This is a genomic window from Enterobacter cloacae complex sp. FDA-CDC-AR_0132 (assembly GCF_003010695.1).
GTDB lineage: Bacteria > Pseudomonadota > Gammaproteobacteria > Enterobacterales > Enterobacteriaceae > Enterobacter > Enterobacter ludwigii.
This window is the reverse complement of sequence record NZ_CP027618.1, coordinates 2878148-2992421: the sequence shown is the minus strand read 5'-3', so window position 1 is coordinate 2992421 and position 114274 is coordinate 2878148. Positions and strand designations below refer to the sequence as shown.

Here is a 114274-nt window from a genome sequence, read left to right as displayed (position 1 = left end):
CTTTGGCTGTCTGGAGACAATTGCCGCCAACACGGCGATTGAACAGCGGGTGCGCCATCTGCTTGAACAGGGTTACCAGAGCCGCGTCACGCTGGACGATTGCAAGATAGGGACAATCTGCAAAGCCGCCAACAAAGGCGACGCGCTGGCCTGCGAAGTTATTGAGCAGGTGGGGCGCCATCTGGGTAAAACCATCGCCATCGCCATCAACCTGTTTAACCCGCAAAAAGTGGTGATCGCCGGTGAGATTGTGGAGGCTGAGAAGATCCTGCTGCCCGCCATTGAAGGCTGCATTAACACTCAGGCGCTGAAAGCCTTCCGCCAGAACCTTCCCGTCGTTCGTTCTAAGCTTGACCATCGCTCAGCGATAGGCGCATTTGCGCTGGTTAAACGCGCCATGCTCAACGGTATTCTGTTGCAACATTTGCTGGAAAGTTGATCGGGTCTTATAGTAACGCCTTCTTTTTTTGATGTCGGAATGTCCATGACCATTAAGAATGTAATTTGTGATATCGACGGCGTGCTGATGCACGACAACGTTGCTGTACCAGGTGCTGCGGAATTTCTTCACCGCATCATCGACAAAGGAATGCCTCTGGTTCTTCTCACGAACTACCCTTCTCAGACCGGTCAGGACCTGGCAAACCGCTTTGCCACAGCAGGCGTCAACGTGCCGGACAGCGTGTTTTATACTTCTGCCATGGCCACCGCTGATTTCCTCAAGCGCCAGGAAGGAAAAAAGGCCTACGTGGTGGGTGAAGGGGCGCTGATCCACGAGTTATATAAGGCAGGGTTTACCATCACAGATGTGAACCCGGACTTTGTGATCGTTGGCGAAACGCGCTCCTATAACTGGGAGATGATGCACAAAGCCTCCTACTTTGTTGCCAACGGTGCGCGTTTTATTGCCACCAACCCGGATACCCACGGCCGTGGTTTTTACCCTGCCTGCGGCGCGCTGTGTGCCGGTATCGAAAAGATCTCTGGCCGGAAACCATTCTACGTGGGCAAGCCCAGCCCGTGGATCATCCGTGCTGCGCTGAACAAGATGCAGGCCCACTCTGAAGAAACGGTGATTGTCGGCGACAACCTGCGCACCGATATCCTGGCCGGATTCCAGGCGGGCCTGGAAACCATTCTGGTGCTTTCCGGTGTCTCCACGCTCGACGATATTGACGCCATGCCCTTCCGACCGAGCTGGATTTATCCCTCCGTCGAAGAAATTGATATTATCTGATCCCAAACCACGCCTCAGCGCGTGGTTTTTTATTTTCACGCCCGATAAATAACCCCACATCTAACAAAACAGCCGTTTTATTGCATAATCATCAATAAAAGCGTTTATGACGTACTCGTTTTTCACTATTCGGCAATCAGCATTGCACTATTTCCGTTTTATCCCGTAAAACCCTTGCGCGCCCTCCCCCTTTGCGGCATTTTCATAAGCAAGCAACATTACAAAGCAACAGGGTTAACGGAGAAGGTTATGTGTTCAATTTTTGGCGTACTGGATATTAAAACTGACGCAGGCGAACTGCGTAAAAAGGCACTCGAATTGTCCCGCCTGATGCGCCATCGCGGCCCAGACTGGTCCGGCGTTTACGCCAGCGATAAAGCCATCCTGGCACACGAACGTCTGTCCATTGTTGACGTCAACGCCGGTGCGCAGCCGCTGTATAACGAGAAAAAAACACACGCGCTGGCTGTCAACGGTGAAATCTATAACCATCAGGCGCTGCGCGCCGAGTACGGCGACCGTTACGCCTTCCAGACCGGTTCTGACTGTGAAGTTATCCTGGCGCTGTATCAGGAGAAAGGCCCGGAATTCCTCGATGATCTGCAGGGTATGTTTGCCTTTGCCCTGTACGACAGCGAAAAAGATGCCTATCTGATTGGCCGCGACCATATTGGTATTATCCCGCTGTATATGGGTCACGATGAACACGGCAACTTTTATGTCGCCTCAGAAATGAAAGCCCTGGTGCCGGTTTGCCGCACCATTAAAGAGTTCCCGGCAGGAAGTTACCTGTGGAGTAAAGACGGCGAGATCCGTCAGTACTATCAGCGCGACTGGTTCGACTATGATGCGGTTAAAGACAACGTGACTGATAAAGCCGAACTGCGTCAGGCGCTGGAAGATTCTGTTAAAAGCCACCTGATGTCAGATGTGCCTTACGGCGTACTGCTCTCCGGCGGGCTGGACTCGTCCGTGATCTCCGCGATCACCAAGAAATTCGCCGCGCGTCGTGTTGAAGATCAGGAACGTTCAGAAGCCTGGTGGCCGCAACTGCACTCCTTTGCTGTGGGCCTGGAAGGCGCACCGGATCTGAAAGCCGCGCAGGAAGTGGCAAACCATCTCGGTACCGTGCACCATGAGATCCACTTCACCGTGCAGGAAGGGCTGGATGCGATCCGCGATGTTATCTACCACATCGAAACCTACGATGTGACCACCATTCGCGCTTCCACACCGATGTACCTGATGTCGCGTAAGATCAAAGCGATGGGCATTAAGATGGTGCTCTCCGGTGAAGGATCTGACGAAGTGTTTGGCGGCTACCTCTATTTCCACAAAGCGCCGAACGCAAAAGAGCTGCACGAAGAGACAGTACGTAAACTGCAGGCGCTGCATATGTTTGACTGCGCACGCGCCAACAAAGCGATGTCTGCCTGGGGTGTGGAAGCCCGTGTTCCCTTCCTAGATAAGAAATTCCTCGACGTGGCAATGCGCATCAACCCGCAGGACAAAATGTGCGGCAACGGCAAAATGGAGAAACATATCCTGCGTGAATGTTTCGAATCCTACCTGCCGGCGAGCGTGGCATGGCGTCAGAAAGAGCAGTTCTCTGACGGTGTCGGGTATAGCTGGATCGACACCCTGAAAGAGGTAGCGGCAAAACAGGTTTCCGATCAGCAACTGGAAACCGCGAGCTTCCGCTTCCCGTACAACACGCCAGGCTCCAAAGAAGCGTATCTGTACCGTGAAATCTTTGAAGAGTTGTTCCCGGTGCCGAGTGCGGCGGAGTGTGTTCCTGGCGGCCCGTCCGTTGCCTGTTCTTCGGCTAAAGCCATTGAATGGGATGAATCTTTCAAGTCAATGAACGACCCATCAGGACGTGCGGTAGGCGTACACCAGTCTGCCTATAAGTAATCGAAAAGCATCCAATCAGGCCCTGCGGGGCCTGATTTTTTTTGCCCCCTTTTTCACTCCCCAAAAACGATAAATAAACAATAATTGCCGAATATTCGGTCACGCTGTTCGCAACCTAACCAAACAGTCACATTCCGGCTATTTTCGTTGAAAAAGGTGTTGACGCTGCAAGGGTCTATACGCATAATGCGCCCCGCAACGCCGATAAGGTAACGCGAAAAAAAGATGGCTACGTAGCTCAGTTGGTTAGAGCACATCACTCATAATGATGGGGTCACAGGTTCGAATCCCGTCGTAGCCACCATCTTTTTTGCGGGAGTGGCGAAATTGGTAGACGCACCAGATTTAGGTTCTGGCGCCGCAAGGTGTGCGAGTTCAAGTCTCGCCTCCCGCACCATTCCCAGGTAAGCGTTGCACGGATGGGGTATCGCCAAGCGGTAAGGCACCGGTTTTTGATACCGGCATTCCCTGGTTCGAATCCAGGTACCCCAGCCATATTTCTTCGATTTTGCGGTTCTCCGCGGTATTGGGGTATCGCCAAGCGGTAAGGCACCGGTTTTTGATACCGGCATTCCCTGGTTCGAATCCAGGTACCCCAGCCATCGAAGATTGCAGTACTGGCTACGTAGCTCAGTTGGTTAGAGCACATCACTCATAATGATGGGGTCACAGGTTCGAATCCCGTCGTAGCCACCAAATTAGTCATCTGTCGAATGATTCGGTAGACGAGAAAAAATTGTTGGGGTATCGCCAAGCGGTAAGGCACCGGATTCTGATTCCGGCATTCCGAGGTTCGAATCCTCGTACCCCAGCCAATTTAAAAAAGTCGTTAAGCACATTGTTTAACGCAATTGGGGTGTCGCCAAGCGGTAAGGCTCTGGTTTCTGATACCAGCATTCCGGGGTTCGAATCCCTGCACCCCAGCCACTTAGTAACAAAAAAGCCCGCTCTGCGGGCTTTTTTGTTTTTTTTGGATTATGTACCGCATCCGAAAGCCCTCTCCCGCAGGAGAAGGCACTCAGATTAAAGGCCTAACGCGTACTTCAGTGCCTGACGTTTCAGCCCACCGGCACGCTCCGCCGCCATCAACCCAATGTTACGCAGAATGCGCACCGGACCAAGATCGTTACTGAACCCGGCGTAAAACAGATCCATCCCCGACTGCATGATAAAGTTATCCGCCATACGCCGCGTCTGGTAACGTTTCAGTACCGGATGGCTGGCCCAGGCCTCCGCATGAGCGCGCGCATTGCCCAGCACATCCAGTAGAGCCTCAACGTCACGGTATCCCAGGTTCACGCCCTGCCCCGCCAGCGGGTGAATGGTGTGTGCCGCATCCCCCACCAGCGCCAGCCCTGCACGGGCATACTGCAATGCATGGCGACGGGTAAGCGGAAACGCCCCGGCGGCAACCGGCATGACGTTGCCCAGACGGCGTGGGAAGTGCTGATGGATCTCTCGCTGCAGCTGCTCCATTGACAGCCCCTGCAACTGACGAACGCGCGCCGGTTTGTCATACCACACCAGCGACGCCCAGCGATCAAACAACGGTAAAAAGGCATGCGGGCCATTCGGGGTAAAGTGCTGCCAGGTGCTCTCACCCGGGTCATTCTCACACTGCACGGTGATCAGCATGCACGCCTGCTGGTACTGCCAGGCATGAATACCAATTCCCGCCATTTGCCTGACCTGTGAGTTGGCACCATCCGCTCCGACAACCAGCTTCGTGGCCAGCTCATCACCCTTATCCAGCTCAAGCAAATACCCGCCTTCGTGGGGATGCAGTGCGTTAAGTGACGCCGGGACGCGCAGCGCCACTTTCGGATGCGCCTCCAGGGCTTGCCAGAGCGCCAGCTGGAGGACCGTGTTTTCCACCATATAGCCCAGGCGGGGCAGCTTCAATTCAGCGGCATCAAACGCGACATGCGCATTCTCCCACTCCCAGGTTTCGAGACGGCTGTAAGGGTGCGCGCGCATCCCGAGCACGGCATCCCAGACGCCCAGCCCGCGCAGCAGATCGACAGAGGCGGCGCTGATAGCTGAAATTCGCACATCCGGCTTTGCCGTCGGGTCAAACGCAACAGGGGCAGCCTGCTCGATAACCGTCACCTCAAATCCCTGCTGCGCCAGCCCCAGCGCGAGTGCGCCGCCGACCATACCGCCGCCGACAACGGCAATTTCGGTTTGTTGGAGAGTCATGGTCAATTATCCTTAATGGTATATACCTTAAGTTTACCGGATTTTTTCGGTCTTGAGGTTGACAACCTTCATACTGGTCACAACCGCAGCAAAGCATTACAATACGCGCCCTGCATTCCTGAGCATGAGCAAGTCGATGACAAAAAAACTCCATATAAAAACCTGGGGCTGTCAGATGAACGAATACGATTCATCCAAGATGGCCGATCTGCTGGATGCCACGCACGGGTATCAACTGACTGACAACGCGAACGAAGCGGACGTGTTGCTGCTCAATACCTGTTCGATCCGTGAGAAGGCGCAGGAGAAGGTGTTCCATCAACTGGGCCGCTGGAAGCTTATCAAACGCAAAAGACCCGATGTGATCATTGGCGTGGGTGGGTGTGTGGCCTCGCAGGAAGGCAAACTGATCCGCCAGCGTGCTCACTATGTTGATATTATTTTTGGCCCGCAGACGCTGCACCGCCTGCCGGAGATGATCAACGCCGTTCGCGAGAATCGCCGCCCGGTGGTTGACGTAAGCTTCCCGGAAATCGAAAAATTTGACCGTCTGCCAGAACCACGCGCGGATGGTCCAACAGCCTACGTCTCCATTATGGAAGGCTGTAACAAGTACTGCACCTATTGTGTCGTACCGTATACCCGCGGCGAAGAAGTGAGCCGTCCGACCGACGACATTCTGTTTGAAGTGGCGCAACTGGCGGCACAGGGTGTGCGTGAAATTCATCTGCTGGGCCAGAACGTCAACGCCTGGCGCGGTGAGAACTACGACGGTACCACCGGCAGCTTTGCAGAACTGCTGCGCCTGGTGGCCGCGATCGACGGCATCGACCGCCTTCGCTTCACCACCAGCCACCCAATGGAATTTACCGATGACATCATTGATGTGTATCGCGATACGCCAGAGCTGGTGAGCTTCCTGCATTTGCCGATTCAGTGTGGTTCCGACCGCGTGCTGAACCTGATGGGACGTCCACATACGGTACTGGAGTACAAATCCATCATCCGCAAGCTGCGTGAAGCCCGCCCTGATATCCAGATTAGCTCCGACTTTATCGTTGGCTTCCCGGGCGAAACCACGGATGACTTTGAGCGCACGATGAAGCTCATTGGCGAAGTGAATTTTGACGTCAGCTACAGCTTTATCTTCTCAGCGCGTCCAGGTACTCCTGCGGCCGATATGGTCGACGATGTGCCGGAAGAAGAGAAAAAGCAGCGTCTGTATATTCTGCAGGAGCGTATCAACCAGCAGGCCAACGCCTGGAGCCGTCGTATGGTCGGCACCGTCCAGCGTATTCTGGTAGAAGGCACCTCCCGTAAGAGCATTATGGAGCTGTCAGGACGCACCGAAAATAACCGCGTCGTGAACTTTGAAGGCACGCCAGACATGGTCGGTAAATTTGTGGACGTGGAGATTGTCGACGTGCTGACCAACTCCCTGCGCGCAAAAGTGGTCCGTACCGAAGACGAAATGGGTCTGCGCATCGCACAGTCGCCGGAATCCGTCATGTCCCGCACCCGCAAAGAAAGCGACGCTGGCGTCGGTATTTACCAGCCATAACGCCATCCGGCCTGCCGTTTCGGCAGGCCTTGTATTTCCTCTCATCGCCCCCAATATCTTCCGCAACGCTTGCGCCTTTATTCTATGGCGTGAATAATTTCGGTAATGGCCGTTTTATTACGCCAGGTGGCACCGGGTCAGTTAATCAATCAAAGAGGAACAGTTTGAACATAGATACGCGTGAAATTAGCCTTGAGCCAGCAGACAACGCTCGCCTGCTGAGCCTGTGCGGGCCGTTTGATGACAACATCAAACAACTGGAGCGACGTCTGGGTATCGAAATCAATCGTCGCGATAATCATTTCAAACTCACCGGACGCCCTCTCTGCGTCAACGCCGCTGCGGATATTCTGCGTAGCCTGTATGTGGATACCGCCCCAATGCGCGGTGAAATACAGGATATCGAGCCAGAACAGATCCACCTCGCGATCAAAGAGGCGCGCGTGCTTGAGCAAAGCGCAGAAAGCGTGCCGGACTATGGCAAGGCCATCAATATTAAGACCAAACGTGGCGTCATTAAGCCGCGTACGCCAAACCAGGCGCAGTACATCGCCAACATTCTCGACCATGACATCACCTTCGGTGTGGGCCCGGCGGGTACGGGTAAAACCTATCTGGCCGTTGCCGCGGCGGTTGATGCACTCGAACGCCAGGAGATTCGTCGCATCCTGCTGACCCGTCCGGCGGTGGAAGCGGGTGAAAAACTGGGCTTCCTGCCAGGCGATCTGAGCCAGAAGGTTGACCCTTACCTTCGTCCGTTATACGACGCGCTGTTCGAGATGCTCGGCTTTGAGAAAGTGGAGAAGCTGATTGAGCGTAACGTGATTGAAGTTGCCCCGCTCGCCTATATGCGCGGCCGTACGCTGAATGATGCATTCATTATTCTCGATGAAAGCCAGAACACCACCATCGAACAGATGAAAATGTTCCTGACACGTATCGGCTTTAACTCAAAAGCGGTCATTACCGGTGACGTCACGCAGATTGACCTGCCGCGCAGCACCAAATCGGGTCTGCGCCATGCCATTGAAGTGCTGGCCGACGTCGACGAAATCAGCTTTAACTTCTTCCACAGCGAAGACGTGGTCCGTCACCCGGTTGTGGCGCGCATCGTTAACGCTTATGAAGCATGGGAAGAAGCAGATCAGAAGCGTAAGGCCGAACTGGCCGCAGAACGTAAGCGCGAAGCGCAGGAGCAAGAACAAAAATGAGTCAGGTGATCCTCGATTTACAACTGGCATGTGACGATAATTCCGGCTTGCCAGAAGAGGCGCAGTTTCAGACATGGCTGGATGCGGTTATCCCCCAGTTTAAGGAAGAATCAGAAGTCACGATTCGTCTGGTGGATGAAGCCGAAAGCCATGAGCTTAACCTGACCTACCGCGGGAAAGATAAGCCGACCAACGTGCTCTCTTTCCCCTTCGAAGCCCCACCGGGAATTGAGATGCCGCTGCTGGGCGATCTGATCATCTGCCGCCAGGTCGTGGAACAGGAAGCTAAAGAGCAGCAAAAACCGCTGGAAGCGCACTGGGCGCATATGGTGGTACACGGTAGCCTGCATCTGCTCGGCTACGACCATATTGAAGATGACGAAGCGGAAGAGATGGAGTCCCTCGAGACAGAGATAATGCTTGCTCTGGGCTATGAGGATCCGTACATTGCCGAGAAAGAATAGTCAGTCGACCGACTGACTAACATGCCGCCGCGTAGGAAAATAGCGCGGCGGTAAACGTTGAACTAACAAGAGAACCCTTAACAAACGCCATGAGCGACGACAATTCACACAGTAGCGACACGACAAACACCAAAAAGGGATTTTTCTCCCTCATTCTGAACCAGCTTTTCCACGGCGAACCTAAAAACCGTGACGAACTGCTGGAGCTGATTCGTGATTCCGGGCAAAACGACCTTATCGATGAAGATACGCGCGAAATGCTCGAAGGGGTAATGGACATCGCCGACCAGCGCGTTCGCGACATCATGATCCCCCGCTCGCAGATGATCACCCTGAAACGTAACCAGACTCTGGACGAGTGCCTCGATGTGATCATCGAATCCGCACACTCGCGTTTCCCGGTCATCAGCGAAGATAAAGATCACATTGAAGGGATTTTGATGGCGAAAGATCTGCTGCCGTTTATGCGCAGCGATGCCGAAGCCTTCTGCATGGAAAAAGTGTTACGCCAGGCCGTGGTTGTGCCGGAAAGTAAACGTGTGGATCGGATGCTGAAAGAGTTTCGCTCTCAGCGCTACCACATGGCGATTGTTATTGATGAATTTGGTGGCGTTTCCGGTCTCGTCACGATCGAAGATATCCTTGAGCTGATCGTGGGCGAAATCGAAGATGAGTATGACGAAGAAGAGGATATCGACTTCCGTCAGCTTAGCCGTCACACCTGGACCGTTCGCGCGCTGGCCTCGATTGAGGACTTTAACGACGCCTTTAGTACCCATTTCAGCGATGAAGAGGTCGATACTATTGGCGGGCTGGTGATGCAGGCCTTTGGCCACCTTCCGGCACGCGGCGAGACCGTTGACATCGACGGTTACCAGTTCAAAGTGGCAATGGCCGACAGCCGACGTATTATACAGGTTCATGTCAGAACGCCGGACGACTCACCGGTGCCAAAACTGGAAGATTAATGTAAATGGCATTTGCCCCATTACTTGAACGCCAGCGCGTACGTCTGCTGCTGGCGCTGTTACTCGGAGCCAGCGGAACGCTGGCTTTTTCTCCTTACGATATCTGGCCTGCAGCCATTCTCTCCCTGATGGGACTTCAGGGTTTAACCCTGAATCGTCGTCCCGTCCAGGCGGCAGCGATTGGCTACTTCTGGGGACTGGGGCTGTTTGGCTCCGGCATCAACTGGGTCTATGTCAGCATCGCCCAGTTTGGCGGTATGCCAGGACCCGTTAACGTCTTCCTCGTGGTGCTGCTGGCCGCTTATCTCTCGCTCTATACCGGTCTGTTCGCGGGTATCCTTTCTCGCCTGTGGCCAAAAACCACCTGGCTGCGCGTTGCCATTGCTGCGCCGGTTGTCTGGCAAATTACCGAGTTCCTTCGCGGCTGGGTACTGACTGGCTTCCCGTGGCTGCAGTTCGGTTACAGTCAGATTGATGGCCCGCTAAAGGGGCTTGCTCCGGTAATGGGCGTTGAAGCGATTAACTTCCTGTTGATGGTGGTGAGCGGACTGCTGGTCCTGGCGCTGGTCACACATAGCTGGAAGACGCTGGTCGTGGCGCTGGTGTTGTTTGCCCTGCCTTTCCCACTGCGTTATATCCAGTGGTACAGCCTGGTGCCAGAGCGCACCACGCAGGTTTCAATGGTGCAGGGGAATATCCCTCAGTCAATGAAATGGGACGAGAAAGAGCTGCTGAACACGCTGAAGATCTACGCTAACGCCACCGAGGCGGTCATGGGTAAATCGCAGCTGATCATCTGGCCAGAGTCGGCGATTCCGGATCTGGAAATTAACCAGCAGCCGTTCCTGAACATGATGAACGATCTACTGCTGGCTCGCGGCAGTACGCTGGTTACCGGGATTGTCGATGCGCGTCTGAATCAGCAGAACCGCTATGACACCTACAACACCATCATTACGCTGGGTAAAGACAGCGAATACAGCTACAACTCCACTGACCGGTATAACAAGAATCACCTGGTACCGTTTGGCGAATTTGTACCGCTGGAGTCCATTCTGCGCCCGTTAGCACCGTTCTTTGACCTGCCGATGTCCTCATTCAGCCGTGGCCCGTACGTTCAGCCCCAGCTGCATGCGCACGGTTTTGCCCTGACGGCGGCCATCTGCTACGAAATTATCCTCGGCGAGCAGGTGCGCGATAACTTCCGTCCGGACACTGACTTCCTGCTGACTATCTCCAACGATGCCTGGTTTGGTAAGTCGATTGGCCCGTGGCAGCACTTCCAGATGGCGCGGATGCGCTCCCTGGAGCTGGCGCGCCCGCTGCTGCGTAGCACCAACAACGGCATTACCGCCGTGATTGGCCCGCAGGGCGAAATCCAGGCCATGATCCCGCAATTCACCCGTGAAGTGCTGACGACCAACGTCACGCCTGCGACGGGCCTGACGCCTTATGCCCGCACCGGCAACTGGCCGCTGTGGATCCTGACCGCGCTGTTCGGATTTGGCGCGGTGCTGATGAGCTTGCGTCAGCGTCGTCGATAATTTCCCCTCCCTTCCCCTCTCCCGTTGGGAGAGGGCATTTCTGGCACGTCTCTTGCTTTATTTCCCCACGTAAACGCAGTTTGGCTTAACGTGCAACTTCGTCGCACCAGCGTAGATCACCGGTAGCACCGAAACGGTGCAACGAGAGATATTTGCCTCTGATTGGTGCGGCGCGCTTCGCAAAAATAAACAATAACGCAGCAAAATCTTTACATTAAGCCAGACTAAATGTTAACAAGCTTGCATAACACTGCACTCGCATAGCGCGAGATATAACAACATCACAATGGGTATCAATGCGTCACTGGCGCTGATAAGAAAGGAGTTGGGTATGCAATTACGTAAACTGGCCACAGCAATGCTGGTTATGGGGATGTCGGCAAGCGTCGTTCACGCTGAAGATGCTCCGGCTGCCGGGAGCACTCTCGACAAGATTGCCAAAAACGGCGTGATCGTGGTCGGCCACCGTGAATCTTCTGTCCCGTTCTCTTACTACGACAACACGCAAAAAGTCGTGGGCTATTCACAGGATTACTCCAACGCTATCGTTGAAGCTGTGAAGAAAAAGCTGAACAAACCTGACCTGCAGGTGAAGCTGATTCCAATCACTTCACAAAACCGTATTCCACTGCTGCAAAACGGCACGTTCGATTTTGAGTGCGGTTCCACCACCAACAACCTTGAGCGTCAGAAACAGGCTGCCTTCTCTGACACCATCTTCGTCGTGGGCACCCGCCTGCTGACCAAGAAAGGCGGCGTGATCAAAGACTTTGCGGACCTGAAAGGCAAAGCCGTCGTTGTTACCTCCGGTACCACTTCCGAAGTGCTGCTGCACAAGCTGAACGACGAGAAGAAAATGGATATGCGCATCATCAGCGCGAAAGATCATGGCGACTCTTTCCGTACCCTGGAAAGTGGCCGTGCTGTGGCGTTTATGATGGATGATGCCCTGCTGGCAGGCGAACGTGCAAAAGCGAAGAAACCAGACAACTGGGATATCGTCGGCACGGCGCAATCTAAAGAAGCGTACGGCTGTATGCTGCGTAAAGACGATCCGCAGTTCAAGAAGCTGATCGATGACACCATCGCTCAGGTTCAGACCTCCGGTGAAGCGGAAAAATGGTTCGATAAATGGTTCAAGAACCCGATTCCACCCAAAAATCTTAACATGAACTTCGAACTGTCTGACGACATGAAAGCGCTGTTCAAATCACCAAACGACAAGGCTCTTAACTAATTAGAACAACAGGGGCGGGATCTCCTGCCCTCTCGATTGTCGGGAAGCATGGACAGACTATACGTTGAGTGGTCGTTCCCCACTCAGCGCGAAAAATGAGCTTCTCACCAATCTTCGAGGGTAGCGCTGCTACCCTTTTTTTTCTGGAGTTTATTATGTCAATAGACTGGAACTGGGGCATATTCCTGCAACAAGCCCCGTTCGGCAACACCACCTATCTTGGCTGGCTGTGGAGCGGTTTTCAGGTTACCGTCGCCTTATCGATCACGGCGTGGATTATCGCGTTTCTTGTCGGTTCACTGTTCGGTATTTTGCGCACCGTGCCTAACCGTTTTCTCTCATCTCTCGGCACCCTGTATGTGGAACTGTTCCGTAACGTTCCGCTGATTGTGCAATTTTTCACCTGGTATCTGGTCGTCCCGGAACTGCTGCCGGAAAATATTGGCATGTGGTTTAAGTCGGAACTGGATCCGAACGTGCAGTTCTTTGTCTCCTCCATGCTCTGCCTGGGGCTCTTCACCGCCGCGCGCGTTTGCGAGCAGGTACGTGCCGCCATTCAGTCACTGCCGCGCGGACAAAAAAATGCTGGTCTGGCGATGGGCCTGACGCTGCCACAAACTTACCGCTATGTACTGCTGCCTAACGCTTACCGCGTCATTGTTCCACCGATGACGTCTGAGATGATGAACCTGGTAAAAAACTCGGCCATCGCCTCGACCATCGGTCTGGTGGATATGGCCGCACAGGCGGGCAAGCTGCTGGATTATTCCGCCCACGCGTGGGAATCCTTCACGGCGATCACACTCGCCTATGTTCTGATTAACACTTTCATCATGCTGGTGATGAACCTGGTTGAACGCAAAATCCGCCTGCCGGGCAATCTGGGGGGCAAATAATGTACGAATTTGACTGGAGTTCTATCGTTCCATCCATGCCTTACCTGCTGGATGGTCTGCTGATCACCTTAAAAATCACCGTGATTGCTATTGTGGTGGGTATCGTCTGGGGCACCCTGCTGGCGGTCATGCGCCTGTCGGCCTTTAAACCGTTCGCCTGGTTTGCCACGGCCTACGTTAACGTTTTCCGCTCCATCCCCCTGGTGATGGTACTGCTGTGGTTTTACCTGATTGTTCCCGGCTTTCTGCAAAACGTACTGGGGCTGTCGCCGAAAACCGATATCCGCCTGATCTCCGCGATGGTCGCGTTCTCAATGTTTGAGGCTGCCTACTATTCAGAGATTATCCGAGCGGGTATTCAGAGTATTTCCCGTGGGCAGTCCAGCGCCGCGCTGGCGCTGGGGATGACGCACTGGCAATCCATGCAGCTCATTATTCTGCCGCAGGCGTTTCGCGCCATGGTTCCCCTCCTGCTGACCCAGGGCATCGTACTGTTCCAGGATACCTCTCTGGTCTACGTATTGAGCCTGGCAGACTTCTTCCGTACCGCGTCTACCATCGGTGAACGTGACGGTACGCAGGTCGAAATGGTGCTCTTCGCGGGTGGCGTCTATTTTGTGATTAGTTTAAGCGCGTCGCTGTTGGTCAGCTGGCTGAAGAAAAGGACTGTATAATGATTTCCCTGAAAAATGTTTCTAAATGGTATGGGCACTTTCAGGTGCTGACCGACTGCTCAACCGAAGTGAAAAAAGGTGACGTGGTGGTGGTATGTGGGCCATCCGGCTCCGGTAAATCCACGCTGATCAAAACCGTTAACGGCCTGGAGCCGGTGCAGCAAGGAGAGATCCTCGTCAACGGCACCAAAGTCAATGACAGGAAAACCAACCTTGCTCAGCTGCGTTCCCACGTCGGCATGGTGTTCCAGCACTTTGAGCTGTTTCCGCACCTCTCCATTATCGAGAACCTGACGCTGGCGCAGGTAAAAGTGCTGAAACGCGATAAAAAGCTCGCGCGCGATAAAGGTCTGAAGCTGCTGGAACGCGTGGGGCTCTCTGCGCATGCTGATAAATTCCCGGCGCAGCTCTCTGGCGGTCAGCAGCAGCGTGTGGCTATTGCCCGGGCCCTGTGTATGGATCCGGTCGCCATGCTGTTTGATGAACCGACTTCTGCTCTCGATCCCGAGATGATCAACGAAGTGCTGGACGTAATGGTTGAGCTGGCGCACGAAGGGATGACGATGATGGTGGTGACCCACGAAATGGGCTTTGCCCGCAAAGTGGCGAACCGCGTGATCTTCATGGACGAAGGGAAGATTGTTGAAGACTCGCCGAAAGAAGAGTTCTTCGCCAATCCAAAATCCGAGCGAGCAAAAGACTTCCTCGCCAAAATCCTGCACTAATCTCCCCGGTGCGCAATCTGCGGATTGCGCACTGCTTCACGCTTTAGCTCTCTTCTTCTCGTCGGCGTCACATTGCAGCGTTAACCTTGTCACAAAATAATGCTACGTATGGAGCACGCTATGGCACAACCTATCCTTCTCGATTGCGACCCGGGTCATGATGACGCGATCGCCCTCGTCCTTGCACTTGCCTCCCCTGAACTGGACGTCAAAGCCGTCACGTCCTCTGCCGGAAACCAGACCCCGGAGAAAACGCTGCGTAACGTCCTGCGTATGCTGACGTTGCTCAAACGCACCGATATACCGGTCGCCGGTGGTGCCGTCAAACCGCTCATGCGCGATCTGATCATTGCCGACAACGTGCACGGTGAAAGTGGGCTGGATGGCCCGGCACTGCCCGAACCGGGGTTTGAAGCGCAACCCTGCACCGCCGTAGAGCTGATGGCGAAAGTGCTGCGTGAAAGCGCGGAACCGGTCACACTGGTGGCCACCGGCCCGCAAACCAACGTTGCGCTGCTGCTCAACAGCCATCCGGAATTGCACAGTAAAATCGCCCGAATCGTGATCATGGGCGGCGCAATGGGACTCGGGAACTGGACGCCAGCGGCGGAGTTCAACATTTTTGTCGATCCGGAAGCCGCAGAGATTGTCTTCCAGTCTGGCCTGCCGATTGTCATGGCCGGCCTGGACGTCACCCATCGCGCACAAATAATGGCGCACGACATTGCGCGCTTTCGTGCCATTGGCAACCCGGTGGCGACAACCGTCGCAGAGTTGCTGGACTTCTTTATGGCGTATCACAAAGCCGAGAAATGGGGTTTTCACGGCGCGCCGCTGCACGATCCGTGCACCATTGCCTGGCTGCTCAAACCGGAGATGTTTACCACGGTAGAACGGTGGGTGGGCGTGGAAACCCAGGGGAAATACACTCAGGGTATGACGGTGGTGGACTACTATTCGCTGACGGGCAATCACCCCAACACCACGCTAATGGTGGATATCGACCGGGAAGCGTTCGTGGATTTGCTGGCGGAAAGACTCAACTATTACAGCCAGGCCCGGTAAGCGATGGCCACCGGGCATGGTAGACTGCTCTGTGGCCTGATGCTCTCCCTCTGACCTGCTGGCAGAGGGCGGCTTTTACTTAGGGCTCAAACGGCCGACGCTGGAACTGATCGTGTCCACACTTTGGACACAGCGGCAACACATCCGGCGTATAGACCGCAATGTGGTGATGGCATTTCTCGCACACCAGATTCCCCAGCCCGACCACTTCTCCGCTGTGATAGACCCCGTGGTGGTTGAGATCCTGAAAGACTTCACGCCACTCCAGCTGCGTTTTATCGGTGATATCCGCCAGCTCCTGCCACAGGCTTTCTTTAATTACCCGCATAAAAACGCTGTCGGTAACCTCGTTCTGACTCTCTTCGTAGCTTCGCGCAAACTCTTCCAGGTCGCGGCGTACGGCGCGCGTCACCTCTTCCACTTCGGTTCGCGTTAACTCACCCGTTTGCGTCACGCGGGCCCGCGCCTGTTCCACCAGCGCATCGATATCACGCTCGCCGTTACGCAGCCGTTCCGTCAGTGTTGTCACCAGTTCTCGGTAAAATTGAGCAACCTTGTTCATCATTTTGCCTCCCGGGTAAGTAACTGACTCTAATAATAGACCTTATTTCGCCACCGCTTTGCCAGGTGAACCACAGACCCGACAAATTCCTCACGCGCGCATTTGTGCGAAAGGCTGTTTTGGCGCGGGCGTTTGGGCTATGCTATGCGGATCTGAATTACCACATCCATTGGCTACATTTGTAGCTGTATTGAAAACAGGACCACTGGCTGCCATGCAAGAGCAATACCGCCCGGAAGAGATAGAATCAAAAGTCCAGCAACACTGGGACGAGAAGCGCACCTTTGAAGTAACCGAAGACGAGAGCAAAGAGAAGTATTACTGCCTGTCGATGCTTCCCTATCCTTCTGGTCGACTACACATGGGCCACGTGCGTAACTACACCATTGGTGATGTGATTGCCCGCTACCAGCGTATGCTCGGCAAAAACGTCCTGCAGCCTATTGGCTGGGATGCGTTTGGTCTGCCTGCAGAAGGCGCGGCGGTCAAAAACAACACAGCACCTGCCCCGTGGACGTACGACAACATCGCGTACATGAAAAACCAGCTCAAAATGCTGGGCTTTGGCTATGACTGGAGCCGCGAGCTGGCGACCTGCACCCCGGAATACTACCGCTGGGAGCAGAAATTCTTCACCGAGCTGTACAAAAAAGGCCTGGTGTACAAGAAGACCTCTGCCGTTAACTGGTGTCCGAACGACCAGACCGTACTGGCGAACGAGCAGGTTATCGACGGCTGCTGCTGGCGTTGTGATACCAAAGTTGAGCGTAAAGAGATCCCACAGTGGTTTATCAAAATCACCGCCTACGCTGACGAGCTGCTGAACGATCTGGATAATCTGGATCACTGGCCTGATACCGTCAAGACTATGCAGCGTAACTGGATCGGCCGTTCAGAAGGCGTGGAGATCACCTTCAACGTTGAGAACGACGATCGGACCCTGACCGTCTACACTACCCGTCCGGACACCTTCATGGGTGCGACCTATCTGGCCGTGGCCGCTGGTCACCCGCTGGCGCAGAAAGCCGCGGAAAACAACCCGGAACTGGCGGCCTTTATCGACGAATGCCGCAACACCAAAGTGGCCGAAGCCGACATGGCGACGATGGAGAAGAAAGGCGTTGATACCGGCTTTAAGGCTATCCATCCCCTGACGGGCGAAGCAATCCCTATCTGGGCAGCCAACTTCGTGCTGATGGAGTACGGTACGGGTGCCGTCATGGCCGTTCCAGGCCACGATCAGCGTGACTACGAATTTGCCACCAAATATGGCCTGACCATCAAGCCTGTCATCCTCGCGGCTGACGGTTCTGAGCCAGACCTCTCCGCACAAGCCCTGACCGAAAAAGGCACCCTGTTCAACTCGGGTGAATTCAGCGGTCTGAGCTTTGAAGATGGCTTCAACGCGATTGCCGACAAGTTAGCGTCGCTGGGCGTCGGTGAGCGTAAAGTCAACTACCGCCTGCGCGACTGGGGTGTCTCTCGCCAGCGCTACTGGGGAGCACCTATCCCAATGGTGACGCTGGAAGATGGTACCGTGATGCCAACGCCAGAAGATCAACTCCCGGTGATCCTGCCGGAAGATGTGATCATGGACGGTATCACCAGCCCAATCAAAGCCGATCCTGAGTGGGCAAAAACGACCGTTAACGGCCAGCCAGCGCTGCGTGAAACTGACACCTTTGATACCTTTATGGAATCGTCATGGTACTACGCGCGTTACACCTGCCCGCAGTATCAGGAAGGCATGCTGGATTCCGATGCAGCAAACTACTGGCTGCCTGTGGACATCTACATCGGTGGTATTGAACACGCCATCATGCACCTGCTCTACTTCCGCTTCTTCCACAAGCTGATGCGTGACGCAGGCATGGTCAACTCTGACGAACCAGCAAAACAGCTGCTGTGTCAGGGCATGGTGCTGGCCGATGCCTTCTACTACGTCGGGGCGAACGGCGAGCGTAACTGGGTGTCTCCGGTTGACGCGATCGTTGAGCGCGACGAGAAAGGTCGTATCGTGAAGGCGAAAGACGCCGAAGGTCATGAACTGGTTTATACCGGCATGAGCAAGATGTCGAAGTCTAAAAACAACGGCATCGACCCTCAGGTGATGGTTGAGCGTTACGGCGCAGATACCGTGCGTCTGTTTATGATGTTTGCCTCTCCGGCTGACATGACCCTGGAATGGCAGGAATCGGGCGTTGAAGGGGCTAACCGCTTCCTGAAGCGTGTCTGGAAACTGGTTTACGAGCACACCTCTCAGGGTGATGCTCCGGCAGTGAACGTCGCGGCACTGACTGACGATCAGCAGGCGCTGCGTCGTGATGTTCATAAAACGATTGCAAAAGTGACCGATGATATTGGTCGTCGTCAGACCTTCAATACCGCAATTGCGGCTATTATGGAACTGATGAACAAGCTGGCAAAAGCCCCGCAGGACGGCGAGCAGGATCGTGCCTTAATGCGTGAAGCGCTGCTGGCCGTCGTTCGCATGTTGAACCCGTTCACCCCGCACGTCAGCTTCACCCTCTGGCAGGAGCTGAAAGGCGAAGGCGATATCGACAACGCACCGTGGCCAGTGGCTGACGAATCCGCGATGGTGGAAAACACCACGCTGGTTGTGGTCCAGGTTAACGGCAAAGTTCGCGGTAAAATTACCGTGGCGGTCGATGCTACCGAAGAACAGGTTCGCGAACGCGCAGGCCAGGAACATCTGGTTGCGAAATATCTTGAGGGCGTTACCGTACGTAAAGTGATCTACGTACCGGGTAAATTGCTGAATCTGGTCGTTGGCTAAGCGCGGGAGGAAACGTGCGACAACTGGCAACAATACTCTTATCTCTGGCGGTGCTTGTCACCGCTGGTTGTGGCTGGCATCTGCGCAATACCACGGCAGTGCCTGCTGAAATGAAAACGATGATTTTCGACTCATCAGATCCGAATGGTCCACTAAGCCGGGCAATTCGAAACCAGCTGCGGCTTAACGATGTTGAGTTGATAGAGAAAGGAACGTTACGTCAGGATGTTCCATCCCTGCGCGTTCTGGGCTCAGCCTTAGCTCAAGACACGGCGTCCATTTTCCAGGACGGCCGTACCGCGGAGTATCAGATGGTCCTGTCGGTTAATGCCGCCGTCCTGATCCCGGGTAAAGACATCTACCCAATCAGCACGAAAGTGTACCGTTCGTTCTTCGATAACCCGCAGACGGCTCTGGCAAAAGACGCCGAGCAGCAGATTATCATCAAAGAAATGTACGACAAAGCCGCAGAGCAGTTGATCCGTAAGCTGCCGGGCGTTGCCGCGTCAACGAAACAGGGTTCTGACATCATCGAAAAACCGGATGCCACCACGCCTCCTGTTTCTGCCTCCATGGGTAACTGATGATCAGGCTGTATCCTGAACAACTCCGCGCGCAGCTCAATGAAGGGCTGCGCGCGGCGTATCTGCTTCTCGGAAACGATCCGCTATTACTTCAGGAAAGCCTGGATGCCGTCCGACAGGCGGCGGCCGGTCAGGGCTTTGATGAACACCACACCGTCCAGCTGGATAACAATACCGACTGGAATGCCCTCTTCTCGCTTTGCCAGGCGATGAGCCTCTTTGCATCGCGCCAGACCATCCAGATCCTGCTGCCGGAGAATGGCCCTAACGCGGCCATCAATGAACAGCTGGCAACGCTGGTCAGTCTGCTGCACAGCGATCTGCTGTTTATTGTGCGCGGCAACAAGCTCACCAAAGCGCAGGAAAACGCGGCCTGGTTTACCCAGCTCGCGGCCAATGCGGTTATGGTGACCTGTCAGACGCCTGAACAATCCCATCTGCCAAAATGGGTCGCGACAAGAGCGAAGCAAAACAATCTTCAGCTGGACGACGCCGCAAACCAGCTTCTCTGCTACTGCTATGAAGGTAACCTGCTGGCACTGGCGCAGGCGCTGGACAGGCTCTCCCTGCTCTGGCCAGACGGTAAGCTGACACTGCCACGCGTGGAGCAGGCCGTTAACGATGCCGCGCACTTTACGCCCTTCCACTGGGTGGATGCACTGCTGGCAGCGAAAAGCAAACGCGCCCTGCATATATTGCAACAGCTGCGCCTGGAAGGTAGCGAACCGGTTATTTTGCTGCGCACTCTTCAGCGTGAATTATTACTGCTGATTACCCTCAAGCGTCAGTCTGCACATACGCCATTACGTTCGCTGTTTGATAAACATCGGGTGTGGCAAAACCGTCGGGCGATGACCACCGAGGCCATCAACCGCCTGAGTCATGAACAGCTGCGTCAAGCCGTGCAGCTTCTGATGCGCGCTGAGCTTACGTTGAAACAAGATTATGGTCAGTCGGTCTGGGCGGAGCTGGAAAGTCTCTCTCTGCTGCTCTGCCATAAGGCGCTGGCAGACGTATTTATCGATGGATAGTATGCATTCTTTACAGGCCCTCTACGGTGGCACCTTCGACCCGGTCCATTACGGACATCTGAAGCCGGTTGAAATTCTGGCGAATCTGATCGGCCTTCAGCGCGTAATCATCATGCCCAATAATGTGCCGCCGCACCGTCCGCAACCTGAGGCAAGCAGCGAGCAGAGAAAAGAGATGCTCACTCTGGCCATCGCGGATAAACCGCTTTTTAGCCTTGATGAGCGAGAACTGCGCCGCGACACACCGTCCTGGACGTCGCAAACGCTGCAGGAGTGGCGAGCCGAGCAAGGGCCGGACACTCCGCTGGCCTTTATTATTGGTCAGGACTCCCTGCTCAATTTTCCCACCTGGCACCAGTATGAAACGATTCTGGAAAACAGCCACCTGCTTGTCTGTCGCCGTCCGGGCTATCCGCTGACCATGCGAGAAGAGCAGTATCAGCAGTGGCTTGAGGCGCATCTCACAGACAATATTGAAGACTTGCACAACCAACCTGCCGGGAAGATTTATCTGGCAGAGACGCCGTGGTTCGATATTTCTGCGACCCTCATTCGCGAGCGTCTGCAGCAGGGATTAGCCTGTGACGATCTGCTGCCATCAGCTGTGCTGGACTACATTCACGCGCATGGGTTGTATCAGAAAAGCGCAGACGCATAGCGGGGGCGCATGAAAAAGCGGCGTAATGATTATCCTGCCTTGACAGGGTAAGCCATACTGTTATCCTCCGCTGCCAGACTTTCCCGCCGATCATTGCTTTACAGAAATTGTTTTACAAAAATGGCGATGCAATCTCAGGCGGAGGGTGGGATGATACCCGCCTTCAAAAGCCCGGCCGGAGACATTTGTCCCGACACTGGCGTCAGTTCAGGTATACTGTCTGGCCACGAATTCATAGTTATACAATCTCATTCACCCCAGGGGGAAAACTTGCAGGGTAAAGCACTCCAGGATTTTGTTATCGACAAAATTGATGACCTGAAAGGTCAGGACATCATCGCTATCGACGTTAAGGGTAAATCCAGCATCACCGACTGCATGATTATCTGCACCGGTACTTCAACGCGTCATGTTGTTTCGATTGCCGACCACGTTGTTCAGGAATCGCGTGCAGCAGGCCTGTTACCGCTTGGCGTTGAAGGTGAAGCGACCGCTGACTGGGTGGTTGTCGATCTCGGCGATGTGATTGTCCATGTCATGCAGGAAGAGAGCCGTCGCCTGTATGAGCTGGAAAAACTCTGGGGTTAATGCGTGAAGTTGCAACTGGTCGCCGTCGGCACCAAAATGCCGGACTGGGTACAAACCGGTTTTACTGAATATCTGCGTCGTTTTCCAAAAGACATGCCGTTCGAACTGGTGGAAATTCCCGCCGGGAAACGCGGCAAGAACGCCGATATCAAACGTATTCTCGATAAAGAGGGAGAGCTGATGCTGGCTGCCGCAGGCAAAAACCGCATCGTCACCCTCGATATTCCAGGTAAACCCTGGGATACGCCGCAGCTGGCGCACGAACTGGAGCGCTGGAAGCAGGATGGTCGTGACGTCAGTCTGTTGATTGGCGGGCCTGAAGGGTTATCTCCTGCCTGCAAAGCGGCGGCAGAACAAAGTTGGTCTCTCTCCGCGCTGACGCTTCCCCACCCGCTCGTTCGGGTACTGGTGGCAGAAAGCCTGTATCGCGCGTGGAGCATTACTACCAACCACCCATATCACCGCGAGTAGTGACTGACCAGGGTAGATTAAGCAGCGGATGAAACTACAGAATTCTTTTCGCGACTATACGGCTGAGTCCGCGCTGTTTGTGCGCCGGGCGCTGGTCGCCTTTACGGGGATTTTGCTGCTTACCGGCGTGCTGATCGCCAACCTCTATAATCTGCAAATTGTCCGCTTTACCGATTATCAGACGCGTTCAAACGAAAACCGTATCAAGCTGGTGCCCATCGCGCCCAGCCGCGGCATTATCTACGACCGTAACGGCACTCCGCTGGCGTTAAACCGCACCATTTATCAAATCGAAATGATGCCGGAAAAAGTCGATAATGTGCAGGATACGCTTGAAGCGCTAAAAGGCGTTGTCGATCTGACCGACGATGATATCGCCGCGTTCAAAAAAGAGCGTGCCCGCTCCCACCGTTTCACCTCAATCCCGGTTAAAACGAACCTGACGGAAGTCCAGGTGGCCCGCTTTGCCGTGAACCAGTATCGTTTTCCCGGCGTGGAAGTGAAAGGTTACAAGCGTCGCTACTACCCTTACGGTTCCGCGCTGACGCATGTCATTGGTTACGTTTCCAAGATCAACGATAAAGACGTTGAACGCCTCGATAAAGACGGCAAACTGGCGAACTACGCGGCGACGCACGATATCGGTAAGCTGGGGATCGAACGCTACTACGAAGATGTCCTGCACGGGCAGACCGGCTATGAAGAGGTTGAAGTTAACAACCGTGGCCGCGTCATTCGCCAGCTCAAAGAAGTGCCACCGCAGGCGGGGCATGACGTCTACCTGACGCTCGACCTCAAGCTGCAGCAGTATATTGAAACCTTACTGGCGGGCAGCCGTGCTGCCGTTGTCGTCACCGATCCGCGTTCCGGCGGCATTCTGGCGATGGTGTCCATGCCAAGCTACGATCCGAACCTCTTTGTCGATGGTATCTCCAGCAAAGACTATTCCGGTCTGCTCAATGACCCGAATACGCCGCTGGTGAACCGCGCCACACAAGGGGTTTACCCGCCAGCGTCAACGGTAAAACCGTACGTGGCGGTCTCTGCGCTGAGCGCGGGCGTCATCAACCGCAATACCAGTCTGTTTGACCCGGGCTGGTGGCAATTACCAGGCTCTGAAAAACGCTATCGCGACTGGAAAAAATGGGGTCATGGTCACCTCAACGTCACCAAATCGCTGGAAGAGTCTGCGGATACCTTCTTCTACCAGGTTGCGTATGACATGGGCATTGACCGCCTGTCAGAGTGGATGAGCAAATTCGGTTACGGACATTACACCGGCGTTGACCTTTCAGAAGAACGTTCCGGTAACATGCCAACCCGTGAGTGGAAGCTGAAGCGCTTTAAGAAGCCGTGGTATCAGGGTGATACCATTCCGGTGGGTATCGGTCAGGGCTACTGGACGGCGACCCCGATTCAGATGAACAAAGCGATGATGATCCTCATCAACGATGGCGTAGTGAAAGTTCCGCACCTGCTGCAAAGTACGGTTGAAGACGGCAAAAAAGTGCCGTGGATCCAGCCGCATGAAGCCCCGGTGGGTGACATTCATTCCGGTTACTGGGAAATTGCCAAAGACGGTATGTACGGCGTGGCGAACCGCCCGAACGGGACCGCACATAAGTATTTCGCCGGCACACCGTATAAAGTGGCCGCCAAATCCGGTACTGCGCAGGTCTTCGGTCTGAAAGCCAATGAAACCTATAACGCGCACCGCATTGCTGAACGTCTGCGTGACCATAAGCTGATGACGGCCTTTGCCCCTTATGATAACCCGCAGGTTGCGGTGGCGATGATTCTGGAAAACGGCGGCGCAGGTCCGGCCGTGGGGACCATCATGCGCCAGATCCTCGACCACATTATGCTGGGTGATAACAACACCGAACTGCCGGCTGAAAACCCGGCCGCCGCTGCGGCGGAGGACCAATAATCATGACGGATAATCCAAATAAGAAATCGCTGTGGGATAAAATCCACATCGACCCAGCCATGCTGCTGATCCTGCTGGCTCTGCTGGTTTACAGCGCCCTGGTTATCTGGAGCGCCAGCGGCCAGGACATCGGCATGATGGAGCGCAAAATCGGCCAGATCGCGATGGGTCTGGTCATTATGGTGGTCATGGCGCAGATCCCGCCACGGGTCTATGAAGGCTGGGCACCGTATCTGTACATATTCTGTATTGTGCTGCTGGTTGCGGTAGATGCCTTTGGGGCCATCTCTAAAGGCGCGCAGCGCTGGCTGGATCTGGGCGTTGTCCGCTTCCAGCCCTCTGAAATAGCCAAAATAGCGGTTCCCTTGATGGTGGCGCGTTTTATTAACCGTGACGTCTGCCCGCCTTCGCTGAAAAATACCGCCATTGCGCTGGTGCTGATTTTCCTGCCGACGCTGCTGGTTGCGGCGCAGCCTGACCTCGGCACCTCGATTCTTATCGCCCTCTCCGGCCTGTTTGTCCTGTTCCTGTCGGGTTTAAGCTGGCGTCTGATTGGCATTGCAGTCGTGCTGGTGGCAGCATTCATCCCGATTCTCTGGTTCTTCCTGATGCATGATTACCAGCGACAACGCGTCATGATGCTGCTCGATCCGGAAACCGATCCGCTGGGTGCGGGCTATCATATTATTCAGTCCAAGATTGCGATCGGTTCCGGCGGCCTGCGCGGTAAAGGCTGGCTGCACGGCACCCAGTCCCAGCTGGAGTTCTTACCGGAACGCCACACCGACTTTATCTTTGCGGTTCTGGCGGAAGAGCTGGGCCTGGTTGGCATCCTGATTCTGCTGGCGCTGTATGTGCTGTTGATCATGCGAGGGCTGTGGATCGCCGCACGTGCGCAAACCACCTTTGGCCGCGTGATGGCAGGCGGGTTGATGCTGATTTTATTCGTTTATGTCTTCGTAAATATTGGTATGGTGAGTGGTATTCTGCCGGTTGTTGGCGTCCCGCTCCCGCTGGTGAGCTACGGAGGCTCGGCACTGATCGTGTTGATGGCCGGGTTTGGTATCGTGATGTCGATCCATACCCACAGAAAAATGTTGTCAAAAAGCGTATAAAAATAAGGGGATCGGAATGCGTAAGCAGTGGCTGGGGATCTGCATTGCGGCAAGTTTACTTGCGGCCTGCACAAGTGATGATGGTCAGCAACAGGCAACCGTCGCGCCGCCGCAGCCTGCGGTTTGTAATGGCCCGATCGTTGAAATCAGCGGTGCCGATCCCGTTTATGAACCGCTCAATGCCAGCGCGAATCAGGATTACGAGCGCGACGGCAAAAGCTACAAAATTGTTCAGGATCCCTCCCGCTTTAGCCAGGCTGGCTTTGCCGCCATTTATGATGCCGAGCCAGGCAGCAACCTGACGGCGACCGGCGAAGCGTTCGATCCGATGCAACTGACGGCGGCTCACCCGACCCTGCCTGTCCCGAGCTACGCCCGTATCACCAACCTGGCGAATGGTCGTATGATCGTGGTACGCATTAACGATCGTGGTCCCTACGGTAACGACCGGGTGATCTCCCTGTCACGCGCGGCTGCAGACCGCCTGAACACCTCGAACAATACCAAAGTCCGTATTGACCCGATTATCGTGGCGCAGGATGGCACCCTCTCCGGGCCAGGTACCGCGTGTACGACGGTGGCGAAACAGACTTACGCCCTTCCCGACCGCCCGAACCTGGACGGCGGCATGGGAAGCGTCTCTTCTCCGGCAGAGCCTTCTCAGCCAGCAGGAGAAGTGCGCCCAATCAGCAATGATACGCTGCAGAGCGAAGACACGACGGGTGCGCCGGTAAAGAGTAGCGGCTTCCTGGGCGCGCCGACAACGTTAGCCACCGGCGTGCTGGAAGGCAGCGAACCTACGCCAGCACCGGCTCCTGTTGCCGCTCCTGCCACACAGCCTGCGCCCGTAACGGCTCCGGCGACGGCGCAAAGCACACCGGTTGCGGCTCCAGCGGCGGCCAGCGGCGGCTTTGTGGTTCAGGTTGGGGCGGTAAGCGATCAGGCCCGGGCGCAGCAGTATCAACAGCGTCTGAGCCAGCAGTTTGGTGTTCCGGGACGCGTTGCGCAAAACGGCGCAGTATGGCGTATTCAGATGGGGCCGTTTGCCAGCAAATCGCAAGCAGCGTCTCTGCAGCAGCGCCTGCAAAATGAAGCCCAACTACAATCATTTATCGCTGTTGCGAAATAATGAACTGGCGGCATCCAAAGTGTCAATTTGTGTAAAACACATTCACAAACTCATGCTTAAAGTCGGATGCCTGCCTGAATAGCATTTGCTATAGTAAGGCACTTTTTTTAATTCCATCACGGATGTCGTTGTTCTGACCATGAAGACCACTTTTTCTGCTCGTTTTGTGCAGCGCATGGCGCTGACCACGGCCCTTTGCGCAACTGCTCTCTCTGCAGCTCACGCCGATGACCTGAATATCAAGACCATGATCCCTGGCGTTCCGCAAATCGACGCGGAATCGTATATCCTGATCGACTACAACTCTGGCAAAGTGCTGGCTGAACAGAATGCCGACGCCCGCCGCGATCCGGCCAGCCTGACCAAAATGATGACCAGCTACGTTATCGGCCAGGCCATGAAAGCAGGGAAGTTCAAAGAAACGGATCTGGTCACCATCGGTAACGATGCGTGGGCAACCGGCAACCCGGTATTTAAAGGTTCATCATTGATGTTCCTGAAACCGGGCATGCAGGTTCCTGTTTCTCAGCTGATCCGTGGTATTAACCTGCAATCCGGTAACGATGCGTGCGTGGCAATGGCCGATTTCGCCGCGGGAAGCCAGGATGCCTTCGTCGGTCTGATGAACAGCTACGTCACCGCGCTGGGTCTGAAGAACAGCCATTTCCAGACCGTACATGGTCTGGACGCAGATGGTCAGTACAGCTCCGCACGTGATATGGCGTTGATTGGTCAGGCGCTGATCCGTGACGTGCCGAACGAATACTCCATCTATAAAGAGAAAGAGTTCACCTTCAACGGTATCCGTCAGACCAACCGTAACGGCCTGCTGTGGGATAACAGCCTGAACGTTGACGGCATCAAAACTGGCCATACCGATAAAGCTGGCTACAACCTGGTTGCTTCTGCCACCGAAGGTCAGATGCGTCTGATCTCTGCCGTGATGGGCGGTCGTACCTTCAAAGGTCGTGAGACAGAAAGCAAGAAACTGCTGACCTGGGGCTTCCGTTTCTTCGAAACCGTGAACCCGCTGAAAGCCGGTAAAGAGTTTGCTTCGGAGCCAGTCTGGTTCGGTGATAACGACCGTGCTTCCCTTGGCGTGGATAAAGATCTGTACCTGACCATTCCTCGTGGTCGCATGAAAGATCTGAAAGCCAGCTACGTGCTGAACACCACTGAGCTGCACGCGCCACTGCAGAAAAACCAGGTGGTGGGCACCATCAACTTCCAGCTGGATGGTAAAACCATCGATCAGCGTCCACTGGTTGTTCTGCAAGAAATCCCGGAAGGCAATTTCTTCGGCAAAATCATTGATTACATTAAATTGATGTTCCATCACTGGTTTGGCTAAAAATTGAACACTTGAAAGTGTGATTTTGATCCCCATATACTAGATATCCTGATAACTCCCACCTGTCGTGGGAGTTATTCTTTTTGACGTTACGCCGGAGCTGACATGAAAACCAAACTTAACGAACTGCTTGAATTCCCTACCCCGTTTACCTACAAAGTAATGGGTCTGGCGAAACCTGAGCTGGTTGATCAGGTGGTTGAAGTGGTACAGCGCCATGCGCCGGGTGACTACTCTCCGTCAGTAAAACCAAGCAGCAAGGGCAACTACCACTCGGTATCTATTACCATTACCGCAACCCACATTGAGCAGGTTGAGACGCTGTACGAAGAGCTCGGCAATATCGAAATTGTTCGTATGGTGCTGTAGTCCCTCTGCGGTTACCCGGTTTGCCGGGTAACCCGCCTCCCCGCTTGTGATATACTCTCCCTCACCTTTTGTCCCTCGTCTTCGGAGACGTCCTTTTGTATCAGGATAAAATTCTTGTCCGTCATCTCGGGCTGCAACCTTACGAGCCTGTCTCCCAGGCCATGCATGATTTCACCGATTCACGCGATGACACCACCCCTGATGAGATCTGGCTGGTCGAACACCTGCCGGTATTTACACAGGGACAGGCGGGAAAAGCGGAACATTTATTGATGACGGGAGATATCCCGGTAATTCAAAGCGATCGCGGTGGGCAGGTCACGTACCATGGGCCTGGGCAGCAGGTGATGTACGTTCTGCTGAACCTGAAGCGCAGAAAGCTCGGCGTTCGCGAACTGGTTACCCTGCTGGAACAAACCGTGGTTAACACGCTGGCGGAATACGGTATTGAAGCCCATCCGCGTGCCGATGCGCCGGGCGTCTATGTGGGAGAAAGTAAGATTTGCTCACTGGGGCTGCGTATCCGCAAAGGCTGCTCCTTCCACGGGCTAGCACTGAATATTAATATGGATCTTACCCCTTTCCAGCGCATAAACCCCTGCGGCTACGCCGGAATGGAGATGACGCAAATGCGCCAGTGGGTTGAAAGCGCAACGCCAGAGAATATTCGTCCTGTGCTTTTGAAGAACGTTTTAGCCCTACTTAACAATCCATCTTACGAATATATCACTGCTTAATATATCATGCATCATGGCTCGATTATTTGACGAGCCACTGTTTATTTACCGCTTTTACGCTTTACAATAATCCGCTTATTCTATATTTTCGAAGCGCCCGAATATTACCGCTACATATTATTTAGCCTCCAGCCAGAACTGCATACAGGGCGTAAGTAACTTGCGTGATAATCACACAACTGTTTGTTTTTGATAAACAAGTGAAACAAAACCAACACTTTACGAATCTCTACAAGCATAATAAATAAATTCAACTATCATTCATAATGTGAATGTATACGGAGTGAAAGCGTGGAGTATAATAATTTACCAGCCAAACGACTGAATGACCCAGGTGGTGAGGACAAGCCACAAATTTTTCGGACTTTACGTAATATTGATCTCAATTTGTTGACTATTTTTGAGGCAGTATATGTCCATAAGGGTATCGTTAATGCTGCGAAAATTCTTAATCTCACGCCTTCAGCAATAAGCCAGTCAATTCAAAAACTGCGCGCTATATTTCCCGACCCGTTATTTATTCGTAAGGGCCAGGGGGTTACGCCGACGGCCTACGCTACCCATCTGCATGAGTACATCAGCCAGGGGCTGGAGTCGATTCTGGGTGCGCTGGATTTAACCGGCAGCTATGACAAACAGAGAACCATCACTATCGGCTGCACCCCGTCTGTCGGCGTGCTGGTGATGCCCGCTATTTTTCAGGCGATAAAAGAGCATGTTCCCCAGCTCCTGCTGCGAAATGTGCCGCTCAACGAGCCTGATATTCAGCTTGCTCAGTTTCAGACCGACCTGATTATAGAAAGCGGCAGCTTTAGCGCCCGAGCGCTCGGACAACATGTCCTGTATGCGGATAACCTGGTGCTGGTGTGCCGCCAGCAGCATCCCGCCCTGAGCGGGCCGTTGACCATTGAAAATCTGCGTAACTACGATCATTCGTCTTTCATGACCGAAGGACAGTCCAACCATGCGCTGCGTCAGCGAATCGATGAGATATTCCCGGAACGCCAGATCAGCTTCAGTAGTTACAATATGTTCACCACTGCCTCCCTGATTGGCAGCAGCGACATGCTCTGCATCATGCCTTCGCGTCTGTATACCTTGTTGCGTAAATGTTGGCCGCTGGAGAGCATTCCTCTCAACCAGCTCAATGCGGAATCTATCGAGATTTCACTGCATTACAACAAACTCAGCTTGCGCGATCCGGTGCTGGAAAACGTTATCCGCGTCATCCGCCAGGCCTTCTGACTGGTTGATACAGCACAAGCCCCTGCCCCCTGCCGGGCAAAACGCACAAAACAACAACTATTTTACAAATTGGCGACCTGGCAGGCTGCTTTACCGACCGTTTCAATGATATACTGCCTGTCGTTCGTTCAAAAATAGTTGATAAATACAACATTCCCTTGAATAGAAACGCTTTCCTTCGATATTCGCAACTGGAACACGCACGCTATGAGTAAACCCATTGTGATGGAACGCGGTGTTAAATACCGCGATGCCGATAAAATGGCCCTTATCCCGGTTAAAAACGTGGCTACAGAGCGCGAAGCGCTGTTAAGAAAACCGGAATGGATGAAAATCAAACTTCCGGCTGACTCTTCGCGTATCCAGGGGATCAAAGCGGCGATGCGCAAGAACGGCCTTCACTCCGTCTGTGAAGAAGCCTCTTGCCCGAACCTTGCTGAATGTTTCAATCACGGTACCGCGACGTTTATGATTCTGGGTGCCATCTGTACCCGCCGCTGCCCGTTCTGCGATGTGGCTCATGGCCGCCCGGTAGCGCCCGACGCCAACGAACCTCAGAAACTGGCACAGACCATCGCCGATATGGCGCTGCGTTATGTCGTTATTACCTCCGTTGACCGTGACGATCTGCGTGATGGCGGTGCTCAGCACTTCGCTGACTGCATTACCGCTATTCGCGAGAAAAGCCCGAACATCAAAATTGAGACGCTGGTTCCAGACTTCCGCGGCCGTATGGATCGCGCGCTGGACATCCTGACCGCGACGCCACCAGACGTGTTTAACCACAACCTGGAGAACGTGCCGCGTCTCTACCGTCAGGTACGTCCTGGTGCGGACTATAACTGGTCTCTGAAGCTGCTGGAGCGTTTTAAAGAAGCGCATCCCCATATTCCCACCAAGTCAGGCCTGATGGTTGGTCTCGGTGAAACGAATGCTGAGATCATCGAAGTGATGCGCGATCTGCGCCGCCACGGTGTGACCATGCTGACGCTGGGACAGTATCTGCAGCCAAGCCGCCACCACCTGCCCGTGCAGCGCTACGTGAGCCCGGATGAGTTTGATGAGATGAAAGCCGAAGCGATGGCGATGGGCTTTACCCACGCAGCCTGCGGCCCCTTTGTTCGCTCCTCTTACCATGCCGATATGCAGGCAAAAGGCGAAGAAGTGAAATAAGACTGTAATATTCACTTACAGTAATGCAAAAAAACCGGCCTCTTGAGCCGGTTTTTTTTCGCAAGCCCTCAGGCATTGCCGTTACTCTTTGTGAGAAAGCTTCTCTGCCGGGATGTCACCCTCGGCGCTTTTCTTCGCAGCCGCATCATCGTCGTTCATCGCTTTCTTAAAGCCTTTGATGGCGGCACCCAGGTCACCACCCAGCGTGCGTAACTTCTTGGTACCAAACAGCAGGACGACCAGTGCGGCAACCACCAGCAGTTTGGTAATACTAATCTCACCCATAGATACCTTCTTTACATAAACCAGGCTGCATTCAGCGCCAAAAACCTGATTGTATTAACGGTCATTTGACGCGTGCACACAATAGCAATCTGTAACAAGGTGAATCAAGCATTGTTGAAAAAAACATCACAATAATTGCGGTGGCGCAAACCGACGGTTGCGAAGAACCGGTAATTGCTGCCGTGCAAGCGTAATCCTCTCCCGCTGTAACTCTGTCATCAGCAAAACCGGGGCCTCCGCCGCAGCGGCTATCGTAACTCCCAGCGGATCCACCACCCTGCTCTGCCCAATGTTCTTATTGCCGCACTCCCCCGAGGCCACAACATAACAGGTTGTATCCAGCGCACGCGCTGTAAGGAGCGTTGCCCAGTGATGCTCTTTAAGCGGCCCCTTGACCCACGCGGCAGGCACAACCAGCACGTCAGCCCCCTTTAACGCGAGCGTAAGTGCCAGCTCAGGAAAACGCAGGTCGTAGCAGGTCATCAACCCAATCTTAAAGCCATCGACATCAAGCAGCGGTGGGATGCTGTCTCCCGGATCCACCCGCCGTGACTCCTGAATGCTGAAGGCATCATAAAGATGGAGTTTGGCATAGCGCGCAACGATCGCGCCGTCACGGATAGCCACGAGGGTATTTACCGCCCGTCCCGCCGTTGAGGGGACATGCACCGTAAAGAGGGTGGTCAAGCCATTGCCCGCACTTTCCGCCAGCAGGTGCTGTAAAAATCCGCCGTCCAAGGGCTGGGCAGACTTCACCGACAGGTCCGGGTCGTTGTCATCTCTTGCCAGCAGCGCCTCCGGCAGCACCAGCAAGGATGCTTCTTTCAGGCGGGCCTGCCTCATCAGAGAGACACATTTATCTGCATTCTCTTGCCAGTCAGGCGTAACCGCAAACTGTCCTACCGCAACATACATATTTGTCCCCTCAGCAAAAACCGCGTTAAACTCGCCACTCTTACACATCAAATAGCAGGTATTTACAGTGTTACAACTACTTTTAGCCGTTTTTATTGGTGGGGGTACGGGTAGCGTTGCGCGGTGGTTTTTGAGTATGCGTTTTAATCCCCTGCATCAGGCTATTCCAATGGGCACGCTGGCGGCTAACCTGATAGGTGCTTTCATTATTGGCGTGGGGCTGGCCTGGTTTAACCGTATGACGCATATCGATCCCGTGTGGAAGCTATTGATTACCACCGGCTTTTGCGGCGGTTTAACCACCTTCTCAACGTTCTCGGCGGAAGTGGTTTTCCTGTTTCAGGAAGGGCGTGTCGGCTGGGCACTGATGAACATTGCGATTAATATGCTCGGCTCCTTTGCGATGACGGGGATCGCATTCTGGCTATTTTCTTCCGCCACGACGCACTAACAGACGCTGCGTTAATGTTGGCTTAATTTTTCTCTGTCACTCTGAACGCAATACTGAACGAGGGTGACAGAATGAAACAGAACCTGATGAGCGCAGGTGTGGTGTTGTTGAGCGTGCTGATCGTTGCCAGCTTCCTCAAAATGTATCTGCTTAGCTGATTCAACGCGAAAAAAAACCCGCTCAGTGAGCGGGTTTTGAAATTCTTGCTGACGCGTCTGAATTACAGAGCGATTACGTTAGCAGCAGAAGGGCCTTTGGCACCGTTAGTGATTTCGAACTCTACACGCTGACCTTCAGCCAGAGTTTTGAAACCATTAGACTGGATTGCAGAGAAGTGTACGAACACGTCTTTGCTGCCATCTTCAGGAGTAATGAAACCGAATCCTTTGGACTCATTAAACCACTTAACGTTACCTTTAATCTTAGACATCAAAATTACCTTTACATTAAAAAACGACACAAATGCTGTGTCGGGTACCAGTACATCAATTGTGGGACCTTTTGTCCAGCGGTTCTTTGATAAAAAGTGACTAAAGTCGCGTTAATTTCTGCTGACGGTTTTTTATCTCAACGGAATCAACGGCTGCACATTTTTTCACCACCACGTGACGTTTTTTCAGTTAAAACTGAAAACGCATCCAGGCGAAGTAAACGTTACCGTTGTTATATGTCCCCGGGATATAGGTCATCTGGAACGTTGCCGGACCATAGCCGATAGAGGCCAGAGGCAGCAGCACCGGAATCGGAATGTAGTTCCAGTTGTCGCGTGCGGTCACACCGGCGGTGTAGCCCAGCCCCACATGGAAGTTTTCATCGGCTAACGGACGCCAGGTTTTCTCCCAGCCATAACCCCCGATTGGTTCCCACTTGTTAAAGGAATCTTTAAAGGCCATCAGATAGATGCCATGCCAGTTCCCTTTTTCGTCCCAACGCGACTGACCAAAACCAGCCCCCCACGGGCGCTCGTTATATTTGTCAGTCTTTTCTTTGTCATAGGCAAAACGCGCATGCCACGTTATTGCCGGAACATACAGGTCATAATGCTCTGGCGCAGTCCAGGTCTGCGACACATTATCAGTGAAGGTGGAGAACCAGCCTTTATCGGTTGCATTGCTCTCGGCGTGTGCAACAGACGACAATGCTAACTGCCCAAAAATAAACAACAAAATGAGGAAAAATTTATTACGTACAATCACAATGCAATTACCATTCTTAGTATTCGAGGCAAAGTTTACCATAAAATAGTTTAATCAAAGCTTAACAGCATCAGCGTTATTCCTAATTAATCAGCGTCTTCCTGGGAATATTCTGAGAGGAACATACCTTCACGCCATAATAAGCACAACAAAAGTAAGCCTTTATTAGGCTTTAATACGCTGGACAACCTCACCAACGCCAGCAATGACGGTCTCCAGGGCCCGTCCCGAAGGGCTGCCAGCAGCCATTAAAAACCCAGTTCCCAAAGGGTTTTTGCCTTTTCTTTCTGCGGCGAATTTAAACCCACAAAATATTTAACAACCCATTATCATTTAATTGACATATAGTGATATCTATACCGGTCAATATGCGCATGAGATAAATGCCGGGGCTATGGCAAAAATACCGTTAATATCTTCTTTAGTAGTCTGTTTATTGATTTTAATCAGCAAGGACAGAACATTAATTCGGCACATTTCATCCTTCTTTTTTATTGATTATTTGTGCTCTCGGGCAGCAAGGACACAGGGGAAACCATGCTTACGTTTATCGAGCTCCTTATCGGAGTCGTCGTCATTGTCGGTGTAGCGCGCTACATCATTAAAGGTTACTCGGCCACAGGGGTGTTATTTGTCGGCGGGCTAACCCTGCTCATTATCAGCGCCATCATGGGCCATCAGGTGTTACCGGCCAGCGCAGACAGTACGGGCTACACCGCCACAGACATTGTTGAATACATTAAAATCCTGCTCATGAGCCGCGGTGGCGACCTGGGTATGATGATCATGATGCTGTGCGGTTTTGCGGCGTACATGACCCATATCGGCGCGAATGATATGGTGGTTAAACTGGCGTCCAAACCGCTGCAGTACATTAACTCCCCCTATCTGCTGATGGTCGCAGCCTATTTCCTTGCCTGCCTGATGTCCCTTGCCGTGTCGTCCGCAACCGGTCTGGGCGTACTGTTAATGGCCACCCTGTTCCCGATTATGGTTAACGTCGGTATCAGCCGCGGCGCGGCCGCCGCGATTTGCGCCTCGCCGGCCGCCATTATTCTTTCCCCCACCTCCGGTGATGTCGTGCTCGCAGCCAAAGCCGCTGAGATGTCGCTTATCGACTTTGCGTTCAAAACCACGCTGCCCATTTCTATCGTCGCCATTGTCGGCATGGGCATCGCGCACTTCTTCTGGCAGCGTTATCTCGATAAGAAAGAGAACATCAGCCACGAGATGCTGGACGTGAGTGAAATCACCACCACCGCGCCAGCGTTTTATGCCATTCTGCCGTTCACACCTATTATTGGCGTGCTTATTTTTGACGGTAAATGGGGCCCGCAGCTGCACATCATCACCATTCTGGTGATCTGCATGCTGCTGGCCGCCCTGCTGGAGTTTGTGCGTGGGTTTAACACGCAGAAAGTCTTCTCGGGTCTGGAAGTGGCCTATCGCGGTATGGCGGATGCGTTTGCAGGGGTCGTTATGCTGCTGGTTGCAGCAGGCGTCTTCGCCCAGGGCCTGAGCACCATCGGCTTTATTCAGAGCCTGATTTCCATCGCCACCTCGTTCGGCTCGGCCAGTATTATCCTGATGCTGGTTCTGGTAGTGCTGACCATGCTCGCCGCCATGACCACCGGTTCAGGTAACGCGCCATTCTACGCCTTTGTTGAGATGATCCCGAAACTGGCTCACTCCTCAGGCATTAACCCGGCCTATCTCTCCATCCCCATGCTGCAGGCGTCAAACCTCGGTCGCACCATTTCGCCGGTATCGGGAGTAGTCGTAGCCGTTGCCGGGATGGCAAAAATCTCGCCTTTCGAAGTGATCAAACGCACCTCCGTCCCCGTGATTGTGGGGCTGATTATCGTGATTATTGCCACGCAGGTGCTGGTACCCGGCGCAGCTTAAGCTAAATTCCTGATATCCAGAAAGCGCCTGCGGGCGCTTTTTGTGCTTTAATAATTTCCAGAAATTATTCATGCTCATTCGATCAGGAAATCACATGTTCAGGAAGGATATCGTTATTCCGTCTGGCGCAATCGCGCTGGCACTCTGTGTATTCTCCGCACAGGCCGACCCACTCAAGGCAACGCAGTATGGCGATTTCGATCGCTACGTTCTGGCTCTTTCCTGGCAAACCGGGTTCTGCCAGAGCATGGCCGACCGTAACCGCAACGAGCCCGAAGAGTGCCGTTTACAAAAAGAGAGTGATAACAAAACCGATTTTCTGACCGTGCACGGATTATGGCCGGGGCTGCCAAAATCTGTTGCCGCACGGGGTGTGGATGAACGTCGCTGGATGCGTTTTGGCTGCGCGACCCGTCCAATCCCGAACATGCCGGAGGTGAAGGCCAGCCGCAAATGCGCTGCCGCCGAAACCGGACTGTCGCTTTCAGGTGCTGCGAAGCTGAACAGCGTTATGCCAGGTGCTGGCGGTAACTCCTGCCTGGAACGCTACGAATATGCCAAACACGGCGTGTGCTTTGGTTTTGATCCTGACGCGTATTTCGGCACGATGGTGCGCATGAATCAGGAGATAAAAAACAGCGCGATCGGCAAGTTCCTCGCCGATAACTATGGAAAAACCGTAAGCCGCAGCGACTTTGACAGCGCCGTGGCCAAAGGCTGGGGCAAGGAGAATGTCAAAGCGTTCAAGCTTACCTGTAATGGCAACCCGTCCTACCTGACCGAAATGCAGATCTCACTGAAGGCAGACACCATTAATAACCCGCTTTCTGCGACCTCATTTGCTCCGCAGCCACACCCGGGTAACTGCGGAAAACAATTCGTCATTGATAAAGCCGGTCACTGATTGACGATCGGTCGGGTCATGTCAAACCGGTGCTCGTCACTGATGCCATAGTAAGCCGTCGGCCCACCCGCACGCAGGATGGGCTGCGCTTTCGCCGTCTGATAAATCCCCTCTTCCAGCAACGTTTCGGCGATGTGAATACCCACCACTTCGCCGAGCACCAGCCAGGTATCAACCGGTGTGCCGTCGGCCCCGGTAAGCTGAATACACTGCGACAGGCGACACTCAAAGTTAACCGGGCTTTCTGCCACCCGCGGGGCGTTCACCAGCTGGCTGGCCGCTGGCGTTAATCCCGCAAAGGTAAATTCATTTTCATCGTGGGGAAGCATAGCCGAGGTCGCATTCATCGCTTCAGCCAGATCGCGCGTCGCCAGGTTCCAGACAAACTCGCCGGTTTCGGTAATATTACGCACGCTGTCTTTCCAGCCGTTGCTGGAAAAACCGATGATAGGCGGACGATAGTTAAAGCAGTTAAAGAAGCTATACGGCGCGAGATTCAGCTGACCGGCGTTGTCGCACGAGGAGATCCAGCCAATCGGGCGTGGGCCAATAATCGCGTTCAGTGGGTCATGCGGCAGGCCGTGTCCCAGAGAAGGTTGATAGAAATACATAGTGCTCTCTTAATGGTGGGGCAGACACGAATTGCGTTTCGCTCAGTACCCTGGATCAGGACACTCAGCGTAACGCAATCCGCCAGGAATTAAGACTGAATAAATTTCAGCAAATCGTCGTTGATCTGGTGCTTATGCGTGGTGCATATGCCGTGAGAACCCCCGGCATAGACCTTCAGCTCAGCGTTCGGCAGGAGCTCTGCAGCCACCCGACCACAGGTCTCGATCGGGACTATCTGGTCGTCGTCGCCGTGGATCACCAGCGTCGGGATAGTCATCTTTTTCAGATCTTCACGCAGATCGGTTTCAGAGAACGCTTTGACGCAGTCATACAGCGCCTTGATCGACCCCTGAAGCCCCTGCTCAACGAAGCTCTCCCGCACCGCTTTGGACTCTTTTGCCCCCGGGCGGTTATAGCCATAGAACGCCTCGGTCAGCGCATAGAAGAAAGCTGCGCGATCGTTAATCACGCCTTCCCGAATACCATCAAACACCTCTTTCGGCACACCGTTCGGGTTGAAATCGGTTTTGATCATAATCGGTGTCACGGCACCAATAAGTACCGCTTTCGCCACGCGATCCGTACCGTGGCGACCAATATAGCGCGCCACTTCGCCACCGCCGGTTGAATGCCCCACGTGAACAGCGTCTTTCAGATTCAGACGCGCCGTCAGCTCAGCCAGGTCGTCGGCGTACTGATCCATATTGTGCCCATCCCACGGCTGCGCTGAGCGGCCATGTCCGCGGCGGTCATGTGCAATTACGCGAAATCCTTTTGACCCCAGGTATAACATTTGGTCTTCAAAGGCATCCGCCGTCAGCGGCCAGCCGTGGCTAAACACCACGGGTTGCCCGCTTCCCCAGTCTTTAAAATATAAATAACTGCCGTCTTTCAACGTAATTTTGTCGTAATCGCTCATGAGATCTCCTGAGAAGAAACACTGAATGCGGATAGTCGCCCGCAGGGGGCGCTTAAAAAGAATAATGCAAATTGGCAAGGGAGCACGTTTTTCACCGAAAATTCATATGACCCATGAATGTGACCTGTATCACTTCAAAGTTGTGCGCTCAGCCAGTATCATCAGAAGAGTTAAACCCTCGCTGCCAGACGGCGAGGGTTTTCTTTTGGATTGGTTTCTGCGTTACACGCAGCATTAACGACATGGAGTAAAAAATGTCCAGACCCACCATCATCATCAATGAGCTTGACGCAGAACGTATTGACAGACTGCTGGAAAAAGCAGAATTCGCTTCGCTTCCGGTGGCTGACGCCCTGAATGAAGAGCTTGACCGGGCGCAGATGTGCACGCCTGAATCCATGCCTCACGACGTGGTCACCATGAACAGCCGGGTTAAATTCCGTAACCTGGCCACCGGTGAAGAGCTGACCCGAACGCTGGTCTACCCGGCGCAGATGACCGACAGCAGTGCACAGCTTTCGGTCCTTGCTCCTGTGGGTGCCGCGCTTCTTGGTCTGCGTACGGGAGACACCATCAACTGGGCGTTGCCAGGCGGTGCCGCGGCGCATCTGGAAGTGCTGGAGCTGCTCTACCAGCCAGAAGCCGCGGGCGACTACCTGCGTTAACCCCATCTGAACAAACGCTCCCGCGTTGCACAGAGGATGCACCCGCATCCTCTTTCCGCAAATTCACCCGATTATCCTATATCGCCCGAAAACCCCTTAACCCACGCTTAATCTGTTTGGGTGCCGCGGGGACGGTCATGAGTGAGATAGTGGTTATCACACTTATTTTTCTCATTATTCTGGCGATCATCGTCATGGCGGTGCTTTATCTTGAGCGTCATCGGTAAGCGATAATCTCACACCACCCCACCCGGGAAAGCATTGACCAGGCCTTTCACCTGCTGTGCCGCCGCGTCAGGCGTTTCCGCCCCCGGCACCAGAATGACCTTGCGGCACTCCTCCTCCCGTTTTTCGAAAATCTTGTAGGCGCGTTCCGCATCCGCCAGCGGCAGATAGTGGGTCACAATCTCCTCCGGCGTAAGCAGCCCTTTTTCGATAAGCGGCAGCAACTCGCCCAGCCAGGCGTGGACGTGTGTCTGCCCCATCCTGAAACTCAGCCCTTTATCGAAGGCATCGCCAAACAGGAAGCCGTGAATAAACCCGGCGTAAACGCCAGGGACGCTGACAACGCCGCCGCGCCGGACAGCCGCGATACACTGACGCAACGCTTTGCCGCTGCTGCCTTCAATTTTAAGGTTGCTGAGGATTGTTTCCGTGGTGCTGCCTTTGGCTTCGAACCCGACGGCATCAATCACCGCATCGACACCACGCTGGCCGGCAGTTTGCTCAATGATTTTTTCGGCGGCATCGTTATCATCATCAAAGTTGACCGGGATTGCGCCGTAGCGCGCCTGAGCGAATCGCAGGCGATACGGGTGATGGTCGATAACGAAGATCTGTTCCGCCCCGAGCAGTCGCGCGCAGGCAATGGTCAGCAACCCCACCGGCCCGGCGCCGAAAACGGCCACGCTCGATCCTTTTTCGATCTGCGCATTTTTTGCCGCCTGCCAGGCGGTGGGTAAAATATCTGACAGGAACAGCGCTTTGTCATCGGACAACAGCCGCGGCACCTTGAACGGCCCAACGTTACCCTTCGGTACGCGAACATATTCCGCCTGGCCTCCCGGCACGCCGCCGTAGAGATGGCTATAGCCAAACAGCGCGGCTGGCGCGGGAATCTGCTTTTTGTTCAGCGCGGCGCCCTGCCCGGCGTTGGTCGTCTCGCAGGCCGCGTACTGCTGCAGACGGCAGAAGAAACAGTCACCGCAGGCAATCACAAACGGGATAACCACGCGATCGCCTTTCTGTAAATTCTTCACCTCCCTGCCGCACTCAACGATTTCCCCCATAAATTCATGACCAAAAATATCGCCGTGTTGCACCTTCGGGATTTTGCCGCGATAGAGATGCAGATCGGACCCGCAAATCGCCGTAGCCGTGACCCGCAGAATAATATCGTCTGGCTGTTCAATGATGGGATCGGGGACATTCTCGACGCGAACATGATGTGGGCCGTGATACGTGAGTGCTTTCATGCAACCTCCGAAAGGATCCAGGACAGTGTATAAAGGGTAGCTACCCCAGAAGACTTGCCCGTGATGACGGATCTTTTGAGATTTTTCCTGGCGAGATCAAAAAGTGGCGCCGCGCTTACAGAAACCATTCATATTTTGTGGTTGAATGAATTCAGCGTTTATAAACAAGGAGAAACGGGTATGTATCAGACAATCATTATGCCGGTTGATGTTTTCGAGATGGAGCTGAGCGACAAGGCCGTACGCCACGCGGAGTTTCTGGCGCAGCAGGACGGGATCATCCATCTGTTACACGTGTTACCGGGTTCCGCCAGCCTGAGTCTGCACCGCTTTGCCGCCGATGTACGTCGCTTCGAAGAGCATCTTCAGCACGAAGCTGAAAATCGTCTACAAACCATGGTCGGGCATTTCAGCATCGACCCTTCACGTATCAAAACTCACGTCAGGTTCGGTAGCGTGCGGGATGCCGTTAATGAACTGGCCAATGAACTGAAAGCAGACGTCGTGGTGATCGGTTCCCGTAATCCTTCCATTACCACCCACCTGCTGGGCTCTAACGCGTCGAGCGTGATCCGTCACACCCACATTCCGGTGATGGTCGTCAGGTAAAAAAAAGAGGCCACCTTTCGGTGGCCTCTTGCTGTTGCAGGTGTAGTCTTGCTTTCTTTTTATGCCGTTTTGGTGCGAATCAGATAATCGAACGAGCTCAGAGACGCTTTCGCCCCTTCACCGGTGGCAATGATGATCTGTTTGTACGGAACCGTGGTGCAGTCCCCTGCCGCGAACACCCCTTTCACGCTGGTTTCGCATTTCGCATCGATAATAATTTCGCCCATGCGGTTGCGCTCAATCGCGCCGTCCAGCCAGGTGGTGTTTGGCAACAGACCAATCTGTACGAAGATCCCCGCCAGCGCCACGCTATGCACGTCACCGCTCACGCGGTCGCGGTATTCCAGACCGGTCACTTTGCTGCCGTCACCTTTCACTTCCGTGGTCTGCGCATTCAGCACGATATCGACGTTTTTCAGGCTACGCACTTTGTCCTGCAGCACCTGGTCCGCTTTCATCTCTGGGGCGAACTCCAGCAGGGTGACGTGTTCAACGATACCCGCCAGGTCAATCGCCGCTTCCACACCAGAGTTACCGCCGCCGATCACCGCCACGCGTTTACCTTTAAACAGCGGGCCGTCACAGTGCGGGCAGTAGGTGACGCCTTTGGTGCGATACTGATCTTCACCCGGGACGTTCATGTTGCGCCATTTGGCGCCGGTGGCAATGATAATGCTGCGCGCTTTCAGCACCGCGCCGGAGGCGGTTTCAATCTGGTGTAATCCCCCTTCAACCGCGGCCGGAACCAGCTTGCTGGCGCTCTGGCTGTCGATCACATCCACTTCATAATCGCTGACGTGCGCCTTCAGTGCGCCAGCCAGTTTCTGGCCTTCGGTCTTCGGCACAGAGATGTAGTTTTCGATATCCACGGTGTCGAGCACCTGGCCACCGAAGCGTTCGCCCATCAGTCCGGTACGAATGCCTTTACGGGCGGAGTAAACCGCCGCCGCCGCGCCCGCCGGGCCGGAGCCGACAATCAGAACATCATACGCGTCACGTTTGTTCAGCGCTTCTGCCGCACGTTTTTCGGCACCCGTGTCCACTTTGGCAACGATTTCGGTCAGCGTCATACGGCCCTGGCCAAACTCCTGACCGTTCATAAAGACCGCCGGAACGCCCATGACGTTACGGTCGGTGATTTCGTTCTGGAACGTACCGCCGTCAATCGCCGTGTGCTTAATGCGCGGGTTCAGCACCGACATCAGGTTCAGCGCCTGCACCACGTCCGGGCAGTTATGGCAGGAGAGCGAGTAATAGGTTTCAAACTCAAAATCGCCGTCAATATCGCGGATCTGCTCGAGCAGCGCCTGCGCCTCTTTTGACGGATGACCACCGGTCCACAGCAGTGCCAGCACCAGCGAGGTGAATTCGTGGCCCAGTGGAGAACCGGCAAAACGCGGCCCCTGGTCAGAACCCGGATTGGTGATCAGGAAGGAGGGCTTGCGCACCGCCAGACCGTTATCTTCTTTGAAGGTCACGTTCGGTGACAGTTCGGCGATATCTGCCAGCAGTTCCTTGATCTCTGCCGATTTAGCGCTGTCGTCCAGCGTGGCAATCAGCTCAACAGGTTTGGTCAGTTTCTCAAGGTAGGCCTTGAGCTGGGTTTTCATATTGGTGTCGAGCATTATTCTTCCCTCTCTAAAAACGTCATCATGCAAGCTGCCTTATTCGGGCGGCCTGAATGCAACTTGCATCATGGTGCTGGAATAAAATGGGCGCGGGCGCGCCCATTACGACTGTCATTTCCGGAGCCTGTCGCGTCAGAGCAGGCGATGCTCTGCGCGAAAGACTGCGGGAAACTTAGATTTTGCCAACCAGGTCTAAAGACGGTGCCAGAGTCGCTTCGCCTTCTTTCCATTTCGCCGGGCAAACTTCACCTGGGTGAGAAGCAACGTACTGCGCCGCTTTCACTTTACGCAGCAGGTCAGAAGCATCACGGCCGATACCTTCAGCGGTAACTTCGATTGCCTGGATAATGCCCTGCGGGTCAACAACGAAGGTAGCACGGTCAGCCAGGCCTTCATCTTCACGCATGTTGTCGAAGTTACGGGTCAGGGCGCCAGTCGGGTCGCCGATCATCGCGTATTTGATTTTCGCGATGGTTTCAGAGCTGCTGTGCCATGCTTTGTGGGTGAAGTGGGTGTCGGTAGAAACAGAGTAAACGTCTACGCCCAGCTTCTGCAGTTCGTCGTAATGGTCTGCAACGTCACCCAGTTCGGTCGGGCAAACGAAGGTGAAGTCTGCCGGATAGAAGAAGAAGACGCTCCAGCGGCCTTCGGTATCTTTCTCGGTCACTTCGATGAATTCACCGTTTTTGAACGCCTGGTTTTTGAAAGGTTTAATTTTGGTATTAATCAAAGACATCTGTACTTCCTCCGTGTTTTCGTTGAGATGTAAGGTAACCAACTTTCGCCGGGTGGGCTAATGCGTTTGCTTTATCAAATCAATCAGCCATACCTAACAACCCGAACAAGACAACGTGATGAACTGAATTAACGAAAAGCCAAAAGTAAAAAGGCCGCCCTGGTGGGCGGCCCTGATACCTGAACTTTCCACAGGAACTTTCAGTGCCAGCAATTGCTGGCGTTGCGTTGCGCTCTACATACCTCATATCAAGGCCGTAACAGCGCCTTGATTACAACACCCGCACAGCGCGAGGGCAATGCACATGAGCGCCAATCGTATCTATGGCTGTGATAGGTTTCATCGAACACGGTTTATCGCGCAGGACTGAAGACGCGCCGGCGAGGATTAATAAAAATGAATGATAATTATTTGTCTATATATAATTGAGACTATTTTAATGCAAACACTCTCGCAGTTTTAGAGATAAAAATATCTTAATATTCATTGAAGCTCTATTTTATAAATCTGCCATCGTGATATATTAAGTCAACATACAACTCTAATTAAGTAAGTTAATTGCATGGATGGTAAATGATTAACTTCCTTCTATAGTTATCAGTGATGTGTTAACGCAACGCAGTCCACTCAGGATGAAACATGGCTAATCTCTACGATCTGAAAAAATTTGATCTTAATCTGCTGGTAATTTTCGAGTGTATTTATCAGCACTTAAGCATCAGCAAGGCAGCAGAAACGCTCTATATTACGCCCTCGGCGGTCAGCCAGTCGCTGCAAAGGTTGCGTAATCAGCTCAACGATCCCCTGTTCATTCGTTCCGGGAAAGGGATTACGCCCACCACGGTAGGCGTGAACCTGCACCATCATCTTGAGCAAAACCTCAACCAGCTTGAGCAGACGATTAACATCATGCATGGCTCAACGCTAAAAAAGAATTTTGTGGTGTATAGCCCGCAAATCCTGACCACAGAAAACCTGCTGGGCCCGCTTAAATTATTGATGCGTGAGCACAATTACGAGATTGAACTGCATGACATGCTGCTCTCTGCTGACTCCGCAGAGGATCTGCTGGCATACCGTAAGGCAGACTTAATTTTCTCAATGGCCCCGGTTAGTAACCGTTCAATGATTTGTGTGCCATATGCATCCTATTCCGTCCTGCTGGTCTGCAGCCAGGATCATCCGCGGATGAAAGAGGTGGCCACCATGGAAGAGCTTCAGGAAGAGAAGTTTACGATATTCCTCAGTGATGAGCCGGGCGTTAAAACCTATCAATCGATGGCAGAAAAAGTGCACGCGGAAAAGACAATCGGTTTTCGCTGTGACTCTGTATTTACTATTATTTCGATGATAAGTGCCTCTCATTTAATTGGTTACGTACCCGAAATTTTATTTGATAAATACAGTGAAGTGCTAAGACTCAAAAAAATCACTGCACCGTTCACCCTTCCCTCGCTTGACATTTTTATGATTTATAATCGTTCGGCATTGAACAGTACGGCATTCGCGAAATTTATTAACGAAGTAACAGAAAAATAACAGCGACGGGCTGTGTCGCTCACAGCCCGTTCTCTTTGTTAATACATAATCCTGACTTATATTTTATAACGCGCTTTCGCGTTATTATGACTGATATTCCTCTCACTTATTATGGGCAGACCGCCGTTATTCTAACGCGAGAGGGATGACACGCTCAGAGTGTATTCAGCCGCTCCGCCGCCGCGAGAAGCGTCGATTCCTGTTTCGCAAAACAGAGCCGGATCAGCTTATGCGGGAACGGGTCGGCGCAAAATACGGACAGCGGAATGGCAGCAACGCCCACCTCTTTTGTCAGCCACTGGCAAAAACTCACGTCATCCCGATCCGAAATCGCGCTGTAGTCCGCCAGCAGGAAGTAGGTCCCTTCGCAGGGTAAAATCTCCAGACGGCTCTGGCTTAGCGCATTCACAAACAGATCCCGGCGCTGACGGTAGAATGCCGGCAGGTCGCGGTAGTGCTCCGGTTCGGCGCGCAGCATATCAGCCAGGGCCAGCTGGGCCGGCGTATTTATGGCAAACGTCAGGTACTGATGCACTTTACGCAGCTCAGCGCTGATGGCCGCGGGAGCCACGCAGTACCCCACCTTCCAGCCGGTCATATGATAGGTTTTACCAAATGACGATACCGCCACGGCACGCTCGCGAAGCTGCGGATGGGCCAGCACGCTGGCATGCCCTTCCTGTGCAAAACAGATGTGCTCATACACTTCATCGCTCAGCACGTAAATCTCACGCCCGGCAATCGCCTGCCACAGCTTTGCAAAATCGGCTTTCTGCCATGCGGTCGCCGACGGGTTGTGTGGGGTATTGATAATAACCAGACGGGTTTTGTCGCTCAGCAAGGCAGCAAACGCCTGCCAGTCCGGACGGAAATGCGGTGGCTGTAGCGCGATGCGTTTCACCACGCCGCCGGAGAGTTCAACCGCCGGCGCGTAGCTGTCATAACTCGGGTCAAAGCAGATCACCTCATCACCCGTGCGCACCAGCGCGGTAATTGCGGCATACAACGCTTCGGTCGCCCCTGCCGTCACCGTGATGTCGCTGGTAGCGTCTGGCTTATAGCCATACAGCTCAGCCGTTTTGTCTGCAATGGCGTCCCGCAGAGCCTGCACGCCCGTCATCGGTGCATACTGGTTCGCCCCCTGCGCAACGTGGTACGCCAGACGTTCCTGCAAATAACGCGGGCCATCAAAATCAGGGAACCCTTGCGAGAGATTAATGGCGTTGTGCTGCTGGGCCAGTGCGCTCATTTGCGTAAAGATGGTGGTACCAAGACTGGGAAGTTTACTCTGAGGAATCAATGCGTTATTGCTCATTGTGTTGTGCCTGCATGTAATACTTATGTTGCTGACACTATAACACGATGTTAGTCTTTGGCAATCAAGACGCTTAGACGTCTAAACAATATGAATATTCCTGACCGAGAGGGAAAAAGGAAGATGACCGACAACCTGCAACTCACACACCTGGTCGACGCCTGCCGCTGGATCGGCGCCAAAGGCTGGGCTCCCGCGACCGGCGGCAACATGTCCGTGCGTCAGGATGCGCATCTGTGCTGGCTCAGTGAATCCGGCAAAGATAAAGGCAGCCTGACCACCGACGATTTTCTGCAGGTGGAGATTGCGACCAACCGTGCACCCTCTGGCCGCACGCCGTCGGCTGAAACCGGGCTTCACACGCTCATCTATCGTCTGTTTCCCGAAGCCAACGCGGTTCTGCACGTCCATACCGTCAATGCCACGGTCTTGTCGCGGCTGGTCAAAGAGCCTGAGCTGAAGATCACCGGCTATGAGATGCAAAAATCCCTCTCCGGGCAGAGCACGCATCTGGATACGGTCGCCATCCCGGTGTTTGATAACGACCAGGATATCGACGCGCTCGCCGTGCGCATTGCCGAATACGCTCAGACGCACCCGTTTAATTATGGTTTTCTTCTGCGCGGTCATGGCTTAACCTGCTGGGGACGCAATGTGGCCGAGGCCCGCCGTCATCTGGAAGGACTGGAATTCTTATTTGAATGCGAAATGCGTTTACGACACTGGGAGAGAGTATGATTCGCGCGATTGTGACGGATATTGAAGGGACCACCAGCGATATCCGTTTTGTCCATGATGTTTTGTTCCCCTACGCGCGTGAGCGTCTGGCGGCCTTTGTGACCGCGCAGCAGTACGCCGAGCCGGTCAAATCGATTCTGGACAACCTGCGTGATGAAATTAACCACCCGCACGCCAGCGTAAGCGACCTTATCGACACACTCTTTACGTTTATGGATGAAGACCGCAAGTCAACCGCGTTAAAGGCGCTGCAGGGGATCATCTGGCACGACGGCTACGTTAACGGCGATTTTACCGGCCACCTCTATCCGGACGTACTGCCTGCGCTGGAAAAATGGAAAGCGCAGGGTATTGATCTCTATGTTTATTCCTCAGGCTCCGTCGCGGCGCAGAAACTGTTATTTGGCTACAGCGACGAAGGTGATATTACTCATCTGTTCAGCGGCTATTTTGATACCCACATCGGTGCCAAGCGCGACGTCCAGTCTTACCAGAACATTGCGGCACAAACGGGTATCCCCCCATCGCAGATCCTGTTCCTGTCGGATATACATCAGGAGCTGGACGCCGCTGAGCAGGCAGGTTTTCGCACCCTGCAGCTGATTCGCGGCGATGATGACGGTGCAAGCCATCACCATCAGGTACACCAGTTCGACGAGATTAACCCGGAGCAGATCCCTTCATGAGCGCATTGACCATTTATTCCGATAAAGACCCCAGTCAACCTCGCTGGCACAGCACCGACGCTGCCGAGATCGCCCAACAGCTCAACGCCAGAGGGGTGCGTTTTGAACGCTGGGCCGCAGACCGCGACTTAGGCCGCGATCCTGCCCCCGATGCGGTTATCGCGGCTTATCAGCACGCGATCGACACGTTAGTGGCAGAGAAAGGTTATCAGAGCTGGGATGTCATCAGCCTGCGTGCCGATAACCCTCAAAAAGAGGCGCTGCGCGCAAAGTTCCTGAACGAGCATACTCACGGGGAAGATGAAGTGCGTTTCTTTGTTGAGGGTGCGGGGCTGTTTTGCCTGCACATTGGCGACGAGGTGTGTCAGGTATTGTGTGAGAAAAACGACCTGATTTCCGTCCCTGCCGGAACGCCGCACTGGTTTGATATGGGCTCAGAGCCGAACTTTACCGCCATTCGTATTTTTGATAACCCCGAGGGGTGGGTTGCGCAGTTCACCGGCGATGCGATTGCAGATGCGTATCCGCGTCTGGCATGATTTTTCCCCTCTCCCTTCAGGGAGAGGGGGCGAAAAAACGTCAGTGTTTCAACCCCTTCGTATACGCCACCAGCTGGTCCAGCACAATCCCCCACCCTTCGTGGAAGCCCATCTGTTCATGCTGCTCGCGGATTTCCGCCGTTGGGTGGCGAGCAATGGCGGTATAACGCGTTTTGCCCTCCCCCACATCATCCAGCAGTAGAATGGCCGTCATAAACGGCTTTTCGGCGGGCTTCCAGCCTTCCGTGTAACCGTCGGTAAAGACCAGCTTCCTGCCGGGATCGATTTCGAGAAACACCCCCCGGTTATCCATCCGTTGCCCGTCTACCTCAAACACCGTGTTAAACCGCCCGCCAACGCGCAGGTCAAGATCACACTCGGTCACTTTGTGCGGAACCGGAATGAAGAAATTTTTGATGTGCTCGGGTGTCGTCCAGCAGAGCCACAGCAGATCGCGCGGGGCATCCACCACGCGTTCCAGTTTTAAGTCTGTATCAGGATCAAGCGTCACGTGACTGTCCTCCTAAAGGGAACCCCTTAAAGGATAGTCGTCCTCAGGCGAATTTCCCTTTTGCCACCTCTTCCGGCGTGACGATGCCCGTATCCAGCACCCAACCGCTTATCAATGCCGCTGGCGTGACGTCAAAGGCCGGGTTGTAGACCTGCGCGTTTTCAGGAGCCCACTGCACCGCGCCAAAGCTCCCGGCCACGCCCGTCACTTCGCTGGCCGCACGTTGTTCAATGGGGATTGCCTCACCGTTTGGGCACGCCGGGTCAAGCGTGGTATGCGGGGCAGCGACATAGAACGGAATACCGTGGAACGTTGCCAGAACCGCCAGAGAATAGGTGCCAATTTTATTCGCCACGTCGCCGTTAGCCGCAATACGGTCTGCGCCCACCCACACCGCGTCAACCAGCCCTTTTGCCATCAGGCTGGCGGCCATGGAATCGGCGATCAGCTGGTACGGCACGCCCAGCTCGCCGAGCTCCCATGCGGTCAGTCTTCCACCCTGCAACAGGGGGCGGGTTTCATCCACCCAGACAGAGCTGACGCGTCCTTCCTGATGCGCGCGGGCAATCACGCCGAGCGCGGTGCCAACCCCTGCCGTCGCCAGCCCGCCGGTATTGCAGTGGGTCAACAGACGGCTGCCGGGTTTCACCAGCGTACTGCCGGCATTCGCGATGGCCTCGCACAGCTGCTTGTCTTCATCAATCAGACGCAGCGCTTCCGCCACCAGCGCAGGCACAAAATCCTCCTGCCAGAGAGCCAGCTTCATGCGGTCGAGGTTGTTCATCAGGTTCACCGCCGTCGGGCGGGATGCCCGCAGGGTCTCCAGCGCCACAGCCAGTTCATCACGGCTTTTGCCGTTTTCCGCCAGAAGGGCCAGCAGCAGGCTTGCAGAGAGACCAATCAGCGGTGCCCCGCGTACGCGCAGGGCGTGAATATGGCCGACCAGCGCCTCTACCGTCGAGGCGTCAAGCCAGCGTTTCTCCTGAGGAAGCGCCTGCTGATCGAGAATAAATAACTGATTCTCCGCCACTCGCAGGCTGGTCGTCTGTAATGTCTGCATGTCGTTAATTCCCTGTTGCGTTGTTGTAGCACATTGTGTCAGGATGAAATCCAGATGTATAGACGTCTAAATGTCTTTATTAGCAAAACCAGTGAGGAACAGGCAATGTCGCAATACCGTACCTTTACCGCCCAGGATGCCGTGGAGTATGCAAAGCAGTTCGGCGGCCTTGATGATCCCTCATCGCTGGTGGAGGCGCAGGAAGTGGGCGACGGTAACCTCAATCTGGTGTTCAAAATTTTCGATACCGAGGGTGTAAGCCGCATCGTTGTTAAGCAGGCGCTGCCGTATGTGCGCTGCGTCGGCGAATCCTGGCCACTGACCCTGGATCGCGCCCGCCTGGAGGCGCAAACGCTGATCGAACACTACCAGCACAGCCCGCAGCACACGGTGAAAATCCACCACTTCGACCCCGAACTGGCGGTGATGGTGATGGAAGATCTCTCCAGCCATGCCATCTGGCGCGGGGAGCTGATCAAAAATACCTACTACCCGCAGGCGGCGCGTCAGCTGGGTGAATACCTCGCGCACACGCTGTTCCATACCAGCGACTTTTACCTGCACCCGCATGAAAAGAAAGCGCAGGTCGCGAAATTCCTTAATCCGGAGATGTGCGAGATCACCGAAGATCTGTTCTTCAACGATCCGTACCAGGTCCACGAACGTAACAACTACCCTGCTGAACTGGAAAAAGACGTTGCCGCCCTGCACGATGACGCTCAGTTAAAAATTGCCGTGGCCTCGCTGAAGCACCGCTTCTTCTCACACGCTGAAGCCCTGCTGCATGGCGATATTCATAGTGGCTCGATTTTCGTGGCAGACGGCAGTCTGAAAGCCATCGACGCAGAGTTCGGCTACTTCGGCCCCATCGGTTTTGACGTCGGCACCGCCATCGGCAACCTGCTGCTCAATTTCTGCGGCCTGCCGGGGCATCTGGGTATTCGCGATGCCGCCGCGGCCCGTGAACAGCGTCTGGCCGACATTCAGACGCTGTGGAACACCTTCGCGGAGCGCTTCCAGATCCTGGCCAGTGAGAAAACGCGCGATGCGGCACTTGCTGCACCGGGCTACGCCTCTGAATTCCTGAAAAAGGTATGGAAAGACGCGATCGGATTCTGCGGCACGGAGCTGATTCGCCGCAGTGTCGGTCTGTCGCACGTGGCGGATATCGAGACCATTCAGGATGAAGCAATGCGCCACGAATGCCTGCGCCACGCGATTACGCTTGGCAAGGCGCTGATTGTGATTGCCGACCGTATCGACACCGCCGAAGATCTGGTGGCGCGGGTGCGTCAGTACAGTTAAACGCCTCGGCCCTCTCCCGATGAAGAGGGCCGTCAGAAAGACACCAGCGCGCCGTTACCCCAGATACTCAATCACCGACAATCCACCGTTATAATCCGTGCTGTAGATAATGCCCTGCGCATCGACAAACACATCGCATGACTGGATCACCTGCGGTCGATTCGGCCGCGTATCTATCATCCTCTCAGGCGCCGCCGGCACCAGCGCACCGGTTTCAACCGGATGGTAAGGATTGGAAATATCAAACGCGCGCACGCCCGCATTCTGCCAGGTCGCAAAAATCAGCGTTGAGCTGACAAAGCTTCCCGGCCGGTTCTCGTGCAGGTTGTGTGGACCAAAATGCGCCCCTTTCGCCACATAATCCCGCTCCTGCGGCTGCGGGAATGTGGAAATACTCACCGGGTTCGACGGCTCGCGAATATCAAACAGCCAGATGAACTTCTCACCGTCCTCCTGGTTATCCAGTACCGCTTCATCCAGCACCACCAGCAGGTCACGATCCGGCAATGGCAGCGCGGTGTGCGTGCCACCTCCAAACGGCGGGCTCCAGTTGCGATGGCTAATCAGCTTCGGCTGGGTGCGATCCTTCACGTCCAGCAGCGTCAGTCCCCCGTCGCGCCAGCTCCCGTAAGCGGTATCCCCGGCAATAATCGCGTGGTGCAGCGCGTAGCGTTTACCTTCCGGCCAATTGGGTTGCTCACAGTCGGTCTGGTTCATCCCCGGCAGCCACCAGCGCCCGGCCACCTCAGGCTTTTGCGGGTCGGCCAGATCGATCGTCAGGAAAATATAGTCGGTAAAGCCGTCGATCAGCGCCGAAACATACGCCCAGCGCCCGCCGACGTACCAGATACGGTGAATGCCGATGCCGCTCAGGGATAAAAAGCCGATCTCACGCGGTTTGTCAGGGGTGGAGATATCAAACACCCGCAACCCGGCGCTCCAGCCCTTGTCCTGCACGTCGCGTACGGTTTCCCCTACCTGACGGGTGTAGTAGACCTTTTCGTCAGCGAAACGGGCATCCGCGAACAAGTCTCGCGCATTAATGACCAGCAGGAGATCGTCGTGCGCCTGGAGATGAACGTTCCAGGTGCCGGCCGGCGCGGGCATATAGCCTGCCGGCTTGGGATGTTTCGGGTCGCGCACGTCCACAATGGAAAAGCCCTGCGAGACCATATGCCCGATGTACGCGAAACCGCGATGCACCATCAGCTGCACGCCGTCCGGGCGACCGCCCTGGTCGCTATGGCCAATCAGCCGCATATTGCGGCTGTATTCAGGCGTGGGAAGCACACTCATTGATGTTTCGCTTCAAGCGTCGCAAACCACGGGGCGATAAAATCTTCTGTCTGACCCCAGCCTGGAATGATTTTCCCCAGCGACGCCACGTTCACTGCGCCTGGCTGGGCGGTCAGCAGCGCCTGCGGGATCGCCGCCGCTTTGAAATCATACGTGGCGGGTGTGGTTTCACCGGCAATCTTGTTGGCAATCAGACGTACGTTGGTTGCACCAATCAGCTTCGGATCCACCGCCACGCTCACTTTCCATGGGCTGCCTGGCTCGCGCATCAGCTGAAGATCCTGGTTTGAGATATCGATGCTGTAGAGTTTGATTTCGGTGCGGCCGTTCTCTTTCAGGGCTTTGTAGGCCCCCTGGCTGAAGGCATCCCAGGTTCCCCAGATGGCGTCAATTTTGCCTTTCGGGTATTTCGCCAGAATAGCGCCCACTTTATTCGCGGTATCTCCCTGCACGTCAGACGAAACGGCACCGATAGAATCCAGCTCTTTAATGTCCGGATACTGCTTCTGCAGCGCTTTATAGGCTGCCTGACGACGTTCCATCGGCGGGAAACCGGCAACCCACAGCTTCACGATGTTGGCTTTGCCGTTGAAATCTTTCGCCAGCTGGCCGAAGGAGAGATGGGTCAGAGAAGCATCATCCTGCTGGGTCACGGTCACCCCGGGAATGTCGCCCTGAACGGCGGTATCAAACACCGACACTTTAATGCCGGCATCGACGGCTTTTTTCACGAGCTCGGTCGCATAGGGGTCGCGCCCCTGAGAGAGGATAATCCCGTCATATTTCTGGCTGATCGCCTGATTGACGAAGTCCTGGAATTTGGCGTCGTCGCCATTGCTCAAAAAGGTGCTGACCTTAAAGCCGAGCTTTTTGCCTTCCTGAATGGCACCGGCGACAAACTGCGTGGTGTTGTCGTCAGAGCCGAGGTTACGGATCACCGCAATGCGGATGGGGCCGTCATGATTTGCAATGGCGGGCGGAAGCGGTGCGGGGGTTGCCGCAAGGCCTGGCAGCGACGTCAGTAACCCTAATGCCACCAGAGAGAGGGTGATTTTTTTCATTCTGTTTTCCCGTTGTGTTGTGATCAATCGTTAGCGTTTTTGTATGTAGGTAATCGCCAGCGCCACGGCGAGCACCAGCCCTTTTATAATGTCCATCGCGTAATAGGGTACGGAAAGCATCACCAGACCGTTCGACAGCACGCCAAGAATGACTGCCCCGACGAGCGTACCCAGCGCGTTCGGTTTTCCGGACCCGGCAAGCGAGAAGCCAATCCACGCCGCCGCAACCGCATCCATCAGATAGCCGCCACCCGCATTCACCTGTGACGAGCCAATCCGCGAGGCCAGTAAAATGCCGCCTAGTCCGGCGAGCAGAGAGGCAATCACGTAGGCCGCCACCTTGTAGCGCGTGGTGCGAATACCGGAGAGACGTGCCGCCTCCGGATTACCGCCGATGGCATACATGCGTCGTCCGTGGGTGGTCAGTGACAGCCCCAGCTGTGCGAGGATCGTCACCACCAGCATGATGATCACGATAGTCGGCACCTGTCCCAGCAGGCTGAATGCCGCCGGAATGGTCCCTTCAGCCATGTCGCCGCTCGGCAGCACCATGTTTTCGGTAATTGACCCGCCGTAGCTGTAGGTCATCGCCACGCCCTGGATAACAAACAGGCTGGCAAGCGTGGCAAGCATGTCCGGGATCCGCAGGATGACAATCAGAAACGCGTTAAACAGGCCAACCAGAGTACAAAGCGCCAGGGTAATCAGTATCGATTCGGTGGTGCCGAAGCCGTACCAGACGAACAGTGACACCACCAGCGCGTTAGCCAGCGATGCCGTTGAACCAACCGACAGGTCAAACCCGCCGATGGTCAGCGAAATTGACACCCCGATAGCAATCACCGTCACGATGGCAATGGAGCGCAGGATATTGATAATGTTGTTCGGATCGAGGAAGTTGTCCGACGCCAGGCCAAAGATGGCCACCAGCGCCACCACGGTCAGCAACATGCCCCACTTGTAGAGAAAATCAAAAATTTGCTGACGGCCAGACGCCGCCGCCGTTACTGAAAGGGCCTTGCTCACGACGCCGTTCCTCCGGTTGAATAATAAAGTAGTGTCTCTTCGTGGGCCTCGGCCCCGGCGATTTCCGCCACGATACGTCCGTCCCACAGCACGCAAATGCGATCGCACAGCCCCACCAGTTCAGCGAATTCACCGGAGGCGTAAATCACCCCTTTGCCCTCGCGCGCCAGGCCGTCAATTAACTGGAACAGATCGGTTTTCGCTTTGACATCGACGCCTTTGGTCGGCTCATCGAAAATCAACACGCTGGCGTCGTTGCGCAGCCACTTGCCGATGGCAATCTTCTGCTGGTTGCCCCCCGACAGACGACGCAGCACCTGCCCCGGCCCACGCGCACGCACGCCGACGCGGGCAATCACCTCTTCCGCCCAGCGCCACGCCTGACGGTGGCCGAACAGACTCCAGCGCGAGAAGCTGTTATCCGCGGTGACCGCCAGGTTCATGCTCACCGGTTCATCAATAAAAATGCCCTCTTTACGCCGTTCCTCCGGTACCAGCGCCAGACCGCGCAATACCGAATCCGCCGGATCGCGCGGCTGCCAGGGCTGATGATTTAGCTCACCACGCGCTACACGGCTTTTGCTGGCCCCAAACAGCGCCTTGCAGAGTTCCGTTTTGCCCGCTCCCGCCAGCCCGGCAATGCCCAGAATTTCGCCTTTTCGCAGGTGCAGGGAGATATCTTTCAACAGCGCGTCATCGTGCAGCCCTTCCACGCGCAGCAACGTCTCGTCACTGTGCGCAGGACGGGCCGGCGGATAGATATCGTTAAGCTCATGGCCAAGCATCTTCTCAACGATTGCGTCACCGCTGAGGTTCGCCATCGGGCCGGATTCAATCAGCTTGCCGTCGCGCAGCACGGTTAAGGTGTCGCAAATAGCGTTCAGTTCGTGAATACGGTGAGAGATAAACACCACGCCAATCCCCTGCTTTTGCAGACGTCTCACTACGGCGAAAAGCCGTTCGCTTTCATGGCTATCCAGCGGCGCGGTCGGTTCATCCAGAATTAGAAAACGGCAGTGGTGTGAGAGCGCCCGCGCCAGCAAAATCTGCTGCTTTTCTGCCAGTGTGCAGGTGTCGACGATGCGTCGCACATCCAGAGCGATACCCAGCTGCGCCAGCGCCTGTTTCGCCTGCTGGCGGATTGCGCGCCAGCGATAGCGATGCCCCGGCTGTGCGAGCTGATCGAGCATGATGTTTTCGGCAATGCTCAGCCCCGGTATCAGCGCGACGTCCACTTCCTGCTGCACCAGGTGGATACCCAGCCGTTTGGCATCAAGCGGCTCGCGGATCGTCACCGGCTGGTTATTAATGCAGATCTCACCTTCGTAGCGATCGTAAGTGCCGCACAGCACCGCCATCAGCGTCGATTTCCCCGCGCCGTTTGCGCCGGTCAGCGCATGCACGGAGCCGCCCATTAACGTCAAATCCACGCGCGACAACGCCTGAAAGCCGGAAAAGGCCAGGCTGATACCGCGCATCTCAAGGCGACTGGAAACCATCCGCGTTAAATCCTTCTTTCATATTGTGATTTATCGAATTTTTCACAGCTCCGGTTGACTGACAACGACGGAAAAGGCATAAGATAAAGCGAAATATTATTAGCCATCCGGATGTCCAGACATAACATCGGGTTAGCGCTTGCTAAAAAAAGGACAACACATGAGCAACACCGAAATCCGCGTCGTGCCAGGCCCGGCGAACTATTTCTCGCATCCGGGAAGCCTTGCGCACCTGAATGATTTCTTTACGCCGGAACAGCTCTCCCGCGCGGTGTGGATTTATGGCGAACGCGCCATTGAAGGCGCGCGCCCTTTCCTGCCGGAAAGCTTTCACACACCGGGGGCGAAACATCTGCTCTTTAAAGGGCACTGCAGCGAACGTGACGTCACCAATCTGGTGACGGCGTCTGGCAATAACGCCAGCGTGGTGATTGGTGTCGGCGGTGGCGCACTGCTTGATACCGCCAAAGCGGTGGCGCGCCGTCTCGGCGTGCCGGTGGTGGCTATTCCCACCATCGCCGCCACCTGCGCCGCCTGGACGCCGCTCTCCGTCTGGTATAACGATGCCGGTCAGGCGCTGCAGTTTGAGGTGTTCGACGATGCTAACTTCCTGGTGCTGGTGGAACCGCACATTATCCTCAAAGCCCCAGCGGAGTACCTGCTGGCAGGCATCGGCGATACGCTGGCGAAGTGGTATGAAGCGGTGGTCCTGGCCCCTCAACCTGAAAACCTGCCCCTGACCGTACGTCTGGGGATCAACGGCGCGCTGGCGATCCGCGACGTGCTGCTTTCCCGTAGCGAAGAGGCGCTGGCCGACCAGCAGCGTGGCGAAGCGACGCAGGCGTTCAGGGACGTTGTGGATGCCATTATTGCCGGGGGCGGAATGGTGGGCGGTCTGGGCGAGCGCTATACCCGCGTGGCGGCCGCGCATGCGGTGCACAACGGTTTAACCGTTTTGCCGCAAACGGAAAAATACCTGCACGGTACCAAAGTGGCCTACGGCATCCTGGTGCAAAGTGCGCTGCTCGGCCAGGATGACGTGCTGGCCGAGCTGGTGGCGGCCTATCAGCGCTTTACCCTGCCCACCACGCTTCGCGAACTGGAGGTGGATATCAACAACCGCGACGAGCTGGACAAGGTCATTGCCCATACGCTGCGCCCGGTGGAATCTATCCACTATTTGCCGGTCGCGCTCACCCCTGAGGTTCTGCGCGCCGCGTTTGAGAAAGTGGAATCCTTCAGCCGTTAATCGTTCCGACCGACTATACCTAATGATGATTCTCATCACTCTCGCAACGAGGTCATCATGCAGATCGATTTAACAGGTAAGAAGGCGCTGGTTACCGGCGCCAGCCGTGGGTTGGGTCGTGCCATCGCACTTTCACTGGCACGCGCCGGTGCCGATGTGGTTATTACGTATGAAAAATCCGCCGACAAAGCCCAGGCGGTCACCGAAGAGATAAAGGCGCTTGGGCGCCACAGCGAGGCGATTCAGGCCGACAGCGCCAGCGCACAGGCCATTCAGGATGCGGTTACCCATGCGGCACGCTCCCTGGGCGGGCTGGATATTCTGGTCAATAACGCCGGGATCGCACGCGGCGGCCCGCTGGAGTCCATGACGCTGGCGGATATTGACGCCCTGATTAACGTCAATATCCGGGGCGTGGTGATTGCCATTCAGGAAGCGCTGGTGCATATGTCTGACGGCGGGCGCATTATCAACATCGGCAGTTGTCTGGCAAACCGTGTGGCGATGCCCGGTATTGCCGTCTATTCGATGACCAAATCTGCGCTCAACTCCCTTACCCGGGGTCTGGCTCGCGATCTCGGCCCGCGCGGCATTACCGTGAACCTTGTGCATCCTGGCCCGACAAACAGCGATATGAACCCGGAGGATGGAGAACAGGCTGAATCTCAGCGCCAGATGATTGCGGTGGGACATTACGGCCAGCCGGAAGACATCGCCGCCGCGGTCACCTTCCTGGCCAGTCCTGCCGCCGGACAAATATCCGGCACGGGACTGGATGTCGATGGCGGGTTAAACGCCTGATCGCATGTTGAATGTAAACAAAAGCAGATCAGCCTTTGTTTACCGAAAGAGGGTTAACAGCACTTCGCGCCGCCCTTGCCGCCGTAGCGGGCGTCCTGGCGGTCGCGGAAGAAAGCTTCATAGGTCATTGGCGTCTGGTCAGGGTGGTTGACGCGCATATGCTCGACGTAGTTGTCGTAATCCGGTACGCCGATCATCATTTTGGCGGCCTGGCCCAGGTATTTTCCTGCTTTGGAGAGGGTGTCGAACATAGTGGATGTCTCGTCTTTTATCCCCTCTCCCCGGCGGGGAGAGGGTGAGGTTGAGCGATTAATGCGCCCCTTTCGCCTGGGTCACAATCTCTTCCAGGTTCTCAGGCATTGGCTCATACGGTGTCTCTTTTGCCGTCGGCTTGTCTTCTTTCAGCGCCGCCAGTGCAGTCTTCAGAGAATACAACGCCAGCACCACAACCACCACCATAAAGAAGATGGTCAGTCCGGCGTCCAGACGGTTGTTAAACACCAGCTGCGACAGCTGTGATTCCGTATATTGCGCCGGGATCTTACCGCTGTCGATCATCGCCTGGAACTTGTTGGCGATAGCCAGGAAGCCCACCTTGTTGTCCGGGCTGAAGGCTTTCTGCCAGCCTGCCGTCAGGGTACAAATCAGCAGCCATGCGGTTGGCAGTAACGCCACCCACGCATAACGCTGACGCTTCATCTTGAACAGCACTACCGCACAGAGCATCAGCGCCATGCCCGCCAGCATCTGGTTGGCAATACCAAACAGCGGCCACAGGGTGTTAATCCCCCCCAGCGGATCGACGACGCCCTGATGGAGGAAATATCCCCACGCCAGTACGCACAGCGCCGTTGCCAGCAGGTTCGCCGGTAATGAATCGGTACGTTTCAGGTTCGGTGAGATCACCCCCAGCAGATCCTGCAGCATAAAGCGTGCCGCACGCGTTCCTGCATCCACCGCCGTCAGAATAAACAGCGCTTCAAACAGAATGGCGAAGTGATACCAGAACGACACGTCCATCAGCCCGCCCAGCGCGCCGTGCAGAATATACGCCATGCCCACCGCCAGCGTTGGCGCGCCCCCCGCACGGGAAATAATTGACTGCTCGCCCACTTCACTGGCGATATGGGTCAACGTGTCAGGGGTAATGGCAAAGCCCCAGCCGCTTACCACCTGCGCGGCAGAGGCCACCACGTCAACGGTGCCGGCCGGTGCCAGCAGCGCCATTGGGCTGTTCATCGCGAAGTAAACGCCCGGGTCGATAATACAGGCCGAGACCAGCGCCATTATCGCCACGAACGATTCCATCAGCATGCCGCCGTAGCCAATCAGGCAGGCCTGATTCTCATTGGCGAGCATTTTCGGCGTGGTACCGGAGGCAATCAGCGCGTGGAAACCAGACACCGCGCCACAGGCGATGGTGATAAACAGGAACGGGAACAGGTTGCCGGTCCAGACCGGGCCGGTGCCATCAATAAATTTGGTCAGCGCAGGCATGGTCAGCGTCGGGCGCATAATCAAAATGCCGATTGCCAGCCCCACAATCGTGCCGATTTTCAGGAAGGTGGAGAGGTAATCGCGCGGGGCCAGCAGCAGCCACACCGGCAGCACCGCCGCCACAAATCCGTACCCTACCAGCATCCACGTCAGCTGTACGCCGGTGAAATCGAAGAACGGCGCCCACGTCGGGCTCTCAGCCACCCAGCCGCCGGAGATAATGGCAAACACCAGAAAGACCAGGCCGATGACCGACACTTCACCAATGCGTCCCGGACGCAGGTAGCGAATGTAGATCCCCATAAACAGCGCCAGCGGAATGGTAAAGGCCACGGTATAGGTTCCCCACGGACTGTGGGTCAGCGCTTTCACCACGATCATCGCCAGCACCGCGAGGATGATCACCATGATCATAAAGGTCGCGATCAGGGCGATCACCCCGGCCGTGGCTCCCATCTCCTCTTTCACCAGCTCACCGAGCGAACGTCCGTCGCGGCGGGTGGAGACGAACAGCACCATAAAGTCCTGCACCGCACCGGCCAGTACGACGCCCGCGAGGATCCAGATCATCCCCGGCAGGTAACCCATCTGCGCCGCCAGGACTGGCCCCACCAGCGGGCCCGCGCCGGCAATCGCCGCAAAATGGTGACCGAACAGCACTTTCTTGTCGGTAGGCACATAGTCCAGACCGTCGTTATGACGAACCGCAGGCGTCATGCGCGTGCCGTCGACCCCTAACACCGTCTTCGCGATATAGCGGCCATAAAAACGGTACGCGATCAGATAAATACAGACCGAGGCGACAACGATCCACAGCGCGTTGATCTGTTCCCCCCGGTTGAGGGCGATATAGCCCAGGGCAAATGCTCCCACAACGGAGAGCCCTGCCCACGTAAGGTATTTCCCTGAGTTGTTCATAGTTGTTGTCCGTTGTTGTGAAACAGTGAGATGTTACATTTTGTTTCTAGAACAACGCTCAAAATTTAACAACTTTGAAACGCAATAATGCGTGGTCAAACCAGACATTTACACCACATTGTTAAGCCGATCACCTTCCGCTGAAACACCCCTGCCGCCACGGGTCACACTTTTGCCTTTTTCGTCCCGACACCGCCTTACGAAATGATTTGTATCATTTTTTTTGCTCAAAACCTCGCCAGAATGACCCTGCGCAATCGCGTGCATACAAGGAAAAGGATATGAACAGTTCAGTACCTCAGGATCTCAAGGTCGGGCCCGGCGCGTACGTTGCGCTGGCATTCGCAGCCGTTTTCTTCTCTGGCCTGCTGGGCGGAAAAGAGTGGTACGGCGTGTTTGATTTCACCACCCTCAACGGTGCGTTTGGCAAGGTGGTCAGCAAGGCCAGCCTTGAAGACGGCACCCTGACTACCGCCACCAGCGCCTTTCGCGGTACCGGCGGCAGTGGCGCAATGGACGGGTTTCTCTTTGCGCTCGGTTTAATTCCGGCCGTGATGTTTGCCCTCGGGATGATCAACGTGCTGGAGCACTATGGTGCGCTGCGTGCAGCCCGTAAGCTGTTAACGCCGCTGCTGCGCCCGCTGCTGGGTATTCCGGGCACCACCGGGCTGGCGTTGATTGGCAGCCTGCAGAGCACCGATGTGGGTGCATCCCTCACCCGCAACCTGTCCGATGAAGGGCAGATTAGCGAAAAAGAGAAAGACGTTTTCGCCATGTTCCAGTTCTCCGCCGGGGCGATGATCACCAACTTTTTCTCCTCTGGTGCCATCCTCTTTACCCTGGTCGCCGTTGACGGGACGGCCGCGGTGCCGACCTCCATTGGTGCCTGCATCGCCGTGATGTTCATCATGAAGATTGTCGGCGCGAATCTGCTGCGCCTGATCCTGACCGTCATCGGCAAAGATGCCCTTGAGCAACAACCGACACAAGGAGAGACCGTATGAGTGCCCCACAATCTCATCCCGTGATTACCGATGTGTTTGTCGAAGGCGCACGCAAGGGCTGGAGTATTGCCACCGGCAGCACCCTGCCCAACGTGGTCATGGCTTTTATCATCATCAAGGCGCTGGAAATTACCGGGGCGCTGAAAGGGCTGGGGATGATCTTCTCCCCGCTGATGGGCCTGTTTGGCCTGCCGGGTGAAGCGGCTGCCGTGCTGATTGGCGGCTGGATGTCGATGGGCGGTGGGATCGGCGTGGCGATCGGCCTGTTTGATAAAGGGATTATTACCGGCGAGCACCTGGCGATTCTGGCACCTGCTATCTATCTGATGGGCTCACAGGTGCAGTATCTCGGCCGCATTCTGGGTGTGATCGGCACCCGCGCCAAACGTATTCCGCTGATGATTGCCATTTCGGTCATCAACGCCTTCTTAGCCATGCTGCTGATGCGCATTATTCTCTGAACAGGACGTTACTATGAACCTTGACCATTATATTGAAGAGCTGAAAAGCCTGGTGAACGTGGACTGCGGTACCCGCACTGTCGCAGGCGTCGAAACCGTGGCTGGCATTATTGAAACGCTCTGGCAACGCGAAGGCTGGCACACCGAACGGGTTAATCTGGGCGACAAGGTTGGCCCGGGCGTATTCGTCAGTAATAAGCCACAGGCGGCACAGTTCGACGTTCTGCTGGTCGGCCATCTTGATACGGTATTTGCCCCCGGCACCGTCGCCGAGCGTCCGCTGAGCGAGGACGCCACCCGTCTTTATGGCCCTGGCGTATCGGATATGAAGAGCGGCCTGCTGAATATCTTGTGGGCGATGCGTGATCTGGACGCAGCCGACCACGATCGTCTGGCCATTGCGATCGCCATGAATCCCGACGAGGAGACCGGCTCCGTCTATTCACACGAATGGATTGGCGAACTGGCAAAACGCGCCCGCTGCGTGCTGGTATGCGAAGCCGCGCGCGCCGACGGTTCGCTGGTGAAGGCTCGCAAAGGGATGGCGGGCTATCACCTGACGTTCAGCGGCGTGGCGGCACACGCGGGTAACGAACCGGAGAAAGGCCGCTCGGCGATAACCGCCCTGGCAAACAGCATTATTGCCATTAATGCCCTGACCGACCAGGAACGTGGCACCATGCTCAACGTCGGCGTGATCCACGGCGGCAGCGCGGCAAACGTGGTGGCCGATAAAGCCGTTGCCGAACTGGACGTGCGTTTCTGGGAAAACGATGAGTACAGCCGGGTGAACCAGGCGCTGGAGGCATTGTGTGAAAAAGGCTTTTTAGAGGGCGTCACGACCTCGTTGACGCGCGTGAACCACAAACCGGCGATGGCAGCGAGTAAAGCCACGCAGGCGCTGATGCAGCAGGTTGAAGCGGCAGGTCAGGCGGAAGGAATAGCCATTACCTGGCAGGCGGTCGGTGGTGGCAGTGATGCCAACCACACCGCCGCGCTGGGCATTCCGACCCTGGACGGGCTGGGGCCGATCGGTGCCGGGTTCCACAGCCCGGCGGAGTGGCTGGATAAAGCGTCGATTGCGCCGAGAATACGCTTGTTGAAGCGGGTGATTTCAATGCTGTAAGCCTTATCCCTCTCCCCAACGGGGAGAGGGATGTTGACCGTGCAACGCTAGCCCAAAATTTGGGTACTCAACCGGCAGGTACAGCACCGCCGTCCCTGCTCGTCGAACACCACAATCTCCCAGCTCTGGCTGGTTCGCCCAAGATGCAACGGCTGACACACTCCGCGCACCTTCCCATGCGATACCGCGCGATGGTGCGTTGCGTTCAGTTCCGTTCCCACCACGCTTTGTCCGTCGCGGGTCATCAGAAACCCGGCCATCGACCCCAGCGTTTCCGCCAGCGCCGCCGACGCCCCGCCGTGCAGCAGACCGAACGGTTGATGGGTACGCGCATCCACGGGCATTTCGGCCTCAAGCGTATCGTCACCGATGCGGGTATAGACGATGCCCAGATGCGCCACCATGGAGTTCAGACTGGTGGCGTTCATTTCTTCACGCGATAAGTGACGTTTCCAGATCATCTACGCCCCCAGCGTGGAGCCGCCGTCCACCACGATATCCTGCAACGTGATATGGCTGGCAGCATCGGACGCGAGGAACAGCACCGTGCTGGCAATCTCCTGCGGACGGGCGATTTTGCCCAGCGGAATACCGAGCTTGAACTGCTCGCCAAAGCCGCGAATACGCTGCTGCTCAGCACCGTCGCTTTTCCACAGGGTGCGCTGCATATCGGTATCCGTTGACCCGGGCGACACCAGATTACAGCGCACGCCACTGCCCGCCAGCTCAAGCCCGACGGTCAGCGCCAGGCTTTTTAGCGCCGCTTTCGACGCACCGTAGGCGCTCATTCCGATACGCGGCGTGTGGGCCGCGTCAGACGCCACGGTGACAATCGCCCCGCTTTGCTGGCGACGGAACTGGCCCATCGTCTGCTGGAACAGATTAAATGCCCCGCCGACATTAACCGCGAAGGTCTGCTGCCAGTCCTCCTGCGCAATCTGGTCGGTCGCGCCCATACGCAGTATTCCCGCCGCGTTCACCAGCACGTCCAGACGCTCAAGCCTTGCCAGCGCACGCCCGCATACCTCGCGGACCTGTACGGCATCCGCGATATCCAGCGTTTCGGTGGCAAAGGGATACGCTTCCTGCGGGAAGGCCAGGTCAAATCCGGTGACCTGCGCGCCCGCTTCAACAAACGCCCGCGCCGTCGCGTAACCGATGCCCTTACCCGCGCCCGTTACCCAGACGGTTTTGCCGGTAAAATCGAACCCCGCCATCACTTCACCTCGCGGGAGAGCAGCGCCCACCAGGCGTCGAGGGTGGGATTTTTCGCCAGCATCACGAAGTCGATATCGCCGTGCACTTTGCGCCAGCGGGCGGCCAGCGCCATCATGCGCACCGAGTCCAGGCCGTAGTCGATCAGGTTTTCGTCATCCATCGGCTCATCTGATTCATCCAGCAGCGGCAGGATGATGTCACGCAGCGCCGCTTTCGTGGCCGGAATGGACGGCAGCAGGTCGTCCGTCATAACCACCCGGCCGGCGCGCCCTGCGACGTAGTTCAGGGACATCAGGTGCTCATCGCGGGTAAAATCGGCCAGCGCATCGGCGATAAAGAACGGTTTGATATCCCGCATAAAGGCGTCTGTAGCGGTCGTCATGCAGCCAATATGGGCGTAAACCCCGGTGATCAGCAGCTGGTTGCGCCCCGTCTCTTTCAGCATCAACTCCAGCGGCGAGCGGTGGAACGCGCTGTAGCGCCACTTCACCAGTACCGTATCGGCTTCATCCGGCGTCAGCTGAGACACAATGCGCTGCTGCTCTGGTGAGCGGGTCAGCCCCGGTCCCCACATATCGTTCAGCAGGGCGCGGTCTTCATCGCTCTGCGCTTTCGGCTGCGCGGTGTAGTAAACCGGAATATTGTGTTGCTTGCAGTAATCGCGAAGTCTGGCGATATTCGCGACCACCTGGGCCATCATCGGGCTGTTTTCGCCCCAGAAGTTCAGGAAATACTCCTGCATATCATGGATCAACAGCGCGGCACGTTCTGGCTCAAACGCCCAGTTCACTTTGTTGTCTGGCAGGTCTGCGGCCGTCGGCAGCGCATAAGCGGTTAATTGTGGAATGGCCATACTCTGTTCCTTAGCCCCGGGCGCGTTCAGCTAGCCACAGGCGCAACTGTTTCTTATCGACTTTGCCGACGGGCGTTAACGGAAGCGCATCAACGCTCTCCACGCGGTCCGGCAGTTTAAATTCTGCAACGCCCTGCTCACGCAGGAAGCGGCGCACCTCCACCGCACGCAGTGGCTCTTTCACCACCAGATACGCGCAGCTCTTTTCACCCAGCAGGCTGTCCTCCATGCTCACCAGGGCCGCGTGGATCACCGCGTCGTGGCGCAGCAGCAGGTTTTCAATCTCTTCTGCGGCAATCTTTTCGCCGCCACGGTTGATCTGATCTTTCTCCCGTCCCTGAACGGTGATGTAGCCCTGTTCGTCAATGGCGATCAGATCCCCGGAGCAGTAAAAGCCGTCCGCATCAAAGGCGCTGGCGTTGTGCTCCGGACTGTTGAAATAGCCGCGGAAGGTATACGGCCCGCGGGTCATCAGGCGCCCGACTTCACCGCGCGGGAGCGGATTACCGTGCTCGTCCGCCACCCACACTTCATCATCCGGGCACATCGGGCGCCCCTGCGTATTGATGATGCGTTCCGGCGTATCATCGAGCGCGGTGTAGTTCACCAGCCCTTCCGCCATACCAAACACCTGCTGCAGCTGGCAGCCAATTTCTGCCGGAATACGCGCCGCGAGCGACGCGGACAGGCGCGCCCCACCGACCTGCAGCAGCGTCAGCGATGAGAGCGGAGCATTCCCTGCACCGTCGGCAATCGCCTGCAGCCACAGGCTGACCGCCGGGGGCACCAGCGAGGTAACCGTGATCTGATGTTTTTCTATCAGCGGGAAGCAGATTGTGGCGCTCGGATCGTTTGCCAGTACCACGCAGCCACCCGCCGTAAAGACGCCTAACGAGCCGGGCGAGCTCATGGCGTAGTTATGGGCCGCTGGCAGCGCATTCAGATAACGCGTGTCCGCGGTAATCCCGCAGATCGCATTGCTGCGACGGATGCTGTAGTCATAGTCGTTATGCGTACGCGGGATCAGCTTCGGCGTGCCGGTACTCCCGCCCGAGAGCTGGAAGAACGCCACTTCGTCGGCAGGAGTCGGGTTCGGAATGAAATTTTCTGCCGGATGCGCAATCGCCGCGTCCAGCGCATGTTCACCCTTGTCGCCGCGCAGCAGCACGACGCGCACCGAACGGTGCTCATCGACAAAAGTATTGAGGAAGTCATCCCCTGCAAACAGGGCGTGCTCACGATCGGCTATCAGCAGCGCAGGTTTGATCTGCGCGGCGTAGGCGTTCAGCTCAGAGCGCTGATGGCTAAAGAGCGCATTGACCGGCGCCACGCCCATCTGCAGCAGGGCGAAAAAGGTCATGTAAAACTCGCACACGTTGCCAAGCTGCACCAGCGCCGTTTCACCGCGATGAAGCCCCAACGCCTGCAGCCGCGATGCCAGATTATTCACGGCCTGGTTAAACTCGCGGTACGTTATGCGACGGTCACCGTCGACGATCGCCACCGCATCGTTATTCGCCTGATCCGTCAGGATGTGGGTCAGCGGCAGATCCTGCCAGTAGCCTTTTTCACGGTAGCGCCGGGCAAAATCCTCGGGCCAACGGGTAAAGGGAAGGGTCATGAGTGTTCCTTAGTGCAAACCAAAAACATTGAGCATGGTGGAGAGTTTTACGCCGGTTTCACGCCACTCGCCCACGGGTGAAGAGGCCGGGACAATGCCCGCGCCGGCAAACAGGCGAACGGTATTCTGCTGCAGACGTGCGCAGCGGATGGTGACCACCCATTCGCCATTGCCTTCACTGTCGCACCAGCCGACGATGCCGCCGAACAGCTCGCGATCGAACGGCTCCAGCCCGGCGATCAACGCCTTAGCAGCCTGATGCGGGAAACCGCTCAGGGCTGGCGTCGGGTGCAGCAGGCAGGCCAGCGTCAGCGCGTTTTCGTTTTCACGCGCCTCACCTTCCACCGGCGTGGCCAGATGCCAGAGCGTGGGGGTGGTGATCAACTGTGGGGAGGAAGGCATGCTGAGGTGATGGCTGCGCGGTTTGAGAATGGCTTTCATCGCCTGGGTCACCAGGTCATGCTCGTGACGATCTTTTTCGGACGCCAGCAGCTTGTTGCCCGCCTCACGATCCAGCACGTCATCCGGCTGACGACGCGCGGAGCCTGCCAGCGGCAGAGAGCTAAAATGCGCCCCTTCTTTACGCAGCAGCAGTTCCGGGCTTGCGCCGAGCAGCACGCCACCGTCTTCCAGCGGTACGTGGAAGTTGTAGCTGGCCGGGTTCTGGGCGATCAGCCGCTCCATGAGCGCACCGCTATCAATCGGTTTGTCGGTGACGATATCAATCAGGCGCGACAGCACCACTTTGTTCACCTGCGGCGTGGCGGTGAGGGCAGCCGCGCGGGCGACCATCTCTTCAAATACCGGCTGCGGTGGGATCTCGGTGCGTTTTTCCACCTTCAGCGCCTGTGAGCCGGCAACATAGCGGGCGGACTGCTGACGCGCCGGGCGAGAAAAGGTCTGCCAGCGTTGCGGAATAAACAGAGACGACGGCTTGCGGGTATCAAACGGAATGGCACCCACCATCACAGGATGGACAATGCCGCTGGCTTTTGCGTTGCGGAAAGCCTGGGCTAATTTCTGCTGAAACTGTCCTGCCGGATCGTCACCCCCGACGGCGGATTCAGAGAAGCGGGAAAAACAGCCGGACGTGGTAAAACTGCGGTAAGGCGACATAAAGAAAAAGCTGTCTGATTGCAGCGTGCTGGCGGTGTGCTGAACTTCCTCAGCCAGGGACGTATCCATTTCATCCTCCTAAAATGATAAAGGCAGTAATAATGATTATCATTTATATTTACGCTCGCTAACCTAATCTCACATCGCCTCGGTGTCAACCGCAGAGCAAACATCTTCTTCGGGTAACGCTTGCATCCCGTCGTCGCAGACATGAAAATGAGAAGCATTAACCTCAACAGAAACAGGATGCCACGTTGTGAAATGTCTTGCCGTCTGCCGTAATCCCCTGCTTTTCATCGGACTTTTTGTTTTAGGACTTACCTCAGCGCTTGCCGCCGACTGGCCGCGTCAGGTGACAGACAGCCGCGGCGTGCATACGCTTGAGCACAAACCGACGCGCATCGTCTCCACCAGCGTGACCCTGACCGGCTCCCTGCTGGCGATTGACGCGCCGGTTATTGCCAGCGGCGCCACCACGCCCAACAACCGCGTGGCGGATGGGCAGGGATTCCTGCGCCAGTGGGGCGATATTGCGAAACAGCGTCAGCTTGCGCGTCTGTACATTGGCGAGCCGAGCGCCGAAGCGGTGGCCGCCCAGATGCCGGACCTGATTTTGATCAGCGCCACCGGCGGGGATTCGGCGCTGGCGTTGTATGACCAGCTTTCAGCTATCGCGCCGACGCTTGTTATTAACTACGACGACAAAAGCTGGCAGGCGCTGCTCAAACAGCTCGGCACAATCACGGGTCAGGAAAAACAGGCCGCCGAGCGCATCGCCGCGTTTGATAAGCAGCTTGCCCAGGTGAAACAGCAGATGACATTACCGCCGCAGCCGGTGAACGCCATCGTCTACACCGCCGCCGCACACTCGGCAAACCTGTGGACGGCGGAATCCGCTCAGGGCCAGTTATTGCAGCAGCTGGGCTTTACGCTGGCTGAACTGCCTGCCGGATTGCACACCTCCAAAAGCCAGGGTCAGCGTCACGATATTATTCAGTTAGGCGGGGAAAATCTGGCGACCGGGCTGAACGGCGAAGGGCTGTTCCTGTTTGCCGGTGATCAGAAAGATGTGGATGCGATTTACGCCAATCCGCTGCTGGCGCACCTTCCAGCCGTGCAGAACAAGCGCGTCTGGGCACTGGGAACAGAGACGTTCCGCCTGGATTATTACAGTGCAATGCGGGTACTGCAGCGTTTAGACGCACAGTTCAGGTAAGAGGCTAACCCGGCCCTCTCGGTGAGAGGGCCGGTGTGAACGCGTCAGGCCGCACTGTCGTTCAACACAACCTCCTGCCTGAACCGACGCAGCTCAACCAGGACCACCAGCAATATCCCTCCCAGCATAGCCAGGACAAAGCCGCTGCTGCTCGCTGAAGCCACCGGGGTCATTATCGCCCCCAGCCCGCCGAGGATAGCCGCGCCAATGGCATCGCCCGTCACGTTCTGCGCGGTCCACAGACCGTTGATACGCCCCAGCATCCCTTCCGGCGTCTGGGTCTGAATCAGGGTGTACTGCAACAATGAACTGATGGCGCTCAGCCAGCCAAAAATCACCAGGCACATTACGCCCAGCGCCCATACCGGCATCAGGCTGAAGAAACCAATCGCAATAAACGACGCCAGGGTAGCCAGCAGCATGATCAGCCCGGGGCGCGCACTCTGCGCCAGGTTACCGCTGGTCAACGCGCCGCATGCCGCGCCGAGCGGAATAGCCGCGTACAGCACGCCGATTTCCGACGCGCTCATCTGCCACACGCCCGCCAGCGCCGGGTAAAGCACGCGTACGGCGCTGGCCATCGTCAGCAGACCGCCGAGCAGCGCAATGCCACCTATCAACGGATTGCTGAACAGAAAACGGATCGCGGCCATCAGTGATGTCAGCGGATGTTCGCGCGGCTGTGGCGGAGGCGGCAGGCGCGGCAAACGCAGGAGCGTGAGCGTAGTGATAAAGGTGCCCGCCGCCGCCAGCCCATAGTTCCACGCCACGTTGCCGGTCGCCAGCAGCAGGCCGCCGACCATCGGTGAAATTACCGACCCGAGGCGCACGGTCAGCATGGTGATTGCCCCCGCCTGCATCAGGTTTTCGCGCCCGACCAGCGCGGGCGTGGCTGCCAGCAGCGCCGTGACGCCGAGTGACGCAAAAAAACCGTCCCACAGACCGAGGGCGTAAATGGCAATCAGTGACGGCTCCGGCAGCATGGCGTTCAGACACAGCCCGATAAAGCCTACGCCGCACGTGCCGCGTGCCAGCAGGATCAGTTTTTTACGCTCATACCGGTCCGCCAGCACGCCGCCCACCATCAGGCCGATAAACATCGCCCCACCGGTTAAGGTGACCGAAAGCCCCACCAGCCAGCTGGAGTGGGTCATGGACTGGATCTGCACCGGCACGGCAACGCCAAGCAGGCCGAGGGAGAGGATGGAGATAAAACGGGCGATAAAGACAGCGCGGTATGCGGGGTGCGTCTTCAGCAGGCTGAGGTTGAGCAGCCAGGATTTTTGATTCATGACAAGGCCTTGAGTGTATTTCTACCAATTCCATTGGCGCACATGCTAACATAGCCAAATAAGATAGATAACGATAATCACTATCATTATCAAATCATGGATGTTGCTATGTCGTTTTCCTCTTCCACGGTGCGCGCCGTTGCCGTGCCCGTGTTATTGCTACTGTTAATCCTTGCGATTGCACTCAGTTTGCTGGTCGGCGCGAAGCCGCTGCCCGCGTCCGTTATTGTCGATGCGCTCACTGGCAGCTGTCAGAGCGCCGACTGCACCATCGTGCTCGATGCCCGCCTTCCCCGTACCCTTGCCGGACTGCTGGCAGGAGGGGCGCTGGGTCTTGCCGGTGCCTTAATGCAAACGCTCACCCGTAACCCGCTGGCCGACCCCGGTATTCTTGGGGTAAACAGCGGCGCCAGCTTTGCGATTGTACTTGGCGCGGCGCTCTTCGGTTTTACCTCTCCGTCTGAACAACTGGTGATGGCCTTCTGCGGCGCGCTGGCGGCATCGCTGGTGGTGGCGTTTACCGGTAGCCAGGGTGGCGGACAGCTGAGTCCGGTACGCCTGACGCTGGCGGGCGTGGCGCTCGCCGCCGTGCTGGAAGGGTTATCCAACGGCATCGCCCTGCTTAACCCGGATGTTTACGACCAGCTGCGCTTCTGGCAGGCCGGTTCGCTGGATATCCGCACCCTGGAAACCTTAAAAGTGGTGGTGTTCCCGGTCGTCATCGCCGCCGCCGTCGCACTGTGTTTAAGCCGTGCGCTCAACAGCCTGAGCCTCGGGAGCGACACCGCAACCGCGCTCGGCAACCGCGTGGCACGCACGCAGCTAACGGGTCTTGTCGCGATCACCGTACTGTGCGGCAGCGCAACTGCGGTAGTCGGCCCCATTGCTTTTATCGGCCTGATGATGCCCCACATGGCACGCTGGCTGGTGGGTGCCGATCACCGCTGGTCGCTGCCGGTCACGCTGCTGGCTACCCCTGCCCTGCTGCTGTTCGCGGATGTTGTGGGTCGCCTGCTGGTGCCTGGTGAACTGCGCGTCTCGGTGGTAAGCGCGTTTATCGGTGCACCGGTGCTGATCTTCCTCGTGCGACGTAAACGCGGAGGTGGCGCATGATGGCCCCGTCCCGACGTTTAGTCACCAGCGTGTCGTTGCTGGCCGTCGTCATTCTGATGCTGGCGGTCTGGAGCCTGCGCAGCGGCGCGGTCACGCTCGATTTCGCGCAGATTTTTAACGCGCTGCTTGGCAGTGCGCCGCGCAATGTCACCCTGGTGGTCACCGAGTGGCGACTGCCGCGCGTGGCGATGGCGATTCTGGTGGGCGCGGCGCTCGGCGTCAGCGGTGCCATTTTTCAGTCGTTGATGCGCAACCCGCTTGGCAGCCCGGACGTAATGGGGCTGAACACCGGCGCCTGGAGCGGCGTGCTGGTGGCGATGGTGCTGTTTGGTCAGCACCTGACGGCCATCACGTTCACCGCGATGACCGGCGGGATAGTCACCGCGCTCATTATCTGGGCGCTGGCCTGGCGCAACGGTATCGACACCTTCCGCCTGATCATTATCGGTATCGGCATTCGCGCCATGTTAATGGCTTTCAACACCTGGCTATTGCTGCAGGCTTCGCTCGACACCGCGCTCTCTGCCGGGCTGTGGTATGCCGGTTCACTCAATGGCCTGACGTGGGGCAAAACCTGGCCCGCTGCCCCGCTGATCCTGGTAATGTTTATTGGCGCGGTGTTGCTGGTACGCCGGATGCGCCTGCTGGAGATGGGCGATGACAGCGCCTGTGCGCTGGGCGTGGGCGTTGAGCGCTCGCGCCTGATGCTGATGCTGGTGGCAGTGTTACTGACCGCTGCCGCCACCGCCATCGCCGGGCCGATCTCGTTTATCGCGCTGGTTGCACCGCACATTGCCCGGCGCATCAGCGGCACGGCGCGCTGGGGATTAACCCAGGCGGCGCTTTGTGGCGCAGCGTTACTGCTGGCCGCCGACCTCTGCGCCCAGCGGTTATTTATGCCTTATCAACTTCCGGTAGGCGTCGTGACCGTCAGTCTCGGCGGGATTTATCTCATCGTCTTGTTAGTTCAGGAGTCACGCAAGAAATGACAAACAGTACAACCCGCTTGCGCGGCGAACACTTAACCCTCGGCTATGGCAAAAAAATCATTGCCCGTGACCTGACGGTGGCTATCCCGGACGGCCATTTTACGGCGATTATCGGCCCGAATGGCTGCGGTAAATCGACCCTGCTGCGCACCCTCAGCCGCCTGATGACACCGGTTGAGGGCTGCGTGTATCTCGACGGCGAGCAAATCCAGCGCTTTGCCAGCAAAGAGGTGGCGCGCCGTATCGGCCTGCTGGCGCAAAACGCCACCACGCCTGGGGATATCACGGTGCAGGAACTGGTCTCGCGCGGGCGCTATCCGCATCAGCCGCTGTTTACTCGCTGGCGTAAAGAGGATGATGAGGCGGTGAAGCGGGCGATGCAGGCGACGGGCATTACCGATCTGGCCCGGCAAAGCGTGGATACGCTCTCCGGCGGGCAGCGCCAGCGGGCGTGGATTGCGATGGTGCTGGCGCAGGAAACCGCCATCATGCTGCTGGACGAGCCAACCACATGGCTTGATATCAGCCATCAGATCGATCTGCTGGAGTTGTTGAGCGAGCTGAACCGCACGCAGGGCTATACGCTGGCAGCCGTGCTGCATGATTTAAATCAGGCATGCCGCTATGCCACGCATTTGATTGCGCTGCGCGACGGCGAAATTGTGGCGCAGGGTGCGCCAAAAGAGATTGTGACGCCGGATCTGATCGCGCAGATCTACGGCATGCGCTGCATGATTATCGACGATCCCGTGGCCGGTACGCCGCTGGTGGTGCCGTTGGGCAAGCGTGCAGTCTGATGCCCTCACCCTCTCCTGGAAGAGAGGGTGAGAGTGAGGGGAAACCGCTACCCCAATATCGCCTTCAGCACCGGTCCTATTGTCTCAAACGCCTGCGGTGAAATGATATCCACGTGGGCGCAATCCTGGCTGTAAACCTCCAGTTCCCCCACCCACGGCGCCCAGGCCTGCTGCGGATCCAGCGTTTGCGTGCGCCCGGCAACAAACAACGTCGCTTTACCGTCGAACCGTGAACTGTGCGCCGTTGTCAGGAGGCGGACGGCATCGGCGTAATTCCCTTCGATGGCGTTAAAGAGCTCGCCAGAGCCTTGCCCCTGCTGCGCGGCGATAAACGCCTGACGCTCGCGTTCGATTTCTGCCAGTACGTCCGGATCGAGACCATGGGCCTCTTTCTCTGCCCAGTTCTGGGTTTCCGGCGGCCAGGTATCCAGCAAGCCGAGAAACGCCACCGCGTCACCCTGCTCGCGCAGACGGGCCGCAATGCCCTGCGCCAGCGTGCCGCCAAGCGAGTAGCCGAACAGATAATACGGCCCCTGCGGCTGTTGCGCGCGCAGCGTCTGCAGATGCTGTTCGATCACCTCGTCCAGCGTAGCGCACTGCTGCATCGGCCCTTCCGGACGCGGCGACTGAATGCCGGTGATTGACCAGCGCGGGCTGAGATAGCGCGCCAGCACGCTAAACTGCCAGGCAAAGCCGGATGCCGGATGGAAGCAGAACAGCGTCGGACCGTTGCTTTCACGCAGCGGCAGAAGGGTCTCGTAGCCCAGACGCTGTGCCTGTTCGTCATTCATCGATGAATCCAGCAACGCGCTGAGCATGCTGACCGTTGAGGCCACCATAATCTGCCCCGGAGTGACCCTGCGGGCAAACGTACGGCTGAGCTGCGCGGCCAGGCGCATCGCCAGCAGGGAATGACCGCCGAGGGCGAAGAAATCGGCATCGATGTCGTTCACCTCACAACCGAGCAGGGCAGAAAATGCCTGCGCGACGGCCACTTCAGCGTCTGTTTCTGGCGCCCGCCCGGACGTCTTGCGGGTCAATTCCGGCAACGGAAGCGCCTTGCGGTCAAGCTTTCCGTTGGCAGAGAGCGGCAGCGCACTGATTTGCAGCAGCACCACCGGCACCATATGGGGCGGCAATTGAGCTTTAAGCGAGTGCAGCAGCGCATCGCGGTCCAGCGGCAAGCCGGACCCGGAGACGACATACCCTACCAGCTGTCGGGCATCGCCCCCGGTTGCCGCCGCCTGATTAAAGACGCACGCGTGCGCTACGGCCTGCGCCACGTCAGGCAGCAAAAGCATCGCACGATCGATTTCGCCGAGCTCGATACGCTGACCACGAATTTTCAGCTGATCGTCACTGCGGCCCAGATATTCCACCGCGCCGTTATCCAGCCAGCGCGCCACGTCGCCGGTGCGGTACATCCGCTCGCCAGGTGCAAAGGGATCGGCAATGAAGCGGCTGGCGGTCAGGTCCGGCCGACCGAGATACCCCTGCGCAAGCTGGATCCCGGTAAGATAGAGATCACCGGCCATGCCGAACGGCACCGGACGCATCATCGCATCCAGAATGCGCAGCCCCGTATTCCACACCGGGAAGCCAATCGGCACGCTGTTGCCCGCTACCGCCGCCAGTTCCGGACCCGATGCCGGATACCAGCTCACGTCCACCGCCGCTTCTGTTGGACCATAAAGGTTATGCAACGGGACATGAGTAAGGTGCTCCCACTCCCGACACAGTTCTGTCGGCAGCGCTTCCCCGCTGCAGAACACCTGCTTCAGGGTCTGACAGCAGTCGGCATTTCCCGGCGTCAGCGAGGCAACGAACGCCGCCAGCATCGACGGCACAAAGTGTGTCGTGGTCACGCCATAATGCGCGAAGAAGTTCTGCATCGCCTGCGGATCGCGGTGCGCGTCCGGCTCGGCCATCACCAGCTTCGCGCCGGCGATAAAGGGCCACCAGAACTCCCAGACCGAGACGTCAAAACTGCACGGCGTCTTCTGCGCCACCACGTCATGCGCGTCCAGCGGATAGTGATCCTGCATCCACATCAGGCGATTAACGATGGCGGTATGCCCTACCATCACGCCTTTTGGCCGCCCCGTTGAGCCTGAGGTAAAGATGATGTACGCCGTGTGCGCCGGCTTTGCCAGCCGCAGCGGTTCACTGCCCGCTGGGGGTAATAGTGTGTTGTAACTAAATACAGGGACCGGCAGATCGCTAAAGCGCGAAAGCTGATCGTCAGAGGCGATCAGCAGGGACGGTTTCGCGTCCTCCAGCATCATGCGCAGACGATCGTCCGGGTAACCGGTATCCAGCGGCAACCACGCGGCGCCCGCCTCCACGATGCCGTGCAGCGCCAGGGTAAGAAACACCGAGCGCGGCAGGGCTACCGCCACGCTGTCGCCAGGCTTAACGCCGCGTTCCCGCAGTAATGTCGCAAGAGCCACCACCTGCTCGCGCATCTGGCGGTAATTCAGTTCGATGTGCGCATCAGCAAGCGCGGGGGCATCCGGCGTTTTATCCGCCTGGTCTGCCACCAGCTGAGCCAGCGTGGTTGACGGTAGCGCCAGCCCGGTATCATTGATACGCGCCAGCTGCTGGTATTCCTGCTCTGAAACGGTTTCTGCTTCGCCGCAGCGCAAATCCGGGTTGGCAGCAAACTGCATCAGCATGGCGTTCAGGCGTGCAACGTGGCGCGTTAGCGTCGCTTCATCGTAGCGCTGCTTATTGGCAAGGATTTCAATACTCAGGCCGCCCTGCTCGTCCGGGAACAGCGCCAGTTCAAGGTCATTGACCGGGCCAGTGGCCAGCGTATGGGTGATGGCGTCCACGCCATCCATATCCAGCTGATAATCAAACACCTTGACGTTCAGTACCGGGCCAAACAGCGCGTCATCGCCCGCGGCACGTCCGCTGTCGCGCACGATCTGCTCGGCGTCATAACGCTGATGGCGACGCATTTTTTTCAGCTGATTTGCCAGACGATGCGCCAGCGCAGGCAGGCTTTCGTGCGGGGCGATGTTCACCGCCAGCGGCAGCACGTTCAGCACCGGACCGGTTGCCGTTAAGGCCGCCGACCCCATTCGGCGCATAAAGATAAACCCGGCGGCGTAGTCCAGCCGTCCGGTCAGACGCCCGATCCACAGCGCCACCAGCGCAAGCGCCAGATCGGTACGCTGAACCGGCCCCGCCGCCTGAGCAAGCCGGGTAAAGGCGCGGCGGTCAGCCGTCACCTTCAGACGCAGAATATCGGTGGTCGCCGCACGGCCCGGCAGCGGTGCCGACGACAGCGAGACCGGAGAAGGAAGCTGCTTACGCTGCTCCGCCCAGAACGCCCCGTCGCGCTGATACGCTTCGCTGTCGCGATAGCGCTGGTATTCCTCCACCACCTCGGCGAAAGGGGTAAACGGCGACGCGGGCGTGGGCTCGCCGTTTTGCCATGCGAGATAAATGGCGGCGATCTGGCGGGTAATCGCCGGAAAACTGAAGCCATCCACCACCAGATGATGATATCGCTGATACCAGTACCAGTGCCCTTCACCTACCTGAATCAGCTGATGGAACGCCAGCGGCTGACCGCTGTCCACCCGCAGGTTCTGGTTTAAATCCGCTGCCATCAGGGCCATCGCCGCGTCATGGGATTCGGCGCTAACCACGGACGGTTCAGGCAGTGACATAGCATCATCCACCCACTGCCACACCTCGCCATTCTCTTGCACAAAACGCATGCGCAGGGTGTCGGCCTGCCGCATCCCTTCAACAATGGCTTTTGCCAGCAGCGGTGCGTCAATATTGCCCTTCAGCTCGGTGTAGTGCGCCACGCTCCAGGCGTTTGGCAGGGAGGAAAGCTGCTCCGCCATCCAGATACCCGGCTGGGCGGCGACAAGAGGAAGACGGTTCATGCTTTCTCTCCCGCAAAATAAGACGGTTGCAGGGTTTGCCAGTGGTCGGCGAGCCACTGCTGACAGGCTTCCTGAGACTGCGCTTCACAGACCACGCGCCAGCCCGCCGGCAGCTGGCACTGCTGCGGCCACAGACTGTACTGTCCCTGGTCGTTACGCAAAATCGCAAACTGACCCTGCGGATTATCGAAAGGGTTGCTGAATTCCATACAGACTCCGTTAGTGAATAAGCGGCTGCAAGAGGGTCATCAGCCCCTGCGTCAGCCCACCGCGCCAGCAAAGCGCGTCGTGTCCGCCGTCAACCTGACGCCAGATAACCGGTTGCTGCGGGTGCAGTTCGGCGTAGATCGCCTGATTCGCGCGGAAGATGAGCGGCTCATTGCGCCCGGCCTCAAGAACGATACGCAGCCCGCGCGCGGTGAGGTCGCCCGCTTTAAGTTGTTCGATGAGCAACCCGTCCTGCTGACCGCCACGGTGCGGCCACCAGTAGGAGCCGGACTGGCTTAATACGCAGCCAAAGCGCTCGGGCCAGTTAAGCCCGGCATAAAGTGAAGAGAGGCCGCCAAAGCTTTGACCCGCGACTACCGTTCGGTCGGCGCGGTCGCTGAACGGAGTGCGGCTGTTCACCCGCGGGAGAAGTTCCTCCTGCACCGCCCGCCAGAAATCAGGGTTGCAGGGCAACTCGTGATTACGGTGCGCCATGTCGATCACATCGATTAAGACGTAGACGGCAGGCGGCAGTTTGCCCGCGTTTGTCAGCGCGGTTAGCGGAGACCACACGGGCATGCTTTCGGCCCAGAACTGGCCGTCGAGCAGTACGGCAAGCGGCCGCTCAGGGCTGTCTTCACCGGTGGTGAAAACCCACACCCGGCGGCGGTTATTCAGACGCACGCTTTCCCATTCAAAGCAGACGGGCGCGTTGCCGGGGGTTGCGGGCGTGTTCCAGCCGGGCTGAACCGGGGCCTCGGGCATTTCGAGCGCCGAGACGGGATGCCCGCGTCCGCCGCGCCAGCTTTGCGGATTTAACGGATCGGCCATTGCCGCGGGGAGCAACTTTCGCCAGCCTTCACGCAGCGCCAAACGATCGGGTTGCTCGCCGTGGAAGACCGCGTCGGCAAAATCATCTTCGTTCACTGAGGGGATAAAACAGTAGCTGCCGCGCCATTGCGGGGTGAACGCGCCCTGCCACTGCCAGACGTCAGTATCAGGAATGCGCTCAAGGGATTGCGGACGGGCATTTTGATGGTGATCGGTCACGCCGGTGATGTAGAGCCAGACGCGTTTTAGCGGCGAGGCTTTTTGCGTTCCTGCCGGGTCACGCCACCAGAAAGTGACGCGATAGTGCCCCTTCTCGCGGGTCCATTCGGGTCCGTTTTTCGACTGCCACCAGGCTTCACTTCCCGTTTTTAACCCCGTCACCCGTATAACCTCATGTTTATCAGTCTTTTTTGTTTCAGGACAAATTTTATTGATAATATTATTGATAACTATTTGCATTTGCAATAGCGTAGTGGCCGCGCTGTGGGAAGCGCGCTCATAAAACAACCATGCCACGCGTTGTGTGCGCTCGAGGACGGGGCTGCTTACGCAAACTGCGGGTGACACCATGCCGCCTCCTCTCCCTTTCGGGAATGGAGCCCGGGGATGCGGCGCGAAAAGCAGGACGTACAATGAATAAGAAGATTCACTCCCTGGCCTTGCTGGTCAACTTAGGGATTTACGGCGTTGCGATGCCAGCGCTGGCAGACGACAACACCGCCAACGCGCAGCACGAAGACACCATGGTGATCACCGCCGCAGAGCAAAACCTGCAGGCACCAGGGGTATCGACCATCACCGCCGATGAAATTCGTAAAAACCCGCCCGCACGTGACGTGGCCGAAATCATCCGCACCATGCCTGGCGTTAACCTGACCGGGAACTCCACCAGCGGACAGCGCGGCAATAACCGTCAGATTGATATTCGTGGTATGGGTCCGGAAAACACCCTGATCCTGATTGACGGCAAGCCGGTCACCAGCCGCAACTCCATCCGTCTGGGCTGGCGCGGCGAGCGAGATACCCGCGGTGACACTGGCTGGGTACCGCCAGAGATGATTGAACGCATTGAGGTCATTCGCGGCCCGGCCGCAGCTCGCTACGGTAACGGTGCGGCAGGCGGCGTGGTGAACATCATCACCAAAAAATTCGACAACCAGTGGCATGGCTCCTGGAACACATATCTGAATGCTCCAGAACATAAGGATGAGGGTTCCACTAAGCGCACCAACTTCAGCCTGAGCGGCCCGCTGGGCGGCGACTTCAGCTTCCGCATGTTTGGTAACCTGGACAAAACCCAGGCCGATGCGTGGGACATTAACCAGGGCCACCAGTCCGATCGTACCGGTACCTATGCCGACACCCTGCCTGCAGGCCGTGAAGGGGTCGAGAACAAAGACATTAACGGCGTGGTCCGCTGGGACTTCGCGCCCATGCAGTCCCTGGAGTTTGAAGCGGGTTACAGCCGCCAGAACAACCTCTACGCGGGTGATACCCAGAACACCAACAACGACAACAGCTCCAGCGGTCTGGTGAAGAAAAACTACGGTAAAGAGACTAACCGTATCTATCGCCAGAACTTTGCGGTGACCTGGAATGGCGGCTGGGATAATGGGATTACCACCAGCAACTGGGCGCAGTACGAGCACACCCGCAATTCGCGTCTCGGCGAAGGCCTGGCAGGCGGTACGGAAGGATTGTTCAACAGCAATAAATTCACCGACACCGACCTGGCTGATGTGATGCTGCACAGCGAAATCAACCTGCCGATTGATTTCCTCGTCAACCAGAACCTGACGCTGGGCACCGAGTGGAACCAGCAGCGCATGAAGGACTCGACCTCCTTCTCGCAAACCCAGCAGGGCGGGACCATTCCGGGGCTCAGCAACGATCGTAGCCCGTATACCTCGGCGGAGATCTTCTCCCTGTTCGCTGAAAACAACATGGAGCTGACGGACAGCACCATGCTGACCCCGGCGCTGCGCTTCGATCACCATACGATCGTCGGTAACAACTGGAGCCCGTCCCTGAACCTGTCGCAAGGCCTGGGTGACGACTTTACGCTGAAGATGGGTATCGCCCGCGCCTATAAAGCGCCGAGCCTGTACCAGACCAACCCGAACTATCTGTTGTACAGCAAAGGCCAGGGCTGCTACGCCAGCTCCGACGGCGTGGGTTGCTACATGATGGGTAATGACGACCTGAAAGCCGAAACCAGCATTAACAAAGAGATTGGTCTGGAGTGGAAACACGACGGCTGGCTGGCGGGCGTGACCTGGTTCCGTAACGACTACCGCAACAAGATTGAAGCGGGGTATGCGCCAGTCGGCCAGACCTCCACCAGTAAAGTGACCACCGATATTTACCAGTGGGAAAACGTGCCTAAAGCGGTGGTTGAAGGTCTGGAAGGCTCCCTGAACGTGCCGGTCAGCGACACGATCAACTGGACCAACAACATCACCTATATGCTGCAAAGCAAGAACAAGGAGACCGGCGACCGTTTGTCGATCATCCCGGAGTACACGCTGAACTCAACCCTGAGCTGGCAGGTACATCAGGATGTGTCGCTGCAGTCGACCTTCACCTGGTACGGCAAGCAGCAGCCGAAGAAGTACAACTACAAAGGCCAGCCGGTGACCGGGTCTGAGAAAGACGAAGTCAGCCCGTACAGCATCGTTGGCCTGAGTGCGACCTGGGACGTGACCAAAAACGTCAGCCTGACCGGCGGCGTGGATAACGTCTTTGATAAACGCCAGTGGCGCGCGGGTAATGCCCAGACCACCGGCAACGCCACAACCGGTGCCTATATGTACGGCGCGGGTGCATACACCTATAATGAGCCGGGCCGAACCTGGTTTATGAGCGTGAACACGCACTTCTAAGGCAGGCTGTGTCTCCCCTCTCCTGCCGGGAGAGGGGCTGAATGTCTCCCTCTCCCGGCAGGAGAGGATCGGGGTGAAGGCATCAGGCCGCACTATTCCTCAACGTCAGGACGAGAAAACATGCGCACCACCCACTCCACATTTCGTCTTGCCGGAACCACGGTCCATCAAATTACCTTCGATCCCACCACCTTTACCGACGCCGACCTTCTCTGGCTTCCTCACCAGGCCCAGCTAACCGACGCCGGACGAAAACGAAAAACCGAACACCTTGCCGGTCGCATCGCCGCCGCCCACGCACTCAGAGCGATTAACGAATGCGCCGTTCCCGGCATCGGTCCCAGCGGGGAACCCCTCTGGCCGGAAGGCATCACTGGCAGCATTACCCACAGCGGTACACAGGCGATGGCGGTGGTTGCGCGCTATCCGCATGCGCTAATCGGCATTGATCTGGAAGCCATTCTTTCCGAAAACGAAGCTCACGAAATAAAGGAAGGTGTCATCGACGCACAGGAAGAAACACGCCTATTGCAGTCGGGCAAGCCTTTCGCGCTTACATTGACGCTCGCATTCAGCGCCAAAGAGAGCCTGTTTAAAGCGCTTTTTCCTGTAGTGAGGGAATACATGGGATTTGAATGCGCACGGGTCAGTGCATTGAATGAGAAAACGCTGGTATTAAAACTTGCCCAACCCATAGGGTGTTATTACGAGGGATTGTGTTTTAACCTGGCATGGCAAATTATGGACGAAAGCGTATGCACGTTGCTCGTCGTTCAGGAATAGTTTTGACTTTTTATCCGAAAAATTCAACACCCTACTCTTTTGATAAAATATCATTACTGAAAACAAAACAATTATTAATATAAAACCCAACCACAAAGAAATATCCTTGCAGCTTTATCACGCCTACGATCATGTATAAAAAATATAGCACCTCACAACCTATCTCGATGTGGGAAACATACACCCCTTGAGTGCAAATGTTAAGAGAATCTATCCCTTCCTACTACTTTTAATAGTTAGATAAAACCAATTTAATTTTAGAACATAATCCACAACTCGCCACCATGCTTTCCATAACAGAATTACGCAACGAAACTTAGAGGTAGGTCAAAAACCCAAAGATAAAAAAACCGTGAAAGATGAAATAAGTCATTTCCATTTTCTTTATTTCAGGAACATTATGTTAAGGCTGTTTTACTTTAACTCCATATAACTAAGGAAAGTCTAATGCGTGAATTAAATCAAAATGAAATGAGTATTGTGGCCGGTGGTATTGGTGCCGGTAATGGGAACGGTAATCACAGTGGCAACGGCAATGGCAATAGTGGTGGTAATGGTGGTACCTGTAATGGCGGCAATGGTGGTAATGGTGGCCGCGGCGGTAATGGCGGTAATGGGGGTAACGGCGGAAGCTGCGGCGGTGGCAATAATGGCGGTCGTCGATAGCCATCATTAAAAACCAAAACGACGACCCGCTGTAAGTTTGTCATGGCGGGTCGCTGTGCGTGATGCATTACTTTATCAGGAGTAAAAATGCGAGAACTACTGAAATCAGAGAGTGAAGGTATTTCTGGGGGTTCGCAATGCGATGGTGGAAGTGGAGGTAACGGGGGCGCAGGCGGTAATGGCGGCCGCGGAGGTAATGGAGGAACCTGTGGTTCTGGAAATGGTGGTAATGGCGGTAACGGGGGACGAGGCGGGAACGGAGGTGATGGTGGAAATGGTGGCCCTGGAGGGAAAGGGGGCAAAGGCGGTAAAGGTGGTCCCGGTGGACACGATGGCCGTAACGGTAGGGATGGTTGAGTCGTCGAAGAAATAGTATTACCGAAGCGCAGCAAAGCAAATTACATATGCAGGAAAAAACACGATACCCCTGGATATGCAGAATAACCAGGTGCAATTGACTTAAAATTGTCACCTGGTGAACCACAAAAAATCACGAAATCTTTTAAAAAAAGGAAAAAGTGCGTGTATCGCCAAAAAGCGGTTGATCACAAAAAATTGAGATGGCAAGGAAGAGCCATATTACTGCCTGGGATCCCTGTTTGGTTGGTTGCAGGGCTATCTGTTTTTTTTGTTATTGCTTTTCTAACCTTCGTCCTAACGTTCACCTATACGAGAAGAATAACTGTAGTGGGAGAAATAACCACCTATCCTCGTTCATCTAACGTTTACGCCAGTGTTCAGGGGGTGGTAGTTAAACAATTTGTCAAAGAAGGTCAACTGCTCAAAGTAGGTGATGCTATTTACATGATCGATGTTAGTAAAAGCACACGTAGCGGTGTTGTCAGCGATAATCAGCGTATGGATGTTGACAACCAGCTGACACGCATATCTCAAATCATGTCTCTTCTCCAGGAAAATAAAAAAAACACTCTTGAGATGCTCAAAAAACAAAAAGAACAATATAGCGCTGCTCTCAAACGTTCCTCAGATATTATCACCCAAGCCCAGGAAGGCCTCCATGTAATGAAAACTAACATGGAGAACTACCGGCATTATCAGGCGCGTGGTCTTATTACTCAGGATCAGCTGATTAATCAGATAGCCTTATACTACGAACGACAGAATAACATGATTAACCTGTCTGCCCAGAGTGACCAAAACGCGCTGCAGGTGACAACACTGGAGAGTCAAATTCAGACGCAGGCCGCTGAATTTGATAACCAGATTCATCAAATGGAACTTCAGCGCTATGAATTGCAAAAAGAACGTCTGAGTATTGATGCTGGAGGCGCTATTATTATCCGAGCCATGGCTAACGGGAGGGTAGATTCCCTTAGCGTCACCGTCGGGCAGATGATCAAGCCGGGCGACAGTCTGCTACAAATCATCCCATACAATATCGATCATTTCTCTCTTGTCATTTGGGTACCGAATGACGCAGTCCCCTATCTTAATGCTGGAGACCGCGTGAACATCCGCTATGAAGCCTTTCCTGCTGAAAAATTCGGTATGTTTGGCGGAGCAATTTCTGTCATCTCACGTTCCCCAGCCTCCCCACAGGAAATGCAAACCTATCAAGGGGCGCTTAAAGTGGCCTCATCTTCAGCTGCACCCTATTACAAAGTTATTATCAAACCTGACAGACAAAATATTGCGTACGCGGGTAAACGTCTGAGCTTGGGTAATGGAATGCAAGCTCAAAGCACCTTATTTCTGGAAAAAAGGAAGATCTATCAGTGGATGCTTTCCCCCTTCTACGATATGAAAAATAGCATAGAGGGCCCGATAAATGAGTAAACGTGCTTTTAAAACGCTTCTCGGACAACTCGATCTTCATCTGCGTTCTCGGGTTCCACTAGTTCATCAAACGGAATCCTCAGAATGCGGTTTGGCATGTCTTGCGATGATTTGTAATCACTTTGGAAAAAATAGCAATCTCATCTCCTTGCGACAACAATTCAACCTATCTGCACGTGGGACAACACTGGCAGGAATGAAAGAAATTGCTGAACAATTAGGACTTGCATCTCGCTGTTTATCCCTGGAACTTCATGAACTCAACTCGCTTAAGATCCCCTGCATCTTACATTGGGATTTTAACCATTTTGTAGTTCTGGTCGGTGTGAAACAAAATCGAGTGATCCTACACGACCCTGCCAGAGGCCGTAGAACGATAAATCTCGAGGAAATGTCTCAATACTTCACTGGCATAGCACTCGAAGTATGGCCTGGAAGTACATTTACCGAAGAGCAAGAAAGTCACCACTTCAGCCTCAAAGCCCTTGCAGCAAAGGTACATGGTCTTAAGGGTACGCTAGCGAAAATATTTTTCTATTCGCTCATTATTGAATCCATAAATCTTCTTATCCCGATAGGTACTCAGCTTGCACTGGATCATGCTATTCCCGCTGCAGATGTGGGCTTACTGACACTGATTTGTATTGGTCTGTTACTCTTTACTTTCTTACGCCTGGCATTGAGCGCACTGCGTTCATGGTCTTCATTATTAATGACTACGCTCATCAATGTTCAGTGGCAATCCGGGTTGTTTTCACATTTACTGCGGCTACCTTTGAGTTATTTTGAGCGACGCAAGTTAGGTGACATTCAGTCGCGCTTTGGATCGTTGAACACTCTTCGGGAAACCTTTACCAGTAGTATCGTTGGAGCACTCATCGATGGAACGATGTTGATCGGTGTCGTCATTATGATGGCACTTTATGGCGGCTGGCTCACAGGCGTTGTTATGTGTTTTACTGCTCTGTATGTCCTCATCCGTCTTATGACGTACAGTACCTACCGCGAATTATCGGAGGAAATTCTCGTTAGAGACGCCCGAACCCGATCTTATTTCATGGAAACGTTGTACGGTATAGCGACCATTAAAATGCAAGGTTTTAGTGAAAGAAGAAGCATCCACTGGCTGAACCTGGAAATTGACACAATTAACACTGAAATAAAAATCACCAAAATGGATTTGCTTTTTGGTGGCGTAAACTCCCTTATCACTGCTTGCGAGCAGATAGCAATGCTATGGCTGGGTTCAAGACTCATTATAGATAACGATATAACAATTGGGATGTTCATCGCTTTCGGTGTATTCAGAGAACAATTTGCCGACAGAATTTGGTCATTAACTAATTTCCTGACTAAGTTGCGCATGATGCACCTTCATAATGAACGTGTGGCAGATATTGCACTTAATACTCAAGAAAAGAAAAAGCCCGATAGAGAAATATTAAACACGATGAAACCTGTAGCCCTAGAAATAAATGCATTAAGCTACCGATATGATGACCATTCGGCCGCTGTCTTTCGTGGTCTTTCTTTCCAGGTTTTAGCTGGAGAAAGTGTGGCAATTACAGGCCCGTCAGGTGCAGGTAAAACAACGCTTATGAGGGTTCTTTGTGGATTGTTTGAACCGCAGACAGGTTCAGTAATGATCGATGGTAATGACATTCAACAACTTGGTTTAAACAATTACCGCAAAATAATCGGGTGCGTAATGCAGGATGATAAGTTATTTTCTGGTTCAATTAGAGAAAATATTTGTGGCTTCGATGAAAATGCCGATTACGAATGGATGGAAGAGTGCGCTCGCGCAAGCTTTATCCATGGTGCTATTGTAAAAATGCCCATGGGATACGATACATTAGTTGGAGAACTTGGTGAGGGGTTGTCTGGAGGACAGAAACAACGCATCTTTATTGCCCGCGCACTTTATCGTAAGCCCGGGATATTATTTATGGATGAAGCAACCAGTGCCTTGGACGAAGAGAGTGAAACGTATGTTAATCAGGCTATCAAAAAGCTAAACATCACCCGAATAATCATTGCTCACAGACAATCAACCATCGCATCTGTTGAGCGTGTGATTCGATTAATGCCACAGACAGAACAGCATGGACTGCACTCTGAATGAAAAATTGCGTAAGACTGAGTATAAAACCGACATTATTCATAATAGTCATTTTGTTTGGCTGCGTTTTTTTCACTCATGCCCATGGGAGAAACGCTGATGTTGACAACAACGTAGATCCTTATCGCTGGATGGAAACCGACGGACAACAGACAGCTCGTTGGCTAAGCCATCAATCAGACCAGGCGGTTAAAATATTACACACCCTCCCCTGGCGAAATGCACTGGCGAAAAGACTAAGCATACTGGTTAACACAGAACCAACTCTATCTGATATCTATGATGCGGGCGATCGTCGTTTCTACCTACGATCGACAACTGAACATCCTTATCTGCGGCTTTTTGTGCAACAAAAGGGAAAACCTGAACGAGTGGTTATTACCCCTCCCGTCGGATATGGGATTAATTTTTTTAGCCCATCTCCAGACGGTCACTATGTGGCTTTTGGATTATCGAAAAATGGTACTGAAACTACGGCAATAAATGTCATCAGAGTTGCGGATGGTGTCGTATTAAAAGATGAAATTTCCGCGGTTCGCTATCCTAATGTTGTCTGGGCAGCGGATAACCAGTCATTTTATTACAGTCTTAACGATACAACTCATGATACCGGGCGACAAACATGCGGAAAAGTCTACTACCATCATTTAGGGAGCCAAAATGATGTTATGACTTTTGACTGGCATACTCTCCCGGAATTGACACAGAAGAAATGTGAAAACGTTAATTTGTTTGCATCCCCCGACTCTGCATATCTCATCGTTTATTTTTCGAAATCAATCAGCGGTTATGGCGGCTATATTTTTTCAGCAAAAAACGATCCCGCACTCAACGGAATATTACACTGGGCCAAAATCATTGATGTTGATGAGAATGTTTCTGCCTTTGTTTGCTCTGGAAAGTGGATTTATTTTGCTAACATGAATTCATCATCAGGTTATGATATCTCAAGAGTCGATCTGAGTACTCCTACTTCAAAACGAGAGCATGTGATGAACTGGGCAAATGGTGAACTCACCCAGCTAACCACCAGTCGGGATTCACTTTATATTGCATACCATGACTCTGGCACCAATAAATTCGTACGTATTCCTTTTGAAGACCCGAATAAACACCAGTTCATTCCAGCACCAGCAGATGAAAATGTGAGTGCAATATTCGCCAGCAATAACCGCAAGGATATCCTCTTCACCCGACAGAGTTGGCTCACGCAACCTGCTATTTTCCAGTATAACCCGGTCAATAATCGCATCAGAGATACGAATTTAATATCACCGGTAAAACAATCCTTTACAGACTATGTGACGGAAGAAATATGGGTTCTCACAGCAGATAACGTCCGCGTTCCGTTAACTTTAATTCATCATAAAGGGATTGAACACAATGGTGCCACCCCCATCTGGTTGACAGCTTACGGCGCTTATGGAGTAAGTACTCTTCCTGAATTTGATATTTCCCGCTTGCTCTGGCTTGAACAAGGCGGAGCCATCGCAATCGCGCATGTTCGAGGAGGAGGTGAACTGGGTCCAGCATGGCATGAAGGAGGTAGAGCGAATAAGAAAGAAAATTCTATTAATGATTTTATTCGTTGCGCTGAATATCTCGTTGATAATAATTACACCTCACCGTCAAAATTGGTGATCAGTGGTGAGAGCGCGGGGGGGATTATAATGGGTATGGCAATGACGCTTCGCCCAGAACTATTTTCAGCTGTGGCGATAGACGTCGGAATACTTAATACCAGTCGACTGGATAAAATTCCAATAGGCGAGATGAATTTTGAAGAGTTGGGTTCACCTTTTACACAATCAGGCATGCTCAATTTGTTAAAAATAGACGCTTATCAGCATCTGGTTCCAGGTAAACGCTATCCCCCGGTGTTGTTAACGGTCGGCCTGCATGACCAACGTGTCTCCCCCTGGCAGACAGCAAAATTCGCAGCCCGATTGCAGACAATAAACAAACCGTGGAATGTTCCGGTGCTGGTATTAGCTTACAGTCAAGGAGGACACAATGCGGCCACCTACGCAGAAGCTGATTCAAAATTAGTCGACACTGTGAGTTTCTTTATATGGAAAACCGGTATTCATTTTCAGAATCATTAATATTGCGCAGCACGAATGTGCCACGCCATTAAAAAAAGCGGTACCCTGCTCCAGGATACCGCTTTATTCACTTAGTTATCCCGCTCAAACATCCGGGAACATCACGCTATTCCCCGGCGCCTCGCGATGGAGGTGAATAAAGTTCAGGTGCCGCTCATACTGATCAAGTATGTCCGTAATCACCTGTTCCTTACTGTAATCCATCAGATCATTCCCCTGGCTCCCTTCCAGCAGGAACGTCTCAAGGCGGTAATACGTTGATTTCCCACTGCGTGCGCGATAGGTAAACCCGGGCACCGAATACTGCTGTGGCCAAATCTGGTAGACAAAGTTTTGTTCGTCGCCCATATGCACCAGCAGGTCCAGGTGTCCCAGAGTCTCACCGTCATCCGGCGGCAGGTTTTTCAGTTCAACATACGCACCACGCAGCTTCAGCTCCTGCGCCACCTCTTCCATCGCCGGGAAGCAGACCGTTTCCATCATCTGTTTGGTGTAGCGCGTGCCCGGATAGTTCATCAGGCGTGACAACCGCTTTTTCCAGCTCAGTCTGTCCTGCGCACCCATCGGGCGTGGCGCGGTATCGCGGCTGGCGCTGACGCGGCGGTAATCTTCCACCTTGAGAGATTTATACAGCCCGGCCATCACGAAGAAGATCACGAAACTGAACGGCAGACCCATGATCACCGTGGTGTTCTGCAGGGCAGAAATACCGTTGGTCATCAGCATGCCCAGGGTCAGCAGGCCAATGGCGACAGACCAGAAGATGCGCAACCAGTTAGGGGCATCGCTGTTGATGTCCTTGAGCTTCGAGGTGAAGTTCCCCAGCACCAGCGCGCCGGAATCCGCCGAGGTGACGTAAAACAGCAGGCCGGTAATGGTCGCAACAGAGGCGCTAAAGGTAAACGCCGGATACTGCGCCAGCAGGCTGTAGAACCCTCGCTCCGGATGCACCATCGCTTCCTGCGCAAACGTCGCATTGCCGTGAATGATCTCGTGCAGCGCGCTGTTGCCGAACACCGACAGCCACAGCAGCGTAAAGGTGAACGGGATAATCAGCGTGCCCATCACAAACTGACGAATGGTGCGTCCACGCGAAATACGCGCCAGGAACAGGCCAACAAACGGCGACCACGCGACCCACCACGCCCAGAAGAACAGCGTCCAGTTGTTCATCCACTCGACCGGGCGGTCAAAGGCGAAGCTGTTCAACGTCATACCCATAAAGCGGTTCACGTAATCACCCACGTTCAGCACTAACGCATTGAGCAGGAATGACGTATCGCCCATAAACAGCACGAACAGGATCAGCCCCAGCGCCAGCGCGACGTTCAGCTCAGAAAGCACGCGAATGCCCTTGTCCACGCCGGAGGTAACCGAAATGGTGGCGATAATCACCGACAGCGCGATCAGCGCCGCTTTGGCCGCCATGGAATCCGGGATATCAAACAGCACGCTCAGACCGTAGTTGAGCTGCACCACGCCGATACCGAGCGTGGTGGCGATCCCAAAGATGGTACCAATCACCGCCGCGATATCCACGGTGTGTCCAATCGGTCCGTTAATTTTTTTACCGAAAATCGGATAGAGCGCGGAGCGGATCGTGAGGGGTAAATTATAACGATAGCTAAAGTATCCAAGCGCCATACCCATCAGGGCATACATCGACCAGCCGGTTAAGCCGTAGTGGAACAATGTCCAGACCATTGCCTGTCGCGCGGCCTCCATCGTCTGCCCCGCCCCTTCCGGTGGCTGCATATATTGCGTGACCGGTTCCGCCACGGAGAAGAACATCAGGTCAATACCAATGCCCGCGGCAAACAGCATCGCGGCCCAGCTCAGCAGGCTGAACTCGGGTTTTGACTGTTCCGGCCCGAGCTTTACCGAGCCAAAGCGCGAGCAGGCGATGCAGACGACGAAGACGATATAGAGCGTCGCCGCCAGCAAGTAGTACCAGCCGAAGGTCTTCGACACCCAGTTCAGGGTGCGCCCAATCCACTCGGCAGAAAAATCGCTAAAGAAGATCGTCATCAGGGAAAACAACAAAATCAGTCCTGCGGATGTATAAAAAACAACCGGATTGATTTTGTCCTTTTCTCTGTCTTGCGAAAGATCTGTCATCCAGTATCCCCACTGTTTTTGTAACTATTGAAATCCAAAACCGCAACAATTAAGACACATTTTATATTGAACGTCCAATCAAAAACCGCTTTAATGGTTAACCAACGCTGATGAATGGAGTGGCAAAAATGCCCAAAGTGGGGATGCAGCCAATCCGGCGCAGGCAACTGATCGACGCCACGCTGGAAGCAATAAATGAAGTGGGAATGCATGACGCGACCATCGCGCAGATCGCCCGTCGGGCGGGCGTTTCCACGGGGATCATCAGTCACTATTTCAAGGACAAAAATGGCCTGCTGGAAGCGACCATGCGCGACATCACCGGCCAGCTGCGCGACGCGGTATTGAACCGTTTGCATGCCTTACCGCACGGCAGCGCTGAGCAGCGTCTGCAGGCGATTGTCGGCGGCAATTTTGATGAAACCCAGATCAGCGGCGCGGCAATGAAAGCCTGGCTGGCCTTCTGGGCGAGCAGCATGCATCAGCCAATGCTCTACCGTCTGCAGCAGGTGAGCAGCCGCCGTCTGCTGTCGAACCTGGTGTATGAGTTCCGCCGCGAGCTGCCGCGCGAACAGGCGCAGGAGGCGGGTTACGGGCTCGCGGCGCTGATTGACGGGCTGTGGCTGCGCGCCGCGTTGAGTGGCAAACCGCTGGATAAAACCCTGGCCCAGTCGCTCACCAGCCACTTTATTAGCCAGCATTTACCGACCGATTAACCGAGGAGAATTTATGTCCCGAATGGCAGAACAGCAGCTTTATATCAATGGTGGTTATACATCGGCCACCAGCGGTCGCACCTTCGAGACCATCAACCCGGCCAACGGTGAAGTCCTGGCGACCGTTCAGGCCGCCGGGCGCGAGGATGTCGATCGCGCCGTAGAAAGCGCGCAGCGCGGGCAAAAAATCTGGGCGGCAATGACCGCCATGGAGCGCTCGCGCATTCTGCGCCGTGCGGTAGACATTCTTCGTGAGCGTAACGACGAGCTGGCGAAGCTGGAAACCCTCGACACCGGCAAAGCGTACTCAGAAACCAGCACCGTTGATATCGTCACCGGCGCGGACGTGCTGGAGTACTACGCAGGGCTGATCCCGGCGCTGGAAGGCAGCCAGATCCCCCTGCGCGATACCTCATTTGTCTACACCCGTCGTGAACCGCTGGGCGTGGTCGCGGGCATTGGCGCGTGGAACTACCCGATCCAGATCGCCCTGTGGAAATCCGCGCCAGCGCTGGCCGCAGGTAACGCGATGATCTTCAAGCCGAGCGAAGTGACGCCCCTCACCGCCCTGAAGCTTGCCGAGATCTACACCGAAGCGGGTCTGCCAGATGGCGTGTTTAACGTTCTGCCGGGCGTGGGCGCAGAAACCGGCCAGTTCCTGACCGAGCACCCGGGCATCGCCAAAGTCTCCTTCACCGGCGGCGTTGCCAGCGGAAAAAAAGTGATGGCCAATTCGGCGGCCTCGTCCCTGAAAGAGGTAACGATGGAGCTGGGCGGGAAATCCCCGCTGGTTATTTTCGACGATGCCGACCTGGATCTCGCGGCGGACATCGCCATGATGGCCAACTTCTTCAGCTCCGGCCAGGTATGCACCAACGGCACCCGCGTGTTCGTGCCGGCGAAATTCAAAGCCGCGTTTGAGCAGAAAATTGTTGAGCGCGTGGCACGTATTCGCGCGGGCGATCTGTTCGATGAACGCACCAACTTTGGCCCACTGGTGAGCTTCCCGCACCGCGAAAACGTGCTGCGCTATATCGCCAAAGGCAAAGAGGAAGGCGCGCGTGTGCTGTGCGGTGGCGATGTGCTGAAAGGCGAAGGCTTTGACAACGGCGCGTGGGTGGCTCCCACCGTGTTCACCGACTGCACCGATGAGATGACCATCGTGCGCGAAGAGATCTTCGGGCCGGTGATGTCCATCCTCACGTACGAAACCGACAAAGAGGTGATTCGTCGCGCCAACGACACCGATTACGGTCTGGCGGCGGGCATCGTGACTGCCGACCTGAACCGCGCGCACAGCGCGATCCACCAGCTTGAAGCGGGTATCTGCTGGATCAACACCTGGGGTGAATCCGCGGCAGAGATGCCGGTTGGTGGCTACAAACACTCCGGCATTGGCCGCGAGAATGGCGTAATGACGCTCCAGAGTTATACCCAGGTGAAGTCCATCCAGGTTGAGATGGGTAAATTCCAGTCCATATTTTAACCGGGAGGTTTTTTTGCAATTTGACTACATCATTATTGGTGCCGGCTCTGCCGGCAACGTACTGGCAACACGACTGACGGAAGATCCCAATACCACCGTTCTGCTGCTAGAAGCGGGCGGCCCGGATTACCGTTTTGACTTCCGCACCCAGATGCCTGCCGCGCTGGCGTTTCCCTTGCAGGGCAAGCGTTACAACTGGGCGTATGAAACCGAGCCCGAGCCGCACATGAACAACCGCCGTATGGAGTGCGGTCGCGGCAAAGGGCTTGGCGGCTCATCCCTGATCAACGGCATGTGCTACATCCGCGGTAACGCGATGGATCTGGACAACTGGGCAACTGAGCCGGGTCTGGAACACTGGAGCTATCTCAACTGCCTGCCCTACTACCGTAAGGCAGAGACCCGTGACGTGGGGCCAAACGACTACCACGGCGGCGACGGCCCGGTGAGCGTGACCACCTCTAAACCCGGCGTAAACCCGCTGTTTGAAGCGATGGTAGAAGCCGGTGTGCAGGCGGGCTACCCGCGTACTGACGACCTTAACGGCTATCAGCAGGAAGGCTTCGGCCCGATGGACAGAACCGTGACGCCGCAGGGCCGTCGCGCCAGTACCGCACGCGGCTATCTGGATCAGGCGAAATCACGCCCGAACCTGACCATTCGCACCCATGCCATGACCGATCACATTATTTTTGACGGCAAACGCGCGACAGGCGTCGAGTGGCTGGAAGGCGAGAGCACGATTCCGTCAAAAGCGACGGCCAGCAAAGAGGTGCTGCTGTGCGCCGGGGCGATTGCCTCTCCGCAGATCCTGCAGCGCTCCGGCGTGGGTAACGCGGAACTGCTGAAGCAGTTTGACATCCCGCTGGTACATGACCTCCCGGGTGTGGGTGAAAACCTGCAGGATCACTTAGAGATGTACCTGCAGTACGAGTGCAAAGAGCCGGTCTCTCTCTACCCTGCCCTGCAGTGGTGGAACCAACCGAAGATTGGCGCGGAATGGCTGTTTGGCGGCACCGGCGTGGGAGCGAGCAACCACTTTGAAGCGGGCGGGTTTATCCGCAGCCGCGAAGAGTTTGAATGGCCGAATATTCAATACCACTTCCTGCCGGTCGCCATTAACTACAACGGGTCGAACGCGGTCAAAGAGCACGGTTTCCAGTGTCACGTTGGCTCCATGCGCTCACCAAGCCGCGGGCAAGTACGGATTAAATCACGCGATCCGCATCAGCATCCGGCAATCCTGTTCAACTATATGTCCCACGAACAGGACTGGCAGGAGTTTCGCGATGCGATCCGCATCACCCGTGAGATCATGCACCAGCCGGCGCTGGATAAATACCGTGGACGGGAAATCAGCCCGGGCATTGAGTGCCAGACCGACGAACAGCTGGACGAGTTTGTGCGTAACCACGCTGAAACCGCCTTCCACCCGTGCGGCACCTGTAAGATGGGGTATGACGAAATGGCCGTGGTCGACGGCGAGGGTCGCGTTCATGGGCTGGAAGGATTACGCGTGGTGGATGCGTCCATTATGCCGCAGATCATCACCGGCAACCTGAACGCCACCACCATCATGATTGGCGAGAAAATTGCCGATGCCATTCGCGGGCGCGAGCCGCTGGCGAAGAGTACCGCGGCATATTTTGTCGCCAACGGTGCACCGGTTCGCCTGTAACGCAGTTTGCTAAGCAGCCCCTCTCCCAACGGGAGAGGGGCATGTTTTACAGACGAAACGCCTCCAGCTTTTTACGCTGCCGCCCTTCCCCGTCAAAATTCGCTTCAGCCAGCCAGGCGCGGAGTTCGGCATCCCGCTGTGGCCATTCGCCATCAATGATTGACAGCATGTCGCTGTCGCGGTTGCGCCCTTTGCGCACCAGTTTCTGACGCAGTCGGCCTTCCCAGACAAACCCCAGCCTTTCCGCCGCATTACGCGAGGCAGTGTTCATTGAATCGCACTTCCACTCCAGCCGACGATAGCCATGCTCGAATGCATTCCTGAGCAGCAGCCATACGGTTTCCGTGCCGAGGCGGGAGCCTTTCATCTTGCGTGACCAGGTGACGTGGCCGATCTCCACCGACCCTTGCATGCGCTCTATTGCCATATAGCTCACCAGCCCCACAGCTTGCCCGGTACGTAAATCGATGACGGCGTACGGCACCAGTTCATCATCCAGTACTTTGCCAAGGACCCATTCTGCGGTGTCTTCAACGCTCACGGGCTGGGTGCTGACAAGCCACGTCCAGTCGCTGTCGTCCCCCAGCGCATAGGCCTCATACAAATCCGCGGCGTGGCGTTCGGCATCCAGCGGCTCCAGACGACAATACTGACCGACGAGCGGAGTGCGGGTTAACGCACGGGCGCATTTCCAGTCGGGGACGATATCGTTAACAGTTTGACCATGTTGATTAAGCTCGGGCACGGCGTTGACTCCCGGAAGGATAAGGGTTTTGTTATAGCAGGTTAAAAAGCGAACGAAAAGAGACGCGGCGTATCGCCTGCTCGGGAAAATGGGGGAAGTGGCGTTTGCACGCCAGGATGACAGCGGTACGCCGGGTAAGACGTCGCCCTACCCGGCAAAACATTATTTCAGCAGCTTCACCGTAGCGTCGATGTCGATCTCATCTTCCGTGAAGATCATCGTCGTATTCTGGAAGGTGGTGATAGCCAGCTTCTTCACCGTGCGCATTTCACCCGGTTTTTTATCAGACTTGGGTTTGATGTTGTTCATCAGCAGCCCCACGGACAGTACCGCGTTCTCTTTATCGATGCCGGTATCTGCTGGCTCTTCTTCGCTGAACACCACAAACGATTTGATCGAGGTGAGCTTCACGCGCTCGCCTGCGATATAGAGGTGTTTGCTTTCCGGGATCACCTTCACCGCATAGGCGGAAAGGCCTTTGTTGTTGGTTGTGGGCTCGAAGGTCACCGCTGCGTCTTTCTTAATCAGATCAGGGTTGGCGACCTTAATCACATGAAAATAGCGGTTGTCACCGTTTTCATCTTTGATAAATCCAAAGCCTTTATCTTTAAACCACGTTGTGATTGTACCGTTCATCGCTGTTACCGCCTGTCAGATCTCTAAGACTAAAGTTTTGCAGCGCGCAGTGTAATCCACAATGGCTGAGGAGACAAAAAAAAGCCCCTGCACGGGGGCAGGGGAAAACTCATGTCAGAGCTTATTAGTATTTAGTTGAACACCATACCACCGTCAATCAACAGGGACTGACCGGTCATGTAGTCGGAATCTGGCCCGGCGAGATAAGAGACGCAGGCGGCCACATCTTCGGGTTCGGACAATCTGCCAAGCGTAATGCGTTTGGCAAACGTTTCAGTGCCGTAGCCGAGCGGTTTACCCGCCGCTTCGGAGACCTGGCGGTCAATTTCCGCCCACATCGGCGTTTTGACGATGCCCGGGCAGTAAGCGTTAACGGTGATCCCTAATGGCGCAAGGTCACGTGCCGCCGTCTGGGTTAACCCGCGTACCGCAAACTTACTGGAACTGTAGACCGCCAGTTCAGGGTTCCCGGTATGGCCTGCCTGGGAACAGGCGTTGATGATCTTGCCACCGTGCCCTTCTTTACGGAAGGCGTCAATGGCGGCCTGGATACCCCAGATAACCCCTTTGACGTTGATGTTGTAAACTTTGTCGACAATTTCCGGGGTGATCGACTCAATTGGCGTGGAAGGCGCGACCCCGGCATTGTTGACGATCACGTTGAAACCGCCCAGCGCGGTGCGGGCTTTTTCCACCGCTGCAAACACCTGCTCGCGGCTGGAGACATCCACCTTCACGGCGACGGCCTTCCCCCCATTGCGGACGATCTCATCGGCAACGGCTTTTGCCGTCTCTTCGTTGTAATCCGCGATGGCGACGGCAAAGCCGTCTTTCACCAGGCGAAGCGCAATCGCTTTACCAATCCCCTGGCCTGAGCCTGTTACGAGAGCAACTTTTTGCATTTCTCTGTCCTTATATTGATTCACAAAATCTGGCTGAGATGGAGCTGGCCCATCAGCAGCGGGTTATCGCTATAGTCGACGGGAATGGCGACCACGGCCGGGCCATCGACATCCATTGCAGCACGCAGCGTAGGCTCCAGCGCATCCGCGCTCTCGACGGCAAAGCCTTTCGCCCCGAAGGCATCGGCATAGACTTTAAAATCGACCGGGCCGAACTCTACGCCGGAAAGGCGCTGGTATTTTTTCTCTTCCTGGATCGCCACCATGTTGTAGGCGTTGTCTACCCAGATGATGTGCAGCACATTGGCGTTGAGACGCACGGCGGTTTCCAGCTCCATGCTCGACTGCAGGAAGCCGCCGTCACCGGACACCGAGACCACCTTGCGTCCAGGATTGACCAGCCACGCGCCAATCGCCCACGGCAGTGCAACGCCCATGGTCTGCTGACCGTTAGAGATCATGACCTGACGTGCGCGGAAGCTATAGAGATAGCGGGCGATCCAGATGTGGAAGCTCCCCATATCAACGGTGAGCGTAACGTCGTTATTGACGATGTCCTGCATGGCCCGCACGATGCGCAGCGGATGCAGGGCAAACTGATTGAGCGAGGCGCCACGGCGATCGAGCAGATCCCGTTGATGCTGACGATCGACCAGGATTTCTGACGCGCGCGGGCTGAGCTCCAGCTTGTGGGCGATCCGGCTGGCGAGCAGGTTCAGCGTTTCGGCGATGTCCCCCACCAGCTCGAGGTCAGGCACATAATTGCGTTCTTCATAGGCGGGCAGCACATCGATATGCACCAGCGTGGCGTCGCCGCTGTTCCACATGGACGGTTCGTATTCCACCGGGCTGTAACCGATGCAGATAATCAGATCCGCCAGATGCAGCAATCTGTCGCCTGCCTGGTTGTTAAAGAGGCCGACACGTCCGGCAAAGCGGGTGAAATGTTCCTGATTCACCGCCCCGGCCGCCTGATAGGTACTGGTGACCGGGATGCGGCTTTTCTCCAGCAGCTTACGCAGCGCGGCGCTGTTGGCAGGCTGGCTGGCCATCAGGCCCAGTAAAATGACCGGATTCTTGGCTTTTTCGATAAGCTTCGCCACATCGTTAATGGCGGACTCCGGTGCCGGCCCCATTTTGGCAGTACTGCTGCCCGGCAAAATCGCGCCCGTGGCGGGCTGGTCGACAATATCCTGCGGCAGGCTGACGAACGCGCCCCCTGGCCTGCCATGCTCGGCGGCGCGAAACGCGTTCGAGACCACTTCGGCAATCGCATCCGGTGAACTCACCTCTACGGCGTACTTCGTCACCGGGCTGAACATGGCGACCGTGTCCATGCTCTGATGCACCAGCTTCGCTTTATCTGCCCGCTTCACGGCACCGCCCAGCGCGACCACCGGATCGCCCTCACTGTTGGCGGTGGCAATCCCGGTGATCAGGTTCGAGCAGCCCGGTCCGGAGGTGACCAGCGCGACCCCGGCCTTGCCGGTGAGGCGCCCTACCGCCGCGGCCATAAACGCCGCGTTCGCTTCGTGGCGCACGGGAATGATTTCGATGGAGGAATCGAGCAAGGAATCAAACACTTTGTCGATTTTTGCACCCGGAATACCGAAAACCTGCTTCACGCCCTGCGCTTCCAGCTGGCCTACGACCATATCGGCGCCATGCGCCCACTGACGTGCCTGTTTATCACTGTTCACGGTGGTTCTCCTGTTAGTTTTCGACGGAACGGATTGCAGCATCAAGGTTGCTGGGGTGAAGGTTGGCCTGTAAAAATGCACTGTCGGCAGGCAGGTCGATCATCAGTTTGTGAATTTCACCGAAGGTCAGCACGCCGTTCTCAAGCTGGTAGTCGAGCAGATGCCCGCCGCCCTGACGATCGTCGGTGATAAAATGTTCGTGATATCCCGCGACGTTAATGCCCTGCATATGCTGCGGCGTGCGGAACCCGACCAGTACCCCTTCTCGCTGGTTAAAGCGGAACACCGGCTGGTCGTCCAGCACGTCGGTCATCGCACGGTATGGCGGCTTCTGACGCGGAACGGTACGGGTGTGGGCGTGGCGGAAATTACCGTCGATGCGTAACGCACAGAACAGGTTATCGGAGGGGATTTGCTGGTCGATCACGTCGTGGATCTGCTGACGGCTGACCGGCGCATCGAAGGTTTTGCGATACTGCGGCTGGAACCAGGTCATCACCGCAAACGGTGTTTTTTGCTCCGGCTTCGCGGCACGGGCACTCCCGTCGGCGCGCAGCTGATACACCTGGCTGCTGAAGGCAATCATTTCGCCATCCAGCTCGTTGAACGTACCCAGACCAAAATCGCCGTGTGCAAGCAGATCGGCGATAGTGGTATCCCCCTCGTACACGCCGCTTAACAGGGCGCTCATTAGCGATGTCTGATAGATCACGCTGTCAGGATGCTGGGCAGAAAACCCACGCAGGGTCTCGCACAAACTGGCCTCACAGTCGCATGCAGATGAATGCACCATCATGCTCGTCCTCTTCAACTTTATTTAGAAAGGTTAAATAAATGTTGACCCGATTCAGCATAGAGTTCCAATATAGAATCCATGCTGGTTTGAGACGTTTTTGATATGGAACTTCGTTATCTGCGGTATTTTGTCGCCGTTGCACGTGAGCGACACTTCACCAAAGCGGCCAAAGCGCTGGGTATTTCACAGCCTCCTCTGAGTCAGCAGATTAAACGGCTCGAGGAAGAAGTGGGCACGCCGTTATTCAGACGCCTGACGCGAGGCGTGGAGCTGACTGAAGCGGGAGAAGCCTTCTATGAGGACGCCTGTAAGATCCTGGCGCTGAGCGACGCCGCGCTGGAGAAAGCCCGGGGCATTGCCCGCGGGCTGAACGGCAGTCTGTCGATTGGGATCACCAGTTCAGACGCCTTTCACCCCAAAATCTTCACCCTTATTCGCCAGTATCAGCTGCAGAACATGGCGGTGAGAGTGCACCAGGTGGAAGCCAATATGTCTTCGCTGACGGCGATGCTGGCGGAGGGTGAGCTGGATATCGCGTTTGTGCGTCTGCCGTGTGAGAGCAGCAAAGCGTTTGAGCTGAAAATTCTCGACCGTGAGCCGATGGTTGTGGCGCTGCATCGCGACCATCCACTGGCGAAGTCTGGATCGCTGGCGCTGGAGCAACTTCGGGATACGCCGGTCGTTTTGTTCCCGCAGGAGGTCGCGCCAGGGCTGTACGATCGCGTTTACGGCTGCTGCGAGCGGGCCGGAATTGACGTGCAGCACACGCTGCAGTCTTCGCAACTTTCCTCTTCCCTGAGCATGGTGTCCGCTGGCGGCGGGTTCGCCCTGGTGCCGAAGTCGATGGCCGCCATTTCGCCCCCCAATGTGACCTACCATGCGCTGACATCACCGGAGCTTTATACCGATATCGCGCTGTGCTGGCGGCGTTTTGAACGTTCGCGGACGGTGAAACGGTTTCTGGCGATGCTGAGTGAAGGGTAATGGCGCGGCGTTGCTTGCGCCCGCTAAGGCCTTTCTGGAAGCCGCCTCGCAAACCTGCAAGTAACCCTGTGTAATTCAGGGTTACTGCTTTTCTTACTCTCCTCCCGGCCGTAAAGTGCCTGCGTTGCGGCACATCCGCAACCGGGCGTAGGAACCCGCATATCACGATACGACAATTATTTTGTCGCGGCAGCGCTCATCCCGTTACACTACGGTCGCGCTGGCGGAGCAACCGAAAGGTTGGCCGTTTTTGTCGTGTGCGGTATTCCTACCTCCGTCAGCGCTACCACCCATGAGCGTAGGAACTTATTGGATGGTCTGGAGTTTTTTTAAAATGGAAAATCACATGACAACTGTCCCTTCCCTGTCTTACGCGCTCTCTGAAGAAAGCGCTATTCACCATCTGATTCATCTACAACTGCCTGAATCTGCAGATCTCTTCGAACTGGCCGATGCCTGCACCGCGTATGTAAGCGTGCTGGTAGAAACCGACGATGCGGTCACCCATGCAACACTGTGCACGCGTTTGCTGGCAGTCCTTAAACGCCTTCGCGCGCGTTGTGATTCTGCCCTCCCGCCTTATCTGGTCGAACAGCTGATTGCAGGAGAGAAGATTGTCTCCTGCGTTCCGGACTGCTGGCAGGACACGTCGCTCCAGGTGGACTATGCGCTGGCGTTAACGCAGGCGGTAATGGGCGGAACATTACCTGCAAACGTGGCAAAAGAGCTGACCGGTCTGCTACATGATATGGTCTGGCTGCTGGCTGAGTTCGTCAAGGAGCCGTATATCACGGCGCACTAAGGCCAGAGCTTAAGGGCCGAAATTCAGCTGGTCTGTGAGCGAGAATTTCGGCCTTAATAATATAAAAATCCCATGCAGACGAAGGGTTAAAGTACTGAGATAGCCTCGTCCAGCCAGCCGGGAAGCGTTTCTCTGTACCAGTTCAGGTACAGCTCAAAATCTGTTTTGTTCCGGTCATAGAGCAGGGACACCACCTCTGACACAATCCATGCTTTAGCAAGGGTTATTTCCATCGCTAACTGTCGGGCAGGCATATGCGGATAATGCACGCTGTAACGCTCCGCAAGCTGTAAAATGCTTTGCCTGGAGCCCATCCCCTTTATCAGCGGGGCGAGGTCGATAGCCGGACTGCCCGTGCCAAACCTTTCCCAGTCAAAGAGAACCCACTCTCCGTTTTCTCTTCTCCCCCAGTTACCGGCATTGGTATCCCCTGAGAGTAAACATTTCTGCCGAAACAAAATGCTGCCCGCTTGCTGAAAACAGCACATCTGATGGGCCGCGCGGTCCGGTAATTTCAAAAGCGCCAATGATTTTTCAAGCGCTTTCTCGGACCAGGAATGAGGGTGATACACCCAGGTTGGGTCCGGTGGAGTGCGATGAAGATGAGAAAGGCATTTCAATATGTCATCCCCCGACACCTCATCCTGAGACACTTTTCCAGGGATATATTCCAGCCTTAACCGGCGTAGATGTGGATCGGCAGACAACAGCGTCGGCGTTTTGATCCCCCTGCTGTTGAGCTCTTCCGCCGCATGCTCGTAGAAAGCGTATTCCACAGGGCTAACAGGGCATTTATCTATGACTTGCTGACCATATTGATCCACCAAGCGCTGCACTTTTGCCGCACCCATTTGGGATAAATTCTCCGCAGACATACATGACTCCCTGTGTCAGGTTTGGCTTTAAGGGATAAGTGTAGTGTGATGCGGAGGGATCAGGGGAATTGCGTTTTACGCGCGGTGTTGCGGGTTGTGGGAAGGTCCGTTTTGAGCGAGGTATAGACTTTCATACCCTGAAAGTTATGCTATTAGGTGATCCAGGGTATGCACTTGCTGGTTAAGCGGGATACTTACCCCTACCCTGTCGAAAGGCTGTACACTGATAACACCTATAGATAATTCTGAGTATTTTATGATTTTGTACAAATACATAGACAATGCATCATTAGATCGATTCTTCAAAGATGGCTACATTTCTATAAAATTCACCCCTCACAGTGAGTTTAATGATCCGTTCGAAAGTTATGGATATGCACTTGATGATGAATCAATTGAATCATTGACTATGAGGTATGAGATCAATCAAAACCTTGCCTGTTTATGCCTTTCTAAAAATCCACTCAACGTATTGATGTGGTCACATTATGCTGATAAGCATCAGGGCTTTGTTGTAGCAATCGACACTGAGAAAGCAGGATTTGATGATGAAGCAAAATGCCTGATTACAGCTCCGAAAGGTGAAATTTTTTATTTAGAGAGCCGAATGAAAAGCAAACTAAAAATCAGTCAAGAAAATATCTATAATACTGATATAATTAGTAAATTATTGCTTACTAAATCACTGCATTGGAAATATGAAGAAGAAATCAGAATAATAAAAAAGACAGACGCATTACAAAAACAAGGCACGGTTTTAATTGATAAAATAATTGATCTAAAATCAATAACAGGTATCTATATTGGGATAAACAACAAGAAGGTTGATGAAATAATTAGAAATAACAGTACATTAGAAGCATTGATTTTGAACAAGACAGTGCAGTTATATCAGTGTGAATTTAAGAAAAGTACATGGGATCTCGCCTTAGAAAGTTATGAATACACCAAATACCCGCATGATATGCAGAGAATGGATATATTTGATTCTGCAGAGAAGGTTTTAAGAGCGATGGAACGTAACCACATAGGCGGTTGAGATTATCCGCGGCGATTACCATATCAACAATGTAAGCTCCCGGCATGGAGCGGACTTCCTGAAGTCCCCTAAGGTCCGCAATGAGCGAACAGTGGAAGTTCTGCATGCATATTGACATCGAGAGTCTTGAGCAATGGGGAGCAAGTCAAAGGTTCGAAAGATAGCCACCTGGAAATGCTCTCCTTTGTACGTCATTGAGCAAGATCGGTCAGGCAAACTGAATCGCCTTCGAGCATATTAAGCAGCACGGAGGAAGTCATGTGTGATAATAAAACTGATAGTTACGCCAGACGCTTTAAACAGGTCTTTGATTATATTGACCACCATCTCGATGACGCTTTATTACTGGAAAAACTGAGTGAAGTGGCTCACTTCTCGCCATTTCATTTCCATCGTCAGTTTTGTAGTTATTGTGGGATGCCACCTGGCCGTTACATCCAGATGATGCGCTTAAAACGCGCATCTTATCGACTGGCTTTTAATCCGTTAGAGAAAATCACTGATATCGCGTACGACGCCGGTTTCCAGCATTCTGAATCATTTAGCCGTGCTTTCAGACAAATGTTCGGTCTATCACCGACGCAATTCCGCCAGCAGCCCCCCTGGGTGGATTGGCATAAGCGCATATCCGAACCTTACAAAGCCAGGAGACAAACCATGCAAAGCCAGGTCAGGATCATTACTTTCCCCGCGACGTCAGTCGCAATGCTGACACATTATGGACAACCGGAGCGAATAAACGAAACGGCGGCTCGCTTTATTGAATGGCGAAAAACCACGGGTTTTTCACCGGTTGCCAGTAGCCAGACATACGGTATTGCACCACACGATCCAACCTTAACGCCGCCGGATGAATTTGAGTTCCATATTTGCGGAACCGTCACGTCACCCATTATTGAAGACAATCGCTTCGGGGTGATAAATAGTGACATTCCGGCTGGTCGCTGTGCGGTGTTACGTCATCAGGGATCGCATGATGCGTTAACCGGGTTGGCTAAGTCTCTGTATCGTGACTGGTTGCCAGAGAGCGGAGAGGAACTTCGCGACTTCCCGCTTTTCTTTCATTACCACAACTTTGTGCATGAGGTAGCAGAACATGAATTACTCACGGATATATATTTGCCGTTAAAATGAGCTGATTCAGGGTTATTGTTCATCGTTGATCTGCTCCCCATCGATTAAAACCGTGATATTTGCAACGTCCGCTCCTGGCACAAAGCGACCAAACTAACGGAGCAGAAGGTCCGCTGTGAGCGATAAGCGGACGTCCCCTGTAAAAGATGCCAGGCTGGATACGGGAATCAAGCACACAGTTGAAGATGCGTGAAAGCTTTTTTTTGCTGAGTAATCACCGGAGTCAAACCATGTTTTCTGGAATGATTTCATCTTTACGAAGTGTTAAAACTTCAAAACCGTCATTGGTCACAGCGACCGTGTGTTCCCACTGGGCCGAGAGTTTTTTATCCCGGGTGACCACTGTCCAGCCGTCTTTTTTGGTTTTTATTTTACTGCTTCCCTGATTTACCATCGGTTCGATGGTAAAAACCATTCCTGCCTGTAACACTTCGCCTGTACCAGGTTTACCATAGTGCAGCACCTGCGGTTCTTCATGCATTTCTTTGCCGATACCGTGCCCGCAGTATTCCCTGACAATGCTATAGCCGTTGGACTCAGCATGCGTCTGGATGGCATGCCCGATGTCTCCCAGTGTTGCACCCGGTTTTACCATTTTTATGCCCAGCCACATGGCTTCCTGGCTTATATCCACCAACCGGCGAGCCAGCGGAGAGACGTCACCAATCAGATACATTTTGCTGGAGTCGGCAATCAGGCCCCCTTTCTCCAGGGTGATATCGACATTAACTATAGCGCCGGCTTTCAGGTATTCGTTGGCTTTAGGAACTCCGTGACAAACCACTTCATTCACAGAAGTATTCAGGACGTAAGGGTAATTATATTGTCCTTTACTGGCAGGTCTTGACTGCAACTCATTGACAATAAAAGCTTCTACGCGATCATTGATGTCCAGAGTTGAGACTCCCGGAACAATAAACGTGTCCAGCATCTCAAATACGGAGGCCAGCAACGCTCCTGCATGACGCTGGCGGGCAAGTTCATCTGCGGTTTTAATGGGAATTGATGGCATTGATAACCTCCATTAAACGGTCAGAACCTGATTTCAGCATCATCATTTTAATTTGTTGATAGTTAAGTTCCGGGTAAAGCTCACTCATCATACCGAGGCGGATCCAGTATTCGGCTTGTGCATTCACTGAACGTGACATCGCTCTGCTTGCATCCCGCACGTCTTCATGCAGCAAATCTGAAATTTTGACAATACCCATAAGCATATACTCTGTCATAGAACATATGTATAACGTATATGTTTCATAGACCGTTGTCACGGAGATTTTTGCCGTACGAATAAAGGTCTGCTTCGGGCGCAAAGCGGACAGGCTAAGTGAGCTGAAAGTCCGCTTTGAGCGAAGAGCAGACCTTTAAAAACAATATTTAATGGATTGATTGTAGGGAGCTAAATGATTAGCATCTGCTCTTTCGGACAAAGAAAATGACTGTTAACGATTCCCTCTTCGCATTCTCTCTCGCAGCACTGTTACTTACCCTGACCCCCGGTCTTGATACGGCACTTATTCTGCGCACCGCTTGTGCTGAGGGCGGTAAAAAGGCTTTTCACGCTGCGCTTGGCATTGATGCTGGCTGTTTTGTATGGGGCGCGCTGGTTGCGTTAGGTCTTGGTGCTCTTCTGGCGGTTTCAGAGATGGCTTACACTGTGCTCAAAGTTTGTGGCGCGGTCTACCTGAGCTGGCTGGGCTTACAACTGCTGATACGTCCTCGATCATCTTTCAGTGATGGTGATGACAACAACGTTTCTCAAGGGAACTGGTTTATCAGAGGAATGCTGGGGAATGTGCTCAATCCCAAAATGGGCATTTTTTATGTCTCTTTTTTGCCGCAGTTCGTACCTGCCGGTCACTCACCTTTAATATGGACTTTTATCCTGGTCAGCATCCACGTAGCGATTGGGACTATATGGTCAGTCACTCTCATTTTATCCACGCATTTTGCATCAGCCGTACTGAAGAAAAGTCGCGTTGTCCGAATGATGGACAGAGCAACAGGGGGCTTATTTTTATGCTTCGCGGCTAAACTTGCTATTAGCACGAGATAGCCTTGGGCTGGCTGGCAATGTCCGCTTCTGGCACTAAGCGGACTTTAATCATCGGCCACGTTGTCAAAGGTCAGGACGGATGTTCAGGGTGAAAAATGATGCGTGCCGCTTCGTCGCTGATAGACCGTCAGAATGACTTGTCTGCTCGGTGCAATAATCAGTACCTTTTCCTTCCTGAAAGACAATAATCCCCTAATCACAATAATCCTCCTTAATTAGTGCCTGTCCTGCATCAATCTCTCTCCTCTTCTGCACAGATCCGAAAACTCCCGAAGTCGGATGCTGAGCCACGGGGCAGGCAGACTTCCGCCCTGTCTTGTTACCGCAGAAAAGGCATAAAAAAACCGCCGGGAAGGCGGTCTGTATGCAGCTGACAGGGTGGATCACAAGGTGGCGGTCACGCCGCCAGCGCAGTTGAACCTGTCAGCACTGAAATAACAAGCGGGTCGGTTTTTATTTTAACCAGACAGAAGGAAAAAAAACCCAGATAAAGGCAGAAGCCGAATGTGGACAACAGTATGAAAAGACACAGCGTAAGCTGCCGGTAGCTCTTAATCATGCACATCTTCCCCATACGGAAAAGCATACTCCATCACCCGCTTTCTCCCGGCATGCTCAGCGGCGCGTATTGAAGGCAGGTTACTGCTTTCGATGGTTCCCCATAGCGATGCCGGTGTGCGGGGCGTGCTGAGAAAAGAAAGTAAGGCCTGTTGAGCGGAACCCGCAACATGCTTTCCGCGAAAGCGCGGAATAACGATCTCCTCGGTGATCCACTGTCCGGATATAAAAGCCCGGCGCGCGTTATCACAGATGATAAAACCGGCACGCGACCCCTCATAAACTATGATGAACAGGTTTCCGTCCTTAATGGCATCGCGAATGTCTTCTTCATCTGCAGGAACCACCTTATCCTTCAGGAAAGGATAGCGGGAATACGTCTCGGCATAGGCAAGTTCCAGAGCCTGAAGGCACCACTCAACTGACGGCTGGCAGGCACGCTCAATGCGGACAGTATGGCCGCTGATTACAGCTTCTTTTTTTTCATCCATGCTGCCGCCGACATAGAAAAACTGATCGGCACAACCGCGCGTATCCTCAGACACGGGTCGGAGAACGCGGACTGAACGTGCGCCCATGGGATGCCATACGTCCAGTATTGAGGCCATTGCCCTCCGGGTCAGAGGAGCAGAGCTGGCGACCAGATCAATGAACGGCTTCTTCAAATCGCCGCCTCTGTATCTGGGTCCGGTGAGGTAGTCATTACCGTCGCAGGAAATGATTTTCTGAAGAAAAAAATCCTGAGGCAGACCGGTTTCCCGGAAAGGGAAATTTGATGAAAAATTGCTGTCCTCACACCAGAGCAGCTGTTCATCAATATAGTCTTTCAGGCCGTTCCTGAGTAACCAAGAGTCAACAGGCAGCCTGCTGAACTGCTCAAGCATATAATCAAGCATTAACTTGTTCCTTTTATTTCAACGGGGCAGCCCCAATTACCACTGGGATACCTGTTTTATAGAAAGATAGCATGAGGTTGATGACGTCTTTTCTCTCTGCACCGGGCCGGGCAGAGAAATTGTTGAGGCTCCGGCGTTCAAAGCAAAAGGCAGGTGGAGATGGAAGGGTCCGCTTTGAGCAAGAAGCGGACATGGGACGGAAAAAAGCCGCCTGATAGCTGCTTTACATCTCCAGGGAAACTTATGTGCTGCTTTTACGATACAAAGCAACCGAACCAGCGAGAATTAACAGAAACGACCCGCTGATACGGTTCATCCATTTAATACCGCCAGCTCTCCAGAGGCTGACGGATTTCTTACCCAAGATCGCATAGCCCAGCATCACCGCCACATCGATTAAAACTATCACTGCCGCCAGGCTGACATACTGCGGCAAGGCTGGTTGCGCCGTACTGACGAACTGAGGGAGTAATGCGGTCATGAAGATATAATATTTAGGATTGCTCATGGCGACAAAGAAGCTTTTGAGAAAAAGTGAATGACGCGCCGGAGTTGTTTCCTCAATGCCTCCAGGCAAAGAAGTGTTCGAAGAAAGCAACATTCGCAAGCCGATAAAAGCAAGCCACGCAGCTCCAACCCACTTCAGGGTGACAAAAAGGGTTTCTGAAGCAGCCAGAACAACGCCAAGTCCTAAACCGACCAGCGCTACCAGAAGGATATCCGCTGCTGCTGCGCCAATAATCCCCCATGTCGCCTTCCTGATACCAAAGCGAGCCGCATTATTAAGAGCAAGTAGAACAGTCGGGCCTGGAGTGACGATACCGGCAGACATAATCAGGGCAAAAGCCATAAGGGCAGTTAAAGACATAAAATCATCCTCGCCAAAACTTGCACTATATCAGCAATAGAAGCCGGTGAGGAATGGTTTGGGAGGTGGGAATTAACGGCTCGCTTGTTGAAGATTTACGCCCGTCATTCGCTTGAGATCTCGCTAACAATTTAAACAGCATTTAGATTAGCAAGGTCAGTTATTGGCACAAAGGGGACTTTAATCATCGGCCACGTTGTCAAAGGTCAGGACGGACGTTCAGGGTGAAAATGATGCGTGCCGGTTCGTCGCTGATAGGCCGTGAGGATAACTTGTCCGCTCAGGGCAATAATCAGTACCTTTTCATTCCTGAATGAGAATAATCCAGATATCATAATAATCCTCCTTAATTAGTGCCTGTTCTGAATCAATCTCTCTATTCTTCTCCGCAGATTCGAAAACTCCCGTGATCGGAAGAAAGGTTTATGCCGTGTCGTGACAGAAAAATTAGAACGTCACTCACGACGATATAAAGGCAAAACTTATGTAAAAAAAAGATCATTAAGTACAGACCCGCAGGCTGGAGAGACAGCAGCCTTATCAGCGTACCGGTTTTAAAGCGGCTAGATTTTTTGATGAGAACCCGGCGAACGGGCTGTGGCCGGAGGCAACCCCGGCCGTGTGCTATCAGTTGCACATAGAAACCATCCTTTGGACGCGGCTCCTGTGGCATACATGAAGGTCTGAACAGGACCTTCACTTATCCTATTTCAGGTAGATAATGTTTTCGGCTCTATACTTTGATAGAAATAATTATACTTATCTTCCGAATCAAAAAGTATCTGGATGAACTCATCTTCAATAAGTGTGGCCAGAGTATCGATTACGGTATCCTGAGCAAGACCTGTTATGTTCGAAATATCCTGCACTGTAACAAAGCCATTTATCTGTTTAAGTACAGATACCAATTCCATATTTAAGACGGGTACGATCCTTTTTGTTTTCCTGTTCAATATATAATATTGAGGCTGGTAGGTGGTGTCATTTAAGAAAGTAGTATTTGATACGAATGAGGAGAACCAGGGAAAAAAGGGTACAGCATTCACTGAAAGATTTTCAATCTGAAATTGTATTCTTTTTTTTTGGACAAATTTTGGATACCAGAAACGCCTTACTTTATTGATGGCCTGTAGAGGAGAAAGAAGGAACGCTGAACGTGAACGGGGATAATGCGAAGTTAACGAAATATTAAGCCCGGCCCCCTGACTTTCTATTTCATGAAAACACCAAGAAGGCATGAAAACGGCCATCCCAGGGGTGACAGTGAACTCTTCATTTTTAACACCTAAATTTTTTAGCTTATCAAAATTAATTTTAAGTTTATGAGGCTGTCTTAAATCAACATATTTACACAATAATAAAGACTCCTCAATCAATCTGAATCTTTTCGTTCCCTGCACCTGGAGAAAGAAAGTATTGACCGGATCTGCATGAAGTGAACTCAAAGTGTTACCGTTTGAAATCCAGTGGTTATGAAACACGCTTCCCTTCATATAATCTTTGAAGGTGGTTCTGCTTGCCAGATAATCATCGAAAACATTATTTCCACAAGTCCGGATGGTTTCCCATCCGGCTGGATGGAGTGTTCTCTGAACAAAATAGGTGACATAGTAGTCACCGCTATCCTTTAAAAACATACGCTCCAGGTCCAGTGTTTTCTTCCTGCCCTGAACTTCAGCGTAGAGCGGTTTATCGGCCCAGTACGATCCGTTATGATTACTAGACAAAAATTGTGTTTGTTGAAGAGACAATATCTCTTCAACGCTGCAATTCTCAAGTCGTTGATTTATAACCATATTAACAAATACACATGGACTGCGCATTTTATTTGTATGAAGCATAAGGAGCTCTTTTGTTAACTCCTTAAATTGCATATCAATGGTCTTCATTGTGTAACCTCAGTTCCATTACTGAATTTGAATTGTGTTTTAATCCTGAAACTCAGTGCAACAAAAATTATCATTGTAAATGCAGCCTGTATATATATAACTTTATACAATGCATTGCTTTTAAATGTATGTAACCAGATTACCGGGATAAACCCCGCCAGGAGAATTAAGACTGCAATCGACTGAGGATAGAGTGTGTCATGTAACGCCCTCAGATGACTCATGGACAAAAGCATAAGAGAAGACGCAACAAACAAAGCTGAAATACTGACAAAGTAATTTATACTATATAAATCAGGTGCGGCATTATATAATTCCAGTAAGAAATAATAACTACCTACTCCCAGTATCAGTATGCTGAAGATAGCAATACAACCACAAACAACCCCTTGTTTGTAAATCTGGTAATGAAACTTAAAATCATTTTCGCTAACAAACAAGCTATGTATTTGTGCAAAAGCGGCAAATGGCAGAGATAAAATTCCCGATATACTCATCATTACAGACAAATCTGCCACAAGGCTGCTGTTTATATCGTTGATGCGCTGAGTGATAAGAAAGTATACCGCTTTTTGCCCCGTCAGGCCCAGAGCAACAGGCAACCCGATAACGATTAGTTTTTTTGAGGCCTCTGTAATTTTTAAACCAATACCCTGCCTTAGATTAGCATCTGAATGGGAGACTGTTACCCATACATATAGGCAAAAAAGAATAATCTCGATTAGCAAAAATACGGAAAAAACATGCCAAGTAACAATTTCATTCACAAATACCGAAAGGGATAAGATAGCAACCGCACTGATGAAAGTACTGGCAATCTTTACTTTAGCCATTATCTTGTTGCTTATATAGCTTTCTATGTAATAGAATAAATAAGTGTTAATTATTAAGAAAGGAACGCAAAAGCAATATATTCTCCCAGCCAAATCAACATTTGGATCTACCGTGTTGACTAAGTAAAACAGCATGAATGCAGCAATGAACCCTCCTGAAACCGACAGGATGACAGCCAACGGAAGACCACTCAAAAATATTTCGCTCCCGCTTTCACCTGTCTTTTTTGATGCTGCCGAGAAATTCCCAACCATTGCTAATGGCATCGACATCAGGACTACTGGAAGAGAAAACATCGCAGTAAGATAGGTGAAAGTTCCCAACTCCGGATAGTTGAGGCGGGCGATCATGACGGTGATTAGTGTAAAACCTGCAAAGGGAACCACCCTGCTTGTAATGAATGGTATGATCCTAGATCTGATATTTTTAAAGTAATCTGGCTCACCAAATATCAATGATTTTTTCACCAAATTCCGCCTCGTATATTTGTTGTGTAACATCAAATGCTTTTTTTAAGTTCTTATAATCTGTCTCACCCCGCATACCAAAATATGGGTAGTGGTGAAAATAGTATCCAAAAATATTGTTGCAGTCTCTGATGTACGACCTTGTGTCTAAGATATGATGATGCCAGAATTCATCTATGGCGAGGCTTGGGACAATTACTTTAACAATATTATTGTATTTTTTATTCAGATACAGGAAGTTTTTATAATATTGTTCAGTCATCTGTAACTCTTGCTCAGACCAGACTCGGGAAATTAGCTCATCTGATCTTGATAACTTATTTTTCAACTCAGAAAAGTCAATTTTATCAATGTACTCTACAGCTTCATCAAGAGTGGGTTCTCGCCCGGTAAGCGACACTTCCATAGAATGTGGCAAAGTTTTAGCAATATCGTCCATCATTATGATTCTTCCTTTTTGAGGGGGAGCAATGGGGGAGTGGATCACTCCCCCCGGTATTTCTTACCAGCCACCACCACCCTGGCAGTGGGAATTGGAGTTACTCGGACCAGCACCGGAATAAAGATCCTTACCCTTAACCTTTTGTGCCGGCTTTTTAGAAGAAGCGGCTGCTTTCAGCATTTCAGAAAGTTTTTTCATTTCCATTTCCTTTTTAGGTTATGCGCATCTGCGCCCAGAAAATTAACTACATGTTTACATAAATTTTAATTTCATCTATCCGAAAGTGTGATCTACGTCACAATAAAAAAATATTAACTTTGTCCGCTTAGCACAAAAACTCAAGTTGGTTTACGTAGTTTTATCATCTAGCTGGTCGAAGATGTGAAGATTTTAATACTTCCTAAAAAAAGGATTTCTTTATATTCTTTCATAAATTTACTGGTGGTAACTTTTCATGATGAAGCTTTCATCTTGGTATTATTAATCGGCTTATTTCTGTTTTTTTATTTATACAAGTAAGCCCCCTCCCCACTATAATTGGTAGTCTCCATCAGATTTGTCACGCATAATTATTTTTGAGCGAGCAGCTAATCTGCTAAGAGGTATTACGTAAGGTGGTAGCTATGCTTTCATACATAACTACCATTTTTGGTAATACAGAGGAATATATTGAAGAGGCTGACGGTTGCTGACGATATGATGTTGTCTATAAATAGCGTCACGACGGCAGCGTTTCAGTGAGAACATATCATTAAGAGAACATGTGAGGAAATCGCGAACCCTTGTTGGGATGCCGTGAGCCGGAGAAGCTTTACAGACGCCCATCAATTCTGAAACCACTTCCTTTAACGCAAAGTTTCTTTCAGCTTCAGGGCCAGTGTTCCTCTTAACAGCCTTGACCGTATATGGCTTCCCTGCAGGCGCATCGAATTGTGATTTGGATATTTTTTCTAAACTATTATGAAGGAGGTTATGGCATGGTCTTAATCAGGACGCCAAAGTTAAAAGATATACCCTCTCTAAATAAGCTGTTTCTGCAACTAGGATATCAGACAGAGGGAGAACGCTTAGAAAAGCACATTGACCAAGAGTATACCGGTCTTAGCATATTGGTTGCCGAATCAGAAAAAGAACTTTGCGGGGTTATTGTGGTGAATTTTATAACGCCCCTGCACGAAAACGGCTTATGGGCATTAATTTCAGCTCTGGTTATTGACGAATCATTGCGAGGGGCAGGGATCGGGCGGAAACTCCTCATCGCCGCTGAGCAAATCGCCCTGGAGAAAGGATGTTCTCAAATTGAGCTTTCAAGCAGTGAAAGAAGAGTCAGAGCACACAAGTTTTATGAAGATAATGGTTATCAGGAAGTTAGGAAGCGTTTTGTTAAACATCTCGCCGACGTTCCCGTTGTTAATTAACTCCCTCGCAAGGTTTGCATTGTCCGCTTCTGGCAAAAAGCGGACAAGCTAACTGAGCCAAAGGTCCGCCATGAGCGAAAATCGGACAAAAGCCCCCCCAGGGGACTGAGTAACGTACCAACTGCTCTCTATAACATGATCAAACAGCACCGTAGGACAAGGTGATTTTTAATACCATCGTTTAGTCTGACAATCCTTAATTACTCTTACTGGGATTAACAAGCTATGACAGTCCAAACACCACAGGTAGTAGCGGAAACTTTTTTTCATCGTATAGCCACAGCAGAAGATGTGAATGAGATAGCGGCACTGGTAAGTGAAAGCGTCGACTGGGTGGTCGCTGGAAATACTCAGTT

At 54.3% G+C, this 114274-nt stretch carries 109 protein-coding genes and 7 tRNA genes (2 of these 116 cut by a window edge); 71 read left to right on the top strand and 45 right to left on the bottom strand.

The annotated features are described in order from the left end of the window. From nagC to AM379_RS14345, 10 genes are all read left to right on the top strand, one after another. Positions 1-439, top strand: partial view of a DNA-binding transcriptional regulator NagC gene (gene nagC, locus AM379_RS14390; protein ID WP_032677689.1) — the end only. 782 nt of this gene lie to the left of the window's left edge; 439 of the gene's 1221 nt are visible here — the last part of the coding sequence; its start codon lies beyond the left edge, outside the window; it ends in the stop codon at positions 437-439. Between the two features lie 45 nt (positions 440-484). Continuing rightward, positions 485-1237: a ribonucleotide monophosphatase NagD gene (gene nagD, locus AM379_RS14385; protein ID WP_020884984.1), complete on the top strand. Its 753-nt coding sequence runs from the start codon at positions 485-487 to the stop codon at positions 1235-1237. A gap of 249 nt (positions 1238-1486) precedes the next feature. Beyond that, positions 1487-3151, top strand: a complete 1665-nt coding sequence (gene asnB / locus AM379_RS14380; protein ID WP_010428626.1) for an asparagine synthase B — start codon at positions 1487-1489, stop codon at positions 3149-3151. Between the two features lie 227 nt (positions 3152-3378). Next, positions 3379-3455, top strand: a tRNA-Met gene (locus tag AM379_RS14375). Positions 3456-3463: 8 nt separating this feature from the next. Further along, positions 3464-3548 (top strand) — tRNA-Leu (locus AM379_RS14370). 23 nt (positions 3549-3571) lie between these two features. Further along, positions 3572-3646 (top strand) — tRNA-Gln (locus AM379_RS14365). A 32-nt stretch (positions 3647-3678) separates the two neighbouring features. Continuing rightward, positions 3679-3753, top strand: a tRNA-Gln gene (locus tag AM379_RS14360). A 17-nt stretch (positions 3754-3770) separates the two neighbouring features. Then, a tRNA-Met gene (locus AM379_RS14355) sits at positions 3771-3847 on the top strand. 44 nt (positions 3848-3891) lie between these two features. Beyond that, positions 3892-3966: transfer RNA gene (locus tag AM379_RS14350), tRNA-Gln, on the top strand. A 37-nt stretch (positions 3967-4003) separates the two neighbouring features. Further along, positions 4004-4078 (top strand) — tRNA-Gln (locus AM379_RS14345). A 96-nt stretch (positions 4079-4174) separates the two neighbouring features. Here the strand turns inward: AM379_RS14345 and ubiF are convergent. Next, on the bottom strand, positions 4175-5350 hold the full coding sequence (gene ubiF, locus AM379_RS14340) for a 3-demethoxyubiquinol 3-hydroxylase (protein WP_032677688.1): 1176 nt from the start codon (positions 5348-5350) through the stop codon (positions 4175-4177). A 136-nt stretch (positions 5351-5486) separates the two neighbouring features. On the opposite strand from ubiF, the gene miaB reads away from it, so the two are divergent. The 10 genes from miaB (at position 5487) to rihA (ending at position 15695) form a co-directional block, all read left to right on the top strand. Then, on the top strand, positions 5487-6911 hold the full coding sequence (miaB, locus tag AM379_RS14335) for a tRNA (N6-isopentenyl adenosine(37)-C2)-methylthiotransferase MiaB (RefSeq protein ID WP_020884986.1): 1425 nt from the start codon (positions 5487-5489) through the stop codon (positions 6909-6911). Positions 6912-7075: 164 nt separating this feature from the next. Continuing rightward, the gene (locus tag AM379_RS14330) at positions 7076-8122 is read left to right on the top strand and encodes a PhoH family protein (protein WP_020884987.1); all 1047 of its coding nucleotides are present in this window, start codon (positions 7076-7078) and stop codon (positions 8120-8122) included. Beyond that, positions 8119-8586, top strand: a complete 468-nt coding sequence (ybeY, locus tag AM379_RS14325) for an rRNA maturation RNase YbeY (protein WP_032677687.1) — start codon at positions 8119-8121, stop codon at positions 8584-8586. The genes AM379_RS14330 and ybeY overlap by 4 nt, the downstream gene beginning before the upstream one ends. 89 nt (positions 8587-8675) lie before the next feature. After that, a complete protein-coding gene (corC, locus tag AM379_RS14320) occupies positions 8676-9554 on the top strand; it encodes a CNNM family magnesium/cobalt transport protein CorC (RefSeq protein WP_106503837.1) in 879 nt (292 codons plus the stop codon). 5 nt (positions 9555-9559) lie between these two features. Next, positions 9560-11098 carry an apolipoprotein N-acyltransferase gene (lnt, locus tag AM379_RS14315; protein WP_032677686.1) on the top strand — a complete coding sequence of 513 codons (1539 nt, stop codon included), beginning with the start codon at positions 9560-9562 and terminating at the stop codon, positions 11096-11098. Between the two features lie 331 nt (positions 11099-11429). Then, a complete protein-coding gene (locus tag AM379_RS14310) occupies positions 11430-12335 on the top strand; it encodes an amino acid ABC transporter substrate-binding protein (protein WP_158701853.1) in 906 nt (301 codons plus the stop codon). Between the two features lie 155 nt (positions 12336-12490). Then, on the top strand, positions 12491-13231 hold the full coding sequence (locus tag AM379_RS14305; RefSeq protein WP_020884992.1) for an amino acid ABC transporter permease: 741 nt from the start codon (positions 12491-12493) through the stop codon (positions 13229-13231). Next, positions 13231-13905: a glutamate/aspartate ABC transporter permease GltK gene (gltK, locus tag AM379_RS14300; protein WP_014169128.1), complete on the top strand. Its 675-nt coding sequence runs from the start codon at positions 13231-13233 to the stop codon at positions 13903-13905. Before AM379_RS14305 ends, gltK begins: the two co-directional genes overlap by 1 nt. Continuing rightward, positions 13905-14630: an amino acid ABC transporter ATP-binding protein gene (locus AM379_RS14295; RefSeq protein ID WP_014169127.1), complete on the top strand. Its 726-nt coding sequence runs from the start codon at positions 13905-13907 to the stop codon at positions 14628-14630. The genes gltK and AM379_RS14295 overlap by 1 nt, the downstream gene beginning before the upstream one ends. A gap of 120 nt (positions 14631-14750) precedes the next feature. Beyond that, positions 14751-15695: a pyrimidine-specific ribonucleoside hydrolase RihA gene (gene rihA, locus AM379_RS14290; protein WP_032677685.1), complete on the top strand. Its 945-nt coding sequence runs from the start codon at positions 14751-14753 to the stop codon at positions 15693-15695. 79 nt (positions 15696-15774) lie between these two features. On the opposite strand, the gene AM379_RS14285 is transcribed toward rihA, so the two are convergent. Beyond that, the gene (locus AM379_RS14285) at positions 15775-16257 is read right to left on the bottom strand and encodes a zinc ribbon-containing protein (protein ID WP_025204671.1); all 483 of its coding nucleotides are present in this window, start codon (positions 16255-16257) and stop codon (positions 15775-15777) included. 214 nt (positions 16258-16471) lie between these two features. Between AM379_RS14285 and leuS the strand changes: the two genes are divergently transcribed. From leuS to lipA, 14 genes are all read left to right on the top strand, one after another. After that, positions 16472-19054 carry a leucine--tRNA ligase gene (leuS, locus tag AM379_RS14280; RefSeq protein ID WP_032677684.1) on the top strand — a complete coding sequence of 861 codons (2583 nt, stop codon included), beginning with the start codon at positions 16472-16474 and terminating at the stop codon, positions 19052-19054. 14 nt (positions 19055-19068) lie between these two features. Further along, positions 19069-19638 (top strand): LPS assembly lipoprotein LptE, encoded by a 570-nt coding sequence (gene lptE / locus AM379_RS14275; protein WP_032677682.1) that lies wholly within the window; start codon positions 19069-19071, stop codon positions 19636-19638. Continuing rightward, the gene (gene holA / locus AM379_RS14270) at positions 19638-20669 is read left to right on the top strand and encodes a DNA polymerase III subunit delta (protein ID WP_032677681.1); all 1032 of its coding nucleotides are present in this window, start codon (positions 19638-19640) and stop codon (positions 20667-20669) included. The genes lptE and holA overlap by 1 nt, the downstream gene beginning before the upstream one ends. Further along, entirely contained in the window at positions 20662-21327 is a 666-nt protein-coding gene (gene nadD, locus AM379_RS14265; RefSeq protein WP_025204673.1) for a nicotinate-nucleotide adenylyltransferase, read from the top strand. The genes holA and nadD overlap by 8 nt, the downstream gene beginning before the upstream one ends. A 270-nt stretch (positions 21328-21597) precedes the next feature. Beyond that, positions 21598-21915, top strand: a complete 318-nt coding sequence (gene rsfS, locus AM379_RS14260) for a ribosome silencing factor (protein WP_003858696.1) — start codon at positions 21598-21600, stop codon at positions 21913-21915. A gap of 3 nt (positions 21916-21918) precedes the next feature. Further along, positions 21919-22386 (top strand): 23S rRNA (pseudouridine(1915)-N(3))-methyltransferase RlmH, encoded by a 468-nt coding sequence (gene rlmH, locus AM379_RS14255; RefSeq protein ID WP_003858701.1) that lies wholly within the window; start codon positions 21919-21921, stop codon positions 22384-22386. A 28-nt stretch (positions 22387-22414) separates the two neighbouring features. Continuing rightward, positions 22415-24316, top strand: a complete 1902-nt coding sequence (mrdA, locus tag AM379_RS14250; protein WP_014169119.1) for a peptidoglycan DD-transpeptidase MrdA — start codon at positions 22415-22417, stop codon at positions 24314-24316. Positions 24317-24318: 2 nt separating this feature from the next. Further along, positions 24319-25431, top strand: a complete 1113-nt coding sequence (mrdB, locus tag AM379_RS14245; protein WP_014169118.1) for a peptidoglycan glycosyltransferase MrdB — start codon at positions 24319-24321, stop codon at positions 25429-25431. 16 nt (positions 25432-25447) lie between these two features. Further along, a complete protein-coding gene (rlpA, locus tag AM379_RS14240; RefSeq protein ID WP_032677680.1) occupies positions 25448-26560 on the top strand; it encodes an endolytic peptidoglycan transglycosylase RlpA in 1113 nt (370 codons plus the stop codon). Positions 26561-26699: 139 nt separating this feature from the next. Then, on the top strand, positions 26700-27911 hold the full coding sequence (dacA, locus tag AM379_RS14235) for a D-alanyl-D-alanine carboxypeptidase DacA (protein WP_014169116.1): 1212 nt from the start codon (positions 26700-26702) through the stop codon (positions 27909-27911). Positions 27912-28016: 105 nt separating this feature from the next. Continuing rightward, complete coding sequence (gene ybeD / locus AM379_RS14230; RefSeq protein ID WP_003858718.1) at positions 28017-28280, top strand: DUF493 family protein YbeD; 264 nt, start codon at positions 28017-28019, stop codon at positions 28278-28280. A gap of 95 nt (positions 28281-28375) precedes the next feature. Beyond that, positions 28376-29017, top strand: a complete 642-nt coding sequence (gene lipB, locus AM379_RS14225; RefSeq protein ID WP_020885000.1) for a lipoyl(octanoyl) transferase LipB — start codon at positions 28376-28378, stop codon at positions 29015-29017. A gap of 291 nt (positions 29018-29308) precedes the next feature. Further along, positions 29309-30262, top strand: coding sequence for a YbeF family transcriptional regulator (locus AM379_RS14220; RefSeq protein ID WP_020885001.1), 954 nt, complete (start codon positions 29309-29311; stop codon positions 30260-30262). 207 nt (positions 30263-30469) lie between these two features. Further along, on the top strand, positions 30470-31435 hold the full coding sequence (gene lipA, locus AM379_RS14210; protein ID WP_014169113.1) for a lipoyl synthase: 966 nt from the start codon (positions 30470-30472) through the stop codon (positions 31433-31435). Between the two features lie 81 nt (positions 31436-31516). Here lipA and tatE read toward each other — a convergent pair whose 3' ends face one another. Together tatE and AM379_RS14200 are read right to left on the bottom strand one after the other, a co-directional pair. Then, positions 31517-31720, bottom strand: coding sequence for a twin-arginine translocase subunit TatE (tatE, locus tag AM379_RS14205; RefSeq protein WP_014169112.1), 204 nt, complete (start codon positions 31718-31720; stop codon positions 31517-31519). Between the two features lie 126 nt (positions 31721-31846). Further along, positions 31847-32635, bottom strand: coding sequence for a deaminated glutathione amidase (locus AM379_RS14200; RefSeq protein WP_032677679.1), 789 nt, complete (start codon positions 32633-32635; stop codon positions 31847-31849). A 67-nt stretch (positions 32636-32702) separates the two neighbouring features. Here AM379_RS14200 and crcB point away from each other — a divergent pair, with 67 nt between their 5' ends. Continuing rightward, positions 32703-33086, top strand: a complete 384-nt coding sequence (gene crcB / locus AM379_RS14195) for a fluoride efflux transporter CrcB (protein ID WP_014169110.1) — start codon at positions 32703-32705, stop codon at positions 33084-33086. A 220-nt stretch (positions 33087-33306) separates the two neighbouring features. Here crcB and cspE read toward each other — a convergent pair whose 3' ends face one another. Both cspE and pagP read right to left on the bottom strand, forming a co-directional pair. Then, a complete protein-coding gene (gene cspE / locus AM379_RS14190) occupies positions 33307-33516 on the bottom strand; it encodes a transcription antiterminator/RNA stability regulator CspE (RefSeq protein ID WP_002439184.1) in 210 nt (69 codons plus the stop codon). Positions 33517-33706: 190 nt separating this feature from the next. Continuing rightward, positions 33707-34324: a lipid IV(A) palmitoyltransferase PagP gene (gene pagP, locus AM379_RS14185; RefSeq protein WP_014169108.1), complete on the bottom strand. Its 618-nt coding sequence runs from the start codon at positions 34322-34324 to the stop codon at positions 33707-33709. A gap of 495 nt (positions 34325-34819) precedes the next feature. Here pagP and dcuC point away from each other — a divergent pair, with 495 nt between their 5' ends. Further along, entirely contained in the window at positions 34820-36187 is a 1368-nt protein-coding gene (dcuC, locus tag AM379_RS14180) for an anaerobic C4-dicarboxylate transporter DcuC (RefSeq protein ID WP_020885003.1), read from the top strand. Positions 36188-36281: 94 nt separating this feature from the next. Beyond that, the gene (rna, locus tag AM379_RS14175; protein WP_078774872.1) at positions 36282-37091 is read left to right on the top strand and encodes a ribonuclease I; all 810 of its coding nucleotides are present in this window, start codon (positions 36282-36284) and stop codon (positions 37089-37091) included. On the opposite strand, the gene AM379_RS14170 is transcribed toward rna, so the two are convergent. Further along, on the bottom strand, positions 37085-37702 hold the full coding sequence (locus tag AM379_RS14170; protein ID WP_025204679.1) for a flavin reductase family protein: 618 nt from the start codon (positions 37700-37702) through the stop codon (positions 37085-37087). The genes rna and AM379_RS14170 overlap by 7 nt on opposite strands. A gap of 89 nt (positions 37703-37791) precedes the next feature. Then, positions 37792-38622, bottom strand: coding sequence for an alpha/beta fold hydrolase (locus tag AM379_RS14165; RefSeq protein ID WP_041162487.1), 831 nt, complete (start codon positions 38620-38622; stop codon positions 37792-37794). A gap of 254 nt (positions 38623-38876) precedes the next feature. Here AM379_RS14165 and rnk point away from each other — a divergent pair, with 254 nt between their 5' ends. Further along, on the top strand, positions 38877-39287 hold the full coding sequence (rnk, locus tag AM379_RS14160; protein ID WP_014169101.1) for a nucleoside diphosphate kinase regulator: 411 nt from the start codon (positions 38877-38879) through the stop codon (positions 39285-39287). A 137-nt stretch (positions 39288-39424) separates the two neighbouring features. Next, positions 39425-39514, top strand: coding sequence for a small membrane protein YldA (yldA, locus tag AM379_RS24530; protein ID WP_271661446.1), 90 nt, complete (start codon positions 39425-39427; stop codon positions 39512-39514). A gap of 9 nt (positions 39515-39523) precedes the next feature. On the opposite strand, the gene AM379_RS14155 is transcribed toward yldA, so the two are convergent. Next, positions 39524-40762 (bottom strand): zinc-dependent alcohol dehydrogenase, encoded by a 1239-nt coding sequence (locus AM379_RS14155; RefSeq protein ID WP_106503835.1) that lies wholly within the window; start codon positions 40760-40762, stop codon positions 39524-39526. Positions 40763-40942: 180 nt separating this feature from the next. On the opposite strand from AM379_RS14155, the gene uspG reads away from it, so the two are divergent. Beyond that, positions 40943-41371 carry a universal stress protein UspG gene (gene uspG / locus AM379_RS14150; RefSeq protein ID WP_020885008.1) on the top strand — a complete coding sequence of 143 codons (429 nt, stop codon included), beginning with the start codon at positions 40943-40945 and terminating at the stop codon, positions 41369-41371. Positions 41372-41430: 59 nt separating this feature from the next. Here uspG and ahpF read toward each other — a convergent pair whose 3' ends face one another. Together ahpF and ahpC are read right to left on the bottom strand one after the other, a co-directional pair. Further along, positions 41431-42996: an alkyl hydroperoxide reductase subunit F gene (ahpF, locus tag AM379_RS14145; protein ID WP_106503834.1), complete on the bottom strand. Its 1566-nt coding sequence runs from the start codon at positions 42994-42996 to the stop codon at positions 41431-41433. A 175-nt stretch (positions 42997-43171) separates the two neighbouring features. Beyond that, positions 43172-43735, bottom strand: a complete 564-nt coding sequence (ahpC, locus tag AM379_RS14140) for an alkyl hydroperoxide reductase subunit C (RefSeq protein WP_008501015.1) — start codon at positions 43733-43735, stop codon at positions 43172-43174. A 639-nt stretch (positions 43736-44374) separates the two neighbouring features. Here ahpC and citR point away from each other — a divergent pair. Then, the gene (citR, locus tag AM379_RS14135; protein ID WP_032677673.1) at positions 44375-45274 is read left to right on the top strand and encodes a DNA-binding transcriptional repressor CitR; all 900 of its coding nucleotides are present in this window, start codon (positions 44375-44377) and stop codon (positions 45272-45274) included. Positions 45275-45428: 154 nt separating this feature from the next. Here citR and AM379_RS14130 read toward each other — a convergent pair whose 3' ends face one another. Continuing rightward, positions 45429-46589, bottom strand: coding sequence for a pyridoxal phosphate-dependent aminotransferase (locus tag AM379_RS14130; protein ID WP_106503833.1), 1161 nt, complete (start codon positions 46587-46589; stop codon positions 45429-45431). 123 nt (positions 46590-46712) lie between these two features. Between AM379_RS14130 and AM379_RS14125 the strand changes: the two genes are divergently transcribed. Genes AM379_RS14125 through AM379_RS14115 form a run of 3 tightly spaced genes read left to right on the top strand, consistent with a single transcriptional unit; the run spans position 46713 to position 48552 of the window. Next, positions 46713-47327, top strand: coding sequence for a methylthioribulose 1-phosphate dehydratase (locus tag AM379_RS14125; protein ID WP_106503832.1), 615 nt, complete (start codon positions 46713-46715; stop codon positions 47325-47327). Further along, positions 47324-48013 (top strand): acireductone synthase, encoded by a 690-nt coding sequence (mtnC, locus tag AM379_RS14120; protein WP_041162485.1) that lies wholly within the window; start codon positions 47324-47326, stop codon positions 48011-48013. The genes AM379_RS14125 and mtnC overlap by 4 nt, the downstream gene beginning before the upstream one ends. After that, positions 48010-48552, top strand: a complete 543-nt coding sequence (locus tag AM379_RS14115) for a 1,2-dihydroxy-3-keto-5-methylthiopentene dioxygenase (RefSeq protein WP_068795112.1) — start codon at positions 48010-48012, stop codon at positions 48550-48552. Before mtnC ends, AM379_RS14115 begins: the two co-directional genes overlap by 4 nt. Positions 48553-48592: 40 nt before the next feature. Here AM379_RS14115 and AM379_RS14110 read toward each other — a convergent pair whose 3' ends face one another. Both AM379_RS14110 and mtnA read right to left on the bottom strand, forming a co-directional pair. Beyond that, positions 48593-49063 carry an SRPBCC family protein gene (locus AM379_RS14110; protein ID WP_014169088.1) on the bottom strand — a complete coding sequence of 157 codons (471 nt, stop codon included), beginning with the start codon at positions 49061-49063 and terminating at the stop codon, positions 48593-48595. A 43-nt stretch (positions 49064-49106) separates the two neighbouring features. Further along, positions 49107-50123, bottom strand: coding sequence for an S-methyl-5-thioribose-1-phosphate isomerase (mtnA, locus tag AM379_RS14105; protein WP_025204686.1), 1017 nt, complete (start codon positions 50121-50123; stop codon positions 49107-49109). Positions 50124-50228: 105 nt separating this feature from the next. Here mtnA and mtnK point away from each other — a divergent pair, with 105 nt between their 5' ends. Beyond that, positions 50229-51428, top strand: a complete 1200-nt coding sequence (gene mtnK, locus AM379_RS14100) for an S-methyl-5-thioribose kinase (RefSeq protein ID WP_106503831.1) — start codon at positions 50229-50231, stop codon at positions 51426-51428. 54 nt (positions 51429-51482) lie between these two features. Here mtnK and AM379_RS14095 read toward each other — a convergent pair whose 3' ends face one another. The 4 genes from AM379_RS14095 to AM379_RS14080 are packed head-to-tail and all read right to left on the bottom strand — an operon-like array spanning position 51483 to position 56310. Then, positions 51483-52724 carry an LVIVD repeat-containing protein gene (locus tag AM379_RS14095; RefSeq protein ID WP_106503830.1) on the bottom strand — a complete coding sequence of 414 codons (1242 nt, stop codon included), beginning with the start codon at positions 52722-52724 and terminating at the stop codon, positions 51483-51485. Further along, positions 52721-53785 carry a sugar ABC transporter substrate-binding protein gene (locus AM379_RS14090; RefSeq protein ID WP_106503829.1) on the bottom strand — a complete coding sequence of 355 codons (1065 nt, stop codon included), beginning with the start codon at positions 53783-53785 and terminating at the stop codon, positions 52721-52723. The genes AM379_RS14095 and AM379_RS14090 overlap by 4 nt, the downstream gene beginning before the upstream one ends. Positions 53786-53815: 30 nt before the next feature. Further along, the gene (locus AM379_RS14085) at positions 53816-54811 is read right to left on the bottom strand and encodes an ABC transporter permease (RefSeq protein ID WP_025204689.1); all 996 of its coding nucleotides are present in this window, start codon (positions 54809-54811) and stop codon (positions 53816-53818) included. After that, positions 54808-56310 (bottom strand): sugar ABC transporter ATP-binding protein, encoded by a 1503-nt coding sequence (locus AM379_RS14080; RefSeq protein ID WP_020885019.1) that lies wholly within the window; start codon positions 56308-56310, stop codon positions 54808-54810. Before AM379_RS14080 ends, AM379_RS14085 begins: the two co-directional genes overlap by 4 nt. Before the next feature lie 160 nt (positions 56311-56470). Here AM379_RS14080 and AM379_RS14075 point away from each other — a divergent pair, with 160 nt between their 5' ends. Continuing rightward, a complete protein-coding gene (locus tag AM379_RS14075; RefSeq protein WP_106503828.1) occupies positions 56471-57559 on the top strand; it encodes an oxidoreductase in 1089 nt (362 codons plus the stop codon). 57 nt (positions 57560-57616) lie between these two features. Next, entirely contained in the window at positions 57617-58360 is a 744-nt protein-coding gene (locus AM379_RS14070) for an SDR family NAD(P)-dependent oxidoreductase (protein ID WP_014169080.1), read from the top strand. Between the two features lie 53 nt (positions 58361-58413). On the opposite strand, the gene AM379_RS14065 is transcribed toward AM379_RS14070, so the two are convergent. Together AM379_RS14065 and cstA are read right to left on the bottom strand one after the other, a co-directional pair. Beyond that, positions 58414-58611 carry a YbdD/YjiX family protein gene (locus tag AM379_RS14065; RefSeq protein WP_014169079.1) on the bottom strand — a complete coding sequence of 66 codons (198 nt, stop codon included), beginning with the start codon at positions 58609-58611 and terminating at the stop codon, positions 58414-58416. 58 nt (positions 58612-58669) lie between these two features. Continuing rightward, a complete protein-coding gene (gene cstA / locus AM379_RS14060) occupies positions 58670-60775 on the bottom strand; it encodes a pyruvate/proton symporter CstA (protein WP_014169078.1) in 2106 nt (701 codons plus the stop codon). Between the two features lie 281 nt (positions 60776-61056). Between cstA and AM379_RS14055 the strand changes: the two genes are divergently transcribed. Genes AM379_RS14055 through AM379_RS14045 form a run of 3 tightly spaced genes read left to right on the top strand, consistent with a single transcriptional unit; the run spans position 61057 to position 63366 of the window. Further along, positions 61057-61779, top strand: a complete 723-nt coding sequence (locus AM379_RS14055; protein WP_106503827.1) for a nucleoside recognition domain-containing protein — start codon at positions 61057-61059, stop codon at positions 61777-61779. Further along, positions 61776-62240 carry a YjiG family protein gene (locus AM379_RS14050; RefSeq protein ID WP_014169076.1) on the top strand — a complete coding sequence of 155 codons (465 nt, stop codon included), beginning with the start codon at positions 61776-61778 and terminating at the stop codon, positions 62238-62240. Before AM379_RS14055 ends, AM379_RS14050 begins: the two co-directional genes overlap by 4 nt. 13 nt (positions 62241-62253) lie before the next feature. Further along, positions 62254-63366 (top strand): M20 family metallopeptidase, encoded by a 1113-nt coding sequence (locus tag AM379_RS14045; protein WP_106503826.1) that lies wholly within the window; start codon positions 62254-62256, stop codon positions 63364-63366. 47 nt (positions 63367-63413) lie between these two features. Here AM379_RS14045 and entH read toward each other — a convergent pair whose 3' ends face one another. The 5 genes from entH to entC are packed head-to-tail and all read right to left on the bottom strand — an operon-like array spanning position 63414 to position 68243. Then, positions 63414-63827, bottom strand: coding sequence for a proofreading thioesterase EntH (entH, locus tag AM379_RS14040; RefSeq protein WP_014169074.1), 414 nt, complete (start codon positions 63825-63827; stop codon positions 63414-63416). Further along, positions 63828-64583: a 2,3-dihydro-2,3-dihydroxybenzoate dehydrogenase EntA gene (entA, locus tag AM379_RS14035; protein ID WP_063214879.1), complete on the bottom strand. Its 756-nt coding sequence runs from the start codon at positions 64581-64583 to the stop codon at positions 63828-63830. It abuts the gene before it with no gap. After that, positions 64583-65437, bottom strand: a complete 855-nt coding sequence (locus tag AM379_RS14030; RefSeq protein ID WP_014169072.1) for an isochorismatase — start codon at positions 65435-65437, stop codon at positions 64583-64585. Before AM379_RS14030 ends, entA begins: the two co-directional genes overlap by 1 nt. Before the next feature lie 10 nt (positions 65438-65447). Further along, entirely contained in the window at positions 65448-67058 is a 1611-nt protein-coding gene (entE, locus tag AM379_RS14025; RefSeq protein ID WP_073395720.1) for a (2,3-dihydroxybenzoyl)adenylate synthase EntE, read from the bottom strand. A gap of 9 nt (positions 67059-67067) precedes the next feature. After that, a complete protein-coding gene (entC, locus tag AM379_RS14020; protein ID WP_106503825.1) occupies positions 67068-68243 on the bottom strand; it encodes an isochorismate synthase EntC in 1176 nt (391 codons plus the stop codon). Positions 68244-68430: 187 nt separating this feature from the next. Between entC and fepB the strand changes: the two genes are divergently transcribed. Then, complete coding sequence (gene fepB / locus AM379_RS14015) at positions 68431-69390, top strand: Fe2+-enterobactin ABC transporter substrate-binding protein (RefSeq protein ID WP_106503824.1); 960 nt, start codon at positions 68431-68433, stop codon at positions 69388-69390. Between the two features lie 44 nt (positions 69391-69434). On the opposite strand, the gene entS is transcribed toward fepB, so the two are convergent. After that, the gene (gene entS, locus AM379_RS14010; protein WP_047743968.1) at positions 69435-70682 is read right to left on the bottom strand and encodes an enterobactin transporter EntS; all 1248 of its coding nucleotides are present in this window, start codon (positions 70680-70682) and stop codon (positions 69435-69437) included. A 108-nt stretch (positions 70683-70790) separates the two neighbouring features. On the opposite strand from entS, the gene fepD reads away from it, so the two are divergent. Genes fepD through fepC form a run of 3 tightly spaced genes read left to right on the top strand, consistent with a single transcriptional unit; the run spans position 70791 to position 73581 of the window. Next, the gene (gene fepD / locus AM379_RS14005; protein ID WP_106503823.1) at positions 70791-71795 is read left to right on the top strand and encodes a Fe(3+)-siderophore ABC transporter permease; all 1005 of its coding nucleotides are present in this window, start codon (positions 70791-70793) and stop codon (positions 71793-71795) included. Next, on the top strand, positions 71795-72784 hold the full coding sequence (gene fepG / locus AM379_RS14000) for an iron-enterobactin ABC transporter permease (RefSeq protein WP_106504357.1): 990 nt from the start codon (positions 71795-71797) through the stop codon (positions 72782-72784). The genes fepD and fepG overlap by 1 nt, the downstream gene beginning before the upstream one ends. Beyond that, positions 72781-73581, top strand: coding sequence for an iron-enterobactin ABC transporter ATP-binding protein (fepC, locus tag AM379_RS13995; RefSeq protein ID WP_014169065.1), 801 nt, complete (start codon positions 72781-72783; stop codon positions 73579-73581). The genes fepG and fepC overlap by 4 nt, the downstream gene beginning before the upstream one ends. Positions 73582-73628: 47 nt before the next feature. Here fepC and entF read toward each other — a convergent pair whose 3' ends face one another. From entF to fes, 3 genes are read right to left on the bottom strand one after another with little or no spacing between them, the layout of a single operon-like run. After that, the gene (gene entF / locus AM379_RS13990) at positions 73629-77486 is read right to left on the bottom strand and encodes an enterobactin non-ribosomal peptide synthetase EntF (RefSeq protein WP_106503822.1); all 3858 of its coding nucleotides are present in this window, start codon (positions 77484-77486) and stop codon (positions 73629-73631) included. Beyond that, positions 77483-77695, bottom strand: a complete 213-nt coding sequence (locus AM379_RS13985; protein ID WP_014169063.1) for an MbtH family protein — start codon at positions 77693-77695, stop codon at positions 77483-77485. Before AM379_RS13985 ends, entF begins: the two co-directional genes overlap by 4 nt. A gap of 10 nt (positions 77696-77705) precedes the next feature. Then, a complete protein-coding gene (gene fes, locus AM379_RS13980; RefSeq protein ID WP_106503821.1) occupies positions 77706-78905 on the bottom strand; it encodes an enterochelin esterase in 1200 nt (399 codons plus the stop codon). Between the two features lie 251 nt (positions 78906-79156). On the opposite strand from fes, the gene AM379_RS13975 reads away from it, so the two are divergent. The 7 genes from AM379_RS13975 (at position 79157) to AM379_RS13945 (ending at position 88879) form a co-directional block, all read left to right on the top strand. Continuing rightward, on the top strand, positions 79157-81406 hold the full coding sequence (locus AM379_RS13975; RefSeq protein ID WP_020885035.1) for a TonB-dependent siderophore receptor: 2250 nt from the start codon (positions 79157-79159) through the stop codon (positions 81404-81406). A 120-nt stretch (positions 81407-81526) separates the two neighbouring features. After that, positions 81527-82189 carry an enterobactin synthase subunit EntD gene (entD, locus tag AM379_RS13970; RefSeq protein WP_050737409.1) on the top strand — a complete coding sequence of 221 codons (663 nt, stop codon included), beginning with the start codon at positions 81527-81529 and terminating at the stop codon, positions 82187-82189. Positions 82190-82694: 505 nt separating this feature from the next. Continuing rightward, positions 82695-82865, top strand: coding sequence for a hypothetical protein (locus tag AM379_RS13965; RefSeq protein ID WP_154816602.1), 171 nt, complete (start codon positions 82695-82697; stop codon positions 82863-82865). Positions 82866-82967: 102 nt separating this feature from the next. Beyond that, the gene (locus AM379_RS13960; RefSeq protein ID WP_050737410.1) at positions 82968-83228 is read left to right on the top strand and encodes a hypothetical protein; all 261 of its coding nucleotides are present in this window, start codon (positions 82968-82970) and stop codon (positions 83226-83228) included. A 149-nt stretch (positions 83229-83377) separates the two neighbouring features. Continuing rightward, positions 83378-84652, top strand: coding sequence for an HlyD family secretion protein (locus AM379_RS13955; protein WP_063214867.1), 1275 nt, complete (start codon positions 83378-83380; stop codon positions 84650-84652). Next, the gene (locus tag AM379_RS13950; protein WP_106503820.1) at positions 84645-86777 is read left to right on the top strand and encodes a peptidase domain-containing ABC transporter; all 2133 of its coding nucleotides are present in this window, start codon (positions 84645-84647) and stop codon (positions 86775-86777) included. Before AM379_RS13955 ends, AM379_RS13950 begins: the two co-directional genes overlap by 8 nt. Next, positions 86774-88879, top strand: coding sequence for a prolyl oligopeptidase family serine peptidase (locus AM379_RS13945; protein ID WP_106503819.1), 2106 nt, complete (start codon positions 86774-86776; stop codon positions 88877-88879). Before AM379_RS13950 ends, AM379_RS13945 begins: the two co-directional genes overlap by 4 nt. A gap of 84 nt (positions 88880-88963) precedes the next feature. Here AM379_RS13945 and betT read toward each other — a convergent pair whose 3' ends face one another. Then, complete coding sequence (gene betT, locus AM379_RS13940; protein ID WP_014169058.1) at positions 88964-90997, bottom strand: choline BCCT transporter BetT; 2034 nt, start codon at positions 90995-90997, stop codon at positions 88964-88966. 128 nt (positions 90998-91125) lie between these two features. Here betT and betI point away from each other — a divergent pair, with 128 nt between their 5' ends. From betI to betA, 3 genes are read left to right on the top strand one after another with little or no spacing between them, the layout of a single operon-like run. Beyond that, a complete protein-coding gene (gene betI / locus AM379_RS13930) occupies positions 91126-91713 on the top strand; it encodes a transcriptional regulator BetI (RefSeq protein ID WP_020885037.1) in 588 nt (195 codons plus the stop codon). A gap of 13 nt (positions 91714-91726) precedes the next feature. Further along, the gene (gene betB / locus AM379_RS13925) at positions 91727-93199 is read left to right on the top strand and encodes a betaine-aldehyde dehydrogenase (RefSeq protein ID WP_078774894.1); all 1473 of its coding nucleotides are present in this window, start codon (positions 91727-91729) and stop codon (positions 93197-93199) included. A gap of 13 nt (positions 93200-93212) precedes the next feature. Then, positions 93213-94877, top strand: coding sequence for a choline dehydrogenase (gene betA, locus AM379_RS13920; RefSeq protein ID WP_106503818.1), 1665 nt, complete (start codon positions 93213-93215; stop codon positions 94875-94877). A gap of 46 nt (positions 94878-94923) precedes the next feature. On the opposite strand, the gene AM379_RS13915 is transcribed toward betA, so the two are convergent. From AM379_RS13915 to budA, 5 genes are all read right to left on the bottom strand, one after another. Further along, the gene (locus tag AM379_RS13915; RefSeq protein ID WP_014169054.1) at positions 94924-95622 is read right to left on the bottom strand and encodes a GNAT family N-acetyltransferase; all 699 of its coding nucleotides are present in this window, start codon (positions 95620-95622) and stop codon (positions 94924-94926) included. 162 nt (positions 95623-95784) lie between these two features. After that, positions 95785-96258: a cold-shock protein gene (locus AM379_RS13910; RefSeq protein ID WP_014169053.1), complete on the bottom strand. Its 474-nt coding sequence runs from the start codon at positions 96256-96258 to the stop codon at positions 95785-95787. 131 nt (positions 96259-96389) lie between these two features. Beyond that, entirely contained in the window at positions 96390-97160 is a 771-nt protein-coding gene (locus tag AM379_RS13905) for a (S)-acetoin forming diacetyl reductase (protein WP_040016887.1), read from the bottom strand. Positions 97161-97180: 20 nt separating this feature from the next. Continuing rightward, complete coding sequence (gene alsS / locus AM379_RS13900) at positions 97181-98902, bottom strand: acetolactate synthase AlsS (RefSeq protein WP_106503817.1); 1722 nt, start codon at positions 98900-98902, stop codon at positions 97181-97183. Next, the gene (budA, locus tag AM379_RS13895; protein WP_106504356.1) at positions 98874-99653 is read right to left on the bottom strand and encodes an acetolactate decarboxylase; all 780 of its coding nucleotides are present in this window, start codon (positions 99651-99653) and stop codon (positions 98874-98876) included. Before budA ends, alsS begins: the two co-directional genes overlap by 29 nt. 105 nt (positions 99654-99758) lie before the next feature. Between budA and AM379_RS13890 the strand changes: the two genes are divergently transcribed. Next, positions 99759-100640, top strand: a complete 882-nt coding sequence (locus AM379_RS13890; protein WP_106503816.1) for a LysR family transcriptional regulator — start codon at positions 99759-99761, stop codon at positions 100638-100640. 346 nt (positions 100641-100986) lie between these two features. Beyond that, positions 100987-101442, top strand: coding sequence for a hypothetical protein (locus AM379_RS13885; protein WP_025204709.1), 456 nt, complete (start codon positions 100987-100989; stop codon positions 101440-101442). An 86-nt stretch (positions 101443-101528) separates the two neighbouring features. On the opposite strand, the gene AM379_RS13880 is transcribed toward AM379_RS13885, so the two are convergent. Then, entirely contained in the window at positions 101529-102317 is a 789-nt protein-coding gene (locus AM379_RS13880) for a phosphotransferase family protein (RefSeq protein WP_106503815.1), read from the bottom strand. 256 nt (positions 102318-102573) lie between these two features. Between AM379_RS13880 and AM379_RS13875 the strand changes: the two genes are divergently transcribed. Both AM379_RS13875 and AM379_RS13870 read left to right on the top strand, forming a co-directional pair. Further along, on the top strand, positions 102574-103356 hold the full coding sequence (locus AM379_RS13875) for a DUF2971 domain-containing protein (protein WP_032677645.1): 783 nt from the start codon (positions 102574-102576) through the stop codon (positions 103354-103356). A 258-nt stretch (positions 103357-103614) separates the two neighbouring features. Next, entirely contained in the window at positions 103615-104490 is an 876-nt protein-coding gene (locus tag AM379_RS13870; protein WP_020885047.1) for an AraC family transcriptional regulator, read from the top strand. Positions 104491-104713: 223 nt separating this feature from the next. Here AM379_RS13870 and map read toward each other — a convergent pair whose 3' ends face one another. Further along, on the bottom strand, positions 104714-105502 hold the full coding sequence (gene map / locus AM379_RS13865; protein ID WP_032677644.1) for a type I methionyl aminopeptidase: 789 nt from the start codon (positions 105500-105502) through the stop codon (positions 104714-104716). Further along, entirely contained in the window at positions 105483-105701 is a 219-nt protein-coding gene (locus AM379_RS13860; RefSeq protein WP_032677643.1) for a ParD-like family protein, read from the bottom strand. Before AM379_RS13860 ends, map begins: the two co-directional genes overlap by 20 nt. 224 nt (positions 105702-105925) lie before the next feature. Here AM379_RS13860 and AM379_RS13855 point away from each other — a divergent pair, with 224 nt between their 5' ends. Continuing rightward, on the top strand, positions 105926-106546 hold the full coding sequence (locus AM379_RS13855; protein WP_032677642.1) for a LysE family translocator: 621 nt from the start codon (positions 105926-105928) through the stop codon (positions 106544-106546). A 551-nt stretch (positions 106547-107097) separates the two neighbouring features. Here the strand turns inward: AM379_RS13855 and AM379_RS13850 are convergent. The 7 genes from AM379_RS13850 to AM379_RS24090 all read right to left on the bottom strand — a co-directional run bounded on the left by AM379_RS13850 (position 107098) and on the right by AM379_RS24090 (position 112698). Next, a complete protein-coding gene (locus AM379_RS13850) occupies positions 107098-108000 on the bottom strand; it encodes a hypothetical protein (RefSeq protein ID WP_032677641.1) in 903 nt (300 codons plus the stop codon). Positions 108001-108241: 241 nt separating this feature from the next. Further along, a complete protein-coding gene (locus AM379_RS13845; protein WP_032677640.1) occupies positions 108242-108868 on the bottom strand; it encodes a LysE family translocator in 627 nt (208 codons plus the stop codon). A gap of 206 nt (positions 108869-109074) precedes the next feature. Further along, complete coding sequence (locus AM379_RS24505) at positions 109075-109203, bottom strand: hypothetical protein (RefSeq protein ID WP_255358169.1); 129 nt, start codon at positions 109201-109203, stop codon at positions 109075-109077. A gap of 375 nt (positions 109204-109578) precedes the next feature. Then, positions 109579-110757, bottom strand: coding sequence for a cupin-like domain-containing protein (locus tag AM379_RS13840; RefSeq protein ID WP_032677638.1), 1179 nt, complete (start codon positions 110755-110757; stop codon positions 109579-109581). Next, complete coding sequence (locus AM379_RS13835; RefSeq protein WP_155964412.1) at positions 110754-112058, bottom strand: hypothetical protein; 1305 nt, start codon at positions 112056-112058, stop codon at positions 110754-110756. Before AM379_RS13835 ends, AM379_RS13840 begins: the two co-directional genes overlap by 4 nt. After that, positions 112033-112500, bottom strand: coding sequence for a glycine-rich domain-containing protein (locus AM379_RS13830; protein ID WP_050595729.1), 468 nt, complete (start codon positions 112498-112500; stop codon positions 112033-112035). Before AM379_RS13830 ends, AM379_RS13835 begins: the two co-directional genes overlap by 26 nt. Positions 112501-112560: 60 nt before the next feature. Further along, positions 112561-112698 (bottom strand): hypothetical protein, encoded by a 138-nt coding sequence (locus AM379_RS24090; protein WP_155964410.1) that lies wholly within the window; start codon positions 112696-112698, stop codon positions 112561-112563. 779 nt (positions 112699-113477) lie between these two features. Here AM379_RS24090 and AM379_RS13825 point away from each other — a divergent pair. Continuing rightward, entirely contained in the window at positions 113478-113918 is a 441-nt protein-coding gene (locus AM379_RS13825) for a GNAT family N-acetyltransferase (protein ID WP_032677635.1), read from the top strand. A 225-nt stretch (positions 113919-114143) separates the two neighbouring features. After that, a protein-coding gene (locus AM379_RS13820; RefSeq protein WP_032677634.1) for a nuclear transport factor 2 family protein crosses the window boundary here: on the top strand, positions 114144-114274 show its beginning. It continues 274 nt past the right edge of the window; 131 of the gene's 405 nt are visible here — the first part of the coding sequence; its start codon is at positions 114144-114146; the stop codon falls past the right edge of the window.

What these genes read in the sequence shown, in the direction of transcription:
- gltK (WP_014169128.1), top strand. Translation starts at nt 13,231, where the DNA reads ATGTACGAATTTGACTGGAGTTCTATCGTTCCATCCATGCCTTACCTG.
- dacA (WP_014169116.1), top strand. Translation starts at nt 26,700, where the DNA reads ATGAAGACCACTTTTTCTGCTCGTTTTGTGCAGCGCATGGCGCTGACC.
- uspG (WP_020885008.1), top strand. Translation starts at nt 40,943, where the DNA reads ATGTATCAGACAATCATTATGCCGGTTGATGTTTTCGAGATGGAGCTG.
- rlpA (WP_032677680.1), top strand. Translation starts at nt 25,448, where the DNA reads ATGCGTAAGCAGTGGCTGGGGATCTGCATTGCGGCAAGTTTACTTGCG.
- ybeD (WP_003858718.1), top strand. Translation starts at nt 28,017, where the DNA reads ATGAAAACCAAACTTAACGAACTGCTTGAATTCCCTACCCCGTTTACC.
- entE (WP_073395720.1), bottom strand. Translation starts at nt 67,058, where the DNA reads ATGACCCTTCCCTTTACCCGTTGGCCCGAGGATTTTGCCCGGCGCTAC.
- AM379_RS14075 (WP_106503828.1), top strand. Translation starts at nt 56,471, where the DNA reads ATGAGCAACACCGAAATCCGCGTCGTGCCAGGCCCGGCGAACTATTTC.
- budA (WP_106504356.1), bottom strand. Translation starts at nt 99,653, where the DNA reads ATGGTGCATTCATCTGCATGCGACTGTGAGGCCAGTTTGTGCGAGACC.
- ahpC (WP_008501015.1), bottom strand. Translation starts at nt 43,735, where the DNA reads ATGTCTTTGATTAATACCAAAATTAAACCTTTCAAAAACCAGGCGTTC.
- rihA (WP_032677685.1), top strand. Translation starts at nt 14,751, where the DNA reads ATGGCACAACCTATCCTTCTCGATTGCGACCCGGGTCATGATGACGCG.
- nagD (WP_020884984.1), top strand. Translation starts at nt 485, where the DNA reads ATGACCATTAAGAATGTAATTTGTGATATCGACGGCGTGCTGATGCAC.
- ahpF (WP_106503834.1), bottom strand. Translation starts at nt 42,996, where the DNA reads ATGCTCGACACCAATATGAAAACCCAGCTCAAGGCCTACCTTGAGAAA.
- AM379_RS13830 (WP_050595729.1), bottom strand. Translation starts at nt 112,500, where the DNA reads ATGATGGACGATATTGCTAAAACTTTGCCACATTCTATGGAAGTGTCG.
- AM379_RS13880 (WP_106503815.1), bottom strand. Translation starts at nt 102,317, where the DNA reads ATGTCTGCGGAGAATTTATCCCAAATGGGTGCGGCAAAAGTGCAGCGC.
- citR (WP_032677673.1), top strand. Translation starts at nt 44,375, where the DNA reads ATGGCTAATCTCTACGATCTGAAAAAATTTGATCTTAATCTGCTGGTA.
- AM379_RS13910 (WP_014169053.1), bottom strand. Translation starts at nt 96,258, where the DNA reads ATGAACGGTACAATCACAACGTGGTTTAAAGATAAAGGCTTTGGATTT.
- rna (WP_078774872.1), top strand. Translation starts at nt 36,282, where the DNA reads ATGTTCAGGAAGGATATCGTTATTCCGTCTGGCGCAATCGCGCTGGCA.
- mrdB (WP_014169118.1), top strand. Translation starts at nt 24,319, where the DNA reads ATGACGGATAATCCAAATAAGAAATCGCTGTGGGATAAAATCCACATC.
- entF (WP_106503822.1), bottom strand. Translation starts at nt 77,486, where the DNA reads ATGAACCGTCTTCCTCTTGTCGCCGCCCAGCCGGGTATCTGGATGGCG.
- AM379_RS13825 (WP_032677635.1), top strand. Translation starts at nt 113,478, where the DNA reads ATGGTCTTAATCAGGACGCCAAAGTTAAAAGATATACCCTCTCTAAAT.
- AM379_RS14045 (WP_106503826.1), top strand. Translation starts at nt 62,254, where the DNA reads ATGAACCTTGACCATTATATTGAAGAGCTGAAAAGCCTGGTGAACGTG.
- corC (WP_106503837.1), top strand. Translation starts at nt 8,676, where the DNA reads ATGAGCGACGACAATTCACACAGTAGCGACACGACAAACACCAAAAAG.
- AM379_RS14030 (WP_014169072.1), bottom strand. Translation starts at nt 65,437, where the DNA reads ATGGCCATTCCACAATTAACCGCTTATGCGCTGCCGACGGCCGCAGAC.
- mtnC (WP_041162485.1), top strand. Translation starts at nt 47,324, where the DNA reads ATGATTCGCGCGATTGTGACGGATATTGAAGGGACCACCAGCGATATC.
- AM379_RS14080 (WP_020885019.1), bottom strand. Translation starts at nt 56,310, where the DNA reads ATGGTTTCCAGTCGCCTTGAGATGCGCGGTATCAGCCTGGCCTTTTCC.
- AM379_RS13950 (WP_106503820.1), top strand. Translation starts at nt 84,645, where the DNA reads ATGAGTAAACGTGCTTTTAAAACGCTTCTCGGACAACTCGATCTTCAT.
- AM379_RS13985 (WP_014169063.1), bottom strand. Translation starts at nt 77,695, where the DNA reads ATGGAATTCAGCAACCCTTTCGATAATCCGCAGGGTCAGTTTGCGATT.
- AM379_RS13890 (WP_106503816.1), top strand. Translation starts at nt 99,759, where the DNA reads ATGGAACTTCGTTATCTGCGGTATTTTGTCGCCGTTGCACGTGAGCGA.
- entD (WP_050737409.1), top strand. Translation starts at nt 81,527, where the DNA reads ATGCGCACCACCCACTCCACATTTCGTCTTGCCGGAACCACGGTCCAT.
- map (WP_032677644.1), bottom strand. Translation starts at nt 105,502, where the DNA reads ATGCCATCAATTCCCATTAAAACCGCAGATGAACTTGCCCGCCAGCGT.
- AM379_RS14115 (WP_068795112.1), top strand. Translation starts at nt 48,010, where the DNA reads ATGAGCGCATTGACCATTTATTCCGATAAAGACCCCAGTCAACCTCGC.
- leuS (WP_032677684.1), top strand. Translation starts at nt 16,472, where the DNA reads ATGCAAGAGCAATACCGCCCGGAAGAGATAGAATCAAAAGTCCAGCAA.
- AM379_RS13875 (WP_032677645.1), top strand. Translation starts at nt 102,574, where the DNA reads ATGATTTTGTACAAATACATAGACAATGCATCATTAGATCGATTCTTC.
- betB (WP_078774894.1), top strand. Translation starts at nt 91,727, where the DNA reads ATGTCCCGAATGGCAGAACAGCAGCTTTATATCAATGGTGGTTATACA.
- AM379_RS14125 (WP_106503832.1), top strand. Translation starts at nt 46,713, where the DNA reads ATGACCGACAACCTGCAACTCACACACCTGGTCGACGCCTGCCGCTGG.
- AM379_RS14065 (WP_014169079.1), bottom strand. Translation starts at nt 58,611, where the DNA reads ATGTTCGACACCCTCTCCAAAGCAGGAAAATACCTGGGCCAGGCCGCC.
- cspE (WP_002439184.1), bottom strand. Translation starts at nt 33,516, where the DNA reads ATGTCTAAGATTAAAGGTAACGTTAAGTGGTTTAATGAGTCCAAAGGA.
- AM379_RS14095 (WP_106503830.1), bottom strand. Translation starts at nt 52,724, where the DNA reads ATGAGTGTGCTTCCCACGCCTGAATACAGCCGCAATATGCGGCTGATT.
- ubiF (WP_032677688.1), bottom strand. Translation starts at nt 5,350, where the DNA reads ATGACTCTCCAACAAACCGAAATTGCCGTTGTCGGCGGCGGTATGGTC.
- mrdA (WP_014169119.1), top strand. Translation starts at nt 22,415, where the DNA reads ATGAAACTACAGAATTCTTTTCGCGACTATACGGCTGAGTCCGCGCTG.
- AM379_RS14295 (WP_014169127.1), top strand. Translation starts at nt 13,905, where the DNA reads ATGATTTCCCTGAAAAATGTTTCTAAATGGTATGGGCACTTTCAGGTG.
- nadD (WP_025204673.1), top strand. Translation starts at nt 20,662, where the DNA reads ATGGATAGTATGCATTCTTTACAGGCCCTCTACGGTGGCACCTTCGAC.
- fepG (WP_106504357.1), top strand. Translation starts at nt 71,795, where the DNA reads ATGGCCCCGTCCCGACGTTTAGTCACCAGCGTGTCGTTGCTGGCCGTC.
- AM379_RS14050 (WP_014169076.1), top strand. Translation starts at nt 61,776, where the DNA reads ATGAGTGCCCCACAATCTCATCCCGTGATTACCGATGTGTTTGTCGAA.
- betT (WP_014169058.1), bottom strand. Translation starts at nt 90,997, where the DNA reads ATGACAGATCTTTCGCAAGACAGAGAAAAGGACAAAATCAATCCGGTT.
- entA (WP_063214879.1), bottom strand. Translation starts at nt 64,583, where the DNA reads ATGGCGGGGTTCGATTTTACCGGCAAAACCGTCTGGGTAACGGGCGCG.
- AM379_RS14200 (WP_032677679.1), bottom strand. Translation starts at nt 32,635, where the DNA reads ATGTATGTTGCGGTAGGACAGTTTGCGGTTACGCCTGACTGGCAAGAG.
- AM379_RS13845 (WP_032677640.1), bottom strand. Translation starts at nt 108,868, where the DNA reads ATGTCTTTAACTGCCCTTATGGCTTTTGCCCTGATTATGTCTGCCGGT.
- AM379_RS13885 (WP_025204709.1), top strand. Translation starts at nt 100,987, where the DNA reads ATGACAACTGTCCCTTCCCTGTCTTACGCGCTCTCTGAAGAAAGCGCT.
- AM379_RS14170 (WP_025204679.1), bottom strand. Translation starts at nt 37,702, where the DNA reads ATGTATTTCTATCAACCTTCTCTGGGACACGGCCTGCCGCATGACCCA.
- AM379_RS13975 (WP_020885035.1), top strand. Translation starts at nt 79,157, where the DNA reads ATGAATAAGAAGATTCACTCCCTGGCCTTGCTGGTCAACTTAGGGATT.
- mtnA (WP_025204686.1), bottom strand. Translation starts at nt 50,123, where the DNA reads ATGCAGACATTACAGACGACCAGCCTGCGAGTGGCGGAGAATCAGTTA.
- AM379_RS24505 (WP_255358169.1), bottom strand. Translation starts at nt 109,203, where the DNA reads ATGATATCTGGATTATTCTCATTCAGGAATGAAAAGGTACTGATTATT.
- ybeY (WP_032677687.1), top strand. Translation starts at nt 8,119, where the DNA reads ATGAGTCAGGTGATCCTCGATTTACAACTGGCATGTGACGATAATTCC.
- AM379_RS13965 (WP_154816602.1), top strand. Translation starts at nt 82,695, where the DNA reads ATGGGAACGGTAATCACAGTGGCAACGGCAATGGCAATAGTGGTGGTA.
- lipA (WP_014169113.1), top strand. Translation starts at nt 30,470, where the DNA reads ATGAGTAAACCCATTGTGATGGAACGCGGTGTTAAATACCGCGATGCC.
- AM379_RS14305 (WP_020884992.1), top strand. Translation starts at nt 12,491, where the DNA reads ATGTCAATAGACTGGAACTGGGGCATATTCCTGCAACAAGCCCCGTTC.
- alsS (WP_106503817.1), bottom strand. Translation starts at nt 98,902, where the DNA reads ATGCTGCAATCCGTTCCGTCGAAAACTAACAGGAGAACCACCGTGAAC.
- cstA (WP_014169078.1), bottom strand. Translation starts at nt 60,775, where the DNA reads ATGAACAACTCAGGGAAATACCTTACGTGGGCAGGGCTCTCCGTTGTG.
- AM379_RS14055 (WP_106503827.1), top strand. Translation starts at nt 61,057, where the DNA reads ATGAACAGTTCAGTACCTCAGGATCTCAAGGTCGGGCCCGGCGCGTAC.
- AM379_RS14070 (WP_014169080.1), top strand. Translation starts at nt 57,617, where the DNA reads ATGCAGATCGATTTAACAGGTAAGAAGGCGCTGGTTACCGGCGCCAGC.
- AM379_RS13870 (WP_020885047.1), top strand. Translation starts at nt 103,615, where the DNA reads ATGTGTGATAATAAAACTGATAGTTACGCCAGACGCTTTAAACAGGTC.
- AM379_RS14310 (WP_158701853.1), top strand. Translation starts at nt 11,430, where the DNA reads ATGCAATTACGTAAACTGGCCACAGCAATGCTGGTTATGGGGATGTCG.
- betI (WP_020885037.1), top strand. Translation starts at nt 91,126, where the DNA reads ATGCCCAAAGTGGGGATGCAGCCAATCCGGCGCAGGCAACTGATCGAC.
- asnB (WP_010428626.1), top strand. Translation starts at nt 1,487, where the DNA reads ATGTGTTCAATTTTTGGCGTACTGGATATTAAAACTGACGCAGGCGAA.
- fepC (WP_014169065.1), top strand. Translation starts at nt 72,781, where the DNA reads ATGACAAACAGTACAACCCGCTTGCGCGGCGAACACTTAACCCTCGGC.
- AM379_RS24090 (WP_155964410.1), bottom strand. Translation starts at nt 112,698, where the DNA reads ATGAAAAAACTTTCTGAAATGCTGAAAGCAGCCGCTTCTTCTAAAAAG.
- miaB (WP_020884986.1), top strand. Translation starts at nt 5,487, where the DNA reads ATGACAAAAAAACTCCATATAAAAACCTGGGGCTGTCAGATGAACGAA.
- AM379_RS14285 (WP_025204671.1), bottom strand. Translation starts at nt 16,257, where the DNA reads ATGAACAAGGTTGCTCAATTTTACCGAGAACTGGTGACAACACTGACG.
- AM379_RS13855 (WP_032677642.1), top strand. Translation starts at nt 105,926, where the DNA reads ATGACTGTTAACGATTCCCTCTTCGCATTCTCTCTCGCAGCACTGTTA.
- AM379_RS13905 (WP_040016887.1), bottom strand. Translation starts at nt 97,160, where the DNA reads ATGCAAAAAGTTGCTCTCGTAACAGGCTCAGGCCAGGGGATTGGTAAA.
- holA (WP_032677681.1), top strand. Translation starts at nt 19,638, where the DNA reads ATGATCAGGCTGTATCCTGAACAACTCCGCGCGCAGCTCAATGAAGGG.
- fepD (WP_106503823.1), top strand. Translation starts at nt 70,791, where the DNA reads ATGTCGTTTTCCTCTTCCACGGTGCGCGCCGTTGCCGTGCCCGTGTTA.
- pagP (WP_014169108.1), bottom strand. Translation starts at nt 34,324, where the DNA reads ATGGTAAACTTTGCCTCGAATACTAAGAATGGTAATTGCATTGTGATT.
- AM379_RS13860 (WP_032677643.1), bottom strand. Translation starts at nt 105,701, where the DNA reads ATGGGTATTGTCAAAATTTCAGATTTGCTGCATGAAGACGTGCGGGAT.
- AM379_RS13850 (WP_032677641.1), bottom strand. Translation starts at nt 108,000, where the DNA reads ATGCTTGATTATATGCTTGAGCAGTTCAGCAGGCTGCCTGTTGACTCT.
- AM379_RS14165 (WP_041162487.1), bottom strand. Translation starts at nt 38,622, where the DNA reads ATGAGCGATTACGACAAAATTACGTTGAAAGACGGCAGTTATTTATAT.
- rnk (WP_014169101.1), top strand. Translation starts at nt 38,877, where the DNA reads ATGTCCAGACCCACCATCATCATCAATGAGCTTGACGCAGAACGTATT.
- yldA (WP_271661446.1), top strand. Translation starts at nt 39,425, where the DNA reads ATGAGTGAGATAGTGGTTATCACACTTATTTTTCTCATTATTCTGGCG.
- tatE (WP_014169112.1), bottom strand. Translation starts at nt 31,720, where the DNA reads ATGGGTGAGATTAGTATTACCAAACTGCTGGTGGTTGCCGCACTGGTC.
- AM379_RS14090 (WP_106503829.1), bottom strand. Translation starts at nt 53,785, where the DNA reads ATGAAAAAAATCACCCTCTCTCTGGTGGCATTAGGGTTACTGACGTCG.
- AM379_RS13945 (WP_106503819.1), top strand. Translation starts at nt 86,774, where the DNA reads ATGAAAAATTGCGTAAGACTGAGTATAAAACCGACATTATTCATAATA.
- dcuC (WP_020885003.1), top strand. Translation starts at nt 34,820, where the DNA reads ATGCTTACGTTTATCGAGCTCCTTATCGGAGTCGTCGTCATTGTCGGT.
- lnt (WP_032677686.1), top strand. Translation starts at nt 9,560, where the DNA reads ATGGCATTTGCCCCATTACTTGAACGCCAGCGCGTACGTCTGCTGCTG.
- AM379_RS14155 (WP_106503835.1), bottom strand. Translation starts at nt 40,762, where the DNA reads ATGAAAGCACTCACGTATCACGGCCCACATCATGTTCGCGTCGAGAAT.
- AM379_RS13840 (WP_032677638.1), bottom strand. Translation starts at nt 110,757, where the DNA reads ATGAAGACCATTGATATGCAATTTAAGGAGTTAACAAAAGAGCTCCTT.
- entH (WP_014169074.1), bottom strand. Translation starts at nt 63,827, where the DNA reads ATGATCTGGAAACGTCACTTATCGCGTGAAGAAATGAACGCCACCAGT.
- AM379_RS14130 (WP_106503833.1), bottom strand. Translation starts at nt 46,589, where the DNA reads ATGAGCAATAACGCATTGATTCCTCAGAGTAAACTTCCCAGTCTTGGT.
- entC (WP_106503825.1), bottom strand. Translation starts at nt 68,243, where the DNA reads ATGGATACGTCCCTGGCTGAGGAAGTTCAGCACACCGCCAGCACGCTG.
- mtnK (WP_106503831.1), top strand. Translation starts at nt 50,229, where the DNA reads ATGTCGCAATACCGTACCTTTACCGCCCAGGATGCCGTGGAGTATGCA.
- entS (WP_047743968.1), bottom strand. Translation starts at nt 70,682, where the DNA reads ATGAATCAAAAATCCTGGCTGCTCAACCTCAGCCTGCTGAAGACGCAC.